Raw genomic sequence first — 115,343 nt, forward strand, 5'->3', positions numbered from 1 at the left:
GCCGGTGGCCGTTCTTGTATCCGGACTCTCACTCCGACGCCGGGGCAAACGCCCGGATCAGGTGGGAACCCGTACACCACTTCTCAGGACGCAACCGTGTCCTCGGCCGCATTGATTCGTGCAGGTCCTGTCTGAACACGCTGTCCTTGCCGCCCCCGTGATGCTCCAGGAACTCATCCAAACGCGCCTGAGAGAACTCATCGGCTCCGGGCACGCGCACGGAACCACAAGGCCTGGTCCGGCGTCCGCCTCACGCCTTCCCGTCGGCGACCCCTCGGTGTGACGGGTCGGGCAGCGGGAGCTCGATGCGGAAGGCGCAGCCCTGGCCGGGTGCGGTGTCGAGGGTGATACGGCCGTCGTGTGCGGTGACGAGGGCGTGCGCGATGGCGAGGCCGAGGCCGGAGCCGCCGGTGGCGCGGGTGCGGGAGTCGTCGGTGCGGTAGAAGCGGTCGAAGACACGTTCGCGTTCGGTGGGCGTGAGGCCGGGACCCTCGTCGGCGACTTCGATGACGGCCTTGCCGCCGATGGTGCCGACGCCGATTCTGATGGGCGTGCCGGGCGGGGTGTGGATGACGGCGTTGCCGATGAGGTTGGTGACGACCTGGCACAGACGCGCCTCGTCGGCGACGGCGGGGGCGGTGGCCGGCTTGCCGCCGCCGGGTCCGGTGAGGCTCACCGGGCGGGCCGCGTCCAGGGCACGAACGTCGTGGAGGGCGTCGGCGGCGAGGGTGCGCAGGTCCATGGGGGCGAGGTCGAGGGCGAAGGCCGGTGCCCGGTCCGGGCCCGCGTCCGCGGTGTCCTCGTCGAGGCGGGCGAGCAGGAACATCTCCTCGACGAGCCGGGTGAGGCGTTCGGACTCCTCGGCGATGCGGGTCATGGTCTGGTCGACGTCGTCGCGGGTGGGCAGGGCGCCCATGCGGTACAGGTCGGTGTAGCCCTTGATGCCGACGAGCGGCGTACGCAGTTCGTGGCTGGCGTCGGCGAAGAAGCGTCTGGTTCTCGCCTCGGCCTGCGCGCGCGCCCGGAAGGACGTGTCGATCTGGGCGAGCATCTGGTTGAGGCAGGCCGTCAGGTGTCCCACCTCGGTGTGCGGTGCGGCCAGTTCGGGGACGCGGTGGGAGTAGTCGCCAGCGGTGATGGCCGTGGTGGTCTCCTCGATCCGGGTCAGGGGGCGCAGTCCGGAGCGGACGGCGAACCAGCCGGCGGCGGTCAGGAGCGCGAGAAGGCCGGCGCCCACGGTCAGGGAGAGGTTCCGGGCCTGGGTGACGGTGCGGTCGACCTCGTCGAGGGAGGTGGCGACGAGGACACTGCCGCGGGTGTCGGTCCGTTCGGGCGGGAAGACCTGGGCGGGCTGGGCGAGGGCGATGACCCGCCACTTGTGGTCGCCGTCCCGGGCGGTCACGGTGAACGGGCGGCCCTCTCTGGCGAGGACGGCCGCGTGGTCGAGGGCGGGGAGTTCGGGACCGCCGCCGGGTGGCGCGGTGCTCGCGTCGAACACGCTGCGGGTGGCACCCTCGTCGTCCAGGTAGGTCACGGTGGTGTCGCCCAGGACGCTCAGGGCCCGCACACTCGGCGGGGTGCCCGTACCGGCGGGCGGTGCGAGGCGGGCCGCGATCTGGCCGGTCAGGACGAGCCGGTCGTCGACGCGGTTCTCCAGGTAGCCGCGCAGGGCCGTGGTGACGATCGCCCCCGTGCCGAGGAGGCCGACGGCGACCAGGGCGACGGAGAGGCACAGCAGGCGGGTGCGGAGGGAAACCCGGCTCGGCCGTCCGCCGGTCGGCCACCGGGCCGGGCGCTTCATGGCCGGGGCTCGCGGATCACGTAGCCCACGCCTCGGACGGTGTGGATGAGTTTGGGCTCACCCGTGTCGACCTTCCGGCGCAGATAGCTGATGTATGTGTCGACGATGCTGGGGTCGCCGCCGAAGTCGTACTCCCACACGCTGTGCAGGATCTGGTTCTTCGTCATGGTGCGGTCCGTGTTGGCCACCAGGAAGTGCAGGAGGCGGAACTCGGTCGGGGACAGTCGCACGGTGCGGCCGGCCCGGGTGACGTGGTGGCTGCCGGGTTCGAGCGCCAGGTCGCCGACCACGAGCCGGACGGGCTGCTCGCCTCGGGTACGGCGCAGGACGGCATGGATGCGGGCGATGAGCTCTTCGAGGTCGAAGGGTTTGGTGACGTAGTCGTCGCCTCCGAGATGCAGGCCGTGCAGCCGGTCCTGGCGTTCGTCCCGTGCGGTGACGAAGAGGACCGGAACGTCCCCGCCCTGGCCGGGAAGGGGTGAGCGGGGCTGGGCCCGCAGACGGCGGATCACCTCGAAGCCGTCCATGTCCGGGAGCATGACGTCGAGCAGGACGAGGTCGGGCGTGTGCCGCGCGGCCAGGTCGAGGGCCTCCTGGCCGGTGGCGGCGGCCTCCACCTCGAAGCCGGCGTAGCGCAGAGCGGTGCGCAGCAACTCCCGGACCGTGGGCTCGTCGTCGACGACGAGCAGGTGGCTGGGGCGACCCGCGGGGTGGTGCGCGGGGGGTGTCGGTGCCGCCATGGTGTGGATCGCCGCCTTCACGAGCAGGACTGGACTTCTGAGGAGATCACACGGCGCTCACGACGCCGAGTCGGACGTCACCCGGGACGGCGTGGACCGTGCGCCGGCCGGCCGTCGGGGTGCCGTGCCCGGCTGGCCCGCCGCCGGGCCCCGGCGGCGGGCCCTTCGGCTCTGCAGGCGGCTGCCACCGTAGCCCCCGAGGGCGGCCAGGACGAACCCGGTGAGAGCGGACAGTCCCGCAGTGGCGTCGAGACCGGCCGTGACGCCGCCCATCTCGTTGCCCATGAGGCTGATGCCGATCCGCAGCGACCCGCGGGCCAGGAGAGGGAACACCAGGGTCACGGCGCCGACGGCGATGCCCATCCGCAGCGCGGTCTCCGCATGGCGGTCGAGTGGGGACTCGGACTCCTCTCTCGGGGTGCGCGCCGGGGTGCGGGAGGCGGCGGCATACCCGGCGGCCACCAGCAGGAGCAGCGTCAGGAGCAGGCCGAGGACCCACAGGGGCACGCCGGCGCCCGACCAGCCGCCGAGGTCGACGGACCTGTCCGTACCCTGCGTACCGTCCTGGGCGCCGCCGCCGAGCATGCCGAGCATCCCGCCGCCGTCCGGCTGGATGCGGTGTACGCCCGCCTCCCAGGAGGTACCGAGGCCGGCGGTGAACAGCACGCCGATCAGGTTGGGGCCGATCAGCAGCAGCAGACCGGCCGCTCGGGCCGCCTGTTCCCGTCCGGTCAGGGCCGCGGCCCCGGCCAGGAGCGCGACGGCGAGGGCCGAGAGGCACAGCACCGCGGCGAGTCCGGTCAGGGTGGAGGTGACGGGGTTCCACTTCAGTCGCGGGCGGCCCAGGGCGAGGGGGCGCGGGAGTGTCGTACGGCGGGCCGCGAGGCAACCGAGAGCGAGGACGGCACCCACCCACAGCACGCCGAGGAAGGCGGTCGCCGCCGCGTCGGTCTCGAACACCACCGAGGACAACGCCTTGGTGACACCTCCGCCCTCGCCCCCTCCGGTGAACCGGCTGAACGCTCCCGACGCCGTTCCCCTGCCGAACCGTTCCGTCGCGGACTCGGGCAGCCGGGCGGTGCCCTGAGCCACGGCGGCCAGGACGGGGAACACCACGGCCGCGGTCACCAGCGCGCCGCCGCACCGGGCCCACAGCAGCGCCGCGGCGGGCCGCTGCCGTCGGCGCAAGGGCCTGAAGAAGCCGACCCCCAGGACGGCCGTGCCGAGGAACGTCAGCGTCAGCGGCGTCACCGCCACCGCACCGCTCAGGCCGAGGCTCGACCCGCCACCGCCGCCGAGACCGCCGAGCAGCCCGCCGAGGCCGCCGCCCTGCCCACCGCCGTCGGCCGACCAGGCAGAGGGGGCCGACTCCAGCGTGACGCCGCCACCGACGGCCGTGCTCACCATCATCGGCACGAGGCGGGAGACCGGGGCGATCGCTCCGGCGCCCAGGGCGGCGAGTGCCGCCCACGCGGCGGCGGCCATCGCCACGACCGCGGTCGCGACGGACAGGGCGCCTTCGAGACCGTGGCGCGACGGTGAACCGGGAGGAGCAGGGCGAGATGGGGCGGAGGACATGGGCAGGCTCCTGTGGACGGAAGAGGGGGAGGAAGCGGCACGGGCCCTGACGTAGGCGGATCAGACGGCGGAGCCCCGGCGGCCGCCGCTGCCCGCTGTCCCGACGGCGGGGTCCGGGCCGGCGCCGGGTACGGCGGCGGGCGCCGTCGCGGCACCGTCCGCCTCTCGTTCGAGCCGCTCGCCTTCGACATCCAGGTGGGGCACGAGCCGGTCCAGCCATCGGGGAAGGCGCCAGGCGCGCCGGCCGAGCAGGGCCAGGACGGCCGGGACCATCGCCATGCGGACGACGAACGCGTCGAAGAGGACGGCGGCGGCGAGCCCGAAGCCGATGGTCTTGAGCATCTGCTCGTCGGATCCCATGAAGGCGGCGAAGACGGAGATCATGATCACGGCGGCGGCGGTCACCACCCGTGCGCTGTGCTCGAAGCCGCTGACCACGGAGTCCTTCGGCGACTGCCCGTGCACGTACGCCTCGCGCATCCGGGTCACGAGGAACACCTCGTAGTCCATGGCGAGGCCGAAGACGACGCCCACCATGAAGATCGGGGTCATCGACATCACCGGTCCCGGGACCGCGACCCCGAAGAGGGAGGACAGCCAGCCCCACTGGAAGACCGCGACCACCGCGCCGAGGCCGGCCAGGACCGACAGCAGGAAGCCCAGGGCCGCCTTGAGCGGGACGAGGAGGGACCGGAAGACGGCGATCAGCAGCAGGAACGCCAGGCCGACCACGAGTGCCAGGTACGGGAGGAGGGCGTCGGACAGCTTCTGCGACACGTCCACGTTCATCGCCGTCGACCCGGCGACCAGAACGCGGGCGCCGTGCTCGCTCGCGACCGCGGGGTCGCGCAGCGCGTGCACCAGGTCGGCCGTCTTTGCGCCGGCCGGCGCGGTGACCGGTACGACGGTGAGGACGGCGGTGTCACCCGCCGTGCTCAGCCGGGGCTGCCCGACCGCGGCGACGTCCTTCCTGCCCCGGATCTCCGCGGCGACGTCGCGGGCGGCCTCCTGGGCGCTGCCGCCGCCGTCGGCCTGGACGACCACCGTCAGGGGGCCGTTGTAGCCGGGACCGAAGCCGTCGGCGACCAGGTCGTACGCGCGGCGCTGCGTGGTCGAGGCGGGTTTGGACTCGTCGCCCGGGAGCCCCATGTCCAAAGAGGCCGCGGGTACGGCGACCACGCCGAGCAGGGCGACGCCGCCCAACAGGACGGCGACCGGGCGCCGGACGACGAACCGGGCCCAGCGCACGCCCATGGCCTGCTTCGGCCGGCCGTCCTTACCGAGGCGCCGCGGGCGGGTGGGACGGATGCGGCGTCCGAGGAGGCCGAGCAGCGCGGGGATCAGGGTGACGGCGATCAGCATCGCGATGACGACCGTGCCGGCGGCGGCGAGGCCCATCTGCGTGAGCAGCGGGATGCCGACCACGCTCAGTCCCGCGAGGGCGATGATCACGGTGAGACCGGCGAAGACGACCGCGGACCCCGCGGTGCCCACCGCGTGAGCGGCCGCCGCTTCCCGGTCCCTGCCCCGGGCGAGTTCGGCGCGGTAGCGGGAGACGACGAACAGCGCGTAGTCGATACCGACGGCCAGGCCGATCATGGTGGCGAGACCACTGGTGGTCGAGCCGAGCCCGAGCGGCTCCGCGAGCACCTTGATCGCCAGGCCGCCGATGCCGACGCCGAGGACGGCGGTGAGCAGCGGGAGGCCGGCCGCGAGTAGCGAGCCGAAGGTGATGACGAGTACCACGGCGGCGACGGCCAGGCCGAGGGCCTCGGAGGAATGTCCGCCGGCCATCGCGTTGACGGCGTTGCCGCCGACCTCGACGGTCAGCTTCTGCGAGCCCGCCCGTTCGACGGTGTCCTGCAGCGCGTCGCGCGAGCTCTCCTCGAGCTGTGAGGCGGGCACCTCGTACGACACCTGTGCGTACGCGCTGGAGCCGTCCTCGCTCACCGAGCGGGTGGCGTACGGGTCGGTGACGCGTACGACCTGGGGGCCGTCCCCGAGTTCTCGGACCGTCTCCCGGACGGCCTTCTTCTCCTCGGGGTCGGTGACCTTGCCGTCCTCCGCCCGGAACACCACCCGGGCCGTCGCGCCGTCGGCCTTCAGCTCCGGGAAGCTCTCCTCCAGCACGTCGTACGCCTGCTGTGCCTGCGTGCCGGGCATCGAGAAGTCGTTGGGCGGCGCGGCGGGAGCCCTCCCGGCCAGCACGCCCGTGCCCACGAGCAGCACCACCCACAGCAGCGCGACCGGCCGGCGCCTCCGGAAGGAGAACCGGCCCAGCCTGGAAAGGAACGTGGCCACAGCGAGGGCTCCTAGTCAGGTCGAGGCTTCGTCGGAACAATCACCGACGCTGTCACCCCGGCCTGAACGCACTCGGAGAGTTCCTGGGAGTCTTCTGAGAGATCCGCCGCCACGGCGCGGCCGGACGGCGGGATCCGCGCCGAGACCACCGCCGGCGCGGCCCGATTCACAGAAAACTCACCGGGTCGCCGCGAGGTGGTCGCCGATCCGCAGGAACGCCTGGACGAGCGGCGCGACCCGCACCTCCGGCGAAATCACCTGGGAACCGAAGTGGACGGCGACGAGGTCGAGGCCGGGCGAGACGAACAGCCGCTGGCCATGGATTCCGCTGGCCATGTACGAGCCATAGGGGTCGTTCGGAATCCACCACAGGTCGTGGTACGAGAGCGTGGCCGGCGAGTCGGGGGGCGCGGCGGGGAAACGCACGCGGCGGGGGTAGCCGTCCGGGACACCGCTGGTGATCGTCGTGGCCACCTCCTCGGGCACGACCTGCCGGTCGCCGACCGCCCCGCCGCGGCGCAGCATCTCGCCGACGCGGGCGACGTCGCGCGCGGTGGCGCTGAAGCCGCCGCAGGCCGCCTCGACCCCATCGCCGTCGAGGATGTAGTAGGCGTCCTCCTCGGCGCCGATCTTCGACCAGATCATCTCGCTGAGCAGCGCCGAGGTGCTCAGGCCCGTGACCCTGCGCAGGACCTCGGCCAGTGCCTCGACGTTGCCGTTCTCGTAGCGGAACCCGGTCCCCGGCCGGCCGGTGGCGCGGGCGGTCAGGAGGTGCTCACGGATGGTGGTCGGACCGTTGTAGCCGTAGGGCCGCAGCTGCGGTGCGAGCACGGCGTAGTACCGCTGGGCCTCGATCGCCTTGTCGAAGGGCCGGCCCGCGTAACCGACCTGGGTGCCCATGTGCAGCAGGTCCTCGACCGGGGCGTCACCGAAGGCGGTTCCGGCGAGTTCGGGGACGTAGGCGGAGGCCTGGGCCGACCGGTCCAGCAGGCCCTGATGCGCCAGTGTCGCCGCCATCAGTCCGATGTAGGACTTGGCCGCCGAGGCGTTGAAGTGCGGGGTGTGCGCCTCGGTGCCGTGCCGGTACGTCTCGTGGACGACGCTGCCCCGGTGCAGCACCAGGAACGCGTCCGTCTGCGCGGCGGCGAACAGGTCCGGCAGCGTCATCTCGGCCCCGCCGATGTCGAGGGCGAGCCCGTCGAGGGCGTCGGGCTCCCCCGGTAGGGCTCGGGCGGGTTCGGGTCCGCGCCACACCCGGCGGCTGGGGGAGAGTTCGCGGCCCGCGGACGTGAAGCGGCGGATCCATGCCGGGTCGGTGTAGCCGCGGGTCCACGGGAGGTCACCGAGGCGGGTCGAGTCGTTCACGGGCAACTCCGTCACTGCAAAGGTCTTGAACATGAGCGCAATTAACGTACAACCTGTTCAACACCGGATGACAGCCCCTCGCCGACGGAAAGCCCTGGGGCAGCAGTCACGCGTCCGTCATGCCCCGCGACCGCCGGCCCGGCCGGCCTCGGTCGCCGGCCGCCGCGCCGTTCCCCGCACGCTTCCCCTCCGAGCCGCAGGAGTGCCCCATGGTCGAACCGTCCTCGCCCGCGCCACCCCGTGCGGGGGCTGACGCCCCCTCCCGTCCGGCATTCGACCGCCGGCGGGCCTGGCTGATCACCGCGTTGATCGTGACGTTCATGCTCATCAACTACGCCGACAAGTCCGTCCTGGGACTCGCGGCCGTCCCGATCATGGACGAGCTGGGCATCAGCAACAGCACCTACGGGCTAATCTCCAGCTCGTTCGCGCTGCTGTTCAGCCTCTCCGGTCTGATCGTCGGCTTTGCCTCGGCGCGCGTCTCCAGCCGGGTCCTGCTGTTCACGATGGCCGCTCTGTGGGCGGTGGCCCAGCTGCCGGTGCTGTTCGTGGCCTCCGTGCCCGCACTCGTGGCGGGGCGGGTGCTGCTGGGGGCGGCGGAGGGACCCGCGGCCTCGATGTCGATGCACGCCCTGTACAAGTGGTTCCCGGCGGACCGCCGGGGCCTGCCCTCGGCGCTCCAGATCAGCGGTGCCGCGCTGGGCACGCTGATCGCGGCGCCGGTGGTGACATGGCTGATCACCGGCTTCGGGTGGCGTTCCGCCTTCGCGGTGCTCGCCGTGACCAGCCTGGTGTGGAGCCTGGTGTGGTGGCGGGTGGGACATGACGGCCCGTACGGGGAGGGGCGCGCGCGGCGCTCACGGCCGGCCGACGGCACCGCGCGGGCAGCGCTTCACACGCAGCGGCTGCCGTACCGGCGCCTGCTGTTGAACGGCACGGTGCTCGGAAGCATCGCCGCGGCCTTCGGCGGATCCTGGGCCCTCGCCCTGAGCCACGCCTGGCTGCCCGTGTACCTGCGGACGCAGCTCGGCATGAGGCCGAGCACCGCGGCCACGCTCATCAGCGCCATCTCCGCTTTCAGCCTCGTCCTGCTGCTCGCGACGCCACCCCTCCTCGACCGGCTGCACCGGCGCGGCCTCTCGCGCCGGTGGTCGAGCGGCGCCCCGCAGGGCATCGCGGTGGCCGTCGCGGCGCTGGCCATGGCCGCACTCCCGCTCGCCACCGGCTGGGCCCACATCGCCCTGCTCGCCGTCGCCTTCGGCGGCCACGCCATCGTGTTCCCCCTGCACTACATGACGGCGTCCGCGGTCGTGCCTCCGCCCCGGCGAGGTGCGGTCTTCGGCATCGTCGCCGCGACCGGCACCCTGCCCGGGCTGATCGCCCCGTACCTGACCGGACGCCTGCTGGACTCCGCCGCCTCACCCGGCACCGGGTACGACCACGCTTTCCTGCTGTCCGCCGCCGTCATGCTGGCCTGCGGTCTGACGGCCCTGGTCGCCATCCGGCCGGAACGCGACGCGCGACGACTGGGCGTGACCGAGGGAACCGGCCCCACGCCCTGAGGGCTCTGGTCGAAGGCTCAGGCCGGCGTCTCGAAGCCGCTGGCCCAGTACCGTCCGTGCAGTGCCAGGTCGAGCAGCATGCGCACGACCTCCTCGGCCGGCAGGGACGGGGTGTCCTGCTCGACCCACCAGCGCAGTACGGCGATCTGCTCGCCCACCCACACCCGGGCGAGCAGATCGGGGTCGATGCGGGGCCGGACCCCGTTGCGCTCCGCGCGGGCACGGAACTCCTCCGCGGTCGCCCTCGCGCAGGCGTCCGTGAACATCTGCAGGGGTCTGCCGTCGCCCTCGCCGCGCAGCACGATCCGGTACAGGTCGCGTTCCTCACGCGCGTGCCGGAGCATCTCCAGGACCGGCTTGCCCGTGAAGCCGATCGCGCTGTCCGCGACGGCGGGGGCGAGCCGCTGGCCGAGCTCGTCCAGGAGGTCGGCCGTCACCCGGGCGAACAGGTCCTCCTTGTCCCGGAAGTGGGCGTAGAAGGTCGCGCGGGCCACGTCCGCCCGCTCGGTGATGTCCTCCACGGTCAGCGCGGTGAAGCCGCGCTCCAGGACCAGCGCGACCAGAGCCGCCCCGAGGGCACGGCGTGACCGTCTCGTCCGTCTGTCCTCGGCCATTCGGCCCCCTCCTCGGTCGTGCGGCGCAGGCCCACTCAGTCTAGAAGGCTCTTGACACCCTCCACGTTACTGAACAAGCTGTATGTAATTGATTGAGTAGTCTACTTGCGCAGCCGGTGGGCTCGTCACCCCGGCCGGTCCGCAAGCCCCTCGTTCCACTCCCTCATCCCCTTCCGTTCGGGAGACAGGTCCCTTCATGAACCTCGGCACCTACCTTGCGCGCAGCGCTCGCTACTGGCCCCAGGCCCCGGCACTCGTGTGCGGGGACCGTTCCTGGAGCTTCGGCGCACTCGACCGCGCGACCAATCGGCTGGCCTCCGCCCTGACCGCCCGGGGCCTCGGCCCCGGCGACGCGGTGGCCTCCCTGGCCTGGAACCGGGGCGAGCTGGTGGAGGTCGAATTCGCCCTGTACAAGGCAGGGCTGACGCGGGCCCCGATCAACGCACGTCTCGGACGCGGCGAGATCGAGCACATCCTGCGCTACGCCCCCGTACGGGCCCTGGTCTTCGACGCGGCCCACCGCGAGGACGCCCTGGCCGCGATCGCCGCCGCGGGCACCGACTGCCTGCCCGTTCCGCTCGACTCCCCCGCCCCGGACGAGTCCGGGCCGGGCGAGGTGTCCTACGACGCGCTGCTCGCCAAGGGCGACGAGGCCCCGTTCCGCGTCGAGGTGGACGAGTCGGAGCCCTGCGTCCTGAACTTCACGTCCGGCTCCACCGGGGCCCTGAAGGCGGCGGTCCAGACGGTCGGCAACCGCCTCGCGAACATGCGCAAGCTCCTGATGACCGAGGACTCCCGGCCCCGCCCGGGCACCCGCTACCTGGCCTGCGGACCCATCACGCACGCCACCGGAATGGGCCTGCTGGCCGGTGTCTTCGGCGGCTCGACCACGTACGTCCTGCCCACCTGGAGTCCGCGGAGCTTCCTGGAGACGGTCGCGAAGGAGCGCATCACCGCCACCTTCCTCGTGCCGGCCATGGTGAACATGGTGCTCGCCCACCCCGGGGCCCGGGAGTACGACCTCTCCTCCCTGACGAGCGTTCGGATCGGCGGTGCGCCCATCTCGCCGCAACGCCTGCGCGACGCGGTCGCGTTCTTCGGGCCCGTCGTCGCCCAGGGCTACGGACTCGGCGAGACCACCAGCGTGGTCGCGGGCCTGAGCAGCGAGGAGATAGCCCGCGCGGTGCGGGAGGACGCGGAACTGCTCCAGTCGTGCGGCCGGGCCTCGTACGACACCGAGATACGCGTCGTCGACGAGGCGGGCCGGGAACTCGGCCCGCGCGAGGTCGGGGAGGTCATCGTGCGCGGCCCCGACTGCGTACGCGCGTACTGGCAGGAGCCGGAGCTGTCCGCGGAGACCTTCCGCGACGGCTGGGTGCACACCGGTGACCTGGCCTGGATGCGGGAGGACGGCTACCTCTTCCTCGTCGACCGCAAGAAGGACATGATCATCTCGGGCGGCTTCAACATCTACTGCACCGAGGTCGAGGCCGCGCTGTACGAGCACCCGGCCGTCCAGGAAGCCTGCGTCGTCGGTGTGCCCGACGAGCAGTGGGGTGAGGCCGTCAAGGCGGTCGTCGTCCCCCACCCCGGCACCACCGTCACGACCCACGATCTGATCGCCTTCTGCGCGGACCGGCTGGACCGCTTCAAGAAGCCCCGCTCCGTCGACTTCGTGGCCGAACTCCCCCACAACCGCAACGGCAAGCTCGACCGCAAGGCCGTCCGCGAACCGTACTGGGCGAACGCCGCCCGCCGCGTCAACTGACCCACCCCCCTACGGAGCTTCCGGTGACCTTCTCCCTCCGCCCCGCCTACCACGACCCGCGCACCGCCGAACTGGTGGAGCGGCTGCGTGACTACCTCGACGGCGAGCTCGCCGACTACGAACGCGAGCGCGGCATCACCCCCGCAAGCCGCCTCACCCGCGCCGACCTCGAACCGGTCTGGCGCCGCAGCCGCGAACTCGGCTTCTACGGCATCCACTTGCCCGAGGAGTACGGCGGGCAGAACCTCTCGTACACCCAACTGGCAGCCCTGAAGGAGGAGATCGGCGCCAGTGGGCGCGTTCTCTCGCACAGCGTGCTCGGGGACATGGGCGGTCCGCTGCGCGCCGGCGACATCCTCAAGCACGCCACCCCGCACCAACTGGACACCTACCTGCTGCCCCTGCTGCGCGGCGAACGCGCCTGCTGCTTCTCCCTCACGGAGACCGACGCGGGCTCCGACGTGCGCTCCATGCGCACCGTCGCGGTCCCTGACGGCGACGGCTACCGCCTCTCCGGGCACAAGGTGTTCTCTTCGGCAGGCCCGTTCGCCGACTTCGCGATCGTCGTCGCCCGCATGGCCGGCACCGGTGAGCAGGACGGTGAGAAGCCGCGGTTCTCCGCGTTCCTCGTGGACCTCGACAGCCCCGGCTGCCGCGTCGAGGACGGCGCGACCCCGATGTCCGGCGAGCACATCGAGAGCGACATCGTCCTCGACGACTGCTACGTCCCCGCCGCCAACCTCCTCGGCGAGGAGGGCAAGGGCATGCGCATCGCGCTCGGCCGGGTGACCACCAACCGCCTCCTGCACTGCCCCACCGTCCTCGGCGCGACCCGCCGCGCCCTCGCCCTGACCCTCGACCGCACCCGCACCCGCAAGGTCGCCGGCGGACAGCCCCTGCTGATGATGCAGGCCATCCAGCACAAGGTCGCCGACATGGCCACCGACTTCTATGCCGCCCGTTCCATGACCTACGCGGCGCTGGCCGCGCTGGACGAGGGCCGGGAGGTCCACGCCGAGGCGTTCATGTGCAAGCTCTTCGTCGCCGAGTCCGCCTTCCGCGTCCTCGACGAGGCCGTCCAGATCCACGGCAAGGAAGGGCTCACCCAGGGCAACGAGATCGAGTACCTCTTCCGCAAGATCCGCATGTTCCGCATCCTCACCGGCACCTCCGAGATCCAGCGCAACGGCATCGCCAAACTCCTGGCCTTCCACCACTGACCGACCCGTCCCTGCGGAAGACGCACTCCTGCTCGCCGGCCTGGGGCGGACGCGGCCGAGGTCGAAACCGGACACCTGCCTACGACTGGTCCGCACCGCTGTCGCGATGGTTTCGCGTCTTCGACGGCACCCTCCACTCGGCGGATCAGCGCTTCGAGATCGGTGACGTCATGGGCGAGAGCCGGTTCGCCAAGGACATCGGAGGCCCGCAGCGATGGCAGGTCCGCGTCTCAGTCGACGACCCCAATTCGTTCGCGCAGCTGCCGAGCAATGTTCAAGACCTGCGGATCGGCCTCGGGAGGTATGCCTCGCGGAATACGGAGGACGTACCTTCCCGAGTGATCGATTGATGGTCACCGTGTGAGGACGCCGGCGCTGGCTCCGGCGCCTGCCTCGGGACTGGCACGGAAGTCGCCCGTCCTTGCACGATCCTCTCGCCGGGCGGCACCCGTCACGACCCCTGTGCTGCAATCGTGGTATGCCACTGGACGAGCTACGTGACCTGCTGAGGCAGCATGGCCGACCCGATCTGACCACGTCCATCGACGGCGTTCGTATATGCAGGGCGGACCGCGTGGTGTCGCCGGGGGCCTCGATGTCCGGTACGGTCGTGGCCGTTGTCGCCCAGGGCAACAAGCGCCTGGCGCTGGGTGACCACCTCTACGAGTACGGGGCCGGACAATATCTCATCGCCTCGGTGGACCTTCCGGTGACGGGACAGTTTGTCGATGCCGCCCCGGGACGGCCCGGACTCGGTTTCGCGATGACGTTGGAGCCCGCGGCCATCGCGGAGCTGCTGTTGCAGACCGGTGCGGGCGACCTGCCACGGCCGCCCGGTCCCGCACGGCTGGGGATCTCGGTCAGTGACGCGTCCGACGAACTGCTCGACGCCATTGTGCGGCTGCTGCGACTGCTCGACCGGCCACGGGATCGGGGCGTACTGGCCCCATTGATCAAACGCGAAATCCTCTGGCGCCTGATCACCGGGGAGCAAGGCGACGTGGTGCGCCAACTCGGTCTTGCCGACAGCAGCTTGAGTCACATCACACGAGCGGTGCGGTGGATTCGACAGAACTACGCCCGGCAATTCCGAGTCGAGGAACTGGCGCGACTGTCAGGAATGAGCGTGTCCGCGTTTCACAAAAATTTCCAGGCAGTGACCGGGATGACGCCGATCCAGTTCCAGAAACACATCCGGTTGCAGACGGCACGGCTACTCCTGGCAAATCGCCCGAGCGACGTCACCGGCGTGGGACATTCCGTCGGCTACGACAGCCCGTCCCAGTTCAGCCGGGAATACAGGCGGCTTTTCGGTGAGCCGCCCAGTCGCGATGCGGTGCGCTTGCGCCATGAGGCCGGTGCGGCAGTGCCCGCACTGCCCTGAACGGCACCTCAAGGGTTGTCCCGTAATCCCTGGCGGGTGTGCGACGCCGACTTCGGCACCCGTGGACGGCCCTGGTAAGACCAGGAGGATCGTGCAACCATGCGCGAGAATCTTGCTGGCCGGACTCACGCGCCGTTGGTTTGATGAAGTTGTCAAAGCGCAAGAAGGCATTCGAGCCCTGCGACCGGAAGATTCGGGTCGCGACGGTCGCCGATCACATTCTGAAAGGTAGCCGTTGGTGCACACAGAAAGAGGACGAGCAGCATTCGGCCTGAACCGGACATATGCCGGTCAGCGACGCCGACTAGCGCGTCTTTCGTTCTGCGCGGGCTTGATGTGACGCGCACTCGTACTGGCACGGCGACTGTTTCCAGAAATTCGCCGACACCGGTTTGAGCGAGGAAAATTCAGGAAGTGGCAACAATGCAGAGCAACATCATCGACAAGGTCTACATCGACGGCGAGTTCGTGACCCCACACGGCACGGAACTCTTCGATCTGTACAACCCTGCCCGAGGTGAAGTGATCGGGCAGGTCCAGCTCGCCGACGAGGTCGACGCGCAGGCGGCCATCGCGGCGGCGAAGCGTGCACTGCCGGCGTGGTCCGCGACGTCCAAGGAAGAGCGGATCGACGCGCTGAAGCGGCTTCAGGCCGCGGTCACCGCTCACCGGGACGAACTACTGGAAGCTGTCATCCTGGAGTACGGCGCGCCGCTGAAGCTGGCCAACATAACGGACGCAACCATCGGCGCTTTCGCCGACATGATCCAAACGCTGGAAGAGTTCGACTTCACCCGGCAGATCGGCCGGGCCACCGTGGAACTGGCCCCGGTCGGTGTCGCAGGCCTGATCACGCCGTGGAACGCGGATGCGTTCATCGTCAGTGACAAACTCGCGACCGCTCTGGCGGCCGGCTGCACCGTCGTCGTCAAGCCCAGCGAGATGAGCGCGACGCAGACGCACGTCCTCACCCGGGCCCTGCACGAGGCCGGACTGCCCAAGGGCGTCCTCAACATCGTGACGGGACGCGGCGACGTCGTCGGCTCCGTGATCAACCGCCACCCCGACGTCGCGAAGATCTCGTTCACAGGCTCCACCGCGACGGGCAAGGTCATCGCGAGCGAGGCGGTCGACACGTTGAAGCGCCTGACGCTGGAACTCGGCGGCAAGTCTCCGTCGATCATCCTCGACGACGCCGACCTCGAGGAAGCGATCCCTGGTGCGCTCCAGGCCGGCTTTTGGAACAGCGGCCAGGCGTGCGTCGCCGGTACCCGCATCCTCGTCCCGGAGAGCCGGCTCGACGAAGCGCTCACCCTCATCGCGAAGAAGGTGGCGGAGGAGTGGCCCGCCGGTGATCCGCGCGATCCGGCGACCGCGATCGGCCCGATGGTGAGCGAGCGGCAGTGGGAGCGCGTCCAGAGCTACATCCGTCGCGGTATCGAGGAAGGCGCCCGAGTCATCGTCGGCGGCCCCGGCCGCCCCGACGGTCTCCAGAACGGGTACTTCGTGCGCCCGACCGTGTTCGCCGACGTCACCAACGACATGACGATCGCCCGGGAGGAGATCTTCGGCCCGGTGCTTTCGGTCATCACCTACCGGGACGACGACCACGCCATCGAGATCGCCAACGACACCACCTACGGCCTGCACGCCTACGTGTTCGGATCGGACGCCCAGCGGGCGCGCCGCATCGCATCGCGGATCGAAGCGGGCCGGGTCTCCGTCAACGGTGGCTTCGAGAATCGGTCCCCCTTCGGCGGGTTCAAGCAGTCCGGCATCGGGCGGGAGTACGGCGTCTACGGTCTCGAGGGCTTCCTCGAGCCGCGGTCCGTGATGGTCTGACCGGGTAGACCGGCCGGACCCGGTTGGTCGGTGCAACCGTGCAACGTGCGCACGGCGATGCCACGGTTCCCGGCGCCCGCCCCCGGGCGCGGGGACGGGCCGGCACGCCCGTGCCGTGCGCCATGAGTGGCCCGGGGTTGTTCGACGAGGCGTTCGACGGGGGTATGGTGGCCGGCCCGGGAAGGCAGCGCATGCATCCCGGGCCGGCCACGCGTCCCGGCCCGACGCCACGGTCACCCGGCATCGCTCTCAAGTGGAGCGGAACGGATCGGCCTCGGGCGGGCGGAACCCGGGGGCACGATGTGGCGTGCAAGCCTCGGCGAGGATCTTGCTGGCGTTCGCGTCCGCCCCTGCTTCGCTGGAGTGAGAGCAACAGCAAACGAGTGAGGCGGTACGGAGGGACCTGACGGCTCACCGAAGTCACCGCAGCCTGAACAACCCCGCTGATCCACAACTTCTGACAATTACTCCACGCTGCCGACGTGGTCCTGCACCCCGAGTAGCCTCCGGCCACCCCCGGATCCCCTGCACTCGCACAACCTGCTTGACTCAGTCATGAGGACTCCGCCGACCTAGGCTCTTCGCCACCGGCGGTGGCCATGCGGAATCGATGCGCGTCGAGTGGTGCATGATCGGGTGCCGAGGGCGTGCCAGGGCGGGGGCGGGGCGTGAGTGTCATGGGTGTGTGGGTCGTCGGGGCGGTGCCTGACGAGCGGACAAGGGACCTGCTGTCCGCCGCGGTTCAGGCCTCGCCGTCGCCACCGGCGTCAACGCACGCTGATGTGACCAGAGGGTTGGCTTGGTGGCGGAGCACGGCACGGACGTCTCTGTTCAGCTCTTCCAAGACCGCTGCCGGCGGTTGGGTGGCTGACGACGACGCCTTCCGGCTGAGCGCATTCTTCGACAGCTGCTATGACGACTCCGATCCGGTGGAGGCGCTGCGCGACGCCGTCATGGACCAGTTCCCGCCCGAGGGAGACGAGGGCCTGTTCACGGCAGTGGCACGCAAGGCCAGTCCGTTCTCGGCCTTGGCGTACGCGCTCGGTCCCGATGCGGTGCTGCGACTACCAGGCTGGTTCGGAGACTTCCTGCTCGACGCCGCACAGGTCCGCGCCCAGCTCCCCGCGGCGGAGGAAGCCCTCGCCTTGACCGGAACCCAGCGGCGGGACGCCGTCGAGCGAATCCATGCCTGGATGACCGGCTTGGGCGACGATCCCGACCATGACGTCGATGAACTCCTTGACGGCCCACTGCGCGTTCTCCGCCATGCCGCCCGTACCGGGCAGGGTGCGGCTGGCCAGGTCTGCTGGTACTGACGGAATGGAACGCTCCTTGGACCATGGGGAAATCCTGTAAGGCACCGCAGGTCAGCGGCTTCTCAGGTCAGCGGCCATCCGCGTGGCGATCTTCCCAACCGGTGCTCCAGGACCCGAGCACGAAGGCGCTTGACTGGTCCATTGAAACTCCTGCCTATAACGGCTTCCCCAACCTACGGGTACTGGTCGGATCAATACCGCCTGTACCGTCAGGCGGCCTTGACGTGCTCGGCATCGACCCGTGCGGTGACACCGGTCCCGACGAGGGTGCGGGTGACGTCGGCGGAGGCGTAGATCGACAGGATGCGCATGGGCTCGGTGGCGGAGGCGTTGCGGAAGCGGTGAGGCACACCGGCGGGGACGTACGTGGCGTCGAAGCGGGTGACGTGGTGTTCGGTGCCGTCGATCTCGACGACGGCGTCGCCTTCCAGGACGGTCACGCTCTCCGGGCGGTTGTGGGCGTGCAGGGCAATGGCCGCGCCGCCCTCACGCCGGTCGAGCGTGAGCACAGCGTCGGTGTCGTAGTCAGCGGCCAGGGCCACGTTCACCGCATCCGCGAGGCCCGGGTCCAGGTCGCGACAGCGGGCACGCACCGACTGGGCGACACCCGGATGGTCCTCCGTGATCTCGGGCAGAACGACACGGCCCCGTCGCACTCGGTGGCGGATGCCGTCGACCGCGCTGAGCGCCGCTCACGGCGGAGCTCGCGCGTGGCGGCGTGGTCGATCTCCGCCCGATGCTCGGGGGGCGGAGTCGAGCGCCGCAAGCAGCCCGGTCGTCTCCGCGACGACGACGATCACGCAGCGGTCCCGGTCCCGCGGCGCACCGCCTCGGCAACGGCGTCACGCACGTCATGCCGGCCAGGAGTGCGTCCCCCTCCCCGGAAGATGCGGGAGACAAGAGGCCCGTCCCCTACACGGTTGGCCATGGCCGCGAGAGGGACGCCCTGGCGGATGATCTCTGCCTCGCTGATGTGTGTGTACCACAATGATGTATGCCCATTGCGTCCGGGCGGCTCCGAGGGTCTGCACCGCTTCCGGCGGGCCCGCGGCCGCTGACGAACACCCCCGAGCGAACGAGAGACAACCGGTATGACGACCGCGCACTGGCTCTTCGGCGATCAGCTCGGCCCGCACTTCCTCGCTCCGGCGGGCGGGGACGGGCCCGGCCACGGGGCGCCCGTGGTGATGGTCGAGGCCCGGTCGGTCTTCCGGCGCCGCCGCTTCCACCGCGCCAAGGCGCACCTGGTGCTCTCCGCGATGCGGCACCGTGCGGCGGAGCTGGGCGAGCGGGTGACGTACGTCAGGGCGGAGACCTACCGGGAGGGACTGCGCCGCGCCGTGGGGGACGCACCGGTCACGGTGTGCCACCCCACCTCTCACGCGGCCCTGCGGCTGGTGCGCTCCCTGCCGCGGGTGAGACTGCTGCCCGCGCGCGGCTTCCTGGTGTCGCACGAGGACTTCGTCCGCTGGGCCGGTGGACGCGGGGGACGGCGGCTGCTCCAGGACGACTTCTACCGCTGGGTGCGCCGCGAGCACGACCTGCTGATGGAGGGCGGTGAGCCGGCCGGCGGGCGGTACAACCACGACCACGACAACCGCGAACCGCCACCGCGCGGCGCCGGAACACTGGACGTGCCGGGGCCGTACCGGCCACGGGAGGACGACATCGACGCCGGGGTGCGCGACGACCTCGACCGGTGGGAGCGCGAGGACGGCGTGCGCTTCGTCGGCCGCGACGGCCCGCGCCGCTTCCCCGCCACCCGGCGCGAGGCGCTGTCGGCGCTGCGCCGCTTCGTGGAGCTGCGCCTGGCGTCGTTCGGGCCGTTCGAGGACGCCATGCTGGCCGGCGACCCGGTGATGAGCCACAGCCTGCTGTCGTCGTCGCTGAACCTCGGGCTGCTGCACCCGGCGGAGTGCGTGGAGCGCGCCGAGCAGGCGTGGCGGGCGGGCGCCGTCCCGGTGAACAGCGCGGAGGGCTTCGTGCGGCAGGTGGCGGGCTGGCGTGAGTACGTCTGGCAGCTGTACTGGCACTTCGGCGAGGACTACCGGCACGGCAACGCGCTCGGCCACACGCGGGACCTGCCGGAGTACTTCGCCGAGCTGGACGCCGACGCGGTCACCGCCCGTTGTCTGGCCACCGCGCTCGCCCAGGTGCGCGACACCGGCTGGACGCACCACATCCCCCGGCTGATGGTGCTGGGCAGCCACGCCCTGCAGCGCGGCTGGGACCCGGCCGCCGTCACCGACTGGTTCCACCGCTGCTTCGTGGACGGCTACGACTGGGTGATGCTGCCGAACGTGGTCGGGATGTCCCAGTACGCGGACGGTGGCCGGATGACCACCAAGCCGTACACCTCGGGCGGCGCCTACATCCACCGCATGAGCGACCTGTGCGACGGCTGTGCCTACCGGCCCGCCGAACGGACCGGCCCGCACGCCTGCCCCTACACCTCCGGGTACTGGGCCTTCCTGCACCGCCACCGGCGGATGCTGTCCGGCAACGCCCGCATGCGCCGGGCGGTGCAGGGCCTGGACCGGCTGCGCGACCTGGAGGAAGTGCTGCGCGAGGAGCGGCGGCGGACCGGTACCACACCGTGAAGCGAGTGCCTGCGGGGCTGCGCCGAGGCACGGCGTATGGCCCGAAGGCCGCACCACGGCACCGGTGCACGGCGGCTGAGGCCGGCTTTCAGCCGTCCCTGCGGCCGGTGCGGGAGGGGACGCCTGCGCCCGCCACCGCGGGCGAGGTCTCTTCCTGTCGCCCGGAACCCGGCCGGGTGGGCCACCAGACGCGGTCCCCAGCGTCCCGCACCAGGGCCGGGACCAGCAGCGAGCGCACCACCAGCGTGTCCAGGAGCACGCCGAAGGCGACGATGAACGCGATCTGCACCAGGAAAGCGAGGGGGATGACCCCGAGCGCGGCGAAGGTGGCGGCGAGGACCGCCCCCGCGGAGGTGATGACCCCGCCGGTGGCGACCAGTCCGCGCCGCACGCCCTCCCGCGTGCCGTGGCGCAGGGTCTCCTCGCGGACCCGGGACATCAGGAAGATGTTGTAGTCGACACCGAGGGCGACAAGGAAGACGAACCCGTACAGCGGCACGGACGGGTCGGTGCCGCTGAAGCCGAACAGGTCGCGGAAGACGAACGCGGCGACGCCGAGGGTGGCGGTGTAGTTGAGGGCGACGGTGAGCACGAGCAGGAGCGGCACGGCCAGGGTGCGCAGCAGCAGCACCAGGATGACCAGGACGACCGCGAGCACCACGGGCACGATGACGGTCCGGTCCCGCTCCGCCGCACGGAGGGTGTCGTACTGCTGGGCGGTGTAGCCGCCGACCAGGGCGCGGGCGTCCGGCAGCGCGTGCAGCGCGGTGCGCAGCCGGGCGACGGTGTCGCGGGCGGCCTGGGTGTCCGGGGCGGCCTTCGCGGTCGCCTCGAAGCGCACCCGCCCGTCCACGACGCGCGGCTTCGCCCCGGGACGGCCCTCGGCCCCCGTGGCAGTCACCACCGCGATGCCGGAGGTGGCGCGCACGGTGCGGGCCACCTCACCGGCCGCGGCGGCGTCGGCGAGGACCACCACGGGGGTGCCGGCACCAGCCGGGAAGTGGCGGGCCAGGGTCTGCTGGGCGGCGACGGACGGCACGTCCCGGACGAACGTCTCATCGAGCGGCACGCCGCGGGAGTCGAGGGCGAGGGCGCCCGCCGAGCAGACGAGCAGGCCCGCCAGGGCGAGCGCCCACACGCGGCGCGGTGCCCGGTCCACCAGGGCGGCGACACGGCGCCACAGTCCCGTGGCGCCCGCGTGGCGCTCCGGGTGGGCCGGCCAGTAGGCGGCCCGGCCGAGCAGGGCGAGGACCGCGGGCAGGAAGGTGAGGGCGCTGAGCACGGCGGCGGCGATGCCCATGGCGCCGACCGGGCCCAGCGCGCGGTTGTTGGTCAGGTCGCTCAGCAACAGGGTGATCAGGCCGAGGGCGACGGTGCCGGCGCTGGCGAGGACGGCGGGCGCCGAGCGGCGCAGGGCGGTCCAGGCGGCGGCACGGCTGTCCCGTCCCGCGGCCAGTTCCTCGCGGCAGCGCGCGGTGACCAGCAGCGCGTAGTCGGTGGCGGCGCCGATGACGAGGATGGACAGGATGCCCTGCACCTGCCCGTCGACGCGCACCAGGCCGTGGTCGGCCAGCGCGTACACCACGGCACAGGCCAGGCCGAGTGCGAAGACGGAGCCGGTGATGACGGCGAGCGGCAGCAGCAGCGAGCGGTAGACGAGCAGCAGAATGACCAGGACCGTCAGCAGGGCGACGGCCAGCAGGACCCCGTCGATGCCGGAGAACGCGTCGGCGAGGTCGGCCTGCGTGGCGGCCGGGCCGGCCAGCTGCACCCGGGTGCCGGGGACCCGCTCGGCCGCGGCGCGCACCTTCTCCAGGGTGGGTGCGAGCTGATCGCCGAGGTCGGGGCGGAGCGGCACGACGGCCTGGAGGGCCTCGCGGTCGTCGGAGGGCAGGGCGGGGGACGGCGTGCCGACCGTGCCTGTCGCGCCGGTGAGCCCGGCCACGGCCGCGGTGGCCGGCTGCTGCCGGCCGGTGACCTCGCCGCCGCCGTCGGCGGTCCACAGCACGATCACGGGCAGGGTCTCGCGCTGCTGGAAGGCGGCCTGTTCCCGCAGGACGCGGGTGGACTCGGCGCTGCGCGGCAGGAAGGCGGCCTGGTCGTTGGTGGCGACCTCGCCGAGGCGCCCGGCGAAGGGGCCGAGCAGTGCGCCCACCACGAGCCAGGCGGCGATCATGGCGAAGGGTACGAACCGGTGGGCTCGCTGGTGCTGGGGCTTCATCGGGCTCCTTCGACGACTCGGCCCGTTTGCTCGACAATCAACAATCTCAATGATTGAAGCATTTGCGGCGCCGGAGATCTCCCCGGGGTATCCCTCATGCTTCCGTCTGCCCCTGGAATCCGGATGCAGGGGCCTGGAGGAATCCGGGCGCGGCTCAGCCGTCGCCCAGTTCCGGCATCTCTCCCAGAGCGTCGTTGAGCGCGGTCAGGAAGCGCAGCGCCACCTCCAGCTCGCGCTCGTCGAACGCGGCCCCGGCACGGCGCAGGGCCTCCGCGAGGGGGCGGAAGTGGGTGCGGGTTGCGGCGCGGGCGTCGGCTGCGTAGCGCAGGTGGACGACGCGGCGGTCGGCGTCCTCCCGGACCCGGCGGACGTGTCCGGCGCGTTCCAGCCGGTCGATGCAGGCGGTGACCGCGCCGGAGGTGAGGCCGAGCACGGCGCGCAGCCGACCGGGGGTCATCGGCTCGGTCGCGTCCAGGATCGCGGCGAGCGCCTGCACGTCGGTGGGGTGCAGGTTCTGCCGCACCGCGTACTGGTGCACGACCCGGCCGACCTCGCCGTGCATACGGCGCAGTTGGACGGCGAAGGCGGCCAAGTCACCGGCGAAGGCGGGGGGCTGGTCACCCGTGGAGGGGCCGCCCGGCGCATGCCGCGGACGCGCTCCGCTGGTGTCGGTGTCCACCGGCGCATCGTACCGGGGTCCTCGTGGCCCACGTCGGCCGAGCATGGTGGCGCCGACGCGTTCAGCGGCCTCCAGTCGTGGAACAGGTGCCGGGAGAAGTCGTAGGCGAAGCCGGGGTCCGGGTGCCGCGTCGAAGCTGCCCGGCGCGGACACAGCATCGTCCGGCATGCCGCCTGTTCCACGTCATGCGTCGTCGGAAACAGATCGGGAGCACCCACACACGCCCGAGCAACTCGGGACAAGAGCAGGTCAGATGCCCTTCGCAGCAGGCTCCAAAATCGCCACGCACTCCACATGATGCGTCATCGGAAACAGATCGAACGCCCGCAGCGTCCGCACCCGGTAGCCGCCCTCCCGGAAGTACCCCAGGTCCCGGGCCAGCGCAGCGGGGTCGCAGGCGACGTACGCGATGCGGCGGGCGCCGAGGGAGGAGAGGTGGGCCACCGTCTCGCGGCCGGCGCCCGCGCGGGGCGGGTCGAGGACGATCAGGTCGACCTCCGTGATGCCCGTGCGCGGCAGGACCGACTCGACCTTGCCCTGCTCGACGCGGACGCGGGGGAAGTCGGCGAGGTTGTGCCGCGCGTCCTCCACCGCCCGCTTGCCGGACTCGATGCCGAGGACCGCGCCCTTCTCGCCGAGGCGGTCGGCGAGCGCGCCGGCGAAGAGGCCGACACCGCAGTAGAGGTCCAGGGCCGTCTCGCCCTTACGGGGCAGCAGTCCCTGCATGACGGCGGTGACGAGCGTGTCCGCCGCCTTCGGGTGGACCTGCCAGAAGCCGCCGTTGCCCACCCGGTGCGTACGGCCGTCCGCGCGTTCGCGGACGAAGGGGCGGCCGTGGACGCGGTGCACTCCGCCGGACTTCTCGTCCACGCGCAGGACCGACACCGGCCGGTCCAGTTCGACCAGCGGGAGGCGGGCACCCGGGCGCGGGGTGAGGATCACCTGGCGGTCCTGGGATCCGGTCGCCGCGATGGCCTCGACCGATTCCATGCCGGTCCAGTCACGCTTCTCGATGCCCAGCTCGCTGACGCCCGCCGCCGCGATCATGCAGTGGTCGATGCGCTCGACCTCGTGCGAGCGGTGCCGGCGCAGACCGGCGTGGCCCTCGGCGTCGACGGCGTACTGGACGCGGGTGCGCCACTGCGGGACCTGTCCGGCGGGCAGCTTGTCGCCCTCGGCCGGGACCACGGTGCCGTCCCAGCCCGCCTCCTCGGGGGTGAGGCCGGCGAGCCGCTGGAGCTGTTCGGCGATCACCTCCGCCTTCAGCCGGCGCTGGGCGCCCGGCTTGGCGTGCTGCCAGTCGCAGCCACCGCAGCGGCCGGGGCCGGCGAAGGGGCAGGGGGCCTCGATGCGGTCCTTGGACGCCTCCAGGACCCGTACGGCGTCCGCGCGCAGGAAGCGGGCGCCTTCCTCCCCCTCGGTCACCCTCGCCACCACCCGCTCGCCGGGCAGCGCGTGCCGGACGAACAGCACCTGTCCCTCGGGCGTACGGGCGATGCAGTGGCCGCCGTGGGCGACGGGGCCGATCTCGACCTCGTACTCCTCGCCCACCAGAGACTTGGTCGGTTCTGCCTGCATGGTGGGGTGACTCCAGACCTGGAAATCGGGGAAAGGGGGCGGCCCGCACCGGCGGGCCCGACAACAGCCCACCAGTCTACGGCCTTCCTGCCCCGCCCCAGACCTCGCCCGTGGGCTCCTTCGACCCCACCTCAGCCTTCACGCCGCGGGCCCCCGCGGCATCTCCGCCCCACCCCAGCCCTCACCCCGCGGGCATCATCCACCCCACACCGGTCCTCTCACTCCTTGCCCGACGGCTCCTTCGGCCGTTCCACCGCCGGACCGCGCCGGACGGCGCCCGGTGCGTTCCATTCCTGCCGCTTGCGGGCGCGGGCCCGGGCGGCCTCGGAGGACTGGAGCTGGTAGGGGACGGAGGTGACCATGACGCCGGGCGTGAACAACAGGCGGCCCTTGAGGCGCAGCGCGCTCTGGTTGTGCAGCAGGTGCTCGTACCAGTGGCCGACCACGTACTCGGGGATGATCACGGAGACCGCGTCGCGCGGGGACTCCTTGCGCAGGCCCTTGACGTACTCGATGATCGGCCGCGTGATCTCGCGGTACGGCGAGTCCAGGACCTTGAGCGGTACGTCGATCCCGCGCCGCTCCCACTCCTCGCGCAGCGCCTTGGTCTCGGCCGGGTCCACGTTGACGGTCAGCGCCTCCAGGGTGTCCGAGCGCATCAGCTTGGCGTAGGCCAGGGCGCGCAGTGTCGGCCGGTGGATCTTGGAGATCAGCACGACCGAGTGGACCCGCGACGGGCGGACCATGTCGTCGGCCGGGCCCTCGGGGGCCGCGATCTCCTCGGCGACCCGGTCGTAGTGCTTCCGGATCGCGGTCATCGTCGCGTAGAAGATGCACATGCCGAGCAGGGCCACCCAGGCGCCGTGCGTGAACTTGGTGACCAGGACGACGACGAGCACCAGGCCGGTGAAGAAGGCGCCGAACGCGTTGATCGCCCGGGAGCGGATCATGTGGCTGCGCTTGGCCGGGTCCTTCTCGACCCCGAGGTGGCGGTTCCAGTGCCGGACCATGCCGGTCTGGCTGAGCGTGAAGGACACGAACACGCCGACGATGTAGAGCTGGATCAGGCGGGTGGAGTCGGCGCCGTAGATGAACACCAGCAGCATCGCGGCGCCCGCGAGCAGCACGATTCCGTTGGAGAAGGCGAGCCGGTCGCCACGCGTGTGCAGCTGGCGCGGCAGGTAGCGGTCCTGGGCGAGGATGGAGCCGAGCAGCGGGAAGCCGTTGTACGCCGTGTTGGCGGCCAGGAACAGCACCAGCGCGGTGGCTGCGGCGAGCAGGACGAACAGGAAGCTGCCCTTGCCGAAGACCGCCTCGGCGACCTGGGAGATGACCGGGTTCTGGACGTAGCCGGAGCCGAGCGGGACGCCGTTGTGCAGCAGGTCGGTGGCCGGCTTCTCGGCCATGCGCACCTTGGTGGTCATGGCGAGCACGATGATGCCGCAGAACATGGTGACGGCCAGCAGGCCCATCATGGCGAGCGTGGTGGCCGCGTTCTTCGACTTGGGCTTGCGGAAGGCCGGGACGCCGTTGGAGATGGCCTCGACGCCGGTGAGGGCCGCACAGCCGGAGGAGAAGGCGCGCAGCAGCAGGAAGACGAGGGCGAAGCCGGCGAGCCCCTGGTGCTCGGCCTTGATGTGGTAGCCGGCCGTCGGTGCCCGCATGGTGTCCCCGAGGACCAGGCCGCGGAAGGCACCCCACGCGATCATGATGAAGACGCCGCCGACGAACACGTACGTCGGGATGGCGAAGAGCTTGCCCGACTCCTTCACGCCCCGCAGGTTCATCAGCGTCAGCAGCACGATCACGGCGGCCGCGCAGAACACCTTGTGCTCGACCACGAAGGGGATCGCTGAGCCGAGGTTCTCGATGCCGGAGGAGATGGAGACGGCGACGGTGAGGACGTAGTCCACCAGCAGGGCGCTGGCCACGGTGAGGCCGGCCTTGGGGCCGAGGTTGGTGGTCGCGACCTCGTAGTCGCCGCCGCCGCTCGGGTAGGCGTGCACGTTCTGCCGGTAGGAGGCGACCACCGTGAACATCAGCACGACGACCGCGAGCGCGATCCAGGGGCTGAAGTGGTACGCCGACACGCCCGCGATGGACAGGACCAGCAGGACCTCCCCCGGCGCGTAGGCGACGGAGGACAGCGGGTCGGAAGCGAAGACGGGGAGTGCGATGCGCTTCGGCAGGAGCGTTTCACCCAGCCGGTCACTGCGCAGTGCGCGCCCGATCAGGATCCGTTTGGGCACGTCGGTCAGTTTGGACACGAGAGAGGATCGTAAGCCTTCGAACAGGCACCCGCCCACCCGGCGTGCTGGATCTGCCTCACGAGTGAAATCGGGGGCGCACGGAACTACGGAATCCGTGCTTCGTGTGCCCGCCGTGCCTAGATGGCAAACCCCGCTTGTCATCGCACTTCGGAGGTTCCATGCCCGCGACCGCGGAGCTGATCGGGGCGCTGCTCGCCCTCGGCGGCCTCGGAATCCTGACCCTGTGCAGCGTGCGCAGCATCACTCGCCGACGGCTCCCGCCGCCACCCGCCGCACAGGGGTGCCCGCCGCGTGGCGCCCGTGTGTAGCTTTGGGCGTCGGTCTGAGACCCTGATGCTGAGCAGTAGCTTTTGGACACCGGAAGGACGGTCGTGCACATCGTCATCATGGGCTGCGGAAGAGTGGGTTCCGCTCTTGCCCAGACCCTGGAGCAACAGGGACACACGGTCGCCGTGATCGACCAGGACCCCACCGCCTTCCGCCGGCTGGGCCCGGGATTCGGGGGCCGCCGGGTCACCGGCGTCGGCTTCGACCAGGACACCCTGCGCGAGGCGGGCATCGAGGAGGCCGGCGCCTTCGCCGCCGTCTCCAGCGGTGACAACTCCAACATCATCTCCGCGCGCGTGGCCCGCGAGATGTTCGGTGTGGAGAACGTGGCCGCCCGCATCTACGACCCCCGCCGTGCCGAGGTCTACCAGCGCCTGGGCATCCCCACCGTGGCGACGGTCCGCTGGACCGCCGACCAGATGCTGCGCCGGCTGCTGCCCTCCGGTGCCGAGCCGCTGTGGCGCGATCCCACCGGCGGGGTGCAGCTCGCCGAGGTGCACGCCTCCCCGAAGTGGGTCGGCCACAAGATCAGCAAGCTCCAGGAGGAGACGGGCGTCCGGGTCGCGTTCCTGACCCGCCTGGGCGAGGCGATCCTGCCCACCTCGCAGACGGTGCTGCAGGAGGGCGACCTCGTGCACGTGATGATGCGGACGGACGACGTGGACAAGGTCGAGGCGGCGTTCGCCGGTGGCCCGGAAGAGGAGGGCGGTCACTGATGAGGGTCGCCATTGCCGGAGCCGGCGCCGTCGGCCGCTCGATCGCGGGCGAGCTGCTGGAGAACGGCCACGAGGTCCTGCTGATCGACAAGGCGCCGACCGCCATCTCGGTCGAGCGCGTGCCGCAGGCGGAGTGGCTGCTCGCCGACGCCTGCGAGATCACGTCCCTGGACGAGGCGGCGTTGCAGCGCTGCAACGTCGTGATCGCCGCGACCGGCGACGACAAGGTGAACCTGGTCGTCTCGCTGCTCGCCAAGACGGAGTACGGCGTTCCGCGCGTCGTGGCCCGGGTGAACAACCCGAAGAACGAGTGGCTGTTCAACGAGGCCTGGGGTGTCGACGTCGCCGTCTCCACGCCGCGCCTGATGTCCGCCCTGGTGGAGGAGGCGGTGAGCGTCGGCGACCTGGTCCGGCTGCTCCGCTTCAGCCACGGCGACGCCAACCTCGTCGAGCTGACCCTGCCGGAGGAGTCGGCGCTGGCCGGCACCCAGGTCGGGGACGTGCAGTGGCCGGAGGACACCTCCCTGGTCACGATCATCCGCGGCACCCGCGTGCTGACCCCCTCCAAGGAGGACTCCCTGGAGCCGGGCGACGAACTCCTCTTCGTGGCCGCGCAGGCCCGGGAGGAGCAGCTCGAGGACCTGCTGTCGGTGCGGCGGGAGGACTGACCGCACGACGACGAAGGGCGCCCTTGGTGACAAGGGCGCCCTTCGTCGTCGTGAGCCCGCCTGGCCGTCGTAGGCCCGCCCGCGTCTTCCGGCGGAGCCCGAGCGACTCTCCTCGCGGAGCCTGCCTAGCTCTCCCTGCGGTGCCGGCCGCCGGCCGCCTCGGCGGCGGCCTTCCTCTCCTCGGCCGCCTTCTCCTCCGCCTCCATCTCCGCGAACACGTCGATGGGCGCGGGCGCCTTCGCCAGGAAGACCCAGGTCAGCCACACCGCCAGCAGGAACGGCGGGATCTTCAGGATGACCAGGACCCAGCCGAGCTGCGTGGTGTCGGCCCACCAGTACAGCGGGAAGAGGATCGCGCACTTGGCGAGCAGGATCAGGCCCCAGGCCCAACTGGCCTTGGTGTACGCCTTCTTGCGGCCGGGGTTACGGGTGCGCCAGGAGAGGTTCTCCTTGAAGATCGGGCCGAGGATGAGACCCATCAGGGGCACACCGGCCAGGGTCGTGACGATGTAGGCCAGCGCCATGCCCAGCGTGTAGAGCATGCCGGGGAGGTAGAAGTTCTTGGCGTTGCCGGTGAACATCGCGAACACGACGCCGAAGGCCACACCGAAGACACCGCTGAAGGCGTGCTTGACGGTGTCCTTCATCGCCAGCCGGACGACGACCAGGATCAGTGACAGGGCCAGCGCGGCGATCGCCGCCATGTGCAGGTTCTTGTTGACCGTGAAGATCGCGACGAAGAGCAGGCCCGGCAGGACCGTCTCGACCATGCCGCGGACCCCGCCGAAGGCCTCGAACAGCGCCGCCTCGGTCACCGCGCGGGCGTCGGGCTGAGTCTGGTCGGTGTCTTGGGTCGGCTTGTCGAGGGACGTCACCGGCTACTCCCGTCCGAGGGGTCGCAGTTCGTATTTCGGGTTGAACAGCACCCGGCGGCCCCGGCTCATCGAGATCCGGCCCGATGCGATCAGCTTGCGCCCCGGTTCTATCCCCACGATGGAGCGCCTGCCGAGCCACACCACGTCCAGCGCGGCGGAGCCGTCGAACAGCTCGGCCTCCAGGGCCGGGACTCCGGCGCGCGGGCGCAGGGTGACCGTGCGCAAGGTACCAGTTACGGTGACGATCTGGCGGTCGTGACAGTCACCGATCTTCGTACATCCGGCCGTCTCCGCGTCCTCGCGCAGCTCCTCCGACTCCAGGTCCTCCTGCGACGAGGAGAGCCGGTCGAGCATGCGCCGGAACCGGCCGGCCGGCTTTTCGGAACGAGGAACAGCAGTCATACCTGAAGCGTACCGGGGTGCGCCGACAGGGCCGTAGCGCAGCTCACTTCCGCAGCACGGCCCGTCCCCGCGGCCTCGGCTCACGTCTCGAACCGGTAGCCCATCCCCGGCTCGGTGATGAAGTGCTTCGGGTGCGACGGGTCCGACTCCAGCTTCCGCCGCAGCTGGGCCATGTACACCCGCAGGTAGTTGGTCTCGGTCCCGTACGACGGCCCCCACACCTCCTGGAGCAGCTGCTTCTGGCTGACCAGCCGGCCGGTGTTGCGGACCAGCACCTCCAGCAGATGCCACTCGGTCGGGGTGAGCCGGACGTCCTTGCCGGCCCGGTTGACCTTCTTGGCGGCGAGGTCGACGGTGAAGCCCTCGGTCTCCACGGTCGTCACGTCGTCCTCGCCCGGCCCGGCCGGCTCCGCCCGGCGGACGGCGGCCCGCAGCCGGGCCAGCAGCTCGTCCATGCCGAACGGTTTGGTCACGTAGTCGTCGGCGCCCGCGTCCAGCGCCTCCACCTTCTCGTCGGAGGAGTGGCGGGCGGACAGCACCAGGATCGGCACCCGGGTCCAGCCGCGCAGCCCCCTGATCACCTCGACGCCGTCCATGTCGGGCAGGCCCAGGTCGAGGACGACCACGTCGGGGTGGCGGGAGGCGGCGAGTTCCAGCGCGGTCCTGCCGTCGGGGGCCGCGTCGACCTCGTACTTGCGCGCCTTGAGGTTGATCACGAGGGCGCGCACGATCTGCGGCTCGTCGTCGACCACGAGCACCCTCGTGGGGGTCTGGGGGGACCCCCCAGCCGGGCTCACCATGTGGCCTGCCTTTCCGGTTCTGTACGGGACTCCCCGGCAGGGAGCGGCTCGGGACGCTGTCCTGCCGCGCGCAGGCTCAGCACCATGGTGAGCCCGCCGCCCGGCGTGTCCTCGGCGGTGAGGGTGCCGCCCATGGCCTCGGCGAAGCCCCGGGCGACCGCGAGGCCGAGCCCGACGCCGGCACCGCGCGGAGCGTCACCGTACCGCTGGAAGGGCTCGAAGATGCGGTCCTTGGCGTCGTCCGGGACACCCGGGCCGCGGTCCACCACGCGCACCTCCACGCGGTCGGCGATGGCGCTCGCGGCCACCAGGACCCGCCGCCCGGGCGGGCTGTACTTGACGGCGTTCTCCACCAGGTTGGCCACCGACCGCTCCAGCAGCCCGGGGTCGACGGCGACCATGGGCAGCGTCTCGGGCACGTCGAGCTCCACGCTGTCCTCTGGTACGCCGCCGAGCGCCATCGGTACGACCTCGTCGACGTCGATCTCGCGGATCAGCGGGGTGACCGTGCCGGTCTGGAGGCGGGACATGTCCAGGAGGTTGCCGACGAGGTGGTCGAGCCGGTCGGCGCCCTCCTCGATGCCCTCCAGCAGCTCCGCCTGGTCCTCCTCGGACCAGGCGACGTCGTCGGAGCGCAGGGAGGACACGGCGGCCTTGATGCCGGCCAGCGGGGTGCGCAGGTCGTGGCTGACGGCGGCCAGCAGGGCGGTGCGGATGCGGTTGCCCTCGGCGAGCGTGCGGGCCCGGTCGGCCTCCTCCTTCAGGCGCCTGCGGTCGAGCACGACGGCGGCCTGGGCGGCGAACGCGGCGAGCACCCGGCGGTCCGCCGCGGGCAGCACCCGGCCGGTGAGGGCGAGCGCCATGTGGTCGCCGACGGGCATGTCGACGTCGGCGTCCTCGGGGCGTTCCAGCGGCGGCCCGAGGCCGGCGCGGCCCGCGCACGTCCAGGGCGTCACGTCGCTCGCGCGTTCCAGCAGGGCGGCCGACTCCATGGCGAAGGTCTCGCGGACCCGCTCCAGCAGTTCCTCCAGGCTCGTCTCGCCGCGCAGCACGTTCCCGGCGAGGAAGGAGAGGATCTCGGACTCGGCGCGCAGCCGGGCGGCCTGGTGGGTGCGCCGGGCGGCGAGATCGACGACCGAGGCGACCGCCATCCCCACCCCGAAGAAAATCGCGATGGCGACGATGTTCCTGGGGTCGGCGACGGTCAGCCGGTGCAGCGGCGGGGTGTAGAAGTAGTTCAGCAGCAGCGAGCCGAAGGCCGCCGAGGCCAGCGCGGGCAGCAGACCGCCGAGCAGGGCCGCCGCGACGGTGACGGACAGGAACAGCAGCATGTCGTTGGCGAGGCCGAGGTCGACGTTGTTCAGCAGCACCGCGAGGATCGCGGGGCCGGCCAGACCGACCGCCCAGCCCCAGATGATCCGCGCCCGCCCGAGCCGGCCGCCTCGTGCCACGGGCAGCCCCCGGCCCTTGGCGACCTCTTCGTGGGTGACGATGTGCACGTCCAGGTCGGGCCCGGAGTCCCGGGCGACCGTGGCGCCGACGCCGGGCCCGAAGACGTACTGCCAGGCCTTGCGCCGGGAGGAGCCGAGCACGATCTGGGTGGCGTTCACCCCGCGCGCGAAGTCGAGCAGGGCGGCCGGGACGTCGTCGCCGACCACGTGGTGGAACGTTCCGCCCAGGTCCTCGACCAGGGTGCGCTGGACGGCCAGCTCCTTCGGGGAGGCCGAGGACAGCCCGTCGCTGCGGGCGATGTAGACGGCCATGACCTCGCCGCCGGCGCCCTTCTCGGCGAGCCGGGCGGCCCGGCGGATCAGCGTGCGCCCCTCGGGACCACCGGTCAGGCCCACCACGATCCGCTCCCGGGAGCCCCATATCGTCGAGACCCGGTGCTCGCTGCGGTAGGCGTTCAAGTAGGCGTCGACCCGGTCGGCCACCCACAGCAGCGCCAGCTCGCGCAGGGCGGTGAGGTTGCCGGGGCGGAAGTAGTTGGACAGGGCCGCGTCGACCTTGTCCGGCTGGTAGATGTTGCCGTGGGCCATGCGGCGGCGCAGTGCCTGCGGGGACATGTCGACCAGCTCGATGTCGTCCGCCCGCCGTACGACCTCGTCCGGGACGGTCTCCCGCTGCCGCACCCCGGTGATCGACTCGACCACGTCGCCGAGTGACTCCAGATGCTGGATGTTGACGGTGGAGACCACGTCGATGCCGGCGGCCAGCAGCTCCTCGACGTCCTGCCAGCGCTTGGCGTTGCGGGAGCCGGGGACGTTGGTGTGGGCCAGCTCGTCGACGAGGGCGACGGCGGGCGCCCGGCGCAGGACGGCGTCCACGTCCATCTCGCCGAAGACGGCGCACCGGTACTCCAGCTCCTTGCGCGGCACCTGCTCCAGACCGTGCAGCATCACCTCGGTGCGCGGCCGGCCATGGCACTCCACGAACGCGACCACGCAGTCGGTGCCCCGCTCGACCCGGCGGTGCGCCTCGGCGAGCATGGCGTAGGTCTTGCCCACACCCGGTGCCGCACCGAGGTAGATCCGAAGCTTGCCGCGTGCCATGGCCCCATTGTCTTCCCGTGCCCGTCGCCTACGCAGCGTCGACCTTACGGCCACGATCACGGCGAACGGGACGGGGAACGGGAGCAGCGGGCAACCTTGACGGAACCCTGATGGGACCGCCGCCGGGCCGCACGGCTCAGTGCTCGGTGATCTCCCCGTCGCGCAGCTCCAGCACCCGGTCGGCCAGGTCCAGCAGGGTCGCGTCGTGCGTGGCGACCAGCGCCGTGACCCTCCCCCAGTGCCCCAAAGGGCCTGGGAGGTGCCCCCAGCTGTGGACGACGGCCCGCAGCAGCTCCATGACGGCGTGCCCGGTCTCGGCGTCGAGCTGACCGGTGGGCTCGTCGGCGACGAGCAGGGCGGGCCGGTTGGCGAGGGCCCGCGCGATGGCGACCCGCTGCTGCTGGCCGCCGGACAGCTCGCCCGGCCGCTGGGCCGCGTGCCCGGCGAGTCCCACGAGGGAGAGCAGCAGCTCGACCCGCTCCTCGCGCTCACGCGGGTCGGCACGGCGCAGCCGCAGCGGTACGCCGACGTTCTCGGCGGCGCTCAGGATCGGGATGAGCCCAAAGGACTGGAACACGAACCCGACCCGGTCCCGTCGCAGCCGTAGCAGCTCGCTCTCGCCGAGCTGGGCGAGGTCCCGTCCCTCGACCTCCACACGGCCCTGGTCGGGGGTGTCCAGCCCTCCGACGATGTTCAGCAGGGTGGTCTTGCCCGACCCGGAACGCCCCTTCAGGGCGACGAGTTCTCCCCGGGGCACCTCGAACGACACCCCGCGCAACGCGTGCACGGCGGCGGCTCCCACGCCGTACGACTTGTGCACGCCCTCGACCCGCACCATGGTCTCGGTGACGACCTGACCGCTCATGCCCCTCCCCCATCGACCGGCCGCCAGTATCACCGGAGGGGACAGCGCCCCGGAAGGGGCGCGGGGAACTGCGCGAGCGACCACGAGTAACCCGCACTCGGCACTGACAGGCCCCCAACGGCTCGACCCCGCAAAAGCGGGCCGCACCCCCGGGGGGCACGGCCCGTGTATCGCTGCTGAAGCCGTCAGCGGACTTCCGTGATCTCGGGGCCCCGCTGCAACTGTCCCATCCCGCCGGAGAACCGCGAGCCCTCCTCCTGCTGGACCCCCTCGGGGACCATCTGCGCGTCGTTCGGCAGCTTGAGGACGATCGGGTCGCGCGGGGCCATCGGGCCCTCGCCGCGGACCACGACGGTGTCCCGGAAGATCTGCTCCAGCAGCCCGGCGGCCTGCGGCTGCACCGCGCCCTGGCCGGAGATCACTCCGCGCAGGAACCAGCGCGGGCCGTCCACGCCGACGAACCGGACGACCTGGAAACCGCCGGTCCCGTCCGGCAACTGCACCGGCACCTGCGCGCGCAGCTCCCACCCGAGCGGGCCCTCGACCTCGTCGACGATGCCACCCTGCTGGGTGATGCCGGACGCGATCTCCTCGCGGACCTCGCCCCAGATGCCCTCGCGCTTGGGCGCGGCGAACGCCTGGAGCTGGATGGCGCTGTCACGCAGCACGACGGTCGCGGCGACGATGGCGTCACCGGCGACCTCGACCCGCAGCTCCATGCCGTCGACGCCCGGTACGAACAGACCGCCGAGGTCCACGCGGCCCTCTGCCGGGTCGCGCACCTCGCTGCTGTCCCACGGCCCGTCGGGCCGGGGCCCGGGCTCCAGCCGGACGCGCTCGCGCTCGGCCTCCTCCTCGTCCGCCTCGGTGTCGACGCTGTCGACGACCTGCTCGGCCTCGCCGGCCGCGTCCTCGGCGGCACCCTTCTTCTTGCGACGTCCGAACACGTCACTGTCCTTCCCGGTCGGATACGACCGAAGCGTATCGATTCCCACCCGTCGGACCGCCCTCGGCGGCCTGACCGCTTGTGCCGCTGTCGTCGCCCACCGCGGCATGGCCACCGGTGGACCCGAAGCCCCCCTCGGCCCGCGCCGAGCCGGGAAGTTCCGCGACCTCCTGGAAGCGGACCCTCTCGACCTGCTGGACGACCAGTTGGGCAATCCGGTCGAAGCGCTCGAACCGCACGCTCTCGCGCGGGTCGAGATTCACCACGATCACCTTGATCTCCCCACGGTACCCGGCATCAACCGTCCCCGGGGCATTCACGAGGGCGACACCGCAGCGGGCGGCGAGGCCGGAACGCGGATGCACGAAGGCCGCGTACCCCTCGGGCAGGGCGATCGACACACCCGTGGGGAGGACGGCCCGTTCTCCGGGCGCCAGCTCGCACGCCTCGGTGGTGCGCAGATCGGCTCCGGCGTCCCCGGGGTGCTCGTACGCCGGGAGCGGCACGTCCGCATCGACGCGCCGGATGAGGACGTCCAGCGGGTCTCGGTTCACGGGTTCACCTCGAAGGCGCGGGTGCGCCGGATCTGGTCCGGGTCGTCCATGGCGGCCCGGATCTCCGCCGGGCGTCCGTGGTCGATGAAGTGGTCCACCTTGACCTCGATGAAGAGGGCGTCGGCGCGGACGGCCACCGGCCCGTCGGGGCCGCCGATGCGCCCGGTGGCCGTGCAGTAGATCTTCCGCCCGGCGACGGCGGTGACCTCGGCCTCCAGGTACAGCGTGGTGCCGACGGGCACGGGCCGCACGAAGTCGGTCTCCAGCCGTCCGGTGACGGCGATGGTGCGCAGCAGCCAGTTCAGCGAGCCGAGGGTCTCGTCCAGGGCCGTGGCGAGCACTCCGCCGTGCGCGAGGCCGGGGGCGCCCTGGTGGGCGGGCTGCACGGTGAACTCCGCGGTCAGCGAGACGCCCTCGCCGGCGCGGGCCTCCAGGTGCAGTCCGTGCGGCTGTCCGGGGCCGCACCCGAAACAGTGTTCGTAGTGGGCACCGAGGAGTTCCCCGGGCGCGGGCGCGTCGGGGTGCCGTACGGGCTTTCCCGCGTCGGCGGGAGGCTGAAGAGCTGCGGAACTACCACTCACAGCCGCAGACCTTACCGCCCGTCCCTCACCCACCACCGCCCCTGCTCGACGGCGCCCCACTCGACGGCGCTTCGCGCCGACTGCCCCGACTCCGGCCGGTTCCGGATCCCGTGCCAAGCTTGGCTTCATGCAGCTCTCCGCCACCCCGTACGAAGAACGCCTCACCGCCCCCCGCTCGTGGTGGCTGATCAGCTTCCTCGTGGGCGTCTCGTTCGCCCTGATCCTGCTGCCCTTCGGCACCCTGCCGCTGCTCGGCGGCCTGGTCGGCGGTACGGCCGCGGCGGCGGTGGTGGCCAGCGCCTACGGCTCCCCGCGCATCCGGGTCGTGGGCGACTTGCTGATCGCGGGCGAGGCGAAGCTCCCGGTGGCGGCCCTGGGTGAGGCGGAGGTCCTGGACGCGGAGGAGGCCCGCGCCTGGCGGACGTACAAGGCCGACACCCGGGCGTTCCTGCTGCTGCGCGCCTACATTCCGACGGCGCTGCGCGTGGAGGTCACGGACCCGCAGGACCCGACGCCGTACCTGTACCTGTCGACGCGGGAACCGGAGAAGCTGGCCGCGGCGATCGAGGCGGCCCGCAAGGCGCACGCCTAGAGTTCGCCGGGCAGTTCGCGCAGTCTCAGCGGCTCCGCCGGCTTCTCCAGCGGCGGCAGCTCGGGCAGCTCGTCCCACGGCACCTGGATCTTGCGCAGGTCGGCCCGGATGCGGGCCGCGAGTCTCTTGGTGTCCCGGCGGTTCATGACCGCCCCGACCGTGGCCCCGACCATGAACGGCATCAGGTTGGGAAGATCGCGGACCATCCGCTTCATGATCTGCTGGCGCAGCTGGCGCTTCATGTGCCCGCCCATGGCCGTGTCGTAGGTCGACGGCTTCATCACGTCGATCCCGCGCTCCCCCGACCAGGAGGACAGATACGCGGAGGAACGGGTCTTGAGGTTCCCCGGCGGGCGTACGCCGTAGACCTCGTGCAGTTCGGCGATGAGCTTGAGCTCTATCGCGGCGACCCCGGTGATCTCGGCGGCCAGCTCGGTCGGCATGGCGGGCGGCACCGGCAGCATGGCCGCCGCTCCGATCCCGGCTCCGACCGTCGAGGTGCCGGCCGCCGCGCCCGCCACCAGCTTGTCGGCCAGTTCCTCGGGTCCGAGACCGGGGAACTGCCTGCGCAGGGTCGCGAGGTCGCGTACGGGGATACGCGGGGCGATCTCGATGATCCGGTCCGCGAGGTACGCCAGCCCCGCGCGGGCCCGGCTGCCGCCCTTACGGGTGCCTTCCCGGGCCAGATCCCGGGCCTTCTCGCGGATCACCGCCGCCCGGCGACGGGCGACGGGTGCGGGGTGCTGCGCCGGCGCGGGCAGGTTCTCCCGGTCGGCCGCCGGTTCGAGCGGGGCTCCCGCTCCCGGGGAGCCCCGCTCGTCGTCACGCGCGCCGTGCGGGCCGTCGGTCGGCCCTGGGTCCGCTTTCCGCAGGGGGAAGCGGCGCTTCCGAGGAGGGGTCGAGCCAGACACGGCCGACCCGTCCTCAGTCGCAGTCGCGGCAGATCGGCTGGCCGTTCTTCTCCCTGGCCAGCTGGCTGCGGTGGTGCACCAGGAAGCAGCTCATGCAGGTGAACTCGTCCTGCTGCTTCGGCAGTACCCGGACGGCCAGCTCCTCGTTCGAGAGGTCGGCGCCGGGCAGTTCGAGGCCCTCGGCGGCCTCGAACTCGTCGACGTCCACCGCCGAGGTGGACTTGTCGTTCCGCCGGGCCTTCAGCTCTTCAAGGCTGTCCGAGTCGACGTCGTCGTCGGTCTTGCGTGGAGTGTCGTAATCGGTTGCCATAGTCGCTCTCCCCCTCTGGGTGTCTGCGGTGTCTCCAGCGCACGTAACGCGTGAGAGGCCGGACTTGTGCCCGACCTGAGGCGGAGATTTTGCCTCACATCAAGGTCTGTTACTCAATCGACACCCAACCCGACCCCTCAAGAGTGATCGGCTTGGATGGCGGTGAGGACCGTACACGGTTCGAATGCCGCACCTCAAAGGCGCCTCACCGTGTACTTCCCGTGATCAAGAGCCCTGAAAACCCGGACTTTCCCGGCTTTCCACCTTCTGTCATGATCACCGTGCGTACATGGCCGGAAATCCGCCCATGTGATCGATCACACAGGAAGAACCACGTACGGCGGTCGAAAAATTCCGCGCGAAGCGAACAACCTCCGCGTGTGTCCGTCCTGATCACAGCGGCAGGGTGACGCGCATCACCAGACCGCCGCCCTCCCTGGGCTGGGCCAGGATGTGGCCGCCGTGCGCGCGGGCCACGGACCGGGCGATGGACAGGCCGAGGCCCACCCCCTTGTCACTGCCCGTCCGCTCGGTACGCAACCGCCGGAAGGGCTCGAAGAGGTTGTCGATCTCGTACGCCGGCACGACCGGCCCGGTGTTCGTGACGGTCAGCACCGCCTGCCCGTGCTGGATGTCGGTGTTCACCTCGACCCAGCCGTCCTCCGGCACGTTGTACCGCACGGCGTTCTGGACGAGGTTCAGCGCGATCCGCTCCAGCAGCACGCCGTTGCCCTGCACCACGGCGGGCTTGCGCTCCCCGCGGACCTTCACGCCCTTGGCATCGGCCTCGCCGTGCACCTGGTCGATGGCCTGCGTGGCGACCTCGGCCAGGTCGACCGGCTTGCGCTCGACGATCTGGTTGTCACTGCGGGCGAGCAGCAGCAGCCCCTCGACGAGCTGTTCGCTGCGCTCGTTGGTGGCGAGCAGGGTCTTGCCGAGCTGCTGGAGTTCCATCGGCGCGTTCGGATCCGACAGGTGCACCTCGAGGAGCGTGCGGTTGATCGCGAGCGGGGTGCGCAGCTCGTGCGAGGCGTTGCCGACGAAGCGCTGCTGGGCGGTGAAGGCCCGCTCCAGCCGCTCCAGCATGTCGTCGAAGGTGTCGGCCAGTTCCTTCAGCTCGTCGTCCGGGCCGTCCAGCTCGATCCGGCGGGACAGGTCCGAGCCGGCGACCTGGCGGGCGGTGCGGGTGATCCGGCCGAGCGGGGACAGCACACGGCCGGCCATCGCGTAGCCGAACGCGAAGGCGATCACGGCGAGGCCCAGCAGCGCCAGCAGGGAGCGGCTGAGCAGGTTGTCCAGGGCCGCCTGGCGCTGCTGGTCCACGCAGTGCGCGATGGCCTCGTTGAAGTCCGACAGCGGCACCGGGCCGGAGTTGATCGCGGTGACCGCGGGACAGTTGTCGCTGGTGACCTTGATCGCCGAACCGCTGACGATCTTGAACAGCGGCTGGTTGCCGGTGCTGATCGCCTGTGCGGCGAGCAGATAGATGATCGACAGCAGCAGGATGCCGGCGATCAGGAACATGCCGCCGTAGAGCAGCGTCAGCCGTATGCGGATGGTCGGGCGCAGCCACGGGAAGGGCGGCTGCGGCCTTCTGGGGTCCCATGTGGGCTTCGGGGGCGCCTGGGGCGGCGCGGGTGTCGTGGCCACGGGGATCAGATCCGGTAGCCGGAGCCGGGGACGGTGACGATGACGGGCGGCTCGCCCAGCTTGCGGCGCAGGGTCATCACCGTCACGCGCACCACGTTGGTGAACGGGTCGGTGTTCTCGTCCCAGGCCTTCTCCAGGAGCTGCTCCGCCGAGACGACCGCGCCCTCGCTGCGCATCAGCACCTCCAGCACGGCGAACTCCTTGGGCGCGAGCTGGACCTCCTTGCCGTCGCGGAAGACCTCGCGGCGGTTGGGGTCGAGCTTGATGCCGGCGCGCTCCAGGACGGGCGGCAGCGGCACGCTGGTCCGGCGGCCGAGGGCGCGGACGCGCGCGATCAGCTCGCTGAACGCGAACGGCTTCGGCAGATAGTCGTCGGCGCCGATCTCCAGGCCCTCGACGCGGTCGCTGACGTCGCCGGAGGCGGTGAGCATGAGCACGCGCGTGGGCATGCCCAGCTCGACGATCTTGCGGCAGACGTCGTCGCCGTGGACGAGCGGGAGGTCGCGGTCGAGGACGACCACGTCGTAGTCGTTGACGCCGATGCGCTCCAGGGCGGCCGCACCGTCGTACACGACGTCGACGGCCATGGCCTCCCGGCGCAGTCCGGTGGCCACCGCATCGGCGAGCAGCTGCTCGTCCTCGACGACGAGTACGCGCACGTCGCTTGTCCTTCCTGTGTCCACCCGCGAAGACGCGCCGGGGGCGCGTGCGGGCAGGGGTGTCCGTGGATGTGACCCCCATCCTGCCCTTTTCGGCCATAAGTCGGCTGTAAGACGGGGTCCGGACCGCAGGGACGGGGGTCCGTGGGCGGGGAATACGAGAATTTCTCCTCCGGTTGAGGTTTCCCCGGAGGGGAGCGGGGGGAGGACGGCTTTACACCCCGCGATCACGCTCTGCATGTGCCGCAGCACCATGCGGTACTTCGGCCTCCGCTTCGCAGAGCGGGCGTGGGTGTCCGGCACCGTCGCCGCCCGGCCGGGCAGCGCTGGGCACCTGCGAGAGCCGTGATCGCCCCTTCCTACGGCACACCCCCGTGCCACCTACCCACGACCCTGGACGAGGGGGCGCAGCATGGACGCTTTCACCGCAGGACTTCTGCAGCGCATAAGGGCGACCGAGTCCGACCTGTCGCGGGCTCGTGACGAGGGCGATGACTTCCTCGTCGAGGTGGAGCAGGCAGAGCTCGACGACCTGCGACGCCTCGCCGCCGAACACGGTGTGGAGGTCGGCGCGTCACGCGTCTGATCGGCCCGAAGCGCAAGGAGGGACCCCGGCGAATCCAGCGCCGGGGTCCCTTCGCGTGCCCGCTCTCCGGGTCAGTCGTGCCAGGCGCCGAGGTCCTCCAGCAGCCGCTGGAGGGGCTCGAAGACGCCCGGCGACCCGGCCACGGTCAGGTCCCGTGACGGCCGCTCTCCGGGCCGCCCGCCGGTCTGCGCGCCGGCCTCCCGGGCGATCAGGTCACCCGCCGCGAAGTCCCACGCGTGCAGCCCCCGCTCGTAGTACCCGTCGAGCCGGCCGCAGGCCACGTCGCACAGGTCCACCGCCGCCGAGCCCCCGCGCCGGATGTCCCGCAGCACGGGGATCAGCCGGGCGGCGATCTCGGCCTGGTGGGTGCGGACCTCGGTGACGTAGTTGAAGCCGGTGGAGACCAGGGCCTGGTCCAGCGGGGGCGCGGGGCGGCAGGCGAGCGCCCGCTCGCCCTGCCACGCGCCCGTGGCCCAGGCGCCGCCGCCGCGCACCGCGTGGTACGTCTCGCCGCGCATCGGAGCCGCGACGACCCCGACGACGGTCTCGCCGTCCTGCTCGGCGGCGATGGACACCGCCCAGGTCGGCAGGCCGTACAGGTAGTTGACCGTGCCGTCCAGCGGGTCGATCACCCAGCGGATGCCGCTCGTGCCCTCGAGGGAGGCGCCCTCCTCGCCGAGGAAGCCGTCGTCGGGGCGCTGTCCGGAGATCAGTTCGGTGATCAGCTTCTCCGCCGCGATGTCCATCTCGGTGACGACGTCGATGGGGCTGGACTTGGTCTTCGCCACGGCCAGGTCGGCGGGGCGGCCGTCGCGCAGCAGCTCGCCGGCGCGGCGGGCGGCCTCCTTGGCCAGTTCGAGCAGGTCCTGGTGCAGGGCGTCGGTCACGGGTCTCCTCACGCGTAGGGGCTGTCGGCGCCCGCGGCGGCGGGGCGCGGGGCGCGGGCCGGGCAGCAGCCGACCGGGCAGACCTGGTGGCTGGGGCCGAGCGCGCCCAGGGCACAGGGGGTGACCTCCTGGCCGCGCTCCACGGCGGCCCGCTCCAGGATCAGCTCGCGGACGGCCGCGGCGAACCGCGGGTCGGCGCCAACGGTTGCCGAGCGGCGCACTGGCAGGCCCAGTTCCTCGGCCTTGGCCTTCGCCTCGGTGTCGAGGTCGTAGAGGACCTCCATGTGGTCGGAGACGAAGCCGATGGGGGCCATGACGACGGCCGGGACACCGGCGGCGTGCCGCTCCTCCAGGTGGTCGCAGATGTCCGGTTCCAGCCAGGGGATGTGCGGGGCGCCGGAGCGGGACTGGTAGACGAGCCGCCAGGGATGGTCGACGCCCGTGCGCTCGCGGACGGCGTCGGCGATCAGCTGGGCCACGTCCAGGTGCTGCTCGACGTAGGCACCGCCCTCGCCGTGGGACTCGACGGGGCCGGAGGTGTCGGCGGCGGAGGTCGGGATGGAGTGGGTGGTGAAGGCGATGTGGGCGCCCGCGCGGACGTCCTCGGGAAGGTCGGCGAGGGAGCGCAGCACACCGTCGATCATGGGTTCGACGAAGCCGGGGTGGTTGAAGTAGTGCCGCAGCTTGTCGATCCTCGGCAGCTCCAGGCCCTCGGCCTCCAGGGCGGCCAGCGCGTCGGCGAGGTTCTCCCGGTACTGGCGGCAGCCCGAGTAGGAGGCGTAGGCACTGGTGGCGAGGACCAGGATGCGGCGGCGGCCGTCGCCGACCATCTCGCGCAGCGTGTCCGTCAGGTACGGCGCCCAGTTGCGGTTGCCCCAGTAGACCGGCAGCTCCAGGCCGTGGTCGGCGAAGTCCTTGCGCAGGGCGTCCAGCAGGGCGCGGTTCTGGGCGTTGATGGGGCTGACCCCGCCGAACAGGAAGTAGTGCTGCCCGACCTCCTTGAGGCGTTCCTTGGGGATGCCGCGCCCGCGCGTGACGTTCTCCAGGAACGGGACCACGTCGTCCGGGCCTTCGGGGCCGCCGAAGGAGAGCAGGAGCAGGGCGTCGTACGGGGTGGGATCGAGCGCGTCTGGCATGAGTCGATCCTGCCACCCGGCACTGACAGCGGGGAAACGCCGGGGTGAAGAGTCAGGTTCAAATCGGTTTGATGCGGTTTCTCCGGATGTCATAACGGGTGCAATTAGGATGCCCTCACTCGTAAGCTGTATCAGCCGCATTCGCGCCTTACCGAGCCGCTCCGGAGACCACGTGCCCAGCCCCTACAGAGCCCTGTTCGCCGAGCCCGGCACCAAGGCCTTCTCCGCCGCGGGATTCATCGGGCGGATGCCGCTGTCGATGATGGGCATCGGCGTCGTCACGATGGTCTCCCAGCTCACCGGGCGGTACGGCCTCGCGGGCGCCCTGTCGGCCACCATCGCCCTGTCCGCCGCCGCGATCGGCCCGCGGATCTCCCGGCTGGTGGACCGGCACGGCCAGCGCCGGGTGCTGCGCCCCGCGACCCTGGTGGCCCTGGTGGCGGCGGCCGGGCTGCTGCTCGCCGCCCACTTCCGGTGGCCGGACTGGGTGCTGTTCGTCTGCGCGGCCGGGATCGGCTCGGTGCCGAGTCTGGGCGCGATGATCCGGGCCCGCTGGGCCGCGCTGTACCGGGGCACCCCGAAGCTGCACACCGCCTACTCGTTCGAGTCGGTCGTGGACGAGGTGTGCTTCATCTTCGGGCCGATCATCTCCATCGGCCTGTCCACGGCCTGGTTCCCGGAGGCGGGCCCCCTGCTCGCCGCCTGCTTCCTGGCGGCCGGCGTCTTCTGGCTGACCACCCAGCGCGCCACCGAGCCGGCCCCGCATCCGCGCGAGCCGCAGGGCGGCGGCAGCGCCCTGCGCGCGGCGGGGCTGAAGGTGCTGGTGGCGACCTTCGTGGCGACGGGCGCGATCTTCGGAGCCGTGGACGTGGTCACCGTCGCCTTCGCCGACGAGCGCGGTCACAAGGGCGCCGCGAGCGTGGTCCTGGCGGTGTACGCGGCCGGTTCCTGTGTCGCGGGAGTGGTCTTCGGACTGCTGCGTTTCAGCGGTGCGCCGGAACGTCGCTGGTTGCTGGGCGTGGCGGCGATGGCCGTGAGTATGATCCCCCTCCTACTGGTCGGAAACTTGCCGCTTCTGGCCGTGGCGCTGTTCGTGGCGGGACTGTCCATCGCACCGACGATGATCACGACGATGTCCCTCATCGAAGAGCACGTACCGCGCGCGCAGCTCACCGAGGGCATGACCTGGGTGAGCACCGGCCTCGCCGTCGGCATCGCGGTCGGTTCCTCCGTGGCCGGCTGGGTGATCGACGCGGCCGGGGCACGGGCCGGGTACGGGGTTCCGGCCGTGTCCGGGGCCGTCGCGGTCGCGGTCGGTTTCCTCGGGTACCGCCGGCTGCGCAGGCCGGCCTCGGGTCGGGGAGGCACCGTTGAGCAGCACAGCGAACGGGAAGAACGGCACCTGGCGTAACTGGGGCGGCAATGTCTCCGCCCGGCCCGCCCGGCAGGTCACGCCGGCCTCGGTGGAAGAGCTGGCCGGTGCGGTGAGCCGGGCCCGGGAGGACGGCCTGAAGGTGAAGGCGGTCGGCACCGGGCACTCCTTCACCTCGATCGCCGCCACCGACGGTGTGTTGATACGCCCTCAACTGTTGACCGGTATACGCACCATCGACCGGGCGTCCATGACGGTCACGGTGGAGGCGGGCACCCCGCTCAAGAGACTCAACGCCGCTCTCGCGCGCGAGGGCCTCTCGCTCACCAACATGGGCGACATCATGGAGCAGACCGTGTCCGGGGCCACCAGCACGGGCACGCACGGCACCGGCCGCGCGTCGGGCTCCATCGCCGCCCAGATCAAGACACTGGAACTGGTCACGGCCGACGGCTCGGTGCTCACCTGTTCCGAGAAGGAGAACCCGGAGGTCTTCGCGGCGGCCCGCATCGGCCTCGGCGCCCTGGGCATCGTCACCGCGATCACCTTCGCCGTGGAGCCGGTCTTCCTGCTCACCGCGCGGGAGGAACCCATGCCCTTCGAGCGGGTCCTCGCCGAGTTCGACGAGCTCTGGGCCGAGAACGAACACTTCGAGTTCTACTGGTTCCCGCACACCGGCAACACCAACACCAAGCGGAACAACCGCAGCGCCGGCCCCGAGCAGCCGGTGGCACCGCTGGCGGGCTGGATCGAGGACGAGTTCCTCTCCAACGGCGTCTTCCAGGTGGCCCAGTGGGTCGGCCGCGCGGCCCCCGCGACCGTTCCGGCGATCGCGCGGATCGCCAGCAGGGCCCTGTCCGCGCGGACGTACACGGACATCCCTTACAAGGTCTTCACCTCACCGCGCCGGGTGCGCTTCGTGGAGATGGAGTACGCCGTCCCGCGCGCGGCCCTGGTGGAGACGCTGCGCGAGCTGAAGGCCATGGTCGACCGCTCCGGGCTGCGCGTCAGCTTCCCGGTCGAGGTGCGCACCGCCCCGGCCGACGACATCACCCTGTCCACCGCCTCCGGCCGGGACAGCGCCTACATCGCCGTGCACATGTTCCGGGGCACGCCGTACCAGGCGTACTTCACCGCCGCCGAGCGGATCTTCACCGCGCACGAGGGGCGTCCGCACTGGGGCAAGGTGCACACGCGGGACGCGGAGTACTTCGACCGGGTGTACCCGCGCTTCGGCGAGTTCACCGCGCTGCGGGATCGTCTGGACCCGGACCGGCTGTTCCAGAACGACTATCTGCGGAGGGTTCTGGGGGCGTAGACGTCGCGGCCGACGGGCTGGGCGCACTGGGCGTGGGGACCGGGGTGGTGGGGACGCCGCTCGGTTCTCCGCTCCGCCCGGAGTCCGGCTGCCCGGTCGGCTGCCCGCCGGGCGAGTCGCCGGGCGCCGGGGGCGCACTGTGGCTCGTGCCACCGCCGGTGGAGGGCGCGCGCTCCGGGGACGGGGTACCCGAAGGGGCGGGAGTCTCCTCGGACTTGGCGCCGGCGGAGCCCCGGCCGGTGACGGCGTCGCTGACCGTCGTACCCGTACCGCCGCTGAAGTTGTTCCCGGAGACCAGCTCGTAGGCCGTGATGCCGGCCAGCGTGACCCCGAAGACCAGGGCGGCGGCGACCAGCGGGCGGCGCCGGCTCCTGGCCCGCGCGCGGTAGACGGTGCCCTCGGTGAACTCACCCGGCGGCGGGGACCCTTGCCGCCCCGGTGCCCACGCCTCCCGCTCCACCGGCGGCCGGGCCGCCACCGCGGTCTTCTCCCGGAGCTGCTCCCCGGTCCGCTTGAAGAAGTGCTGGAAGACCGAGCCGCCGCAGGTGGCGACGACGCTGACGACACCCGCGCCGAGGATCGTGCCGTACACCCCGAAGTACGAAGCCAGTTTGGCCGCCACCACCGCCGCCAGGGCGCTGCCCGCGACCTGGGGGACGTTCAGGTCGATCCGCTTCCGACCCGTATCGGGCGTCTCACGCATACCCGGAACTTGCCTGCCTTTCCCATGCCTCACTGAACACTTGCCGCAGTCGACGACATTGACCGACCGACTGCACGAGAAAGGGACGTACGGACGAAACCATTAGTTCCGTTTCTGGTGATTGCGTGAAGTTCGCCACGTTCATGATCCACAAAACCGGTTGCGGACGGCCAAGTCGCACGCCTTGCCAGAAGTTGGGCGGCGCGCCAATCCACGCACGTGGTCCAAATGGAGTACTGTTGCGAGCCCTGGGTCCGGTCTCCCACCAGGGTGCCCGCGGCCTTGCAGGATCGCCGGGAGGGGGCTAGTTGCACAGGGTGACGGAGTTGGTCACTTAGCGTTGCGAACAGGTAACCGTGCCATAACGGCGGTCCCGGGCCCGTGCCCGACACGCCGGGCAACTCGGCAAGGTTGTGGCAGGCTGCACCCGGGCAGGCCACACTCGACTAGCGGAAGCAGCGACGCACGTGACGTCGGCAGGCACCACCCGGGAGGTCCCCATGCCCGAACTGCGTGTCGTGGCCGTCTCGAATGACGGCACACGGCTGGTGCTGAAGGCTGCCGACTCTACGGAGTACACGCTTCCGATCGACGAACGGCTCCGCGCCGCCGTCCGCGGCGACCGGCCCCGCCTCGGCCAGATCGAGATCGAGGTCGAGAGCCATCTGCGCCCGCGGGACATCCAGGCGCGGATACGAGCCGGTGCCACGGCGGAAGAGGTCGCGCAGCTCGCCGGCATCCCCGTCGACCGGGTACGGCGCTTCGAGGGTCCGGTACTGGCCGAACGCGCCTTCATGGCCGAGCGGGCCCGCAAGACCCCGGTCCGCCGCCCCGGCGAGAACTCCGGCCCGCTGCTCGGCGAGGCCGTGCAGGAGCGGCTGCTGCTGCGCGGCGCCGAGAAGGACACCGTGCAGTGGGACTCCTGGCGCCGCGACGACGGCACCTGGGAGGTCCTCCTCGTCTACCGGGTCGCGGGCGAACCGCACTCGGCGAGCTGGACGTACGACCCGCCCCGGCGGCTCGTCCAGGCCGTCGACGACGAGGCGCGCTCGCTGATCGGCGAGTCCGACGACCTCGCCGTTCCGGAGCCGAGCTTCCCGTTCGTCCCGCGGATCGCCCGGCTGCCGCGCGAGCGCTCCATGGACCGCGCCCTCGACCGGAGCGACCGGGAACGGCCCAGCCTGCCCGCGCCGTCGTCGGAACCGGCCGAGGAGAGCACGGGCGAACGCGACTCGCTGACCAGCCTGCTGGAGGCCGTGCCGAGCTTCCGGGGCGACCTGGTGGTCCCGGAACGCCCGTCGGAGCCCGTGGAGGAGACCGAGGAGGAGCCCGCCGCCGAGGAGCCGCCGGCGCCCGCCGCGTCCGCCGGCTCCGCCTACGCGGACGTCCTCATGCCGCGCTCCGTCGGCAGCCACCGTGACCGGCTCATCGGCGCGACCGACCGGCAGGCCGAGGCCGACGGCGTACGCCCCGGCCGCCGCGCCGCCGTGCCCAGTTGGGACGAGATCGTGTTCGGCACGCGCCGCAAGAAGCAGGAGTAGGACTGTCGTAACGACGGACGAGGGGGCACGCCGCGCGTGCCCCCTCGTCCGGCTGCCCGGTTACTGCGGATCGGCCCCCACCGCCACCGGCCGGGACGGGTCCCCGGACCACTCGGACCAGGAACCGACGTACAGGGCCGCCGGAATGCCCGCCACGGCCAGCGCGAGGACCTCGTGGGCGGCGGAGACGCCCGAACCGCAGTACACGCCCACCTCGGCGTCCTCGGAGACCCCCAGGGCCTTGAAGCGGTCCCTCAGCTCCGCCGCGGGCAGGAAGCGGCCGTCGGGGCCCACGTTCTCCGTCGTCGGTGCCGACACCGCGCCCGGGATGTGCCCGCCCACCCGGTCGATCGGCTCCACCTCACCGCGGTACCGCTCCCCCGCGCGGGCGTCCAGCAGCACACCCGTGCGAGCGAGGGCCGCGGCCCCGTCCGCGTCCAGCAACCCCGCCGCGCCCGGCGTCGGCTCGAAGTCGCCCTCGGCCGGGACCGGCGTCCCGGTGGACAACTCGCCCTCCCAGGACGGCAACCCGCCGTCGAGGACCCGCACGTCCGGGTGACCCGTCCAGTGCAGCAGCCACCACGCGCGCGCGGCGGCCCAGCCCTGCCCGCCGTCGTACACGACGACCGGCCGGGCCGCCGACACGCCCGCGCGGCGCATCGCGGCACCGAACTCCGCCAGGTCGGGCAGCGGATGCCGGCCGTGCGCGCCGGGCGCGGCGGCCAGCTCCCGGTCCAGGTCGACGAAGACCGCGCCGGGGAGGTGGCCGGCCGCGTACTCGGCGCGCCCGTCGAAGGCCGGCGCGCCCGCGGCCTTCGCCGTGCTCAGCTGCCAGCGCACGTCCAGCAGCACCGGCGGGTTGCCGCCGGTCAGCTCGTGTGCGAGTTCGGATGCGGTGATGATGGCTCTCATGGCGTCCATCCTTACGCCAGGGGTGGCCGCGGCGTCCAGGTCCCGCTACTCTGCTCGGCCGGACACGCTCGATCACCGGGTGTACGTGATCGAGCACATGCTGTACAGCCGACGGACACCCGTCGGCCATCGTCAGGAAGCGGCGAGAGACGGCAGACCGGGCATCCTCCCGGAGGTACGGCCGAGCGGCGCGGTACGGCCCCGCGGCACCGCGGAGGATGCGGGCACCGGCACGGGCGTACGCGCCGGCGGCGTGGACACCCTTCCGGGGAGCGGAAGCGACACGGCCACCACGAGGGGCCGAGGAGAGAGTGATCGATGACCGAACGGGAGTCGGCCGGTCCGCACGCGCGGCGCGTGCCCGGCACGCCCTGCTGGGTGAGCCTGATGGTGCACGCGCTGGACACCACCGAGGAGTTCTACGGTGAGCTGTTCGGCTGGGAGTTCCTGCCGGGCCCGCAGCAGCTCGGGCCCTATGTGCGGGCGCTGCTGGACGGGCGGGAGGTCGCCGGCATGGGCCAGCTGTCGCCGGACCGCCGGCTGCCGGTCGCCTGGACGCCGTACTTCGCCTCGGACGACGTGGACCAGACCGCGGACACCGTACGGCTGTGCGGCGGCACGCTGGCCGTCGGGCCGCTGGACGCGGCCGAGGCCGGGCGGATGGCGATCGCCTCCGACCCCTCCGGGGCGGTGTTCGGGATCTGGCAGGGCTCCGCGCATCTCAGCACGTCGATCACCGGCGTACCCGGCACGCCCGTCTGGAACGAACTGGTCACCTTCGAGACGGAGAGCGTCGCCAAGTTCTACAAGAGCGTGTTCGGCTACGAGGAGGAGCCGGTGGTCTCCGCCGACTTCGACTATCTGACCCTGCGCCTCGACGGCCGTCCGGTGGCCGGGCTGCACGGCGTCGGCCACGGCCTGCCCCGGGACCGGGGCCCGTACTGGCGGACGTACTTCGAGGTCGCCGACCTCGCCGAAACGCTGCGGCAGGTCACCGGCCTGGGCGGCCGGATCCTCAAGCCGGCCCACGACAGCCCGCACGGGCGGCTGGCGACGGTGGCGGACCCGGAGGGCGCCGAGTTCACGGTGGTCCAGGATCCGAGCTGAGCGCTCAGGGGGTCCCGTAGGACGGGACGGGCAGCACGTCCGGGGACAGGGCCGCCGCGCGGGCCGTCGCCGCGGTCATCCGGCGCCGGTGGTGGCGCCGGCACAGCACCTCGTACCCGACGTGGCCCGCGGACTGGTTGACGTCGCCGACGACCACCTGGGCGCCCTCGACCACCATCTCGCCGTCCACCGTGCGGGCGTTGTGCGTGGCGCGTGCGCCGCACCAGCACAGCGCCTCCACCTGAAGCACCTCGATCCGGTCGGCCAGCTCCACCAGCCGCTGGGAGCCGGGGAACAGCTTGGAGCGGAAGTCGGTGGTGATGCCGAAGGCGAACACGTCCAGGCCGAGGTCGTCCACCACGCGCGCGAGCTGGTCTATCTGCTCGGGGGCGAGGAACTGCGCCTCGTCCGCGATCACATAGTCGGCCCGGCCGCCCCGCGAGAGGTGGTCCACGAGATAGGCGTACAGGTCCTGGCCGTCCTCGACCTCCACCGCGTCGGTGACCAGGCCCAGCCGGGAGGACAGCTTGCCTTCGCCGGCCCGGTCGTCCCGGGTGAAGATCATGCCGGCCAGGCCGCGCGCGGAGCGGTTGTGCTCGATCTGCAGAGCCAGCGTCGACTTCCCGCAGTCCATCGTTCCGGAGAAGAACACCAGCTCGGGCATGAGGAGTTGAGCACCTTTCGGCGAGTCGCTGAGGAGGGCGGACGGTTCAGGAGCGTACTTCGAGCAGCGGGACGAGCTGCTCGGCAGGGGTCATCGAGCCGTGGTTGCCGACCAGCGCCGACTCCTTGGGCTCCCGCTCGGAGGCGATGATCAGGACGTCGTCGTGCGCGGCGGCGACCACGTCCCCGATCCGCGGGTACACGCGCTCGTCGCATTCGCCGGGCCGCCCGAACCAGCCGGCCGCGATCGCCTCGTCCCGCGACGCCACCCAGAACTGCTCCCCGAGCACCTCCCGCCAGCAGGTCAGGACGTCGTTCTCGGCGCCCGGCACCGCGTACACGTGCCGGGCCCGGCCCTCGCCGCCCAGCAGGGCGACCCCGGCGCGCAGTTCCCAGTCCTCGTCGAAGTCGATGCGGTGCTGCTCGTCGAACGGGATGTCGACCATGCCGTGGTCGGCGGTGACGTAGAGGGCGCTGCGCGGCGGCAGCTGCTCCGCCAGGCGCTGGACGAGCCGGTCGACGTACATGAGCTGGCCGCGCCAGGTGTCGGAGGCGATGCCGTAGCGGTGTCCGGCGCCGTCCAGCTCGGCGTAGTACGTGTACACCAGCGCGCGGTCCGCGGCGGCCAGTTGCCCGGCCGCGAGGTCCATGCGCTCCTCGCCGGTGAGCCGTCCGTGGAAGCTGCCGCCGCTGAGCGCCACCTTGGTGAGCGGGGTGTGCTCGAAGGCGGGCGAGGAGACCTGGGCGGCGTGCACCCCGGCCTGGTGGGCGAGCTGGAAGACGGTGGGGTGGGGCTGCCAGGAGCGCGGTTCGGTGTACGGCTGCCAGCGGAGCTGGTTCATCAGCGCGCCGGTGTCCGGGTTGCGCACGGTGTAGCCGGGCAGGCCGTGGGCGCCGGGCGGCAGGCCGGTGCCGACGGAGGCGAGGGAGGTCGCGGTGGTCGCCGGGTAGCCGGCGGTGAGCGGGCGGCCGGTGCCGCCGCGCGAGCTGCCGAGCAGGGAGGCCAGGAACGGGGCCTCGTCCGGGTGGGCCTTGAGCTGCTCCCAGCCGAGGCCGTCGATCAGGAAGACGCAGACCCGGTCGGCGGGGGTCAGTTCCTCGATCGTGGCGGTCAGGCCGGGCACGCCCATGCCGGCGGCCAGGGTGGGCAGCAGGTCGGCGAGGGAGCCGGTGCCGTACTCGGGCAGCGGCGCGGTGTCGAGGGCGAGGGGTTCCGGGTGGTCCCAGGCGGAGAGCTGGGACATCAGCGTGTGACGTCCGCGGTCGCCTCCGAGATGGCCTGCGCGAAGGCGAGTGCCTGGCGCACCGTCTCCGGGCCGTCCCCGGCCTCGCTGACGCGCAGGCTGAGGTCGTCCGCCGTGGAGCTGCCCGTGTAGCCGTGGTCGGCGTCGCAGTTGGGGTCGCCGCAGGCGGCGGGCTCCAGGTCGATGCGGCTGACCGCGCCCCAGCCGATGGTCAGCACGACCTCGCGGGGCGGCGTGCCCGGCGTGTACTGCTCGGGGTTCGCGACCACCCGGCTGACCACGACCGAGGAGATCCGGTCGAGCTTCACGGACTCGGTGGAGGTGGTGGCGTACGGCGTCGGGGACGTGCTGTCGGCGGCCTGCTCGTCGGTGTGGCTGACGATGAAGCGGTTGCCGGTCAGGACCAGCACCGTGACGTGCCGGCGCACCTCGTTCTGGTCGAAGGTGGTCTCCTGGTGGACCAGGTACGACCGGATGGGCTCGCCGCCCACAGCGGCCTCCACCGCCTCGGCCACGAGGGCCGGGTAGTAGCCGCTGCGCTCGATCGCCGCGCGCAGCCCCTGGGTCGTCGTACTGGTCTTGGCCATGGCGTCCATCCTAATCCGTGGGCAAGGGCGGTCCGGGCCAGTCGCGCGTACCGGGGGCGGTCCGCTCGCCCGCGCGCGGGCGCCCCGGCACGAACCCCGGCCGGACCCCCGGCCCTTCGGCGGCGGCCCGGCAGGGGACGGCCGCCGGGCCCCCGGCGTCCGCTTCGGACGCGACGACGAGGGGTGCCTCGTCCCCCGGGCCGCACGTGAGAGGTGCCGTCTCCTCGGGCGCGGGCGGACGGAAGAAGGGGTCCTGGAAGCCCGGCGGGCCCGGGACGGAGGGCGGGCCGGTGAGGATCACTTCCAGGCCGTGGTGACGGGCGAGGCCGTACCCGGCGGCCGGGCCCGGCCGTCCCGCGTCGCAGGCGATGACCTCCCCGTCCCGCCGGCTGCCCCCGGGCGGCTTCCCTCCGGCGATCTCCATGTGGTCCCCCCGTGCCGCTCAGTAGGCCGGCAGGGTGCGCGGGCCCAGGTCGTCACGGGCGGGCGGCGGCGCGAGCCGTACGGTGGCGCCGAGGACGCTGGCTCCGTGGGGGGCGACGACGACCGGCTCCAGGGTGACCGCGACCACCTCCGGGTGGTCGTCGACCAGCCGGGACACCCGCAGCAGCAGCTCCTCCAAAGCCGGGGTGTCCACGGGGGTGGAGCCGCGCCAGCCGAACAGCAGCGGTGCCGTCCGGATCGACCGCACCAGCGAGGTCGCCTCCCGGTCGGTGACGGGGATCAGCCGGTGGGCCATGTCACCGAGCAGCTGTGAGGCGGCCCCGGCCAGGCCGAAGGACAGCACGGCTCCGGCCGCCGGATCGATCACCGCGCGTACGACCGTGTCCACCCCGCGCGGTGCCATCCCCTGCACCACCGGCCGCAGCTCCTCCGGCTGCCCGAACATCTCGGTCAACTCGGTGTACGCCCGCAGCAGTTGCTCCTCGTCCGCGAGGTCCAGGCGTACGCCGCCCAGGTCGGCGCGGTGCCTGAGGTGCGGGGCGGTGGCCTTGAGGGCGACCGGGTAGCCGAGCGCGCGGGCGGCCTCGACGGCGGCGTCCGGGGTGAGGGCGGGTAGGGCGCGGCGCACGGGTATGCCGTACTTGGCGAGCAGTTCACAGGTCTCCGCGTCGGAGATGGTGAGCCCTTGCCCGCGCGCGAGCAGCTCGCCGATCAGCCGGGCGGCCCCCTTCTCGTCGATGTCGTCGTACTCCGGCACCTTCCCCGGATCGGCCGCCTCCCGCCGCCACCGCGCGTACTTCACGGCTTCGGCGAGGGCGCGGACGGCGCGTTCGGCGGCGGGGTAGGCGGGGATGGGGTGGGTGCCTTCGGGCGGGGTGGTCAGTGGGGCGGGGGCCCCCGCTCCCCCGGTGCCGGGTGCCTTCTCGACGGCCCCCGGTGCGGTGCTCGCCGCGGCCGACAACGCCGCCGCCAGTCCCCCGAGCTCCACGTGCACCACGAGCACCGGTTTGCCCGGCACCGTCGCCGCGGCCGACCGCAGCGCCTCCGCCAGCTCCGCGTCCCCCGGCGAGCCCTCCCCGATGGCGGGGATCGCCGTGACGACGACGGCGTCGTTGGTGCCGTCGGCCAGTGCGGCGGCGAGTGCCCGGTGGAAGTCCTCCGCCGTCGCCCCGGTCGTCAGGTCCACCGGCCGGGCCGGCCGCAGTCCCTCGGCGAGACACCGGTCGTACGTCAGCACGCCCAGCGACTCCGAGTTGCCGAGGATGGCCACGCGCGGCCCGGCGGGCAGCGGCTGCCGCGCGAGCAGCAGGCCCGCGTCGACCAGCTCGGTGATCGTGTCGACCCGGATCACGCCGGCCTGCCGGAGCAGCGCCGAGACGGTCTCGTACGGCAGTCGGGTGGCCCGTACCGCGTGCCCCTGCGGTGCCGTGCCGGTCCCCTGCACCACGACCAGCGGCTTCGACGCCGCCGTCCGCCGGGCGAGGCGGGTGAACTTGCGGGGGTTGCCGATCGACTCCAGGTACATGAGGACGACGTCGGTCTCGGGGTCGTCGTACCAGTACTGGAGGACGTCGTTGCCGGAGACGTCGGCGCGGTTGCCGGCGGACACGAAGGTGGACACGCCGGTGACCCCGGTGACCCCTCCGCCGCGCCGGTGCAGCCGGGACAGCAGGGCGATGCCGATGGCGCCGGACTGGGCGAACATCCCGATGCGGCCCGGCCGGGGCATCTCCGGAGCGAGGGAGGCGTTCAGCCGGACGTCCGGGGCGGTGTTGATGATCCCGAAGGCGTTGGGACCGATGATCCGCATGCCGTACGCGCGCGCGGCCCGGACGAGGGCCCGCTGCCGCTCGCGCCCCTCGGGCCCGCTCTCGGCGTATCCGGCGGAGAGCACCACCAGCCCCTGGACGCCGTGCTCCCCGCACTCGGCGACCACGGCGGGCACGTGCGCGGCCGGTACGGCGACGACGGCCAGGTCGACATGCCCGTCGATGTCCCGCACCGAGCGGTGCGCGGGCACCCCGTCGACCTCCTTGAGGTCCTCCGGGAAGGCCTTGTTCACGGCGTAGAGGCGGCCGGGGTAGCCGGCGTCGCGGAGGTTGCCGAGGACACCGCGGCCCACCCCGCCGGGGGCGCGGCCGACACCGACGACCGCGACGGAGCCGGGCGCGAGGAGCCGCCGTACGGAACGGGCCTCGGCGCGCTGTTCCCGCGCGCGCTGCACGGCGAGGGAGCGGTCGGTGGGTTCGAGGTCGAACTCCAGGCGGACGACGCCGTCCTCGAAGCTGCGCTTCTGGGTGTAGCCGGCGTCCGTGAACACCTTGATCATCTTGTTGTTGGCGGGCAGCACCTCGGCGGCGAAGCGGCGGATGCCCCGCTCGCGCGCGACGGCCGCGATGTGCTCCAGCAGGGCGGAGGCGACCCCGCGGCCCTGGTGGGCGTCCTGCACCAGGAAGGCGACCTCGGCCTCGTCGGCGGGCGCGGACGCGGGCATGCCGTCGGTGCCGATGCGGTCATAGCGTACGGTGGCGATGAACTCGCCGCCGACGGTGGCCGCGAGTCCCACCCGGTCCACAAAGTCGTGGTGCGTGAAGCGGTGGACGTCCTTGGCGGAGAGCCGTGGGTACGGCGCGAAGAAGCGGTAGTACTTCGACTCGTCCGAGACCTGCTCGTAGAAACTGACCAGGCGGTCGGCGTCATCAACGGTGATGGGCCTGATGCGCGCGGTGCCACCGTCGCGCAGCACCACGTCCGCCTCCCAGTGGGCGGGGTAGTGGTGCCGGTCCTGCCGGTCCGCCGGGGTCTGCATGGGCCCCAGCGTACGGCTCGCGTCCGACAAGGGCGCGAGGCAGTCTGTGGAGGACGGGAAGCCGGACCGAGGCCGCGGTCCGGTGCCACGCCGGAGGGGACGAAGGTCCGCTCCGGACACGCTTCACGATATGGGAAACTGGTCTAGACAACCTGAACACCGAAGGGCAGCAACACATGGCTGAGCGCCGCGTCAACGTCGGCTGGGCCGAGGGCCTCCACGCCCGCCCCGCCTCCATCTTCGTCCGAGCCGCCACGGCCGCAGGCGTCCCGGTGACGATCGCCAAGGCCGGGGGCAACCCCGTCAACGCGGCCTCCATGCTGGCCGTCCTGGGCCTGGGCGCCCAGGGTGGCGAGGAGATCGTCCTCGCCTCCGACGCCGAGGGCGCCGACGCCGCCCTGGACCGTCTGGCCAAGCTGGTCTCCGAGGGTCTGGAAGAGCTGCCCGAGACCGTCTGAGCGACCACCGCACAGAGCGCCGGAGCCGCGTTCGCCTTTCGGGGCGGCGCGGCTTCGCTGTGTGCGGTGGGAATTCGGCACAGTGAATTCGGGCAGCAGGAAATACCCCGCCCGGAAATAACTCCTCTTTGTATACGGTGCGCTTGTTAATGCCGCGGGCCCGGCATGTTTACGGCGTGTTGCGAAGTCCTCACGCGCTCCGCGGCAGGGGAAAAGCGCAACCGGTGCGCGCCCGTCGCATGCTCGGCGTGCAGCGCCGTGAGCGCCCGCGCGCGCTCGGCGTCGCCGCGCGCGACGGCGTCCACGATGGCACCGTGCTCCGTCCAGGAATCCACCGGACTGGCCGGTGCCTCCACCGTGTACATCCAGGCGATCTTGTGCCGAAGCTGGGTGAGCATCGCGGTCAGCGAGGTGCTGCCGGAGGCCTGGGCGAGCGTCTCGTGGAACCAGCCGCCCAGCGAGCGCAGATCCTCGTTGCTGCCCCTGCGGGCCCGCTCCTGGCCCAGCCGGACCAGACCGCGCAACACCTTCAGATGGGCCTCGGTGCGCCGTTGGGCGGCCCGGGCGGCGCCCAGCGGCTCCAGCAGCGTCCGCATCTCCAGCAGGTCGGCGGCCTCCTGCTCGGTCGGCTCGGCCACGCACGCGCCCGCGTGCCGGCGCGTCACCACGAACCCCTCGGCCTCAAGGGTGCGCAGGGCCTCGCGCACGGGGACGCGCGAGACGCCGTAGCGGCGGGCCAGGACTTCCTCGGTGAGGCGGCTGCCGCGCTCGTAGACACCCGCGACGATGTCGTCCCGGATGGCCGTGCACACCGAGTGCGCCGGAATACGCATGACCGACCTCCGTCTTAATCCCCGTGAAACGCCGACGATGGACGCGTGTTCCGTGACTCTATTCCAATGAGCCGGAATTTCCGACGGCGGCCCCTAATTCATGGTCGTTTTTTGGGCAGCGGATCCGGCGGACACCGTGAAAAACGGCGAAAGCCCCGGCTCGGTGAGCCGGGGCCTGGGACCGTCGTGCGGTCGGTGTCAGATGTTCACGCCGTGCCTGCGGAGGTAGGCGACGGGGTCGACGTCCGAGCCGTACTCGGGAGTCGTGCGCGCCTCGAAGTGCAGGTGCGCCCCGGTGACGTTGCCGGTGGCGCCGGACAGGCCGATCTGCTGGCCCGCGACGACCTTCTGGCCCACCGCGACCGCGATGGACGACAGGTGTCCGTACTGGGTGTACATGCCGTCGGCCATGCGGATCACGACCTGGTTGCCGTACGCGCCGCCCCAGCCCGCGGAGACGACCGTGCCGGAACCCACCGCGTGGACGACCGTGCCGCTGGCCGCGTGGAAGTCGATGCCGGTGTGCGAACCGGAGGACCACAGGGAGCTGCTCGCCTGGTAAGCGGTGGAGACGTACGAGTGCGCGATGGGGGCGACGAAGGCGTTCAGCCGCTTGCGCTCGGCCTCGCGGGCGGCCCGGGCCTTGGCCGCGCGGATCTCCTGGGCCCGCTCGGCCGCCGCCTTGACCGCGGCCTCCTCGGCCGCCTTCTGCTCGGCGGCCTGCTGCTGCGCGGCGGCCTGCGCGCCGATCTCGTCGGCGACGTCCTCGGACACGGCGACGACCGGGGTGAGGCCGGTCTGCTCCGTGGAGTTCTCGGCGGCGAGCGCCGGGGAGGCGGCGAGGGTGCCGATCACGCCGGTGGTGGTGAGGGCCGCGACGCCGGCCGCCTGAGCGGTGGTCCGCTTGACCCGGCCGGGCTTGCGGTGCTTGCCGGTGGCGCACATGAACGCCATGAAGTGGCTGGTCCTTTCCTTCCCTCTCGCCTACCGGGTTAGCTGACGGGTTCGGAGCAGGAAGGTCTCCTACGGGCCCCCTCGCTGCCGCGCGGGCGCCCGATTCACCCCAGGGACGGTGGGTCCCCGGCTCCCCTGGCTCGCGCCGTACGGGGACTCGGCGATGGCTGTCCGGTGCCGCGGGTGCGGCGCACTGCCTGACGGACAGCCCGGACGAAGCTACGCAGGCACGCTGTCAATCCTCAAACGCAACCCGGTTTTTGTAGCGCATCCCACAGGGCAGACAGGCAACCTCCGCCCCAAATCGGGCATCTGGGGAACGGAGTGGAACAGCGTGGGGCCCTGACGACCCGTAGGTCGTCAGGGCCCCACGCGCGCGTGCCGTCACCCGGCCGCCACGACGGTCACGTCTACTCGGCCGCCACCACGGTCACTTCACCGATGCCCAGCGCCTCCACCGGCGCCTTGATCTGCGACGCGTCACCGACGAGGACGGTCACCAGGCGGTCCACCGGGAAGGCGTTCACGACGGCCGCGGTGGCCTCCACCGTGCCCGTGGCCGCCAACTGCCGGTACAGCGTCGCCTGGAAGTCGTCGGGCAGGTGCTGCTCGACCTGGTCGGCCAGCGTGCTCGCGACGGCCGCCGCGGTCTCGTACTTCAGCGGCGCCACACCGACCAGGTTCTGCACGGCGACGTCCCGCTCGGCGTCGGTCAGGCCCTCCGCCGCGACGGTCCGCAGCACCTTCCACAGGTCGTCCAACGCCGGGCCGGTGTTCGGCGTGTCCACGGAGCCGCTGATGGCGAGCATCGCCGCGCCCGTGCCGTCCGGCGCGGACCTGAGGACCTGCCCGAAGGAGCGCACGCCGTAGGTGTAGCCCTTCTCCTCGCGCAGCACGCGGTCCAGGCGGGAGGTGAGGGTGCCGCCGAGGCAGTACGTGCCGAGCACCTGGGCGGGCCACACCCGGTCGTGGCGGTCGGGGCCGATCCGGCCGATGAGCAGCTGCGTCTGGACCGCGCCGGGCCGGTCCACGATGACCACGCGCCCGGTGTCGTCGGCGGTGACCGGCGGCACCGGCCGGGGCTCGCCCGGGGTACCGGTCCACGCGCCCAGGGTGTCGCCCAGCAGCGCGTCCAGGTCCGTACCGGTCAGGTCGCCGACGACCACCGCGGTGGCCGTGGCGGGCCGCACATGGCGGTCGTAGAAGGCGCGGACGGCCGCCTCGTCGATCTTCTCGACCGTTTCCTCGGTGCCCTGGCGCGGACGGGACATGCGCGAGGTCGCAGGGAACAGCTCCTTGGAGAGTTCCTTGGCGGCCCGGCGGGAGGGGTTGGCCAGCTCGTGCGGGATCTCGTCCAGCCGGTTGCGGACCAGCCGCTCGACCTCGCTCGCGGCGAAGGCGGGCGCGCGCAGGGCGTCGGCGAGCAGGCCGAGGCCCTTGGCCAGGCGGGAGGCCGGGACCTCCAGGCTGAGCCGCACGCCGGGGTGGTCGGCGTGCGCGTCCAGGGTGGCGCCCGCGCGCTCCAGCTCGGCGGCGAACTCCTCGGCGGAGTGCTTGTCGGTGCCCTCGGAGAAGGCCCGCGCCATGATCGTGGCGACGCCGTCCAGGCCGGCCGGCTCGGCGTCCAGCGGCGCGTCCAGCAGCACCTCGACGGCGACGACCTGCTGCCCCGGGCGGTGGCAGCGCAGCACGGTCAGACCGTTGTCGAGCGCGGTGCGCTCGGGCGCCGGGAACGCCCACGGCTTGGCCTCGCCGGGCTGCGGCTGGGGGTGGAAGTCCATGGTGGCGAGCTCGGTCACTTGGCCGTCTCCTCGTTCTCGGTCTCGTCGCGGCCCGCCTCTACGGTCGCTTCCTGCTCGGGGTCCTCGGGGACCTTGGCGTCCTCGACGGCCTCCGGCGACTTCGGCTCGTAGACGAGGACGGCACGGTTGTCGGGCCGCAGGCGGGCCTTGGCGACCTCCTGGACCTCCTCCGGGCTGACCTCCAGGACGCGCTTGACGGCGGTCAGGGCGAGCTGCGGGTCACCGAACAGGACCGCGTACCGGCACAGTTCGTCGGCGCGGCCGGCGACCGTGCCGAGCCGGTCCAGCCACTCGCGCTCCAGCTGGGCCTGGGCGCGCTCCATCTCCTCCGGCGTGGGGCCCTCCGCGGCGAACCGGGCCAGCTCCTCGTCGATGGCGGCCTCGATGACCGGCACCTCGACGTCACCGGAGGTCTTCACGTCCAGCCAGCCCATGGACGGCGCGCCGGCCAGGCGCAGCAGGCCGAAGCCGGCCGCGACGGCCGTCCGGTCCCGGCGCACCAGCCGGTTGTACAGACGGGAGGACTCGCCGCCGCCCAGGATGGTCAGGGCGACGTCGGCCGCGTCGCACGCGCGCGTGCCGTCGTGCGGGAGCCGGTAGGCGGCCATCAGGGCGCGCGCCGGGACCTCCTCCACGACGACCTCGCGCAGCTGCTCGCCGATGGTGTCCGGCAGGGAGCCGTCACGGGGGGCGGGCTTGCCGTCGTGGGAGGAGATGGAACCGAAGTACTTCTCGATCCAGGCGAGGGTCTGCTGGGGGTCGATGTCGCCGACCACGGAGAGCACCGCGTTGTTCGGCGCGTAGTAGGTGCGGAAGAACTGGCGGGCGTCCTCCAGGGTGGCCGCGTCCAGGTCGGCCATGGAGCCGATCGGCGTGTGGTGGTAGGGGTGGCCCTCCGGGTAGGAGAGCGCGGTCAGCTTCTCGAAGGCGGTGCCGTACGGCACGTTGTCGTAGCGCTGGCGGCGCTCGTTCTTGACGACGTCCCGCTGGTTCTCCATGGACTCGTCGTCCAGGGCGGCCAGCAGCGAGCCCATGCGGTCGGCCTCCAGCCAGAGCGCCAGCTCCAGCTGGTGGGCGGGCATGGTCTCGAAGTAGTTGGTCCGCTCGAAGCTGGTGGTGCCGTTCAGCGAGCCGCCGGCGCCCTGCACCAGCTCGAAGTGGCCGTTGCCCTTGACCTGCGCGGAGCCCTGGAACATCAGGTGCTCGAAAAGGTGAGCCAGACCGGTACGGCCCTTGACTTCGTGGCGGGAGCCGACGTCGTACCAGAGGCAGACCGCCGCCACCGGGGTCAGGTGGTCCTCGGAGAGCACCACGCGCAGACCGTTGGCCAGGCGGTGCTCGGTCGCTGTCAGGCCCCCGGAGCCTGCCTCGGCTGTGGTCGTGTGACCCATGGGCATGTACGTCCCTTCGCGAGCGGAGGCGGTTGATGGAAACCGCGGTTTTCCTGCCGTTCCTGCCACTGTATGCAAAGCGTGCGGGGCCTCGGCGAAGTTCCCGCGGGACGTACGCCCACAGCGGATTCCGCGACCCGCCCGGGCCCCGGCCCGGCTCCCGGCAGGTCGTGGGGAACCGGGTCGTGGCACGGGTTGTCAGTGCCTCGGTCCACAATGGTCGGCGTCAGTTCCGTCCATCCTTTCAGCAAGGAGCCGGCAGCGATGGCCCGCCGCAGCACGAAGACCCCGCCGCCCGACGATTCGTTCGAGGAGAGGATCCTCGACATCGACGTCGTGGACGAGATGCGTGGCTCCTACCTGGAGTACGCGTACTCGGTCATCTACTCGCGCGCCCTGCCGGACGCCCGTGACGGCCTGAAGCCGGTGCACCGCCGCATCGTTTACCAGATGAACGAGATGGGCCTGCGCCCCGAGCGCGGCTATGTGAAGTGCGCCCGTGTCGTCGGCGAGGTCATGGGCAAGCTGCACCCGCACGGCGACGCGTCGATCTACGACGCCCTGGTGCGCATGGCGCAGCCCTTCTCCATGCGCGTGCCGCTGGTCGACGGCCACGGCAACTTCGGCTCGCTGGGCAACGACGACCCGCCGGCCGCCATGCGGTACACCGAGTGCCGGATGGCCGAGGCGACGAGCCTGATGACCGAGTCGATCGACGAGGACACGGTCGACTTCGCGCCGAACTACGACGGCCAGGAGCAGGAGCCGGTGGCGCTGCCCGCCGCCTTCCCGAACCTGCTGGTCAACGGCTCCTCGGGCATCGCGGTCGGCATGGCGACGAACATGCCGCCGCACAACCTGCGCGAGGTCATCGCCGCCGCCCGCCACCTGATCCGGAACCCGAACGCGGACCTGGACGCGCTGATGAAGCACGTCCCGGGCCCGGACCTGCCCACCGGCGGCCGGATCGTAGGCCTGGACGGCATCCGGGACGCGTACGCGACCGGCCGCGGCACCTTCAAGATGCGCGCGACGGTCTCGGTCGAGCCGGTCACCGCCCGCCGCAAGGGCCTGGTGGTCACCGAGCTGCCGTTCACGGTCGGCCCCGAGAAGGTCATCGCGAAGATCAAGGACCTGGTCAACGCGAAGAAGGTCCAGGGCATCGCCGACGTCAAGGACCTCACCGACCGCGAGCACGGCCTGCGCCTGGTCATCGAGATCAAGAACGGCTTCGTGCCGGAGGCGATCCTGGAGCAGCTCTACAAGCTGACCCCGATGGAGGAGTCCTTCGGCATCAACAACGTCGCCCTGGTCGACGGCCAGCCGCTCACCCTGGGTCTGAAGGAGCTGCTGGAGGTCTACCTGGACCACCGCTTCGACGTGGTCCGGCGCCGCAGCGAGTTCCGCCGCGGCAAGAAGCGCGACCGGCTGCACCTGGTCGAGGGCCTGCTCACCGCGCTGATCGACATCGACGAGGTCATCCGGATCATCCGGTCCAGCGAGAACTCCGCGCAGGCCAAGGAGCGCCTGATCGAGCGCTTCTCGCTGAGCGAGGTGCAGACGCAGTACATCCTCGACACGCCGCTGCGCCGGCTCACCAAGTACGACCGGATCGAGCTGGAGGCGGAGAAGGACAAGCTCACCGCGGAGATCGAGGAGCTGACCCGGATCCTGGAGTCGGACACGGAGCTGCGCAAGCTGGTCTCGGCCGAACTGGCCGCCGTGGCGAAGAAGTTCGGCACCGACCGGCGCACGGTCCTGCTGGAGTCCGCGGGCGCCCCGGCGGCCACCGTCCCGCTGCAGGTGGCCGACGACCCGTGCCGGGTGCTGCTGTCCTCGACGGGGCTGCTGGCCCGTACGGCGACCGACGAGCCGTTCCCGGAGGCGGCGGGCGCCAAGCGCGTCAAGCACGACGTGATCGTGTCGGCGGTGCCGGCGACGGCGCGCGGAGTGATCGGCGCGGTGACCTCGGCCGGCCGGCTGCTGCGGATCAACGTGGTCGACCTGCCGCAGCTGCCCGAGTCGACGACCGCGCCGAACCTCTCCGGAGGGGCCCCGCTGGCGGAGTTCGTCTCCCTGGAGGACGACGAGACGGTGGTCTGCCTGACCACGCTGGACGAGTCGTCCCCGGGTCTCGCGCTCGGCACCGAGCAGGGCGTCGTCAAGCGCGTGGTGCCCGACTACCCGTCCAACAAGGACGAGTTGGAGGTCATCACGCTCAAGGAGGGCGACCGGATCGTCGGCGCGGTGGAGCTGCGCACCGGCGAGGAGGACCTGGTGTTCATCACGGACGACGCGCAGTTGCTGCGCTTCCAGGCCTCCATCGTCCGCCCGCAGGGCCGCCCGGCGGGCGGCATGGCGGGCATCAAGCTCACCGAGGGCGCGAAGGTCATCTCCTTCACGGCGGTCGACCCGGCCGCCGACGCGGTGGTGTTCACCGTGGCGGGCTCGCGCGGCACGCTGGACGACTCGGTGCAGACGACGGCCAAGCTCACCCCGTTCGACCAGTACCCGCGCAAGGGCCGGGCCACGGGCGGCGTGCGCTGCCAGCGGTTCCTGAAGGGCGAGGACTGCCTGTCGCTGGCCTGGGCAGGGCCGGTGCCCGCGCTCGCGGCGCAGAAGAACGGCACCCCGGCGGACCTGCCGGAGCCGGACCCGCGCCGGGACGGCTCGGGCACGTCGCTGCCGAAGACGGTGGCGGTGGTGGCGGGGCCGGTGCTGTAGGGGGCTCCGGGCGGGCCCCAAGGGGCCGGCCGGAGGCTGTAGCGGTCTCCGGCCGGGCTCCATGGGGCGGCCCGGGTCTCTAGGCGGGCGGTTCCTCCACGTCGGCTTCCGCTTCGTCCGGGCCCTGTACGTAGCGCAGGACGCCCCACATGCCGTGTTCGTCGGCGTGTGGGGCGTCGTCGCCGCACGCCTCCAGTTCCTTGCCGAGAGTGTCCGCGTCGATGCCGGCACCGATCAGCACGAGCTGGGTGAGGCGGTCCTCGCCGGGCGCCCAGGGCTCCGGGTAGAAGCGCAGGAACCGGCCGACGGCGTGCACGGCGTAGCGGTTGAGCGGGTCGTACGGCCCGAAGTCGACGTACCCCTTGATCCGGTACAGCCCCTCGGGCCTGCTGTCCAGGAACCGCATGAGGCGACGGGGCTCCAGGGGCACGCCGGAGGTGAAGGACAGGCTGTCGTAGCCGGTGTGCAGATGCCCGGCGTGGCCGTCGGTGCCGTGGCCGTCGCCGTCGTGGTCGTCGCCGTGGTGGTCGTCCAGGTCGTCGAAGGAGAGCTGCCCGAGGCGCTCCTCGCTCGGTCGGCAGTCGAAGAGGAACTCCGGGTCGATCCGCCCGTAGGTGGCGGGGACGACAGCGGCGCGGTCGGTGAGCGAACGGACGACCCCCAGGATCCGCTCGGCGTCGTCCGCGCGGTCCAGCTTGTTGACGACGACCAGGTCGGCGAGGGCCAGGTGCCGGTCGATCTCGGGGTGCTTCGCCCGGGTGCCGTCGAACTCGGCGGCGTCGACGACCTCGACCAGGCCGCCGTAGACGATGCCCGGGTGCTCGCTGGCGAGCACCATGCGCACGAGTTCCTGGGGCTCGGCCAGCCCACTGGCCTCGATGACGATCACGTCGATCCCGGCGCCGGGCGCGGCGAGCCGGTCCAGGTAGAGGTCGAGTTCGCTCGCGTCGACGGCACAGCACAGGCAGCCGTTGCCGAGCGAGACGGTCGAGTCGCCCAGGGCGCCGGCGACGGCCATCGCGTCGATCTCGATGGCCCCGAAGTCGTTGACGATGGCCCCGATCCGGCTGCCTCCGCTGCGGTGCAGCAGGTGATTGAGGAGCGTGGTCTTTCCGGAGCCCAGGAAACCGGCGAGCACGACGACCGGGATCTGCTGCGGACTGCCGCTGCGTGCCAGGCTGTTCCCCAACGGGCGACCTCTCTGACGTACCGGAGCGCACCGGTTCGCGGCCGGTGCGCGGACGGGTATGGACTGCCCGTCAAGGATACGAGCGGGGCCGGGCCCGAAGGTGTGCGGCCGTCGGTGCGGGGACATGGCGGTCGGTGCCGGGACACGGCGGTCGGCACGGGGGCACGGCGGCCGACGCGAGGGCACGGTGGTCCGCCGTGTCACTCGGCGGCGGGCACCGCCGCCTGGGGCTCCGGTCCCACGTACCGCGCCACCGGGCGGATGATCTTCGGGTCGGCGGCCTGTTCCAGGATGTTGGCGCTCCAGCCCACGACCCGCCCCGCCGCGAAGGTGGGGGTGAACATCTCCCGTGGCAGGCCGCACAGTTCCATGACCACGCCGGCGTAGAACTCCACGTTCGTGTGGAGTTCGCGGCCGGGCTTCAGCTCGGCGAGGATGGCCTCCACGCGGCGCTCGACCTCCACCGCGAAGTCCACCCGCGGACCGCCGAAGCCGAGGGCGATCTCGCGCAGCATCCGGGACCGCGGGTCCTCCGTGCGGTAGACGGCGTGCCCGAAGCCCATGATCCGATCGCCGGCGAGCACCCGCTCGCGGATCCAGGCGTCGATCCGGTCGGGCGTGCCGATCGCGTCCAGGGTGTCCAGGGCCCGACTGGGCGCGCCTCCGTGCAGGGGCCCGGACAGGGCGCCGACGGCACCGGTCAGGCAGGCCGCCACGTCGGCGCCCGTGGAGGCGATGACGCGTGCGGTGAAGGTTGACGCATTGAATCCGTGATCAATGGTTGAGATCAGGTATTGCTCGACCGCACGCGCCCGGCGCGGTTCCGGTTCCGAACCGGTCAACATGTACAGGTAGTTGGCCGCGTACGAGAGGTCCTCACGCGGCTCGACCGGGTCGAGGCCGCGACCGAGCCGGTACAGCGCGGTGAGCAGGGTGGGTACGGCCGCGCAGGCGGCCACGGTGTCGGCGCGGCGCCGGTCGGCGTCGATGTCGTACACCGGCCGGAAGCCCCGCGCCGCGCCGAGCAGGGACAGCGCCGTGCGCAGTCCGGCCAGTGGTCCGGAGCTCCGCCCGGCCGCGGCGATGGCGGGCAGGGCCGCGCGGACGTCATCGGGCAGGCCCCGCAGCGCGGCGGTCTCGGCGGCGAAGGCGGCACCGCGCCGGGCGTCCGGGAGGGTGCCGTGGACCAGGAGGTGCCAGACGTCCTCGAAGCTCCGGGTGCGCGCAAGGTCGACGGCCGGGTACTGGCGGTAGTGGTAGAAGCCCTCCCGGCCCCGGACGTCACCGATCTCGGTTTCGGTGACGACGACGCCGGCGAGTCCGCGCGGGGCGTCGATGAGCGGGGTGGCGGTCGTGTGGACGGCCATGATTTCCCTCCCGGTTCTGTCTCTGAACTTGATCCGACTGTCCATGCTTGACTGGTTCCGTGTCAACGTTGATTGAATCAATGTCTAGTCATCAAGGTGTGCAGAGGCGACTACGGTGACCCCCATGCGCGATCACGACACCGCTCCCCACCGTCCCGGGCACCGGCTGAGCACCAAGGAGACCGCCGAACTGCTCGGCGTGAAGCCCGAGACGGTCTACGCGTACGTGAGCCGCGGCCTGCTCAGCAGCAGACGCGAACCCGGCGGCCGGTCCAGCACGTTCGAGGCCAAGGAGGTGGAGGCCCTCGCCCGCCGCAACCGGCGCGAGGCGGCCGGGAGCCCGGGATCCGGCGGGGACCTGTCCGTCCGCACCCGGATCACGCTCATCGAGCAGGACCGGTACTTCTACCGGGGCGTGGACGCCGTCGACCTGGCCACCAGCCGCTCCTACGAGGAGGTCGCCGAGTGGCTGTGGACCGGCCGGCCGGCCCCCGGGGTGACGTTCTCCGCGCCCGCGGCCACCGTCGAGGTCGCCCGCCGCGCGGTGGACGCCCTGTCCGAACACGCCTCCCCGGTCGACCGGCTGCGGGTCGCCGCGATCGCCGCTGCGGCCGAGGACCCGCTGCGCTTCGACCTGTCCGAGGACTCCGTGCTGAACACGGCGCGCGTCCTCATCCCGACCCTCGTCGCCGCGCTCCCACCCGTCCGTGCCGACCACAAGGACGGCGGGCCGCTGGCGCAGCGCCTGTGGGGGCGGCTGACCGGCCACCCGGCCGACGAGGCCTCCCTGCGCGTCCTGGACACCGCGCTCGCGCTGCTCGCCGACCACGACCTGGCCGCGTCCACGCTGGCGGTCCGGGTCGCCGCCTCGGCCCGGGCGCACGCGTACGCGGCCGTCTCCGCCGGGCTCGGCGTGCTGGAGGGCCCGCTGCACGGCGCCGCCAGCGGCCTGGCCCACCGGATGCTCCTGGACGTCCTCGACCAGGGCACGGCGGTCCCCGTGATCGCCGACGAACTGCGCGCGGGCCGCCGCGTCCCCGGTCTCGGCCACCGGCTGTACGCGGGCGAGGACCCCCGCGCGCGGGTCCTGTTCGGCCTCCTGGAGCAGGTCCCGCGCGCGGAGTCCGCGCTGCTCGCGGCCCGTGACATCGTCGCGACGACCGCCCGGCACACCCCGCTGCACGCCAATGTGGACCTGGCCCTCGCGGTGTTCACGGCGTCCAGCGGCATGCCGGCCACCGCCGGTGAGACGATCTTCGCCGTCGCACGGACCGCGGGCTGGATCGCCCACGCTCTGGAGGAGTACGGCGAGCGCCCGCTGCGCATGCGCCCCAGCGGCCACTACGTCGGTCCGCGCCCGCCGCAGCCCCTGCCGGACTAGGACACGGGCGGGCCGGAAGTCGCCCCGGGGAAAGTCAGGTTAGGCTCACCTCTGTGAGTAGGTGTGCGACCGTCTCCCGGAGCCTCGACGAGCCGGTGTCCGGTACGGCAGCGACGGCGACGACGTGGCTGCTGCTGGAGCAGCCCGGCCCCTGGGGCGCCAAGGCGCTCACGTCCAGCCACCTGGACCCCGCACTGGGCCGGGCGCTGGAGGCGGCGGCCGACGGAACCGGCGTGCGGATCGCGCTCATCCGGCGCCCCGGGCGCCACGCCGACCCCGGCACGCCCCCGGTCCGGCAGGTGTACGCCGCGCACACCGTGCCCGGTCGCGTGTGGCTGCGCGACGCCACCACGCGCGATCCGCGGCCGCTGCTCGACCTGGACTTCGCCGGCCTCGGGGCGGGCGACCACCGTTCCTTCGACACGGTGCTCGGCGGACGGCCGCACCGGGGTGATCCGCTGGCGCTCGTGTGCACCAACGGCAAGCGCGACCGCTGCTGTGCCCTCCTGGGCCGCCCGCTCGCCACGGAGCTGGTCGCCTCGGGGGTGCGCGGCGTCTGGGAGGTCACCCATCTGGGTGGACATCGGTTCGCGCCCACGGTGCTCGTCCTGCCGTACGGCTACGCCTACGGCCGCGCGGAGGCGCACACCGTCAAGGAGGCCCTGCACGGCGTCCAGGAGGGGCGCGTGGTCGTGGAGGGGTGCCGGGGGTGTTCGGCGTGGGAACGACCCGGCCAGGCGGCGGAGCTGGCCGTCCGGTCGGCGGCGGGCGAGTACCGGGCGGGTGTGCTCAGTGTCGTGCGGACCGACGACACGGCTCCGGGCTGGGAGGTCACCGTCCGGCACGCCGACGGCCGCCGGTGGCGGGTCACCGTGGCGCGGGGGACGTCGCTGCCGCCCCGCCCGGAGAGCTGTGGCGCGGAGGTGCTCGGCGCGCCCGCGCGGATGGACGTGGTCGAGGTGCGCGAGCTGAGGCCGACGGCGCTGGCGAGCTAGCCGGTGCGGGTGCCGTCGCCGGCGTGGGTGCCGTCCTGGGCATGGGCGGCGTCCACCCTTGATCAACGTATGGATCAAGAGATCCACACCACACCCGCTGGGGTGCGTCCGGCCGCCCCACGTACGGTCATGGGTATGAGCCCCACTCCCCCCGCCCGCCGGCTGCGCCTCGGTCTGCCACGACGGATGTTCTCCCAGGTGCTGCTGATGCAGGTGGCGATCGCCGCGGGAGTCGCGGTGCTCGCGACCGGGCTCTTCCTCGCCCCGCTGAGCAAGCAGCTCGACCAGGAGGCGATGCGCCGCGCGCTGGCCATCGCCGAGACCACCGCCCAGGACCCGCAGATCGCCGAGGGCGTCCTGACCACCCCGCCGACCCGGAACGGCCCGGTGCAGGAGGAGGCCGAGCGGATCCGGCGGGCCACGCACGCCGAGTACATCGTGGTGCTGGACCGGGACTGGGTGCGCTGGTCGCATCCCACGGCCTCGGAGATCGGCCGGCGCGTCTCCACCGACCCCACCGACGCCCTGGCCGGCCGGGAGGTCATGGAGATCGACAGGGGCACCCTCGGACGCTCGGCGCGCGGCAAGGTGCCGCTGTACGACGCCGGTCACCACATCGTCGGCGCGGTCTCCGTCGGCATCGCCTACGACAGCGTGCGGGCGCGGCTGATCAACGCGATCCCGGGCCTGTTCGCCTACGCCGGTGGAGCCCTCGCGGTGGGCGCGCTGGCCGCCTGGCTGATCTCGCGCCGGGTCCAGCGGCAGACCCGGGACCTGGCCTTCTCCGACATCTCGGCGCTGCTGGCGGAGCGCGAGGCGATGCTGCACGGCATCCGGGAGGGCGTGGTCGCCCTCGACCGGGGCGGCCGTGTCCGCCTGCTGAACGACGAGGCACGGCGGCTGCTGGGCATCGGCGACGAGGCCGTCGGACGGACCCCGGACGAGGCGCTCGGCGCGGGCCGTACGACGGACGTGCTGGCCGGCCGGGTGACCGGCACCGACCTGCTCACCGTGCGCGGCCATCGTGTCCTGGTCGCCAACCGCATGCCCACCGACGACGGCGGCGCGGTGGCGACCCTGCGCGACCGCACCGAACTGGAACAGCTGGGACGCGAACTCGACTCCACGCGCGGGCTGATCGACGCCCTGCGCGCCCAGGACCACGAACACGCCAACCGCATGCACACCCTGCTGGGGCTGCTGGAGCTGGAGATGTACGACGACGCCGTGGAGTTCGTCGGCGAGGTGGTCGGGGACCACCGGGCCACCGCCGAGCAGGTCACGGAGAAGATCCAGGACCCGCTGCTGGCCGCGCTTCTGGTGGGCAAGGCGACCGTGGCGGCCGAGCGCGGGGTCGCCCTGTGGGTGTCGGAGCGCACCCGGCTCCCTGACCGGTTGATCGATCCCCGCGGCCTGGTCACGGTCATGGGCAACCTCGTGGACAACGCTCTCGACGCGGTCGCGGGCACACCGCACGCGCGCGTGGAGGTCGAGTTGCGCGCGGAGGGCCGTACGGTCGTCCTGCGGGTGCGCGACACGGGCCCCGGGATCCCCGAGGACCAGCGGGAGCTGATCTTCACGGACGGGTGGTCCACCAAGAAGCCGCCCGCGCACGGCAAGCGGGGCATCGGGCTCTCCCTGGTGCGCCGGCTCGCCGAGCGGCAGGGCGGGAGCGCGACCGTGGGCGCGGCGGCCGGCGGGGGCGCGGAGTTCACCGTGGTCCTTCCCGAGGCGCTGACCGAGCCGGAGCTGGAACCGGCGGTGTCCGAGGGGTCCGTGCAGATTGCTGCCGTCGCCGAGGAGGAAGCGCGATGATCGAGGTCCTGGTCGTGGACGACGACACCCGTGTCGCCCGGGTCAACGCCGCATACGTGGAGAAGGTACCCGGCTTCCATGTCGCCGGTGAGGCGCACAACGCGGCGGAGGCGCTGCGCCAGGTCGAGGCGCTGCCCCGGCTGGACCTCGTCCTGATGGACCACTACCTGCCCGACGACACGGGTCTCGCGGTGGTCCAGGAGATGCGCCGGCGCGGCCACCAGACCGACGTGATCATGGTGACGGCCGCGCGGGACGTGTCGACGGTGCAGGCGGCCATGCGCCAGGGCGCGCTGCAGTACCTGGTGAAGCCGTTCGCCTTCGCCGGTCTGCGGGCGAAGCTGGAGGCGTACGCCGAGCTGCGGCGCACCCTGGACGGCGGCGGGGAGGCCGAGCAGGCGGAGGTGGACCGCATCTTCGGTGCCCTGTCGGCCCCGTCGGAGCCCGGGCTGCCCAAGGGCCACTCCCCCACGACGGCCGAGTTGGTGCGCCAGGCACTGCTGAACGCCGAACGCCCCCTGTCCGCACAGGAGATCGCCGAGCGTACGGGGGTGAGCCGGCAGACCGCCCAGCGGTACCTGAAGCTCCTGGAGCGCACGGGCCGGGCCCGGCTGACCCTCAAGTACGGCGACGCGGGCCGCCCGGAACACCGTTACGTGTGGGCGACCCGCGCCTGAGCGCGCTTCACATCGATGCGGCGGTCACTTGACGGCCTTGACGAACTCCGTCGTGTACGTCTTGCTCAAGTCGACCTTCGCGTTCTTGATGTTGGGGTTGAACGCCTTGAGGACCTTCTCGACGGTCTCGGGGCCGCCCTGGGGCATCACGCCGTCGTCGGTGAACATCGGGAGGGTGCTCTTGATGGCCTGCGCGTACAGCGCCTTGTTGCCCTGGGAGTAGTCGGCGGGCATCTTGGCGGCGATCTCGTCGGCGCTGTGCGTGGACATCCACTTGAGCGTCTTGACGAATGCGTTGACCAACTTCTGGACGGTGTCCTTGTGTCCGTTCACCCAGTCCGTCTGCATGTACAGACTTGACGAGGGGTACGGCCCGCCCAGCGCCTCCTGCGAGCCCTCGGGGGTGCGCATGTCGATGAGGATCTTCCCGGCCTTCTTGTCCAGGATCGTCGCGACGGTCGGGTCAGTGGTCATGCCGCCGTCGATCGCGCCCTTCTGGAGCGCCGCGATGAACGTGGGCCCGGCCCCGACCGCGACCGGCGTGAAGTCGCTGATCTTCACTCCGTTCTTGACCGCGAGGTACTTGGTGAGGAAGTCGGTCGAGGAACCGAGCCCGGTCACGCCCAGCTTGCGGCCCTTGAAGTCCTTGGGCGAGGTGAGGTCGCCGGCGGCCTTGTTCGAGACGACCTCGACCTCGCCGGGCGCGTGCGAGAACTGCACGACCGACTCCACCGACTTGCCCTTCACCTGGAGGTCCAGGGTGTGGTCGTAGAACCCGACCGCTCCCTGCACCTGGCCGGAGACGAGCGCGGTCTCGGCCTGGACCCCGGCGGGCTCGCTGAGGAGCTGCACGTCGAGCCCCTCCGCCTGGAAGTAGCCGAGGCGCTGGGTGAGCATCGCGGGCAGGTAGATGACCTTGTCCAGGCCGCCGACCATGATCTTGACCGACTCGCCCTTTCCGCCGCCCCCACCGCTGCCGGTGTCGGCCGTGGAGCTTGCCGCGTCGTTGGCGCAGGCGGTGAGCGAGGAGAGGGCGAGCAGTCCGGCGGCGGCCAGGGAGGCGTATCTGGCGGTCTTGCGCATGCGGGTCACGTCCTTGTGAGAGGGCTGTGCGGGAAGGAGCGGGGGGTGGCGAGGGGACCGGTCAGCTGTCGGAACCGGTGGGCCTCCAGCGGAAGATGCGGCGCTCGGCGAAGGTCAGCAGCCCCTCGGCGACGAGGGCGACCACCGCGAGGATGACCATGGCGGCGTACACGCCGGCGGCGTTGAAGGTGTTCTGCGACTGCGAGACGAGCAGGCCGATGCCCTTGGTCGCGCCGATGTACTCGCCGACGATGGCGCCGATGAGCGCGAAGCCGAAGCTGACGTGCAGGCTGGTGAAGATCCAGGAGGTGGCCGACGGGATGACCACCTGGAGGGTCACCCTGCGGTCGCTCGCGCCCAGGATGCGGGCGTTGGCCACGAGGTTGCGGTCCACTTCGCGGGCGCCCTGGAAGGCGTTGAAGAACACCGGGAAGAAGACGAGCACCACGGCGGAGGCAACCTTGGAGGACGGCCCGAGTCCGAACCAGATCAGGAAGATGGGCGCCAGCACGATCCTGGGAATCGAGTTGAGCACCTTGATGTATGGACCAAGAACCTCGGCGAGCAATCTGATCCGCCCGAGCGCAATGCCGAGCAGCACACCGGCGACCACACCGATGACCCAGCCGAGCAGGGCCTCGTACAGCGTGTACCAGATCTGCTCGCCCAGGGAGCCGAGCGCTGTCCCGTGGGTCACCCAGGTCCAAATCTGGTCCCAGATCTTCGAGGGCATCGAGAAGTTGAACGGGTCGATGACCTTGGCGCGGGACAGCGCCTCCCACAGTCCGAGGACGGCCACCAGGAGCACCACGCGCACGACGTTGACGAGGATCTTGCGCCGGCGAGCGGCCTGGGCGCGGGTCCGCGCGCGATCGGGTGTCTTGACGGTGTCCACGACCGGGGTGCTGAGAACCTCAGGCGACATGGGCGGCACCCCTCTCACGGGTGATGCGGACCTCTTCGCCGAGGGACTCCCAGATCTCGCGGTAGATCTCGATGAACCGCGGCTCCAGCCGCACCGACTCGACCTTGCGCGGGCGAGGCAGGTCGATGTCGAAGACCTGCTTCACGGTCGCGGGTCCGGCGGTCATCACGACGACCTTGTCGGCCAGCGCGATGGACTCCTCCAGGTCGTGGGTGACGAAGACGACCGAGGCGCCGGTGCCCTCCCACAGCTCCAGCAGCTCGTCCGACATCAGCGCCCGGGTCTGCACGTCGAGCGCCGAGAACGGCTCGTCCATCAGCAGGATCTCGGGGTCGTTGACGAAGGTGGCCGCCAGGGCGACCCGCTTGCGCTGGCCGCCGGAGAGCTGGTGCGGATAGCGGTCCTCGAAGGCGGCGAGTCCCACCCGCGCCAGCCAGTCACGGGCCCTCTGCTTGGCCTCCGCCTTGGGCACGCCCCGGAAGCGCGGGCCCGCCATGACGTTCGACAGCACGGTCCGCCAGGGGAAGGTGGCGTCCTGCTGGAAGACGAAGCCGACCTTGTCACCGACCCCGTCGACCGGTTCCCCGGCCACCAGCACCTCGCCCTCGGTGGGCTCCTCCAGGCCGCTGACCAGGGTCAGCGTGGTGGACTTGCCGCATCCGGTCGGTCCTACGACGGCCACGAACTCGCCGCGCTCCACGGTGAGGTCCAGGCCGCGCACCGCCGTGTGCAGTCCCCCGGACGGGGTTCTGAAGATCTTGCTAGCGCCCCGCAGCTCGATGGCGGGGCTGGTGTGTGCGCTCATGGGCCGGGACGGTAGGTGTGGCCCCGGCCACGGCAGGAGTCTTGTGAGCACAAGCCGTTCTTTTGCTCGCAAGAACCTGTTGTGCTCGTTTTGCTCGCGCTACAACTGCGGAGCCGAAACACGGGCTGAACGCTCGCCGGCCTTGTGAGGAGAGGCCTGATGATTGACGTCCTGGTGGTCGACGACGACTTCCGTGTCGCTGAGATAAACGCCAAGTACGTGGGAAAGGTTCCCGGCTTCCGGGTGGCCGCCCGCGCGCACAGCGCCGCCCAGGCCCTGGCCGCCGTGGAACGCGGCTCCATCGACCTGGTCCTGCTCGACCACTACCTGCCGGACCAGACCGGCCTCGAACTCGTGCACCGCATGCGCGAGCAGGGCCACGGCACCGACGTCATCATGATCACGGCGGCCAGCGATGTGACGACCGTCCAGCAGGCGATGCGCCTGGGCGCCCTGCACTACCTCGTCAAGCCCTTCACCTTCGCCGCGCTGCGGACCCGCCTGGACTCCTACGCCGCCCTGCGCCGCACGGTCGACCGGGTGGGCGGCCGGGGCCTGACGGGTCAGGAACAGGTCGACCGGATCTTCGGCGCCCTGCGCACCGCCCCCGCCCCTTCCGCGCCCGGCCTGCCGACCGGCCACTCCGAGCCCACGACCGACCTCATCTGCGGTGTCCTGCACCGCGCCGACCATCCGCTCTCGGCCCACGAGGTGGCCGCCCGCACCGGCCTGAGCCGCTCCACCGCCCAGCGCTATCTCCGCCACCTCGAACAGGCGGGCCGTCTCCGCCTCTCCCTGAAGTACGGCGACACCGGCCGTCCGGAACACCGGTACGCCTGGGTGGCGCCGTAGCGGGTCCGCCGCCCGGCTACACGGCTCCGGCCCCGGTCAGCGAACGCACCTCCGTCTCTGCGTACTTGGCCTCGTCCGGAACCTCGTCCGAGGTCACCGTGCCCAGCCAGCCGGCGAGGAAGCCGAGCGGGATGGAGACGATGCCCGGGTTCTCCAGCGGGAAGTACTGGAAGTCGACGCCGGGGAACAGGGATTCCGGACTGCCGGACACCACCGGGGAGAGCAACACGAGCCCGATCGCCGGGAGCAGCCCGCCGTACACCGCCCACACCGCGCCCCGTGTGGTGAAGCCGCGCCAGAACAGCGAGTAGAGCAGGACCGGCAGGTTCGCCGAGGCGGCGACCGCGAAGGCGAGGCCGACGAGGAAGGCCACATTGAGATCGCGGGCCAGCAGGCCGAGCCCGATCGCCACGACGCCGATGCCGACCGCCGCGCACCGGGCCACGGCCACCTCGCTGCGGGGCTTGCCGCGTCGGCGGCGCAGTGACGCGTACAGATCGTGGGCCACCGAGGCCGAGGAGGCGAGGGTGATGCCCGCGACCACCGCGAGGATCGTGGCGAAGGCCACGGCGGCGACGACCGCGAACAGCACGGTGCCCCCGGTCGAGCCCGATCCGCCGCCCAGGTCGAGGGCGAGCAGAGGCACCGCCGTGTTCCCGGCCGCGTTGGATCCGCGTACGGTCTGCGGCCCCACCACCGCCGCCGCCCCGAAGCCGAGGACGATCGTCATCAGGTAGAAGCTGCCGATCAGACCGATGGACCACACCACGGAGCGGCGGGCCGCCCGCGCGGTCGGCACGGTGTAGAAGCGGGACAGGATGTGCGGCAGCCCGGCCGTGCCCAGCACCAGCGCGAGCCCCAGGCTGATGAAGTCCAACCGGGCGTTCCAGTCCCCGCCGTACTTCAGCCCCGGCGCCAGGAACGCCCTGCCATGACCGCTGCGCTCCGCCGCCGTGAGCAGCAGCCGGTCGACATCGCCGTGGAAGCGCAGCAGGACCAGGACGGTCAGTACGACCGTCCCGCTCAGCAGCAGGACCGCCTTCACGATCTGGATCCAGGTGGTGGCCCGCATCCCTCCCAACGACACGTAGATCACCATCAGCGCGCCGACACCGATGACCGTCCAGGCCTGTGCCGCGCCGCCCGTCCGCCCCAGCAGCAACGCCACCAGGCTGCCCGCGCCGACCATCTGCGCCACCAGGTACAGCACGGAAACCGTGACCGAGGACGCTCCCGCGGCGATCCGCACCGGCCGCTCGTTCATCCGCGCGGCCACCACGTCGGCCAGCGTGAATTTCCCGCAGTTGCGCACCAGTTCGGCCACCAGGAACAGCACGACCAGCCACGCGACGAGGAATCCCACCCCGTACAGCAGCCCGTCGTACCCGTACAGCGCGATGAGCCCGCTGATCCCCAGGAAGGAGGCCGCCGACATGTAGTCGCCCGCGATGGCAAAACCATTTTCCATCGGGGAGAACAGCCGCCCGCCCGCGTAGAACTCCTCCGCCGAACCGTGCCGCCTGCGGCTCGCCCACGTCGTGATGCCGAGGGTGACCGCCACGAATCCGCTGAACAGCAGCAGCGCCAGAGTCTGATGGTCACCGGTCACGGGGCCCCTCCCTGCGCTCCGCGGGCCAGTTCCTGGGTGTCCCAGCGCAGTTCCAGCGCGGCCCGGTCCCGGCGCAGCCGCGCGTGCCGGGCGTAGGCCCAGGTGAACAGGAACGTGGTGAGGAACTGTCCTAGCCCCGCGAGCATCGCCACGTTCACCGCGCCTACCACGGGCCGGGCCATGAGCCCCGGCGCGGTGGTCGCGGCGACCACGTACGCCACATACCACGCCAGGAAGGCCGTGACCCCAGGCACCACGAACCGCCGGTATCTGCCGCGCACTTCCTGGAACGCCTCACTCCGCTGAACCTCGACGTACACATCGCGGGCGCGCGCCGCCGCCGCGCCGGGCTCAGCGCGTGCGGGCGGCACGGCCGGCGCCGGCATGCCCGCACTGTCCACCTCGCCCCAGCCCGAGGCCAACGTGTCGTCCCAGGGGTCCTCGTACGTCATGTCACGGGAGGGCGCGCCGTCGCCTTCCTGGTTCCCGGCCGATCTCTCGGGACCGTCCCCGACTCCACGAGGACGACCGTTGCTTGACTGCATGCCCAAGGATGGACAGAACGGGGTGATCCCTGACTCTTCTTCTTCCGGCTCTTCACCCCATCAGGTGATTCACCCGGTCGGTGGCCGCACCAGCCCCTTGCTGTAGGCGTACCGCACGGCCTGTGCCCGGTCCTTCAGCCCCGTCTTGGCGAAGAGGTTGTTGATGTGGGTCTTCACGGTCGCGGTCGACACATGCAGCCGGCGAGCGATCTCCTGATTGTTGAGACCTTCGCCGATCAGCACCAGGACCTCGGTCTCGCGCGTGGTCAGCCCGTCGGGCGCCTCGCCGGCCGCTGGCGCCGGCACGGGCTCGGCCTGAGACAGCCGTTCCAGCAACCGTCGCTGCACACTCGGCGACAGCCCCGCGTCCCCCGAGAGCACACTGTGCACGGCACGGACGATCTCGTCACCGCCCGCGTCCTTGGTCAGGTAGCCCCGGGCCCCGGCCCGCAACGCGGGGAACAGCGAATCGTCGTCCGCGTAGGTGGTGAGCACCACGACCTGCGTGCCCGGGTACTGCGACCGGATCCGCCGGGTGGCCTCCACGCCGTCGCAGCGGGGCATCCTGAGGTCCATCAGCACGACGTCCGGGGCGAGTTCCCCGACCAGCCGCACCGCCTCCTCCCCGTCACCCGCGGCCCCGACCACCTCCACGCCCGGCAACAGCCCGAGGAGCATCACGATGCCTTCACGGACCACGGTCTGATCGTCGGCCACCACCACCCGTGCGGGCTTCCGCTCCCCCTCCGTCTCCGTCATACGGGCACCTTCAGTGTCACCGCGAACCCCTCCTCGTCCGGTCCCGCGTCCAGCGAACCGCCCAGCAGCTCGGCGCGCTCACGCATGCCCAGCAGACCGTACCCGCCTCCGGATCCGTTCAGTTCGCCCGCTTCGCCGCCCGAGTCCCGGACGTTCAGCGTCACTTCGTGCTCGCTGTAGTCGAGCCGTACGGCCACTCTGGCGCCCTGCGCGTGCTTGCGGATGTTCGTCAGTGCCTCCTGGGCGACCCGCCGCACGGCCTGGGACACCTCGGCCGGCAGGGGTCTGCGTTCACCTGTGACGGTGACCCCGGCGCCGTCGGCCGCGCTGACGAGTTCGGTCAGGAACTCCTCCAGCGGGGTCAGCTCGCCCCGCAGCGCCGACAGCGCCTGCCGAGTCTCGGCGAGGCCGTCACGGGCCATGCCCCGGGCGGCCACCACCCGCTCCAGGATCCGCTCGCGATCCGCGCCGTTCTCGATCAGCAGGCGGGCCGCCTCCAGGTGCACCAGCTGCGCCGAAAGGCTGTGTGCCAGCACGTCGTGGATCTCCCGTGCGATGCGGGCCCGCTCGGCCAGTGCCGCGGACTCGGCCTCGGCCGCGCGGGCGGCCCGCTCCTGGGCGAGAAGCCGTTGCGCGTTGCCCCGGGCTTCCGCGTCCAGCCGCAGGACGTACCCGGCGAGGGCCATGCCGGCCACGGTGGCGGCCGTGGTGAGCCAGACGTCGTTGGTGAACGCGGAGTACGAGGCCAGGGCAACCGACGCGACGGGAACCGCCGCCCCTAGTGGCAGCCGCTCCAGCGCGCCGACCCCGCAACCGCACCAGATCACGAGCGCCGGCCCCCTGAATCCCGTGGCCTCGGCGGCGACCGCGATGCCCAGGAGCACACCGATGAGTGCGAGGGAGGGCACCAGCCGGTGCTCATAGGTGGTCCGGAAGAAGGCCCAGGAGACGAGAGCGGCGAGCAGGATCGCCGCCGCTGCCGCGAGTGCTTCCCAGAGACCGACGTGCCTCTGGCTGAAGGCACCCCACAGGAGCACGGCCAGCACGAGCAGTCGGACGGCCCAGACGAGCGTGCGCCGGGGAAAGGTGGTTCCCGAGCGGCCGAGCGCTTCGCGTGACGGCCAGCGTGTCCAGGCGTTCTCTGTCACACGCGCTCCTTCCACGCCGACCGCTCGTCGTCACCGTACGCCGGAGCGGGACGGCTCGGGACGGGGCGGCTCGGGGCGCCGACGGACTGGATCGGGGCGCCGCTGGACTGGCTGGGGGCGGCGATGGACTGGGCCCGCCAGGCCAGGATCCCGCCGCGGACCAACAGGGTGCCGGCGAGGCCGAGCATCAGCGCGGAGCTGTCCTGGTGCACGCCGAGAGCGGAGCCGAGGGCGAAGACGCCGACTCGCAGGGCTATGCCCACGATCCATACGGCGCCGCTCGCCTTGCTGCTCTTGGCCCATACGACGCCGTCCGGCGCGGTCCAGATGCGGGTGGTCCAGCCCCAGCCGATGCCGGTGACCAGGCCGATGAACAGCTCGACCACGAGCAGGCCGACGGATTCGGCGCGGTGGTGGGCGTCGAGGATGCCGGGCTCGCGCAGTGAGACGACGGCCAGGATCACCGGCAGCAGCCACCAGCGCCGGTCCGTGTCGATCGCCCGGGCGCGGAACTGCCGCGCGATCACTATGGCGACCACGGCAACGATCACCAGCGCGTTGACGAGCCCGGGCATCTGGACCTCCGTGAGCGAGAGGGCTGTGCCGGAAGCGAGTGCTGCCGACGCCTTCGAAGCTACGGAAGTCCGCAGGCCAGGGGATCGGAGCAGGGGTGGATCACGGGTGGAACCTGGAATCGGCCCGCCTCCACCCAGGGGTGGAGAGATCCTCGGGGGCGGATGGTGGGTGGTCGTAAGGGGCGGGGTGGCGGTGGTGGTGACGGTGTTACCGGGCGGTGGGTCCGGACAGGCGGATCAGGCCAGTGGGGTTCGTGCTGAACAGGCGGGACACGGCCGGAGGGGCCGCCGTGCAGCAACTGGGCTGGGGGCAGCGTGGGCTCTCGTGGGGTAATCGGGCGGTGGCCGCTCGGGGTCGCCCCTGGGCCGCCGGCCGACGGACGACCCGCGGCCAGCGGTATTGGCGAGCTGGCGAGCTGGCAACAGCGGACACCCTGCCTCCCACCGGTCCACTCACGCCGTCCGGCCCGGGGCTCATCCCGGAATGCCCCGGCAGGCGTCCACTCGGACGCCACCGGGCAAACCCTGACCCAGCCCCGGCCCGCCTGCCCGGCGGGACCCGCTTCCAAGCGAGCCCCGCCTACGCCACTGCCCCGCCCGGCAACGGACACCCACACGGAACGCCTGCCCTGACCTAGACCGCATCCCGGACGACCACCCCCATCGGCGGAAGCCCCGTCGGCCAAGGTCCAGCGCAGCGGCTACGCGTCGATGCGTGACCGGTCCAGCGTCGCCGCCGAGCTGGAGATGAACTCCTTGCGGGGTGCCACGTCGTTGCCCATCAGCAGGTCGAAGACCTGTTCGGCGGCCTCCAGGTCGGAGAGGTTGATGCGGCGCAGGGTGCGGTGACGCGGGTCCATCGTGGTCTCGGCCAGCTGGTCGGCGTCCATCTCGCCCAGACCCTTGTAGCGCTGGATGGAGTCCTTGTACCGGATGCCCTTGCTCTGGAACTCCATGAGCTTGTCGCGCAGCTCACGGTCGGAGTACGTGTAGACGTACTTCTCCTGCCCCTTCTTCGGCTGGATCAGCTCGATGCGGTGCAGCGGCGGCACGGCGGCGAAGACCCGGCCGGCCTCGACCATGGGCCGCATGTAGCGCTGGAACAGCGTGAGCAGCAGACAGCGGATGTGGGAGCCGTCCACATCGGCGTCGGTCATCATGATGATCTTGCCGTAGCGGGCCTGGTCAATGTCGAAGGTGCGGCCCGAGCCCGCTCCTATGACCTGGATGATCGCGCCGCACTCGGCGTTCTTGAGCATGTCGGTGACCGACGACCGCTGCACGTTGAGGATCTTGCCGCGGATCGGCAGCAGGGCCTGGAACTCGGAGTTCCGCGCCAGCTTGGCCGTACCCAGCGCGGAGTCGCCCTCGACGATGAACAGCTCGCTGCGGTCGACGTCATCGCTGCGGCAGTCGGCGAGCTTGGCCGGCAGGGAGGAGGACTCCAGGGCCGTCTTCCGGCGCTGAGCGTCCTTGTGCTGCCGGGCCGCGACCCGGGTGCGGGCAGCCGCGACCACCTTCTCCATGACCACCCGGGCCTGCGCGGCGGCATCCCGCTTGGTGGCCGTGAGGAACGCCTTCAGTTCCTTGCTGATCACGCTGTTCACGATCCGGCGGGCCGCCGAGGTACCGAGGACCTCCTTGGTCTGTCCCTCGAACTGCGGCTCGGCCAGCCGGACCGTGACGACGGCGGTGAGGCCCTCCAGGGCGTCGTCCTTGACGATGTTGTCCTCGGCCACGCGCAGCAGCTTCTTGGCGCGCAGCACATCGTTCAGCGTCTGGGTGAGGGCCTGCTCGAAACCGGTGACGTGGGTGCCGCCCTTGGGGGTGGCGATGATGTTGACGAAAGACCTGACGGTCGTGTCGTAGCCCGTGCCCCACCGCATCGCGACGTCGACGCCCAGCTCGCGGGTGACCTCGGTGGGGGTCATCTGACCGTGTTCGTCCAGGACCGGGACAGTCTCCTTGAAGGTGCCCTTGCCCGAGAAGCGGAGGACGTCGCAGATCGCCTTGTCGTTCGCCAGGTACTCGCAGAACTCGCTGATACCGCCGTCGAAGCGGAACGACTCCTCGCCCTTGCTGCCGCCCTCGCCCAGGCCGAACTCGTCACGGACGACGATGGTCAGGCCGGGCACCAGGAACGCGGTCTGCCGGGCGCGCTGGTGCAGGTTCTCCAGGGACAGCTTGGCGTCCCTGAGGAAGATCTGCCGGTCGGCCCAGTAGCGCACGCGGGTGCCGGTGCGCGTCTTGGGGATCTTCTTGGCCTTGCGCAGACCGCTCTTGGCCTCGAACTTCGCGTCGGCCCCCTCGGCGGCGAAGGCTCCGGGCACGCCGCGCCGGAAGCTGATGGCGTGCGTGTGGCCGCCCCGGTCCACCTCGACGTCGAGGCGGGCGGAGAGGGCGTTGACCACGGAGGCACCGACGCCGTGCAGACCGCCGGAGGCCGCGTAGGAGCCGCCTCCGAACTTGCCGCCGGCGTGCAGCTTGGTCATGACGACCTCGACGCCGGACAGGCCGGTCTTCGGTTCCACGTCCACGGGGATCCCGCGGCCGTTGTCGCGCACCTCGACGGAGCCGTCGTCGTGGAGGATCACCTCGATGTGGTCGCAGTAGCCGCCGAGGGCCTCGTCCACCGAGTTGTCGATGATCTCCCACAGGCAGTGCATCAGACCGCGGCTGTCGGTCGAACCGATGTACATACCGGGGCGCTTGCGCACGGCCTCAAGTCCCTCGAGGACGAGCAGGTGCCGCGCGGTGTAGTTGGAACCGTCCCGGTCTGCTCCTGCCAGCAGCGCTGTGGACGGCACGGACGTATCGGCGGTCACGCGGTTCGCTCCTCGCTGAATTTCAGGTGGCCCCCTTTTGGGTAAGGGGGCGGCTTCGGTCGCCGCACAGAGGGTACCGAGCCCTGGTAGAGCCGGTGTAACGCCACCCTCGTCGGCAAGTCAGACTAGTCCAGGCTCGTATGCACGTTCGATCCCTCGATGGAGTGAAGCACACATCACGTTCCCTTCGAGGCATGAACCATTTAGGCTCCGGGCACGTCCTCATGAACAACCGGCAACCCGGCCGGGAGGACCGAGACAGCAAGACAGCGCGAACCCGTACGCATACAAGAGACGCAATACGGCACATTCGCCGCCAACCGGCAGCAGACAGCCGCCCCGGAAAGATTTTTTCGAGGAAAAGCCACGAGCGGGAACGTTTTCGGGCTGGTTGGATGTTGACCCTGGTACGACAGCTCGTCGAGCTAGAGAAGAGGCGACGTGACTACTGTTCTGACCCCCGCGAGCCCGTTGACGGCCGCCGATCGCTGCGACCGCTGCGGCGCCCAGGCATACCTGCGCGTCGTCCTGCTCAGCGGCGGAGAACTGCTCTTCTGCGCCCACCACGGTCGCAAGTTCGAGCCGGAACTCAAGAAGATCGCCGCTGAGATACAGGACGAGACGGAGCGGCTGACGTCCGTTCCGAACACCGTTTCCGACGAAGAGCGCTGAATCTCGCACCACGACGAGCCAGCCCCGGCACAGGCCGGTGCACGGGCGGCCGCTCCTCACCAGGAGCGGCCGCCCGTGCTCATACCCGCATACGCGCGCTTACGAGCTCGCGGAGGGCTGTGTCCCTGCGTCCGGCCGCAGCGCTCGTACGATCTCCGAGACGCGCGTGTAGACGCCGGGGAGCCCGGGCTGCCCGCAGCCGCTCCCCCACGACACGAGACCGATCAGCCGTCCCCCGGCCACCAAAGGCCCGCCGCTGTCCCCCTGGCAGGCGTCGGGGCCGCCGCCGGCCTCACCGGCGCACAGCATGGTGGTGGCCCGGTAGGCGCCGTCGGGGCCACCGGGAAAGGCGCGGGCGCACATCTCGTCGGGCAGTACGCGTACGCGCGCGGCATGGAGCCGGTGCGCGTAGGCGCCTCCGCCGGTCGTGTCCCCCCACCCGGACACCATGGCCTGCGTGCCCGGTGCGTACGCCGGATCGCCGGCGCCCGCCATGGCCACGACCGCACTCTGCGGCAGCGGTCCGGCGAGCCCGAGGACCGCGAAGTCCCCTGAGTTGGTCGTGACGTCGTACGCGGGATTCAGCCGGATCTCCCGCACGGCGATCTCCTCGCCCTGCTCCGACAGCAGGTCGGTGCGACCCGCGATGACCTTGAGGTCGCGCACACGGTTCGGCGGTGCCCCGAGGACCTCCTCGGACAGACAGTGGGCCGCGGTGACGACGGTCGTGCGCCCGACGGCCACAGCGCCGCAGAACTGGCCCGCCCTCATACCTCCGAACCGGTCACGGCTGGCCAGCGCCACCGTCCACGGAGCCTGGGAGACGTCGATCGGGAACCCTCCGACGACGACGCTGTCGGCGACGGCGGGAACCGCGCTCACCATGGGTATCGCGGTCACGGTGGCCGCCAGGGCCAGCGGCCGGATCAGTGCCCGGACAACGGAACGGCGCATGCATGCTCCTCACTCTGGGTCCTCCAGGGACACCCAGAGTCATCCACGTCACGAAAGCGCGCAGCACGAAGGCCCGGCCCCCACGAGGGGGACCGGGCCTTTCGCCGTCGGACGACCGCGACCTAGTCGAGGTAGTCGCGCAGCACCTGCGAACGCGACGGGTGGCGCAGCTTCGACATGGTCTTGGACTCGATCTGGCGGATGCGCTCACGCGTCACGCCGTACACCTTGCCGATCTCGTCGAGGGTCTTCGGCTGACCGTCGGTGAGACCGAAGCGCATGGAGACGACGCCCGCCTCGCGCTCGGACAGGGTGTCCAGGACGGAGTGCAACTGCTCCTGCAGGAGCGTGAAGCTGACCGCGTCGGCCGGGACGACGGCCTCGGAGTCCTCGATGAGGTCACCGAACTCGCTGTCGCCGTCCTCGCCCAGCGGGGTGTGCAGCGAGATGGGCTCGCGGCCGTACTTCTGGACCTCGATGACCTTCTCCGGGGTCATGTCGAGTTCCTTGGCCAGCTCCTCCGGGGTGGGCTCGCGGCCCAGGTCCTGGAGCATCTGGCGCTGCACGCGCGCGAGCTTGTTGATGACCTCGACCATGTGCACCGGGATACGGATGGTGCGGGCCTGGTCGGCCATGGCGCGGGTGATCGCCTGACGGATCCACCAGGTGGCGTACGTGGAGAACTTGTAGCCCTTGGTGTAGTCGAACTTCTCGACCGCGCGGATCAGACCGAGGTTGCCCTCCTGGATGAGGTCCAGGAAGAGCATGCCGCGACCCGTGTAGCGCTTGGCCAGGGAGACCACCAGACGGAGGTTGGCCTCCAGGAGGTGGTTCTTGGCGCGACGGCCGTCCTCGGCGATGATCTCCAGCTCGCGCTTGAGCTTCGGGGCGAGCTTGTCGGAGTTCGCCAGCTTGTCCTCGGCGAACAGACCCGCCTCGATGCGCTTGGCCAGCTCGACTTCCTGCTCGGCGTTGAGCAGGGGGACCTTGCCGATCTGCTTCAGGTAGTCCTTGACCGGGTCGGCGGTGGCACCGGCCGCGGCGACCTGCTGCGCGGGCGCGTCGTCCTCGTCCTCGTCGGACAGGACGAAGCCGGCGCTCTCGGCGCCCTCGGGCTCGTCGGCGACCTTGGTGTCCTCGAGAACCTCTTCCTCGAGAATCTCGACGTCGTCCTTCTTGGCCGTGGTCTTCTTGGCGGCCGTCTTCTTCGCAACGGCTGCCTTCTTCGCGACCGTCTTCTTGGCGGTCGCCTTCTTGGCGACGGCCTTCTTGGGTGCGGCTTCTTCGGCGGAATCGGCTGCGTCCGGAGCGGCGGGCTCCGCGGGGGCGGCCGTGGTGGCGGTGGCCTTCCTGGTGGTCACCGTCTTCGCCGCGACCGTCTTGGTGGCGGTGCGCTTGGCGGGGCTCTTTGCTGCGACGCTCTTGCGGGTGCGCTTGGGCTCTGCGGCACTGACCATCAGCGTCACACCCTCTTCCTCAAGGATCTGGTTGAGGCTGCGCAGTACGTTCTTCCACTGAGTGGCCGGAATCTGGTCAGCTTCGAAGGCCCGACGCACATCGTCGCCGGCGATCTGCCCCTCAGCCTTTCCCCGCTCAATGAGCGCCATGACAGAGACGGACTCGGCGATCTCCGGCGGGAGCGTACGGGATGTGCTGGCCGACACGAACAACCTCTCGGAACGTTGGAAAACGGCTTCCGGCACCGTCCACTGCGGACAGGAGCCGACCACCGGCCTGGGGATGGGCCGACGGCGCGGGCGGGGGCCGGGAAGATTCACAGCGCCTGGATCGGCGTCCGTATTCCTTCCGCGGCTGTCACCTCTTAGGTCATCGCGCTGTCTCCACGAGCGTTACGCCCAATCTGCGTGGCCCGAGTCACACCCCGTATACGGTCAAAGGCGATCAGACATGTGCAAATGAGATCGTCCTTGGCCTTCGGACCGGCCTCACCCACGACCAGGGCTTCCCGTCACCGCCGGACCCGGCCGGACTCCAGATGGTCCGGCGGGGTCCGGCGGCGGCCGGTACCCGGGCCTGGTGCCGCCACGAGTACCACGAGAACGCCGCACACCGGCGACCGCACCGCGTTCCTCGCGAGGTCAGTGCTCGCGCGGGGCGGGGACCACGCGCTCCACCTCGGGGTGGACGGTGAGGAGCTGGCGCATGGCGGTCTCCGCCGCCGTGCCGTCCCCGGTACCAAGCGCGTCGACGATCCGCGCGTGCTGCGCGAGGGACGCCTCGTTCGGCCGGTCACAGCCGGTGACCGGGCCGCCGGAGACCTGGAGCGCCGCCGAGACGATGCCGGACAGGTGCTCCAGCATGCGGTTGCCCGCGATCTGGATGAGCAGCGCGTGGAACTCGGTGTCGGCCCGCGAATAGGTGAGCGCGTCACCCTGGGCCAGCGCATGGCTCATGATCTCTACCATGTCGCAGAGGCGCTGCTGCACCTCCTCGCGCCCGTGTCCGGCGGCGAGACGGGCGGCGAGCGGCTCGATCGTCCAGCGCAGCTCGCTCAGTTCCCGGCGCTGGTCGTCGCGCTGCGGCCCGAAGGCCCGCCACTCGATGATGTCCGGGTCGAGAAGGTTCCAGTCGCTGACGGGACGCACGCGCGTGCCGACGTTCGGACGGGCGCTGACCAGGCCCTTGGCCTCCAGGACGCGGAGGGACTCGCGGACGACGGTGCGGGAGACCTCGAAACGCTGGCCGATCTCCTCCGGCACCAGCGGGCGGTCGGCGCCCAGGTCACCGGAGACGATCATCTGTCCCAGCTGCTGTACGAGTTGGCCGTGCAGTCCGCGTCCGCGGCTGCCCGAGGCCCGCCTGCCGACACGGCCCAGTTCGGGATCCCCGCCGTCCCAGGCGGGCGCGCCGACGCGGTCGGCCACCGGGGCCTCGGCGTAGGGGTAGCGGTCGAGTTCGCCCGGGCCGGCCAGACCAGAGTCTGCGGAGCGGGCGGCGGTCATCATGGTGTGCGCAAGGGTACTCACGGATCCTTTGTCGGCGCCCCCTCCAACTCCCTTGAGGTCTTTGGTGAAAAGCACACGAAAGGGTGATCGCTCACGGCGTCGCAATTGACGCCTTATCGAAAAGAAATGGGCTTTCTTCGAGGAGTTGTGCACACAGGGAGAACGGAAGCGTACGGACGGTTGTCATCGGAACCGGGTGCGCAGCGCTGTGAGCAGGTACGCGCAGAGCAGCGCCGCCAGCGACAACGCCAGTGCGCCCCCGACGGGTTGAGCGAGCACCCGCGCGGCCGCGACCAGGTACCGCTCCCCTCCGAAGGGCCACTGCAGCAGGAAGACCTCCCGCATCCGCACCGGGAAGTCGGCCGCCATCCTTACGGCCGGGCCCTGCAGCGCCTTGTGCACGAGGGGCACGACGAGGACGGGCACGGCGAGGACGGCGGCCAGCCCGGCCGTCGTGGACCGGAACACACCGGCCGCCAGCACACCGGCCCAGGCGCAACCGACGACCAACCCGAACCAACTCGCGGTCAGCGAAAGCCAGTCCGTGGGAACTTGCGTCAGCTCCCGTCCGTAGACGATGTAGAGCACTTCGGCGTCGCAGCCCACGGTGAGGAAGGCGAGCAGCACCGCGGTGGCTCCGGAGACGAGCAGTTTCGCGGTGAGCAGCCCCAGCCGGCGGGGGACGGTGCCGCGGTCCGCCGCCAGGGCGGGGTGGCGGAACTCGTCCCCGAAGGCCAGCGCACCGAGCAGCCCGGCCGCGAGCGCCGCGGGCGGCAGCGGCAGCTCCCGTGGCCACGCAGCGAACAGCCGCGCCTGTGGGGTGTGACCGAGGCGCGCCAGGAGTACGGCGGTGAGCGCTGACACCACCAGTACGGCACCGCAGGTGAGGAAACCGGTGCCGATTCCGGCGGCGCGCCGGATCTCGTACCGCAGGGGGCGGAGAGGACTGCGGGCGGGGCGGACTCCGTCGGGCCGGGCGGCGCGGCCGGTCTGCTGCCGGGCGCCCGCATTTCTGGCCCCGGGGAGGAGGGTACGGGGGCCGGCGACGGTCGTCGTGGATGTGCGGGTACTTCCGGTCTGCGGTCCGCAGGCCGTGGCGACTCCGCCGAGGCCGGTGTCCAGGGTGGACGCCGCGTCGGTGGACCGGCCGCCGGTGGCCCTGGCCGGCGCATCTCCGGCGTCGGCACCGGCCGTCCTCTTCTCGCCGGATGCGGCGCCTCCGTCCTGGTCGCGGGTGCCGTCGTCGGCTGAACCGGCCGACGGCGCGTCGTGCGCCGTAGCACCGGAGATGATCAGCGGACGTTCCGCCGCGCTGCCTTGGTCAAGGCCGTGGCCGGGCGCGGTCCGCTCGCCGTCGGCGGTCCGCGCGCGTTCCCGCGCCGCAAGCCCAGGGGCCAATTGGCCTGCACGGAGCGGGGAGAAGCCGACCACGGCCCGCTCGGACTCCGGTGCCGAGGAGTCGAGGGGGTGTTCCCGGCGCCCCGACGGCCGCCCGGCGATGGTCGTGTCGACCGACGAGTGCCCGGGCGACGCGGTGTCCGGCTCGGTCTCGGATCGGGTGGGGGTCGTCGCGCGGGATGCGGCCGTTGCCGCATCGGTCGCCGGAGCGCGTGACCCCGTCGGCGGCTCCATTGCGCGCGAGTCCGCCGCGTGGGGGTGAAGCGTCGCGGTCTCCTCGAACACCGTCGGCCTCGCGTGTTCGGGCGCCGTCGGTGATTCGTCCACGGCTTCGCCCGGGTTCTCCGGTGGGTCGCCGGGCGTGGCCGAGCCGGATCCCAGTGGGGAGCCCGAGGCGGGCTCCGGCGCTGAGAAGTCCGGCACGGTGCGTCGGCGGCGCGCCCACGAAGGGCCTGTCGAGGCCTGTCCCGGCTCCTCGCGCGGGGCGTGGGGCGCCTCCGGTTCCGGTCCGGCCGGGCTGTGGTCCTGCCGGGGATCCTGGTCTGCCGACGGTGAGTCCACGACGACCGGGAGGGGCTCGGTGGAGCACATCCCCGCATCGACCTCAGGACCGGCTCCCGGCCCCATGTCGCCGACTTCGTCAGCCAGTTGGTGGACGAGGATGCCGTGACGGAACGCGATCTCGCCGACGTCGGCGGTCGTGCTGCCGTACACCGAAAGGCGGTTGCCACCCTCGCGTACGACCTCGACGGAGCGGCGAGCCGTGCGCGCGTCTTTGGTGAGCAGAGCCGCGAGGCGTGCGGCGTGGGGGCTGCGGACGACCACGCGGGGGCGTAGCCGGGTACGGGCGAACGCCCGTGCTTCCTGGTCCGCGACGACTCTGCCGGCGTCGAGCGTGACGACCCGGTCGGCGGCGCGCGCGGCCTCCTTCGTGTCGGCCGTGGTGTACAGCACCGTGCCGCCCTGGGCGGCATGGGCCCGCAACATGCTGTGCAGCCACTGGGCCTCGCGCGTGGAGAGGCCGTCGGCGGGTTCGTCCAGGACGAGCGTGTGCGGGTCGGGCAGCAGGGCGCAGGCCAGGCCGAGTCTGCGGTCCATGCCGCGCGACAGCGTGCCGAGGCGCTCCTCACGGAGGCTGACGAGGCCGACCACTTCGAGGACCTCGTCGGCTCGCCGCGCGGGAACTCCCGACGCCGCGCACAGCATGCGCAGATGGCCACGGACCGAGCGGGACGGGTGGCCCGGTACGTCGCCGAGGAGCACGCCGACTTCCCGCGACGGATGCGCGATCCGGTGCAGGGGGCGCCCTCTGAAGTAGGTGATGCCGCGCCCGGATTGGAGCTCAAGCATCAGTTTGAGCGCCGTCGTCTTGCCCGCACCGGCGGCCCCGAGGAGCGCGGTGACATGCCCGGCGCGCGCTTCGAAGGAGACGTCGTCGACAGCGGGCGGATGCGCCTTGCGGGGGTTGCTGGTCAGTCCGAAGGCCTGGATCACCTGCAGCAAGATAGCGCGAGATGTCCGCTTTTCCCGGTATAAGACGACTTGCGCAAACATGCCGCGTGGTCTAGCCCCGATCTTGTCCGCCGTTCGATGGAGTCGAGGCTGACTACGGGCAGCCGGCGCGCCGGTCGCCCTGAGGGGCGGTCCGCCCCTGGTCTCACACCTCGGGGCGCAGCATCGGCGGGTTGAGCAAGGTGGCACCGCCCGCTCGGAAAAGCTGGGCCGGCCTGCCGCCCTGTCGTGTGGTCGTACCCCCTGTGGGGACGAGAAATCCGGGGGTTCCGGTGACCTTGCGGTGGAAGTTGCGCGGGTCGAGGGCCACGCCCCACACCGCCTCGTACACCCGGCGCAACTCTCCGACGGTGAACTCGGGCGGGCAGAAGGCGGTGGCCAGAGACGAGTACTCGATCTTGGAGCGGGCGCGTTCCACACCGTCGGCGAGGATCTGCGCGTGGTCGAAGGCGAGTGGTGCCACGGGTTCGCCGTCACGGCCATAGCCACCCTGCTGGAGCAGTTCCTCGACCGGGGCCCAGCGCGCGTTGCTGGCGTCGCCGCCGGCGCGCGGCGCCGGCAGGTCGGGCGCGAGCGCGAGATGCGCGACGCTGACCACACGCATGCGCGGGTCCCGCTTGGGATCGCCGTAGGTGGCGAGCTGCTCCAGGTGAGCCCCGTTGTCCTGGGCCGGGGTCGCGGGGTCATGAGCGCACAGCCCGGTCTCCTCGGCCAGCTCGCGCGCCGCCGCCTGGGACAGATCCTCGTCGGCCCGTACGAAGCCGCCGGGCAGCGCCCAGCGCCCCTGGAAGGGCGGCTCCCCCCTGCGGACCGCCAGCGCGCACAGGGAATGGCGGCGCACGGTCAGCACGACCAGGTCCACGGTGACGGCGAAGGGCGGAAAGGCTGACGGGTCGTAGGGCATGCCGCGATCATAGTCGTCTTCCTGACGATAAACACTCCCTTCGCCGGTCGCGGCGATGGTGATTCCCCTTCGTTCCGGTACGGGGCGCGGGACCGGCTCGCCGTCCGTCGATCCAGTGGTGTCGTACGAGGTCACCGCCTGTTCCGCGAGTGTCAGGCTCCCAGTTGCAGACCGTCCGCCGCCTCCTCCACCATGGCCAGTCCCAGTCGGCTGATCCGCACGGCGAAAGGGGCGCCCGCGACGCGCAGGCCGCTGAGTCCGAGTTCGCCGAGCGGGGCGCTGCGGACGGGGCGCAGGGTGACCGTGCGGGCGGGGGCGTCGGGACGGATGCCTGCGAGAGCGGTGAGCAGCAGGACCACGGAGGCAGCGGCGGTGGCCGCCGGACGGCAGGCGGCGGGGTGCGGGAGGGGCGCCGTGCCGGCGGAGCGTTGTTCGCCGGCGAACATCTCAGGCAGGCGGTGACCGAAGTGTTCCGCCGCTTCCAGCAGCCCGTTCAGCAGTCCGGCCGCTTCCTTCTCGTATCCGGCGGACGCCAGCCCGGCGACCGCGAGCGCGGTCTCCTGGACGCGCACGGCTCCGGTCCGGTGGCCGAACGGATTGTGTGCCGTCTCCTTGGTGCCGAGGCCGCGCAGTCCCCAGCCCGCGTCCATGGCGGGGGTGCCGAGCAGACGGGCGAGGTGTGCGGTGTGCACCTTGTCGAGCAGGCCCGGTGCGAACATGCCGGCGCCGAGGAGACCGGTGTCGAGGAGGTGGACGGCCGTGGCGGCCAGGTGGGGAACGGGTCGGCCGTCCGGTGTCAGGGCCATGGCCGGGCGCCCACCTCCGCGGTCCTCCACCCAGAAGTCGGCCCGGAAAGCCGACCTCAGGGTCTGGGCCCACTGGCGCAGTTCCGTGGCGCCCGGTCTTTCGTAGGCGTCGAGAAGGTCGGCACCGAGCAGGGCGGCGCGATGCGCGTGGGCCTGGGTCTCGCAGCGGACCGGTCCTGCGGGGTGCGGGTCGGAGAGGTAGGTGCTGTCGCGGACGGTGGTCCGGAGCCAGGTCAGACAGCGCTCGGCCGCGGGGAGCAGTTCCTGTGTCTCCTGGTCGGGCAGCCCCCAGCGGCGGGCCTCGGCGAGCAGGACGGGGAAGAGCAGTGTGGCCTCCGTTCCCGTGCAGCTCGGCGGGAGGTGCGGGCCGGCGTCGCGTCGCGGGCCGGGGATCATGCCGGCCCGGAGGCCCGGACCCGGGAGCTGGGTACGGGCCAGAGCGCGCAGGGTGCCCGCGGCCAAGCGGGTGCCCAAGGGCAGCGCCATGCGGGCGGCGGCGAGCGCTTCTGCCGGGGCCATCCCGCAGCGCCAGGGGGCACCCGCCGCGAGGTAGGTGTCGGAGGGGTGTGCGGTGTCACGCAGGAGCAGTGCCTGGAGGTCGGCGACGGCCGAGTGCAGCAGCGGGCCCACCCGGGGGTCGTCGCCCGTAGCCCGGGCCGGGGCGAGAGGGCTGGTGGCGGTGTGTCCCGCGGCCCGCAGGGGGCCCGTGCCATCGGGCCGTACCCGCAGTTCCACGGCTGCCGTCCCGCCCGGTGGCAGTTCCAGCTCCCAGCGCAGCAGTCCGGCGGACGCCAGGGCGTCGGCGGGCGGCGGGTCCGCGGTGACGCAGGCGGCGGCGTCGGCCTTGGCCCACCGCAGACCCGAGTCGTGGACGCTGGCCGGGAGTTCGGGGCCTGCCGCCCCGGCGGCGATGGTGCCGAGCTCCGCCAGGTCGCTGCCGAGGGCGACCTCGACGGGCAGGCGCAGCGGACGCGGAGCCGCGTTGCGGAATGTGATCCTTTCGGTTCCGTCGGCGTGGCGTGTCCGTTCGACGACGACATCGGGATCGGGGCCGGCGGCCGGTGAAGTGCGCAGCGTCCCCACGAAGCGGGCGCTGTCGGCTCCGGTCATCCTGGCCTGCACCGGCAGCGGTTCGCGGCCTGCCACGCGGACCTGGCACCGGGAGAGCAGCCGCCTGCCGCCTCGGTAGAACCCGTCCAGTCCCCGGCCGGCCAACTGCCCCGGCTCGCCCGAGATGGCGAGGCCTGGCAGGGCCACGCAGATCAGCGCGCTGTGCGTGGGCGGCAGCTCCGGCACCGGGCGGCTGACCGGAGGTGTGCGGGGCGGCGCGGCCGCGGCGGGGCGGCGGGGACGGGCGGTGACGGGGGACGGGGGGCTGCCCTGGATGGCCGCGGCGAGGGGACGGATGTCCGCGGAGGGGGCCGGTCGCAAGTCGGCTGTCTTCGGTGTGCGGGGACCCGCGCCGTCCGTCAGGAACGGCTCGGGCCTGCTCCGGGGCGGACGTTCGCCGGCGGCGGAGGGCGGAGTCGGCTGCTGGTGCATGGGCTGGCTTCTTCTGCGCTCGGTGTGCCTCGGACGTGCTGGGCGGCCGGACGGTCGCCCCGGAGGACAGGGGAGGTGCGGCGGCAGAGCCCGTCCAGGCTTTCCGCCACTCAGGTGAACGGAAGGGGACTCGTCCGGGTCACGGCTCGCCCCGATGAAGCCGACCGAATGGTGACGCGACCGGTCGGCAGGGGTGGCCGTCAGGGCGCCCGAAGCCGATCGGCTCCGGTTCCTCGCCGGGAGTGCACGCCTACGGTGTCCGGAGCCTCCGTTCAGGCCCGGTGGATCGGCGGCCGTACCCGTGCGGGCCGGTGCCTGCCCGGTCTCACACCGGTCGGCGCTCACCCGTTCTCCTCGGGCTGCGGACGCCCGGTGTCCGAACGGGCACCACCGTTCGTGGCCTCACCTGACCCCGCCGCACGCGTGCGCGTGGTGATCCGGCTGTGGGTCCCGGGCCCGGAGGCCTCGGTGGCGGACGGCCGGGGGCGGGTGTCGGTCGGCCTCCGTCGGCCTCCCTTCGCGCGGGCCGCCTGACGGCCGTCGTCGCCGCCCGCGTTGCGCACCCGGCGCCGTCGTTGCCTGCCCGTCCGGGAGCCGGGCTCGGCGCTCGGTTCGTCCGCCTGGATGCCGGCTGCGGGTGCCGGGGTCGGAGCCTGCGGGGGTTCGGTGAGGGCGGTCCGCGGGGGGTCGGTGAGAGCGGTCCGCGGTGCCGGATCCGTTCGCTCCGTGGCCCCCGTCGTCGTGTGCCGTGCGCTCTCCGTGCGCAGGCAGCGGCGGACCGCCTCGGGGTCGAGCCCCTCGTTGCAGGCCTGGTGCAGCAGGCGGGCGAAGAGGTACTCGGGATCGGCAGCCAGGGCCATGGCCAGCGCCTCCCTCGCCTCCAGTTCGTCCCCCATGGACCAGGCGACCCAGCCCGCGAGGGTCAGTGGTGCGGCGGCGTGCTCACCGTAGGGACCGACGCAGCGGCGGGCCAGGGCGCGCCAGAGCCGGAGCGCCGGACCGGCCTCGTCCCCTTCCATCCAGGCGGCGGCCTTGTCGCGGGTCGTACGGTCCTGGAGCCCGAGGATCAGGGTGGCCGCCTCGTCGTGCGCGAGGAGGTTGTCGTCGCGCACGTCCGCCGGATGCGCGCCGGAGACCGGAGCCGCTGTGCCGTAGCGACGAATGATCCGCTCGGCCAGGTCCAGGGTCTCCTCCGCCACCTCCTGGCGGGCCGTCTCGTCCAGGAGGCGGGGCACCAGGCTCATGCCGGCCGCGTCCAGGGCGATCTCCTGCTCCAGCGCCGCGGTGCTCTCCCACGGCTGCAACCTGGCGCGCAGCTCCCGGAGTGTGCCGCGCACCTGGATGCCGGCGTAGGTGGCTGCCGCGGCGAGCACGGACGTGCCGGGAAGGCCCATCGGCGAGCCGTCTTCGGGGCAGCAGCCCTTGACCGGGCAGCAGTACGACCAGTAACGGCCGTCGGAGATGCACAGGGCTTCGATGACCGGCACGTCGAGGTTGCCGCACTCGACGCGCATCAGGTGGGCCAGCCTCTCCAGCCGCCGTTTGACGTCCCGGCCGGACTCTCCCGGGCCCGGTTCCTGGCACACGTAGGCCACCATCCGCTCGGGCCGGGCACCGCGCCGTTCGCTGCCCGTGACCAGGCCACGGGCCAGCTGCCGGGCGGCGGCTTCCCAGTCCTCCTCATGCGCGGGGATGCCGAGCCGGGCCCGGCCTCCGAACCTGCCGCGGCCCGCGTGGTCGTGCAGGGCGACGAGCACCATGCTGTCCTCCGGGCGGTAGCCGAGGAGGTAGGGCAGGGCGTCGGCCAGCTCGGCCGGGGTGCGCAGCGTGACCTGCGTGGCGTGGTCGGACGGTCCGATCGACGGCTCCTGCCCCGAGATGTCGTTGCTTTCGAAGGGTCCTGTGGTTTCGCTGTGATTCGTCATGCGCCGACGATCTCGCGGATCTTGAGATTCCGGTTGAGCCTGTGGATAAGTCGAATCAGGGACACGACAAAGCCGCCCCTCGTTGTCCACAGCCTCGGCCCGGGCCCGCCCGTTTGTCGGTCCCGTCCTGTTGTATGGGTCGCATGGAGCACACGAGCAACGCGGATCTCCGGGCACAGGCGGACGCCGTCCTCGCCCGGCTCGTCGGGGATGCCACGGGCGCGGCCCGGCTGCGCGAGGACCAGTGGCGGGCGATCGAGGCACTGGTCGCGGACCGGCGCCGCGCCCTGGTCGTGCAGCGCACGGGATGGGGCAAGTCCGCGGTGTACTTCGTGGCGACCTCGCTGCTGCGGGCCAGAGGAAGCGGGCCGACGGTGATCGTCTCGCCGCTGCTCGCGCTCATGCGCAACCAGGTGGACGCCGCCGGCCGGGCCGGTATCCACGCCCGGACCATCAACTCGGCCAACACCGAGGAGTGGGAGGCCGTCCAGGCCGAGATCGCGGCGGGCGACGTCGACGTGTTGCTCGTCTCGCCGGAGCGGCTGAACAATCCCGACTTCCGTGACCAGGTCCTGCCCAAGCTGTCCGCGGCCACCGGCCTGCTCGTCGTGGACGAGGCCCACTGCATCTCCGACTGGGGCCACGACTTCCGACCCGACTACCGCCGGCTGCGCACCATGCTCGGCGACCTCCCGCCCGGGGTCCCCGTATTGGCCACCACCGCCACGGCCAACGCGCGAGTGACCGCGGACGTCGCCGAGCAGCTCGGCACGGGCGGCACGTCCGACGCGCTGGTCCTGCGCGGCCCGCTGGACCGGGAGAGTCTGAGCCTCGGCGTGCTGCGGCTCCCGGACGCCGCGCACCGGATGGCCTGGCTCGCCGACCACCTGGACGACCTGCCGGGCTCCGGCATCATCTACACGCTCACCGTGGCCGCCGCCGAGGAGGTCACCGCCTTCCTGCGGCAGCGCGGGCACGCCGTCGCCTCGTACACGGGCAAGACGGAGAACGCCGAACGGCAGCAGGCCGAGGACGACCTGCTCGCCAACCGCGTCAAGGCCCTGGTCGCCACCTCGGCGCTCGGCATGGGCTTCGACAAGCCGGATCTCGGTTTCGTGGTCCATCTCGGCTCGCCCTCCTCCCCCATCGCCTACTACCAACAGGTCGGCAGGGCCGGCCGTGGTGTCGACCACGCGGAGGTACTGCTGCTGCCGGGCAAGGAGGACGAGGCGATCTGGCAGTACTTCGCCTCGCTGGCCTTCCCCTCCGAGGATCTGGTCCGGCGCACCCTGGATGTCCTCGCCCGGGCGGACGGGCCCCTGTCCCTGCCCGCTCTGGAACCGCTGGTCGAGCTGCGGCGCTCACGCCTGGAGACCATGCTGAAGGTCCTCGACGTGGACGGAGCGGTGCGTCGCGTCAAGGGCGGCTGGATCGCGACCGGGCAGCCGTGGTCCTACGACGCCGAGCGCTACGCGTGGGTGGCCCGGCAGCGAGCGGCCGAACAGCAGGCGATGCGCGAGTACGCGACCACCACCGAGTGCCGGATGGAGTTCCTGCAACGCCAACTGGACGACGAGGGCGCCAAACCCTGTGGCCGCTGTGACAACTGTGCCGGTCCGCGCTTCACCTCCGGTCTGTCCCCTGCGGCCCTCGACGCGGCGCGGAGCGACCTGGGCCGCGCCGGAGTGGAAGTGGAGCCCCGCCGCATGTGGCCGACCGGCCTCCCGGCCATCGGCATCGACCTCAAGGGACGCATTCCGGCCGGGGAACAGGCCTCGCCCGGGCGGGCGCTGGGGCGTCTGTCGGACATCGGCTGGGGCAACCGCCTGCGTCCGCTGCTCGCGCCCCAGACGCCGGACGCCACGGTGCCGGACGACGTGGCGCGAGCTGTGGTGGATGTCCTGGCCGACTGGGCCCGAGGACCGGGCGGCTGGGCCTCCGGTGCGTCAGACGCCCCGCCCCGGCCGGTCGGCGTCGTCACCGTGGCCTCGCGCAGCCGGCCCCGGCTGATCCACTCCCTGGGTGCCCGGATCGCCGAGGTCGGCAGGCTCCCCCTGCTCGGCTCCGTGGAGTACGCCGGGGACGTTCCTCGGTCCTCACGCAGTAACAGCGCGCAGCGGCTCAAGGCCCTCGACGGCGCATTGACGGTGCCGCCCGAACTGGCGTCGGCACTCACGGAGGCGAACGGTCCGGTGCTGCTGATCGACGACTTCACGGAGACGGGCTGGACACTCGCGGTCGCGGCACGCCTGCTCCGGAAGTCCGGGGCGCGCGGGGTGTTGCCGCTGGTCCTCGCGGTTCAGGGGTGACAGACGTGTCGGCACCGGTTCTCGTCGTCCCGGGGTACAGACGTGCCGCGGCCCCTTCTCGTCGTCCGGGGGTAAAGACGCGTCACGACCACCTGTCACCGTCCGGGGGCATACAGACGCATCACGACCACTTGTCGCCATCCGGGGGCACCGACGCGTCACAACCACTTCTCGCCATCCGGGGACACAGAGGCCCCACAACCCCTGTCGCCATCCGGGGGTACAGACACCCCACGACCACTTCTCGCCCTCCGGGGACCCCGACGTACCGGTGTTACGTCTCGCCGGCCAGGGATGAGCGTGGTGTCGCCACCGATTTTCGCCATCCGGGGATGACCGACGTGCCACCGCCCGCTCTCGCCTCCCCGGGCTGATCGGCGTGTTGCCACCGGACTCCACAGCTCAGGAACGTCCGCGCAGCTCTCACGGCGGCCCGGCAGGCGGCGGCCGGACACCTCGGGCGTCATCAGCCGAACCTTTGGGTAGGGATATAAGCCACGCACCACCAGATAACAGTCGGCGGTGCCAATTGCTCGTTGCCGCAGCCAAGTTCGACAGGAAGAATTGAGGTCCGCTCCCCGCACGGCTCGTCCGTGGTCCGGTTGGGCTCCGCTGCGGTGCGCGCTCCCCCGAATCCGACCTCGCCCGCAGTGTGGGCGCGTAGCCGAAGGGAGGAACGTGACCTTCGGATTCGCCTCGTCCTCGGCGGCCTCGTTGTCGACGTCCACGTCCACCACTTCCGCCAGTCGCCTGCTCGAGCCGGCCGAGTGGGCCGCTGCCGGTATCCCTCTGCTGCGCAACCCCCGTGAGGTCGTCAGCGGGCTGCACGCCCGCCATCATCCGAAGCCGCTCACGGCGATCGTGGCGGTTCTGGACCCGGACGAGCGGCTGCGGGCCAGCGCCTCGTTCATACGCCGTCCGGCTGCTGCCGACGGCTGGATGTTCCGCAACGCGCTGCTGGCGCAGTTGCGCCGGGTGATTCCGCACGACCTCCGCCGCCGCACCCCCGTGCGCACGGCCGTCCTGCTCTACTGCCGTGAAGGCGACGCGCGTTGGACCGAGGAGGACGGCGCCTGGATGTGGGGGCTGCGCGATGCCTGCACACTGCACGGGCTGCGCTGCGGGGCGTACATCACGCTGACGCATGACGGCTGGCAGGTGCTCGGCGAGGGGCGCGGCGGACGCCGGCCCAACGCGCACTCGGCACCCGAGCCCTTCGCCACGTCGGAGGCCCCGCCGCTCATACCGCGCAGCGGTGGCCCGGTCTCCGAGGTGCTGCGCCGAGCTGCGGCTCGCTGAGTTCGACTGCGCCGTGCGCCGGCGGCGGTTTGACGGTTCCTGCCGCCGACCGGAACGGCACGAACGTACGACAGCCGGGGCGCCCGATCGCCGTGACCGACCGGGCTTCACGAACGCCACATCCAGCCGGGCCGCACCAACGCAACGGCCGGCCGGGCCGCACGAAGCATGTGACCTATCGGCAGTCGGTGCGCAGAGTGCCCAGGATGCCCGAGGTGCGATGCCCGAGCCGAGCCGTCGGCCGTCGCATGCGGTGCCGAGAACACACGCGGGCCACGCGTTGAGCCGGGGCACACGAGGCCCACTCCAGCCGGATCAACTGCAGGAGCAGCCCGGCGCGGTCGCCTTGGCCACGGCTACAGCCTCGGCCACGGCTACGGCCACACAGGCCGGAACGCGCCGTCCGACCTACATGCGTCCGCCGCTGTGACGACCTGGACCAGGCATGCCGGACCCTCCGCGCCCCTCTCTGGCGTGCCCCGCCCTCAAGCGGTCACCCGGAGAGCCGCGCCGTCAGTAGCGCCGCCGCGGCCCGCCCGCGGGCACGCCAAATGCCGCACCGTGCGGATCCCGCCGGAGCGGCCCCTCGGCACCCTGGTGCCCTGAGGTGCCGGACGCGGCTCAGACGCCGGTGCCCAGCACCGAGTTGATCTGCTGCGGGTCGCCGCAGACGACCAGCAGGGCACCGGCCCGGGAGTGGGCCAGCGGAAGGGCGGTCGCAGCGGCGGAGGCGGGTCCTCCGTTGACGGCCACGACGACCACCGGGCGGGACGCGGCGCGGGAGGCCACGGTGGCATCCGCGTAGAAGACGTCGTCACCGGCGTCATGCTGCGCCCAGTAGGACGTCTCGCCGAACGACAGCTCGTGCTCGGCCCACGGATGCTGGGCACCAGTGGTGATCACGAGCACGTCGCCGGGGGCACGGCCCGAGTCCAGGAGCAGGTCCACGGCCTCCTCCGCGGCGTCGAGCGCGCCCTCGGCCGAGGCCGGGATCAGCTGGATCTGGGGGCTCGCCGCGGTGGCGGCGGGAGCGGCCGGGCCGGAGGGGCCAGGCTTGGCCGGAGCCACGTCACGCGGCGTGCGCTGCACCGGCGGCGTGGGCCGCAGAGGGCCGGGACGACCGGGGCGGGACGGAGCCGCGGGGCGGGGGCCGGGTACGGGGCGGGGGGTCGGCGCGGTACGGCCGCTGGCCGGAGTGGCGCGGGGACCCTGGGCACTCTCGTGAATCTGAGGCTCCTCGGGAATGAGAGGCATGAGCTGATATTTATCAAACGTTGGTGCGGTGCGGATGACCGGGTGGCACATCAGTGCGAGCGGAACCGTCAGAATTCGAGAGCGAGCTGGCCCTCGATTTCCGGAACGCTTCCGTCCGCCCAGCTGCGGACCTTCTTGAGGTGCCGCCACTGAGGCAACGCATCAAGATACGCCCACGACAATCGGTGGTGCGGGGTGGGCCCCCACTCCTCCAGTGCGGCCTTGTGCACGGGCGACGGATACCCGGCGTTGTCCGCGAATCCGAAGTCTGCATGGTCGATACCCAGTTCGGCCATCATTTTGTCGCGCTGGACCTTGGCGATCACCGACGCCGCCGCGACGGCCACACACGACCGATCACCCTTGATCACCGTGCGTACCTGCCAGGGGTCGCCGAGGTAGTCGTGCTTCCCGTCGAGGATCACGGCGTCGGGTCGGACAGGCAGGGCGTCCAGGGCGCGGATCGCGGCGAGCCGCAGCGCGGCCGTCATCCCCAGGTCGTCGATCTCCTCCGGGGAAGCATGCCCCAGCGCGTAGGCCGTCACCCATGACTGCAGGATCAGGGCGAGTTCCGTACGCCGCTTGATGGTCAGCAGCTTGGAGTCCGTCAGCCCCTCGGGCGGTCGGCGGAGTCCGGTGATCGCCGCGCAGACGGTGACGGGCCCGGCCCAGGCGCCGCGCCCCACCTCGTCGACACCGGCAATGACCTTCGCTCCGGTCGTGGCGCGCAGGGAGCGCTCGACGGTGTGAGTAGGTGGTTCGTACGGCATGGCGCCCTTAGCGTACGCCGCCGGGATCGCCTCGCGACACCCCGGCCCTCCGGCCGACACCGGGAGTACCGACGCGGCGGCTCAGGCCTTGTAGGGCCGCAGCAGCGGGAGCATCAACTGGTCGATCATCTCTTCCAGATCTCCATCACTCCATTCGCTGGCGCACATCTTCGACCGGTACATCATCATGGCCGGGATGGCATCGAAGACGTACCCGTTGGCCGCGTCCGATCGAACCTCCCCTCGCTCTATTCCACGAGTGATGACCTCGCGGAGCAGCTTGACGGTCGGCTCCACCACGGTCCCGACGATCACTCCTTCGAAGCGCCCCACCTGCACGTGATCGCACTCGTGAATTACCGAGCGCAGCGCGAGGCCGGGCCGCGAGTACATGATCTGCCGCACCAATCGGCACAGGGTGAGCAGGTCCTCGCGCACGCTCCCGAGGTCCGGGGCCTTCTCCACCCGGGGCAGTCCGGACACCAGGGCGTCGGCGACCAGATCCTCCTTGGAGGGCCAGCGGCGATAGACCGCGGCCTTGCCGGTCTGGGCGCCGGCCGCGACGCCCTCCATGGTCAGCCCCTTCCAGCCGACCGTGCTGAGCTGCTCCAGAGCGGCGTCCAGGATCGCGCGCTCCAGCACCGCACCGCGCCGACGAGGGGAAGCCGTCCGGTCAGGGGCGGCCGTCCAGCGCGAGGTAACCATCTGAGTTTCTCCAACATGCAAGGGAAGCGGGGGGTTCCGGGGGGAGTGACGCCACACCGCAGCAACAGGGGGACGCGGAACGTGGCTCACGATTAAGTGAACGCTTGCGTTCACTGTTGGGGACTCACTACCGTGGACGCGGAAGTGAACGCATGCGTTCACTAAAGCCTTTATGGGGGATCCACAGTGACGACCTCTCAGCTGCTCAAAGACGATCAGAAACCGGGCGTGGCCCGCCGGGAGGGGCATCCCGGCATCGCACTCACGGTCATCGCGGCTTGCCAACTCATGGTGGTACTCGACGCGACGATTGTGAATATCGCGCTCCCACACATTCAAGAAGCGCTCAAGTTCAGTACGACGGACCTGACTTGGGTGGTCAGCGCCTACACGCTCACGTTCGGTGGTCTGCTGCTGCTCGGTGCGCGGGCCGGTGACATCCTCGGCCGCCGCCGGGTGTTCATGGCCGGCATCCTGCTGTTCACCTTCGCGTCGCTGCTGGGCGGACTGGCCCAGGAGCCCTGGCAGCTGCTGGCCGCACGGGCCCTGCAGGGCGTGGGTGGGGCGATCGCATCGCCCACATCGCTGGCCCTGATCACCACGACCTTCCCCGAAGGACCCGAACGGAACCGGGCTTTCGGAGTCTTCGCCGCCGTCTCCGCGGGCGGTGGCGCCATCGGCCTGCTCGCGGGCGGCATGCTCACCGACTGGCTCGACTGGCGGTGGGTGCTGTTCGTCAACGTGCCCATCGGTGTGCTGATCGCCTCGCTCGCACCGCTGTACATCAACGAGTCCGAGCGGCATCCCGGACGCTTCGACCTCACCGGCGCGCTGACCTCCACGCTCGGCATGGCGTCGCTGGTGTACGGGTTCATACGCGCCGCGGAGGACGGCTGGCGGGACGGCCTCACCCTGGGCTCCTTCGGCGCGGCCGTGGTCCTCCTGTTCGCCTTCGTCTTCACCGAGATGCGGGCGAAGGAGCCGATCACCCCGCTCAGGATGTTCGCCGACCGCAACCGCTGGGGCACGTACGTGATCATGCTGAGCCTGGCCGCGGCGATGTTCGGCATGTTCTTCTACATCGTGCTGTTCGTGCAGAACGTGCTCGGCTACAGCGCCATCAAGGCCGGTCTCGCCTTTCTTCCCGTGACCGTCGCGATCGCGGTGGGGGCGGGCCTGTCCCAGCGCCTCCTGCCGGTGCTCGGCCCCAAGCCGTTCATGATGGGCGGTTCCGCGCTGGTGGTCGTCGGGCTGGTCTGGCAGACCTTCATCCGGCCCGAGAGCACCTACGTGGGCGGGGTGCTGGGTCCCATGCTGGTGTTCGGCTTCGGCATGGGCCTGAACTTCGTGACGGCCACCGTCACCGCCGTGTCGGGTGTCGCCCCGCACGAGGCGGGAGCGGCTTCCGGGCTGCTCAACGCGATGCAGCAGGTCGGCGGTTCGCTCGGGCTGTCCATCCTGACGACCGTCTTCGGATCGGCCAGCACGGACGAGGCGAAGAAGCAACTGCCGAAGTTCCTCACCGACGCCTCGCCCGAGCAGAAGGCTGAGTTCGCCAAGACCCACCAGCTGCCCGCGCCCTGGGGTCACGACGTGCTCGCCCACGGCATCTCCACGGCCTTCATACCGGCCGCGGCGATGGCCGCACTCGCCTTCCTCACCGCTTGGCTGGTACTCAGGGTGCGCAAGGAAGACCTCGACTCGCTCGCGGGCACGGCGGGGCCGCACCTCGGCTGATGCAGGCCGCGCCGCGCGATGCCGCGGCCGACCGGACCGTCGCCAGGAGACCGATGGCGCACACGGCGATCCGGTCGGCCGCAGCCCGGCCATCAGCATCCCGGGCAGGCCGAGAAACAGGACGAACAGAGCCAGAGCCGGAACCAACTCCGGCACGGACATGGGCACCGGCACCAACGAAGCGAACGCCATCTCCCACCCCTCCGCCCCTCCTCGTCACGGTCACGCCTCCGCCCGCCCACCCGGCCACAGACAAGGTGGACGACGGATAACGGAAGAACGGACGACGGTCACGCAGAGTTCCCGGCGAGCACGGAGAGTCTCCGCAGGCCAGCAAAAGCCAGCGGAAGCCGCTGGACGGAAGGCACCTGACGGGAGCTGTCAGCCGCCCGTCGGCACCCAGTCCGGCAGTGCCTCGGTGTGTCGCACCCACTCCGCGGGCGGCGCCCCGGCCTTGCCGGCGGCCAGCACGCCCCCCACGATCGCGCAGGTCGTGTCGACGTCCCCGCCGACCTGGGCGGTGGTCCAGAACGCCGATGCGTAGTCACCGAGGGAACGCGCGGCGGACCAGAGGGCGAAGGGAACGGTGTCATGGGCCGTCGTACGGCGCCCGCAGCCCAGGACGGCGGCGACGGTGGCGGCGTCACCGTAGTCGAGCATGTCGCGGGCGCGGCGCAGACCCTGGCCGACCGCGCTCTTCGGGACGAGCGCGATGACGCCGTCGAGGAGTGCCTCCGGGGCGGGCGGACCGTCGGGCGAGCCCACCATGGCTGCCGCCGCGGCCACGGCCATGGCCCCGACCACGGCCTCCCGGTGCTGGTGCGTGGTGTAGGCCGAGATCTCCGCCTGGTGGGTCGCCTGCTCGGGGTCGTCCGCGTACCAGGCGCCCAGAGGCGCGATCCGCATCGCCGCGCCGTTGCCCCAGGAACCCTGGCCGTTGAAGAGACCGGCGGCCAGCCGGCGCCAGTCCTCGCCCTCCCGGACGAGGCGCAGCAGCCGGTTGACCGCGGGGCCGTACCCCCGGTCGAAGTCGTGGTGCTCGGCGAAGGAGCGGGCGAGCGCGTCTTGGTCGATGCGGTGATGGGCGGCGAGAACGGCGACCACGGAGCAGGCCATCTCGGTGTCGTCCGTCCACTGCCAGGGGCCCGCGGGCAGCTCGCGGCGCTTCAGCAGGGGGTAGTTCACGGGAACGAAGAACTGGGAGCCCAGCGCGTCCCCCACGGCCAGTCCGCGCAGGCTCGCCAGGGCGCGTTCCAGACGTACGAGGAAAGAGGAGTCAGCGGTCATCGCTCTGCCACTCTATCCGTTCGCCCAGTACGGCAATGGTTTCCGCCAGCGCTCGAAGGGCCGGTCGAGTGTGTACTTGTCGTCCTCCCCCAGAACGAGCATCCGCATCTCGGCGTTCCCGGGGTTGGCCAGCGACTCGAATTCCGCGACCGTCCAGTGGAACCAGCGCATGCAGAACAGCCGCATCGCCAGCCCATGGGTCACCAGAAGGACGTTCGGCGGGTGGTCGGGGGCCTCGAAGCTGCGGAACAGGCTCTCCAGGAAGCCGCCGACCCGGTCGTACACGTCGGCGCCGGACTCGCCCTGCGGGAACCGGAAGAAGAAGTGGCCGTACGCGTCGCGGTAGGCCTTCTGCAGGCGTACGTCGTCGCGGTCCTGCCAGTTGCCCCAGTCCTGCTCCCGCAGTCTGGGTTCCTCGCGGACGCGTATGAGATCGGGGTCGAGGTGGAAGGCGCGGAGCGTCTCGTGGGTGCGGCGGTAGGGGGAGACGTACACGCTCACGCGTTCCCGGCCGAAGAGCTCGCGGAGCCGCTTGCCGGTCTCCTCGGCCTGCTGCCAGCCGCGCTCGGTCAGCGCGAGGGCGTGGTCGGGCTCGCGCTCGTACACGGAGTCGTCGACGTTGCCCGTGGACTCGCCGTGCCGGACAAGGACGATGCGCCGTGGTCGTGCCATGCCAAAACCCTAGTTCGAACTGTGGAGAGTCGAGCACTCATGGGGTCCTGTACGGCGTAGGTCACACGCCTGCCGTGTCCATGGCCGCTTTCCGGACCCGCCGCACCGGGGCGGCTTCAAGCTGTGCGCTGGCTGTCGGAGTACCACGTCAGACCGTCCAGGACGGCTCCAGGTCCACGATGTCACCGGAGAGCGCCGCGACGTCCGCCTCGGTCTGGGCACGCAGGGCGAGGCGCTCCACACGCTCCGTGCGGTACTTTCCGTGCTCGGCCGCCTGCCGCCACATCGACAGAATCAGGAACTCCTGCTCCGGAGCCTCCGCGAACATGCCGCGGATCATCCCGGGCGAACCGGCCATCGCGGGATTCCAGACCTTCTCCTGCATGAGCGTGAAGTGCTCCACGCGCTCCTCGTGGACCCGGCACAGGGCCACGCGGATCAGATCGGCGTCGGTGAACCGCGGCTCGAAGCCCGTCTTCACGTCGAAGCGGTACTCGAACAACTTGACCTGGGTGTCCTTGAACGTGCCGGACTGGGTGGCGGCCAGGCGGTCGTGGGAACGCGCCATGAAGGAGTCGTAGAAGGCACGGCTCTCCCAGAAGGTGAAGGTGTGCGCCACCCCCGCCCGCTGCCGGCTCCAGCCCCCGCCCTGTCCCCGAAAACCCGGCTCCCCCAGAAGCCCCGCCCATTTTCGCTGTCCCCGCTCGAACCCCCGGCGGTCCACCACGGTGCAGCGAATCCACTTGACCAGCACCGCGCCATCGTAAGGCCACCGGGCGTGGCGCCGGTCTCGCTCCGGCGGAGATCGCCCGCGCACGCGCCCCCGCGCGCGTGGGACGATGGACGGCAAGGAACCCCGGCCCATGGGGAGTTGGGGTCGAGCGAGCCACAGGGGGAAGGGAAGGCCTGGTGACCGGCTTCAGCAAGGGAATCCGCAAGGTCGAGGTCGCGCTCAAGTGGGACCCCAGTCCGGCGGGTCGGCCGCCGACGGATCTGGACATCGTCGCCGCGACGTTCGTGACGGGCGCCCCGTACGGGGATCCGGCCTATCTGGTGCACTTCGACAGTCGCTCGCCGGACGGGACGATCCTCCTCAACCGGGACAGCACGGACGGCAAGGGCTTCGGCTGGGACGAGGTCATGACGCTCGAACTGGACCGCCTCAGCGACCGCTACGCGCGCGTGGTGGTGGGTGTCGTCATCCAACAGCGCCCCGGACACAAGACGTTCGCCCACGTGCTGAATCCCGCCGTACGCATCCGCGAGGGGTACACCGTGCTCGCCGAGGACGGCTTCGCCTCGGTCCTCGGGTCGACGGCCGCCACGATCGCCGAGTTCGTCCGGGACGACTCGCAGGAGTGGACGTTCCGTCCCGGCGTGCGCGGCTTCGAAGAGGACCCGGCCACCTTCACCCGGGTGATGGGCCGGGCACACCAGTCCTGAGGGCCCTGGGGACCGCACGGGTAAGGGGCGCCGGCCATGGGCCGGCGCCCCTTACTTCAGGAACGGCGTGTCATCAGCTGCAGCCGCTGGTCGAGCCGCAGCCCTCGCAGATGTAGCAGGAACCGGCCCGCTGCATCTTCGTACCGCAGGAGAAGCACAGCGGGGCGTCGGCCTGGATGCCCAGCTGCATCTCCACCAGCTCGGCGCTGGTGTGCGCCTGCCGCGGCGCGGGCTTGGCCGCCTCGACCTCGGCCTTCGGCGTGGCGACCGCCTTCAGCTCCTGGGCGCGCGGGGCCGACTGGGCCAGGCCCTCGACGTCGACCTCGTCCTCGGACGGCTCGTAGGAGCCGGTCTCCAGGTGCCGCTGGCGCTCCTCGGCGGAGTGGATGCCGAGCGCGGAGCGGGTCTCGAAGGGCAGGAAGTCCAGCGCCAGGCGGCGGAAGATGTAGTCGACGATCGACTGCGCCATCCGCACGTCCGGGTCGTCCGTCATGCCGGCCGGCTCGAAGCGCATGTTGGTGAACTTGGAGACGTACGTCTCCAGCGGCACGCCGTACTGCAGACCGACGGAGACGGCGATGGAGAAGGCGTCCATCATGCCCGCGAGGGTGGAACCCTGCTTGGACATCTTCAGGAAGACCTCACCGAGACCGTCGTCCGGGTAGGAGTTGGCGGTCATGTAACCCTCGGCGCCGCCGACGGTGAAGGACGTGGTGATGCCGGGACGTCCCTTCGGGAGGCGCTTGCGGACCGGGCGGTACTCGACGACCTTCTCGACCTTGGGCTCGACGGCCGCGGTCTCCTCGGGCTTCTTCTCCGTCTCCTTCTTCTTGGCGGAGAGCGGCTGGCCGACCTTGCAGTTGTCGCGGTAGATCGCGAGCGCCTTGACGCCCAGCTTCCAGGCCTCGAAGTAGATCTCCTCGACCTCCTCGACGGTCGCCGTCTCCGGCATGTTGACCGTCTTGGAGATGGCGCCGGAGATCCACGGCTGGATCGCGGCCATCATGCGGACGTGGCCCATCGGGGAGATGGCGCGCTCGCCCATGGCGCAGTCGAACACCTCGTAGTGCTCGGGCTTGAGGCCGGGGGCGTCGATCACATTGCCGTGCTCGGCGATGTGGGCGACGATCGCCTCGATCTGCTCCTCCTGGTAGCCCAGGCGGCGCAGGGCCTGCGGGACGGTGCCGTTGACGATCTGCATCGAGCCGCCGCCGACCAGCTTCTTGAACTTCACCAGCGCCAGGTCGGGCTCGACACCAGTGGTGTCGCAGGACATCGCGAGGCCGATGGTGCCGGTCGGCGCGAGGACGGACGCCTGGGAGTTACGGAAACCGTTCTTCTCGCCGAGACGCAGGACGTCCTGCCAGGCCTCCGTGGCGGCGGCCCACACCGGGGTGTCCAGGTCGTCCATGCGGACGGCCGTGCCGTTGGCGTCGGCGTGCTGCTTCATGACGCGGTTGTGGGCGTCGGCGTTGCGGGCGTAGCCGTCGTAGGTGCCGACGACCGCGGCCAGCTCGGCGGAGCGGCGGTAGGCCGTACCCGTCATCAGGGAGGTGATGGCACCGGCCAGGGCGCGGCCGCCGTCGGAGTCGTAGGCGTGGCCGGTGGCCATCAGCAGGGCGCCGAGGTTGGCGTAGCCGATGCCGAGCTGGCGGAACGCGCGCGTGTTCTCACCGATCTTCTGGGTCGGGAAGTCCGCGAAGCAGATCGAGATGTCCATCGCGGTGATGACCAGCTCGACGACCTTCTGGAAGCGCTCGGTCTCGAAGGACTGGTTGCCCTTGCCGTCGTCCTTCAGGAACTTCATCAGGTTCAGCGAGGCCAGGTTGCAGGACGTGTTGTCCAGGTGCATGTACTCGCTGCACGGGTTCGACGCGGTGATCCGGCCGGACTCGGGGCAGGTGTGCCAGTTGTTGATGGTGTCGTCGTACTGGATGCCCGGGTCGGCGCAGGCCCAGGCGGCCTCGGCGATCTTGCGGAACAGGGCCTTGGCCTCGACCTCTTCGATGACCTCGCCGGTCATACGGGCGCGCAGGCCGAACTTGCCGCCGTTCTCGACCGCCGTCATGAACTCGTCGTTCACACGGACCGAGTTGTTGGCGTTCTGGTACTGGACGGACGTGATGTCGTCGCCGCCCAGGTCCATGTCGAAGCCCGCGTCGCGCAGGACGCGGATCTTCTCCTCTTCCTTGACCTTGGTCTCGATGAAGTCCTCGATGTCGGGGTGGTCGACGTCGAGCACGACCATCTTGGCGGCGCGGCGGGTGGCACCACCGGACTTGATGGTGCCGGCGGAGGCGTCGGCGCCGCGCATGAAGGAGACCGGACCCGAGGCGTTGCCGCCGGAGGAGAGCAGCTCCTTGGAGGAGCGGATGCGGGAGAGGTTCAGACCTGCGCCCGAACCGCCCTTGAAGATCATGCCCTCTTCCTTGTACCAGTCGAGGATCGACTCCATGGAGTCGTCGACGGACAGGATGAAGCAGGCGGAGACCTGCTGGGGCTGCGGGGTGCCGACGTTGAACCACACGGGGCTGTTGAAGCTGAAGATCTGGTGCAGGAGGGCGTACGCCAGCTCGTGCTCGAAGATCTCGGCGTCGGCGGGCGAGGCGAAGTACTTGTAGTCCTCACCGGCCTTCCGGTACGTCTTCACGATGCGGTCGATCAGCTGCTTGAGGCTGGTCTCGCGCTGCGGGGTGCCCACGGCGCCCCGGAAGTACTTGCTGGTGACGATGTTGACCGCGTTCACCGACCAGAAGTCGGGGAACTCGACGCCACGCTGCTCGAAGTTGACCGAGCCGTCGCGCCAGTTGGTCATGACGACGTCACGGCGCTCCCACGACACCTCGTCGTACGGGTGCACTCCGGGGGTGGTGTGGATGCGCTCGATACGCAGTCCCCTGGTGGCCTTGGCGCCCTTCGCTCGGGAACCTCGTGCCGGACCGCTCGCCGTCTCTGTCATGCCGCCTCCCTGTACGGGCAAAAACGCCCTGAAGTGCCCATTTATTCCCATGGGCACGTGTTTCTGTCATACGTTGCGGGCACCCTCAGCTACGCCCGCAACAGGTCTTCGTTCGCCGCCTCCCGGCCGGAACCCGGGTCTCCTCCCGGTTTCCGGCCCTCCGGTCAGTCGGCGGCGCGGGCGGGCACGGGGACCTGAGTGGTCCCGCCGGGCCCGCGATCGTCTTCCTGGCTCCCGGTTCCCGCGTCTTCCTCGTGCACGCCGGGGCCTCCCGTCGCCTCCCTCAGCTCCGCGATGGCGGCCTCGAAGTCGTCGAGCGAGTCGAACGCCCGGTAGACGGAGGCGAACCGCAGATAGGCGACGAGGTCGAGCTCCTGCAACGGGCCGAGTATGGCCAGACCCACGTCATGGGTGGTCAGCTCGGCGCTTCCGGTGGCACGCACCGCCTCCTCGACCCGCTGGCCGAGCTGGGCGAGCGCGTCCTCGGTGACAGGCCGTCCCTGGCACGCCTTGCGCACACCGTTGATGATCTTCGTACGACTGAAAGGCTCGGTGACCCCGGACCGCTTGACCACCATCAGCGAGCACGTCTCCACGGTCGTGAAACGACGGGAGCAGTCGGGGCACTGGCGGCGCCTGCGGATGGACGTGCCGTCGTCGGTCGTCCGACTGTCGACCACACGGCTGTCGGGATGCCTGCAGAAGGGGCAGTGCATGTTCTCCAACCCTCCTCACAGCAGACTCGTCGGCCTCACTGGACCCACAGGCCCCGCGAAGCAGCCCTAAGCATAGGGGATCGCCGAGGCGTCTTGGACCCGGGGGACCACAACTTCTGGGCTGCGGTAGCCATCCAACCACTAGATGTGGGGATTGGCTCATACAGCGAGGCAGATACGCGTGTCGCGCCGGAAGGCCGGCCCCGAGCGCCGCGGGCGACCGGCGGGGACACGCGGGCGCCGGGCAGTGTCGCCGCGGCGCTTGCGGGGATACCGTGGGCGCCACAGGGAGGAGACGTGGCACTCCCGCGCAGAAAGGGCCCCGGATCCCGGACCGCGGGATTCCGGATGGCAGACTGGGGCGCGGCCCACGAGGCCGACGCACTCCGGCGGTGAAGAGTACAACAATGGGCGCTTTTGTCCGCCAAGTGTCGCGTTAGCAATACACCCAGACACATGATCGCGTCAGGCGAAACGCACTTTTTCACTCGAACGTGTGTTTGGCGCAACCTTTCGAAAGCAACTACCGTTGTCCAGCAGGGAGACCATCGAGAGGGGCCGACGTGACCACCACCGCAGACAGTGCCACCATCACCGCCCAGGACCGCTCCATGGGCCGAGTCGAGCCGGTACACGCGATGAACGAAGCCACGAATCCCGAGGGACACAAGCGCTCCCTGCCGGGACGACCTCCAGGCATCCGGGCGGACAGTTCCGGACTCACCGACCGGCAGCGCCGGGTGATCGAGGTCATCAGGGACTCCGTACAGCGGCGCGGTTACCCGCCGTCGATGCGGGAGATCGGCCAGGCCGTCGGCCTCTCCAGCACGTCCTCGGTCGCCCATCAGCTGATGGCGCTGGAGCGCAAGGGCTTCCTGCGCCGCGACCCGCACCGCCCGCGCGCGTACGAGGTGCGCGGATCCGACCAGGCCGTCACCGTGCAACCCACGGACACCGCCGGCAAGCCCGCCGCGTCGTACGTCCCGCTGGTCGGCCGCATCGCCGCCGGTGGCCCGATCCTCGCGGAGGAGTCCGTCGAGGACGTCTTCCCCCTCCCCCGCCAGCTCGTCGGTGACGGCGAACTGTTCGTCCTCAAGGTCGTCGGCGACTCGATGATCGAGGCCGCGATCTGCGACGGCGACTGGGTCACCGTCCGCCGCCAGCCGGTCGCCGAGAACGGCGACATCGTCGCCGCCATGCTCGACGGCGAGGCCACCGTCAAGCGCTTCAAGCGCGAGGACGGCCACGTATGGCTCCTGCCGCACAACGCGGCCTACGAGCCGATCCCCGGCGACGACGCGACCATCCTCGGCAAGGTCGTCGCCGTGCTGCGCCGCGTGTGACAGCCGCGGCGGGCGGGCCGGCCGGCTCGCTCCCTGACCGGGCCCCGGAACCCCTGCGCCGGTTCCGGGGCCCTGCTTATGTCCGGGGCCCTGTGCGTGTACGGCCCGAGGCCCTGCGCGTGTCCGGCAGCCCCGGGTAGGTCCGGCAACCCTGCGTGTGGTCCTGGGCACCGGGGATGGCCATGGGGCCGGATCGCATCGCGGGGTGGTCCGACCGGCGCCGGCCGGACCACCCCGCGATCACTTGGCCGCAGCCGGCTGCGCCTCCGCCTGCTTCGCCACCGCGTCGATCGCCGCGAGCGACTTGCGGACCTGGTTACGGTCCGTGGTGTACCAGAAGTCCGGCAGTGACGCCTTCAGATAGCCGCCGTAGCGCGCGGTTGCCAGCCGCTGGTCCAGTACGGCGACCACGCCCCGGTCGCCGGACGCCCGGACTAGACGGCCGGCGCCCTGGGCCATGAGCAGGGCCGCGTGGGTCGCGGCCACGGCCATGAAGCCGTTGCCTCCCGCCTCCTCCACCGCCTTCTGGCGCGCGCTCATCAGCGGATCGTCGGGGCGCGGGAACGGGATCTTGTCCATGACGACCAGCTGGCAGCTGGGGCCCGGGACGTCGACGCCCTGCCACAGCGAAAGCGTGCCGAAGAGACACGTCTTCGGGTCGGCCGCGAAGTTCTTGATCAGTTCGCCGAGCGTCTCCTCGCCCTGCAGCAGGATGGGGAACTCGGGGATCCGGGAACGCAACTCCTCCGCGGCGAGCTGAGCGGCCCGCATGGACGAGAACAGGCCGAGGGTCCGCCCGCCGGCCGCCTGGATCAGCTCGGTCAGCTCGTCCAGCATGTCGGAGCGCTCGCCGTCACGCGCGGGCCGCGCCAGATGCTTGGCGACGTACAGGATGCCCTGCTTGCGGTAGTCGAAGGGCGAACCGACGTCGACGCCCTTCCACTTCGGCAGGTCCTCGCCCTCCACGCCCTCCGGGCCGAGCCCCAGGGATGCGCCGACACCGTTGAAGTCGCCGCCCAGCTTGAGCGTCGCCGAGGTGAGGACCACGGCCCGGTCGGCGAACAGCTTCTCCCTGAGCAGACCGGAGACCGACATCGGGGCGACACGAAGGGACGCGCCGAAACGGTCGTGCCGTTCGTACCAGACGACGTCCCACTCCGAGCCGTTCACGACCCGCTCCGCCACGTCGTGCACCGTCTCCACCGAAGCCAGCGCCTGCTTGCGGACCGCGTCCTCGTCCTGGACGGACTTGTCGCGCGTCGCGCCGATCGCGGAGATCACCGTGCGGGCGGCGTCCCGCAGCGCCATCAGGGCATAGCCGAGGTCTTCCGGGATCTCCTCCAGGCGGCCCGGCAGCGCGAGCTCCATGAGCCGCTCGAAGCCCTCGGCGGCGGTCTGGAGCTGATCGGCGGCCTTCTCGTTGACCAGCTTGGCGGCACGGCGCACCGCGCGGTTGACCTGGCCGGGCGTGAGTTCGCCGGTCGCGACGCCGGTGACCCGGGAGACGAGTTCATGTGCCTCGTCCACGATCAGCACCTCGTGCTGGGGCAGCACCGGGGCGCCCTCGATGGCGTCGATGGCCAGCAGTGCGTGGTTCGTGACCACCACCTCGGCGAGCTTGGCCCGCTCACGGGCCATCTCCGCGAAGCACTCGGCGCCGTACGCGCACTTCGACGCGCCCAGGCACTCGCGCGACGACACGGAGATCTGAGCCCAGGCACGGTCCGAGACACCGGGAGTGAGATCGTCCCGGTCACCGCTCTCCGTCTCGTCGGCCCAGTCGCGCAGTCTCAGCAGGTCCTGGCCCAGCTTGCTGGTGGGCGCCGCCGCCTCGAACTGGTCGAAGAGCCCCTCCTCCTCGTCCTGCGGCATGCCCTCGTGCAAGCGGTGCAGGCACAGGTAGTTCGACCTGCCCTTGAGCATTGCGAACTCCGGGCGGCGACGCAGCAGCGGGTGCAAGGCGTCGACCGTGCGCGGCAGATCCCGCTCGACGAGCTGGCGCTGCAGGGCGAGCGTGGCCGTCGCGACGACCACCCGTTCTCCGTGCGCGAGCGCGGGCACGAGATAGCCGAGCGACTTTCCGGTGCCGGTGCCGGCCTGGACCAGCAGGTGGGATCCGTCGTCGATCGCCTCGGCGACCGCTTCGGCCATGGTGACCTGGCCGGGGCGCTCCGTGCCGCCGACCGCGGCTACGGCGGCATGCAGGAGTTCGGGGAGGGAGGGCTTCGTCATAGCCTGACCACCCTACGACCCTGCACTGACAAACGGGGGGTCGTCGCCGGGACAGGGGGAGGGCTCACGAGCGGGGCTCCTGGGTCGGGTGGGGTGGGGTGGGGCCGAGTTCAGGGATCTGCGTCGGGCTGGGCCGGGGGTGGGCACCGGGCGCGAGTGGGAGCGGGTGGTCGGCACCGGGTCGCAACGGTCCCGGCGTCGGGGTGGCGCGGTCGCCCACGAACTTTTTTCTTCGACGCGGGAACACCACGGATCCGCCACTCGTATCTATCTGTGAGCGTCCGATCACGTGGCGCTACAGAACATCGCGCAGGACTCGGTCCCGGATCATGAGGGCGGCCCGCTTGCCGGGCAGGTCGACCTCCGCCGCGTACCGGAAGCCCGCGCTCAGGAACGCGGCGACGGAGGGGGTGTTGCGAAGATCGGGTTCCGCCACGACACGTGCACACGTGGGACGCCGGTCGAGGATCAGGTCGGCCACGGCTCGGAGCAGGACGGATCCCAGCCCTCGCCCTCGGTCGGTGGCGTCACCGACGAGGAGGTGGATTCCGGTGTCGTGCGGACGGACCGGGTGGTGACGGGCCAGTGGATCCAGGTCCGCACGGTAGATCTCCCAGTAGCTCATCGGGTTGCCGTCGAGTACGCCGAGGCACGGCACGCTGCGCCCGTCACCGTGGAGTTGCGTCCGTAGGTGCTCCTCCGTCCGGTCCCGGGGCCCGGCCAGCTCCCAGAACTCGGCGACGGCGGGGTCGTTCATCCAGCGGTGCACGAGCGGAAGGTCCTGATCAAGGCGTACGGGCACCAGCTGGAAGGAGCCGGCGGGGGTCGCGACCGGGCCCCACGTGGCGAGTCGGCCGAGGAGGCCGGTCGTCGCCCCGGCCGCGCAGAGGGCGACGAACTCCGCGGGCAGGCACAGCTCAAGCGTGTCCTCGCTGTCCGGGTCCTCGTCCTCGACGCTGAACCGCCCGAAGGAAGAGTTCCGGGGCCCCGCGATGGCCGCGTGGGGGGCGGCGCTGCCCGGCTGGGCGGGGACGGGGCCGGTTCCGGCGCTCGCGTCGGTGGGAGGCACGGTGCGCTCCTCTCAGGAGACGTGGTGGGTCATGTTCCTCGGATGTGCGGAGGTGGTGTGCGGCTCGCTGAGGGCGGTCCGCTCAGGTGGTGCGCAGAGGTACTTCGCTCAGGAGTGGAGGGGGTTGGCGATGGTGACGTAGACGGACTGGGTCTCGACCGGGCCGACGAGTTCGTCGAGACCTTGCAGCCGGGTCAGCAGGTTGGCCTTGCAGCGCAGTACGGGTGAGTCGAGGAGGCGGCCGGGCAGGGAGGTGCGCAGCGGGGCGGGCCCCGAGGCGAGGTCGGTGAGGAAGCGGCGGAAGCCCGCGAGCAGCAGCCGCTCGTCGGCGAGGCGCTGGGAGCCGAAGGCACCGATCAGGCCGAGCACGTTGTTGACGGCGAGGTAGTAGGTGAAGCGTTCGTCGGTGACCTCGTCCGGGACGAAGGTGTCGCTGTGCTCGCCGATGCCGGGCAGTCGCGCGGTCAGTTCGGCTCGCCGGGACTCGCGGAAGTAGTACCCCTGGTTGTCGCGGTAACGGCCGCCGACGGGCCAGCCGTCACCGTCGAGCAGGACCAGCGTGTTCTGCTGGTGCGCTTCGAGGGCGATGCCCGCCTCGCTG

At 71.5% G+C, this 115,343-nt stretch carries 94 protein-coding genes and 1 riboswitch (1 of these 95 running past the window's edge); of the genes, 29 read left to right on the forward strand and 65 right to left on the reverse strand.

Annotated elements, in window-relative coordinates; genetic code table 11:
* Positions 1-250: 250 nt before the first annotated feature.
* The 5 genes from OO52_RS26980 to OO52_RS27000 all read right to left on the reverse strand — a co-directional run bounded on the left by OO52_RS26980 (position 251) and on the right by OO52_RS27000 (position 7,785).
* Positions 251-1,801, reverse strand: a complete 1,551-nt coding sequence (locus tag OO52_RS26980) for a sensor histidine kinase (RefSeq protein ID WP_030647390.1) — start codon at positions 1,799-1,801, stop codon at positions 251-253.
* A complete protein-coding gene (locus OO52_RS26985) occupies positions 1,798-2,541 on the reverse strand; it encodes a response regulator transcription factor (RefSeq protein WP_030647392.1) in 744 nt (247 codons plus the stop codon). Before OO52_RS26985 ends, OO52_RS26980 begins: the two co-directional genes overlap by 4 nt.
* Before the next feature lie 57 nt (positions 2,542-2,598).
* Positions 2,599-4,119, reverse strand: a complete 1,521-nt coding sequence (locus OO52_RS26990) for a streptophobe family protein (protein ID WP_158712572.1) — start codon at positions 4,117-4,119, stop codon at positions 2,599-2,601.
* A 60-nt stretch (positions 4,120-4,179) separates the two neighbouring features.
* Positions 4,180-6,420: an MMPL family transporter gene (locus OO52_RS26995; protein WP_078877009.1), complete on the reverse strand. Its 2,241-nt coding sequence runs from the start codon at positions 6,418-6,420 to the stop codon at positions 4,180-4,182.
* 177 nt (positions 6,421-6,597) lie between these two features.
* Complete coding sequence (locus OO52_RS27000) at positions 6,598-7,785, reverse strand: serine hydrolase domain-containing protein (protein WP_234339789.1); 1,188 nt, start codon at positions 7,783-7,785, stop codon at positions 6,598-6,600.
* 209 nt (positions 7,786-7,994) lie between these two features.
* On the opposite strand from OO52_RS27000, the gene OO52_RS27005 reads away from it, so the two are divergent.
* The gene (locus OO52_RS27005; protein WP_030647403.1) at positions 7,995-9,347 is read left to right on the forward strand and encodes an MFS transporter; all 1,353 of its coding nucleotides are present in this window, start codon (positions 7,995-7,997) and stop codon (positions 9,345-9,347) included.
* A 17-nt stretch (positions 9,348-9,364) separates the two neighbouring features.
* Here the strand turns inward: OO52_RS27005 and OO52_RS27010 are convergent, their stop codons facing one another.
* Positions 9,365-9,961: a TetR/AcrR family transcriptional regulator gene (locus OO52_RS27010; RefSeq protein ID WP_030647406.1), complete on the reverse strand. Its 597-nt coding sequence runs from the start codon at positions 9,959-9,961 to the stop codon at positions 9,365-9,367.
* Between the two features lie 196 nt (positions 9,962-10,157).
* Here OO52_RS27010 and OO52_RS27015 point away from each other — a divergent pair, with 196 nt between their 5' ends.
* The 5 genes from OO52_RS27015 (at position 10,158) to OO52_RS27035 (ending at position 17,491) form a co-directional block, all read left to right on the forward strand.
* On the forward strand, positions 10,158-11,729 hold the full coding sequence (locus tag OO52_RS27015) for a class I adenylate-forming enzyme family protein (protein WP_030647408.1): 1,572 nt from the start codon (positions 10,158-10,160) through the stop codon (positions 11,727-11,729).
* A 23-nt stretch (positions 11,730-11,752) separates the two neighbouring features.
* A complete protein-coding gene (locus OO52_RS27020; protein WP_030647410.1) occupies positions 11,753-12,949 on the forward strand; it encodes an acyl-CoA dehydrogenase family protein in 1,197 nt (398 codons plus the stop codon).
* Positions 12,950-13,427: 478 nt separating this feature from the next.
* Positions 13,428-14,333, forward strand: coding sequence for an AraC family transcriptional regulator (locus OO52_RS27025; RefSeq protein WP_030647412.1), 906 nt, complete (start codon positions 13,428-13,430; stop codon positions 14,331-14,333).
* A 423-nt stretch (positions 14,334-14,756) separates the two neighbouring features.
* Positions 14,757-16,175: an aldehyde dehydrogenase family protein gene (locus OO52_RS27030; protein WP_030647414.1), complete on the forward strand. Its 1,419-nt coding sequence runs from the start codon at positions 14,757-14,759 to the stop codon at positions 16,173-16,175.
* An 863-nt stretch (positions 16,176-17,038) separates the two neighbouring features.
* Positions 17,039-17,491 carry a hypothetical protein gene (locus OO52_RS27035; RefSeq protein WP_158712573.1) on the forward strand — a complete coding sequence of 151 codons (453 nt, stop codon included), beginning with the start codon at positions 17,039-17,041 and terminating at the stop codon, positions 17,489-17,491.
* Positions 17,492-17,700: 209 nt separating this feature from the next.
* Here OO52_RS27035 and OO52_RS49965 read toward each other — a convergent pair whose 3' ends face one another.
* The gene (locus tag OO52_RS49965) at positions 17,701-18,147 is read right to left on the reverse strand and encodes a cupin domain-containing protein (RefSeq protein WP_234339790.1); all 447 of its coding nucleotides are present in this window, start codon (positions 18,145-18,147) and stop codon (positions 17,701-17,703) included.
* Positions 18,148-18,582: 435 nt separating this feature from the next.
* On the opposite strand from OO52_RS49965, the gene OO52_RS27045 reads away from it, so the two are divergent.
* Positions 18,583-20,091, forward strand: a complete 1,509-nt coding sequence (locus tag OO52_RS27045; RefSeq protein WP_030647420.1) for a cryptochrome/photolyase family protein — start codon at positions 18,583-18,585, stop codon at positions 20,089-20,091.
* A gap of 88 nt (positions 20,092-20,179) precedes the next feature.
* Here OO52_RS27045 and OO52_RS27050 read toward each other — a convergent pair whose 3' ends face one another.
* The 4 genes from OO52_RS27050 to OO52_RS27065 all read right to left on the reverse strand — a co-directional run bounded on the left by OO52_RS27050 (position 20,180) and on the right by OO52_RS27065 (position 26,836).
* The gene (locus OO52_RS27050) at positions 20,180-22,312 is read right to left on the reverse strand and encodes an MMPL family transporter (RefSeq protein WP_030647434.1); all 2,133 of its coding nucleotides are present in this window, start codon (positions 22,310-22,312) and stop codon (positions 20,180-20,182) included.
* A 154-nt stretch (positions 22,313-22,466) separates the two neighbouring features.
* The gene (locus OO52_RS27055) at positions 22,467-23,036 is read right to left on the reverse strand and encodes a MarR family winged helix-turn-helix transcriptional regulator (RefSeq protein ID WP_051818631.1); all 570 of its coding nucleotides are present in this window, start codon (positions 23,034-23,036) and stop codon (positions 22,467-22,469) included.
* Between the two features lie 204 nt (positions 23,037-23,240).
* A complete protein-coding gene (locus OO52_RS27060) occupies positions 23,241-24,569 on the reverse strand; it encodes a class I SAM-dependent RNA methyltransferase (RefSeq protein ID WP_030647438.1) in 1,329 nt (442 codons plus the stop codon).
* Between the two features lie 218 nt (positions 24,570-24,787).
* Entirely contained in the window at positions 24,788-26,836 is a 2,049-nt protein-coding gene (locus tag OO52_RS27065; RefSeq protein WP_030647439.1) for an APC family permease, read from the reverse strand.
* 161 nt (positions 26,837-26,997) lie between these two features.
* Here OO52_RS27065 and OO52_RS51685 point away from each other — a divergent pair, with 161 nt between their 5' ends.
* From OO52_RS51685 to OO52_RS27075, 3 genes are all read left to right on the forward strand, one after another.
* Positions 26,998-27,147 carry a hypothetical protein gene (locus OO52_RS51685; protein WP_167347930.1) on the forward strand — a complete coding sequence of 50 codons (150 nt, stop codon included), beginning with the start codon at positions 26,998-27,000 and terminating at the stop codon, positions 27,145-27,147.
* 63 nt (positions 27,148-27,210) lie between these two features.
* Complete coding sequence (locus tag OO52_RS27070; protein ID WP_014675526.1) at positions 27,211-27,882, forward strand: potassium channel family protein; 672 nt, start codon at positions 27,211-27,213, stop codon at positions 27,880-27,882.
* Positions 27,882-28,550, forward strand: coding sequence for a potassium channel family protein (locus OO52_RS27075; protein ID WP_014675525.1), 669 nt, complete (start codon positions 27,882-27,884; stop codon positions 28,548-28,550). The genes OO52_RS27070 and OO52_RS27075 overlap by 1 nt, the downstream gene beginning before the upstream one ends.
* A gap of 125 nt (positions 28,551-28,675) precedes the next feature.
* Here OO52_RS27075 and OO52_RS27080 read toward each other — a convergent pair whose 3' ends face one another.
* The 8 genes from OO52_RS27080 to OO52_RS27115 form a co-directional block, all read right to left on the reverse strand.
* The gene (locus tag OO52_RS27080) at positions 28,676-29,425 is read right to left on the reverse strand and encodes a DUF3159 domain-containing protein (protein ID WP_030647440.1); all 750 of its coding nucleotides are present in this window, start codon (positions 29,423-29,425) and stop codon (positions 28,676-28,678) included.
* 3 nt (positions 29,426-29,428) lie between these two features.
* The gene (locus tag OO52_RS27085) at positions 29,429-29,827 is read right to left on the reverse strand and encodes an OB-fold nucleic acid binding domain-containing protein (protein WP_078629620.1); all 399 of its coding nucleotides are present in this window, start codon (positions 29,825-29,827) and stop codon (positions 29,429-29,431) included.
* Between the two features lie 80 nt (positions 29,828-29,907).
* On the reverse strand, positions 29,908-30,627 hold the full coding sequence (locus tag OO52_RS27090; protein WP_051818633.1) for a response regulator: 720 nt from the start codon (positions 30,625-30,627) through the stop codon (positions 29,908-29,910).
* The gene (locus OO52_RS27095) at positions 30,621-33,179 is read right to left on the reverse strand and encodes a sensor histidine kinase (protein WP_030647444.1); all 2,559 of its coding nucleotides are present in this window, start codon (positions 33,177-33,179) and stop codon (positions 30,621-30,623) included. Before OO52_RS27095 ends, OO52_RS27090 begins: the two co-directional genes overlap by 7 nt.
* A gap of 136 nt (positions 33,180-33,315) precedes the next feature.
* Positions 33,316-34,044 (reverse strand): ABC transporter ATP-binding protein, encoded by a 729-nt coding sequence (locus tag OO52_RS27100; RefSeq protein WP_030647446.1) that lies wholly within the window; start codon positions 34,042-34,044, stop codon positions 33,316-33,318.
* A gap of 185 nt (positions 34,045-34,229) precedes the next feature.
* Positions 34,230-34,991, reverse strand: a complete 762-nt coding sequence (locus OO52_RS27105; protein ID WP_014675519.1) for a DUF3710 domain-containing protein — start codon at positions 34,989-34,991, stop codon at positions 34,230-34,232.
* A 1-nt stretch (position 34,992) separates the two neighbouring features.
* On the reverse strand, positions 34,993-35,544 hold the full coding sequence (dut, locus tag OO52_RS27110; RefSeq protein ID WP_030647449.1) for a dUTP diphosphatase: 552 nt from the start codon (positions 35,542-35,544) through the stop codon (positions 34,993-34,995).
* Positions 35,541-36,125, reverse strand: coding sequence for a PaaI family thioesterase (locus tag OO52_RS27115; protein ID WP_030647453.1), 585 nt, complete (start codon positions 36,123-36,125; stop codon positions 35,541-35,543). The genes dut and OO52_RS27115 overlap by 4 nt, the downstream gene beginning before the upstream one ends.
* Before the next feature lie 127 nt (positions 36,126-36,252).
* Between OO52_RS27115 and OO52_RS27120 the strand changes: the two genes are divergently transcribed.
* Positions 36,253-36,717, forward strand: a complete 465-nt coding sequence (locus tag OO52_RS27120) for a DUF3093 domain-containing protein (RefSeq protein WP_030647457.1) — start codon at positions 36,253-36,255, stop codon at positions 36,715-36,717.
* Here the strand turns inward: OO52_RS27120 and OO52_RS27125 are convergent.
* From OO52_RS27125 to OO52_RS27140, 4 genes are all read right to left on the reverse strand, one after another.
* Complete coding sequence (locus OO52_RS27125) at positions 36,714-37,628, reverse strand: hypothetical protein (protein ID WP_030647460.1); 915 nt, start codon at positions 37,626-37,628, stop codon at positions 36,714-36,716. The two genes, OO52_RS27120 and OO52_RS27125, sit on opposite strands and share 4 nt — an antisense overlap.
* A gap of 13 nt (positions 37,629-37,641) precedes the next feature.
* Positions 37,642-37,938 (reverse strand): DUF4193 domain-containing protein, encoded by a 297-nt coding sequence (locus tag OO52_RS27130; protein ID WP_005481602.1) that lies wholly within the window; start codon positions 37,936-37,938, stop codon positions 37,642-37,644.
* A gap of 393 nt (positions 37,939-38,331) precedes the next feature.
* Positions 38,332-39,588, reverse strand: coding sequence for a sensor histidine kinase (locus tag OO52_RS27135; protein WP_030647463.1), 1,257 nt, complete (start codon positions 39,586-39,588; stop codon positions 38,332-38,334).
* Positions 39,589-39,593: 5 nt separating this feature from the next.
* Positions 39,594-40,247, reverse strand: coding sequence for a response regulator transcription factor (locus OO52_RS27140; protein WP_003993508.1), 654 nt, complete (start codon positions 40,245-40,247; stop codon positions 39,594-39,596).
* Between the two features lie 412 nt (positions 40,248-40,659).
* Here OO52_RS27140 and OO52_RS51690 point away from each other — a divergent pair, with 412 nt between their 5' ends.
* A complete protein-coding gene (locus tag OO52_RS51690) occupies positions 40,660-40,833 on the forward strand; it encodes a hypothetical protein (RefSeq protein ID WP_023546087.1) in 174 nt (57 codons plus the stop codon).
* A 71-nt stretch (positions 40,834-40,904) separates the two neighbouring features.
* Here OO52_RS51690 and OO52_RS27145 read toward each other — a convergent pair whose 3' ends face one another.
* Both OO52_RS27145 and OO52_RS27150 read right to left on the reverse strand, forming a co-directional pair.
* Entirely contained in the window at positions 40,905-41,720 is an 816-nt protein-coding gene (locus OO52_RS27145; protein ID WP_030647467.1) for an inositol monophosphatase family protein, read from the reverse strand.
* 8 nt (positions 41,721-41,728) lie between these two features.
* Complete coding sequence (locus OO52_RS27150) at positions 41,729-42,856, reverse strand: ferrochelatase (protein ID WP_030647470.1); 1,128 nt, start codon at positions 42,854-42,856, stop codon at positions 41,729-41,731.
* 172 nt (positions 42,857-43,028) lie between these two features.
* Between OO52_RS27150 and OO52_RS27155 the strand changes: the two genes are divergently transcribed.
* Complete coding sequence (locus tag OO52_RS27155; RefSeq protein WP_030647472.1) at positions 43,029-44,267, forward strand: MFS transporter; 1,239 nt, start codon at positions 43,029-43,031, stop codon at positions 44,265-44,267.
* Entirely contained in the window at positions 44,227-45,546 is a 1,320-nt protein-coding gene (locus tag OO52_RS27160; RefSeq protein WP_030647474.1) for a D-arabinono-1,4-lactone oxidase, read from the forward strand. The genes OO52_RS27155 and OO52_RS27160 overlap by 41 nt, the downstream gene beginning before the upstream one ends.
* Here the strand turns inward: OO52_RS27160 and OO52_RS27165 are convergent.
* The gene (locus tag OO52_RS27165; RefSeq protein WP_030647476.1) at positions 45,470-46,249 is read right to left on the reverse strand and encodes a hypothetical protein; all 780 of its coding nucleotides are present in this window, start codon (positions 46,247-46,249) and stop codon (positions 45,470-45,472) included. The two genes, OO52_RS27160 and OO52_RS27165, sit on opposite strands and share 77 nt — an antisense overlap.
* A gap of 500 nt (positions 46,250-46,749) precedes the next feature.
* Between OO52_RS27165 and sepH the strand changes: the two genes are divergently transcribed.
* Positions 46,750-47,790: a septation protein SepH gene (gene sepH / locus OO52_RS27170; protein ID WP_030647480.1), complete on the forward strand. Its 1,041-nt coding sequence runs from the start codon at positions 46,750-46,752 to the stop codon at positions 47,788-47,790.
* 60 nt (positions 47,791-47,850) lie between these two features.
* Here sepH and OO52_RS27175 read toward each other — a convergent pair whose 3' ends face one another.
* Positions 47,851-48,702, reverse strand: a complete 852-nt coding sequence (locus OO52_RS27175; RefSeq protein ID WP_030647482.1) for a sulfurtransferase — start codon at positions 48,700-48,702, stop codon at positions 47,851-47,853.
* A 318-nt stretch (positions 48,703-49,020) separates the two neighbouring features.
* On the opposite strand from OO52_RS27175, the gene OO52_RS27180 reads away from it, so the two are divergent.
* Complete coding sequence (locus tag OO52_RS27180; protein ID WP_030647484.1) at positions 49,021-49,809, forward strand: VOC family protein; 789 nt, start codon at positions 49,021-49,023, stop codon at positions 49,807-49,809.
* A gap of 4 nt (positions 49,810-49,813) precedes the next feature.
* Here the strand turns inward: OO52_RS27180 and OO52_RS27185 are convergent, their stop codons facing one another.
* Genes OO52_RS27185 through OO52_RS27205 form a run of 5 tightly spaced genes read right to left on the reverse strand, consistent with a single transcriptional unit; the run spans position 49,814 to position 55,556 of the window.
* Positions 49,814-50,473 (reverse strand): thymidine kinase, encoded by a 660-nt coding sequence (locus tag OO52_RS27185; protein WP_030647487.1) that lies wholly within the window; start codon positions 50,471-50,473, stop codon positions 49,814-49,816.
* Positions 50,474-50,519: 46 nt separating this feature from the next.
* Positions 50,520-51,716 (reverse strand): alkaline phosphatase family protein, encoded by a 1,197-nt coding sequence (locus OO52_RS27190; protein ID WP_030647490.1) that lies wholly within the window; start codon positions 51,714-51,716, stop codon positions 50,520-50,522.
* On the reverse strand, positions 51,716-52,312 hold the full coding sequence (locus tag OO52_RS27195) for a DUF5998 family protein (protein WP_030647492.1): 597 nt from the start codon (positions 52,310-52,312) through the stop codon (positions 51,716-51,718). The genes OO52_RS27190 and OO52_RS27195 overlap by 1 nt, the downstream gene beginning before the upstream one ends.
* A 1-nt stretch (position 52,313) precedes the next feature.
* A complete protein-coding gene (locus OO52_RS27200) occupies positions 52,314-52,727 on the reverse strand; it encodes a hypothetical protein (RefSeq protein ID WP_030647496.1) in 414 nt (137 codons plus the stop codon).
* An 18-nt stretch (positions 52,728-52,745) separates the two neighbouring features.
* Positions 52,746-55,556, reverse strand: a complete 2,811-nt coding sequence (locus OO52_RS27205; protein WP_030647499.1) for a bifunctional GNAT family N-acetyltransferase/acetate--CoA ligase family protein — start codon at positions 55,554-55,556, stop codon at positions 52,746-52,748.
* A gap of 176 nt (positions 55,557-55,732) precedes the next feature.
* Between OO52_RS27205 and OO52_RS27210 the strand changes: the two genes are divergently transcribed.
* Positions 55,733-56,014 carry an HPr family phosphocarrier protein gene (locus OO52_RS27210; protein WP_014675499.1) on the forward strand — a complete coding sequence of 94 codons (282 nt, stop codon included), beginning with the start codon at positions 55,733-55,735 and terminating at the stop codon, positions 56,012-56,014.
* A 146-nt stretch (positions 56,015-56,160) separates the two neighbouring features.
* Here the strand turns inward: OO52_RS27210 and OO52_RS27215 are convergent, their stop codons facing one another.
* From OO52_RS27215 to OO52_RS27230, 4 genes are all read right to left on the reverse strand, one after another.
* Positions 56,161-56,847 carry a GntR family transcriptional regulator gene (locus OO52_RS27215; protein WP_030647503.1) on the reverse strand — a complete coding sequence of 229 codons (687 nt, stop codon included), beginning with the start codon at positions 56,845-56,847 and terminating at the stop codon, positions 56,161-56,163.
* 198 nt (positions 56,848-57,045) lie between these two features.
* Positions 57,046-57,801 (reverse strand): M23 family metallopeptidase, encoded by a 756-nt coding sequence (locus OO52_RS27220; protein WP_030647507.1) that lies wholly within the window; start codon positions 57,799-57,801, stop codon positions 57,046-57,048.
* A gap of 12 nt (positions 57,802-57,813) precedes the next feature.
* A riboswitch (cyclic di-AMP (ydaO/yuaA leader) is annotated at positions 57,814-57,974 on the reverse strand.
* A 237-nt stretch (positions 57,975-58,211) separates the two neighbouring features.
* Positions 58,212-59,600 (reverse strand): M16 family metallopeptidase, encoded by a 1,389-nt coding sequence (locus OO52_RS27225; protein ID WP_030647510.1) that lies wholly within the window; start codon positions 59,598-59,600, stop codon positions 58,212-58,214.
* Positions 59,597-61,000, reverse strand: coding sequence for a M16 family metallopeptidase (locus tag OO52_RS27230; protein WP_030647513.1), 1,404 nt, complete (start codon positions 60,998-61,000; stop codon positions 59,597-59,599). Before OO52_RS27230 ends, OO52_RS27225 begins: the two co-directional genes overlap by 4 nt.
* A gap of 258 nt (positions 61,001-61,258) precedes the next feature.
* Here OO52_RS27230 and OO52_RS27235 point away from each other — a divergent pair, with 258 nt between their 5' ends.
* Positions 61,259-63,718 carry a DNA gyrase/topoisomerase IV subunit A gene (locus OO52_RS27235; RefSeq protein ID WP_030647516.1) on the forward strand — a complete coding sequence of 820 codons (2,460 nt, stop codon included), beginning with the start codon at positions 61,259-61,261 and terminating at the stop codon, positions 63,716-63,718.
* A 79-nt stretch (positions 63,719-63,797) separates the two neighbouring features.
* Here OO52_RS27235 and OO52_RS27240 read toward each other — a convergent pair whose 3' ends face one another.
* Positions 63,798-64,907, reverse strand: a complete 1,110-nt coding sequence (locus OO52_RS27240; RefSeq protein WP_030647519.1) for a CobW family GTP-binding protein — start codon at positions 64,905-64,907, stop codon at positions 63,798-63,800.
* Between the two features lie 200 nt (positions 64,908-65,107).
* Complete coding sequence (locus OO52_RS27245; protein WP_030647522.1) at positions 65,108-66,274, reverse strand: citrate synthase/methylcitrate synthase; 1,167 nt, start codon at positions 66,272-66,274, stop codon at positions 65,108-65,110.
* 124 nt (positions 66,275-66,398) lie between these two features.
* On the opposite strand from OO52_RS27245, the gene OO52_RS27250 reads away from it, so the two are divergent.
* From OO52_RS27250 to OO52_RS27265, 4 genes are all read left to right on the forward strand, one after another.
* Entirely contained in the window at positions 66,399-67,655 is a 1,257-nt protein-coding gene (locus OO52_RS27250; RefSeq protein WP_030647525.1) for a citrate synthase, read from the forward strand.
* Positions 67,656-67,708: 53 nt separating this feature from the next.
* A complete protein-coding gene (locus OO52_RS27255) occupies positions 67,709-68,650 on the forward strand; it encodes a sucrase ferredoxin (protein WP_030647528.1) in 942 nt (313 codons plus the stop codon).
* A 135-nt stretch (positions 68,651-68,785) separates the two neighbouring features.
* A complete protein-coding gene (locus tag OO52_RS27260) occupies positions 68,786-70,465 on the forward strand; it encodes an ATP-binding protein (protein ID WP_199819971.1) in 1,680 nt (559 codons plus the stop codon).
* The gene (locus OO52_RS27265; RefSeq protein ID WP_030647534.1) at positions 70,462-71,142 is read left to right on the forward strand and encodes a DUF7342 family protein; all 681 of its coding nucleotides are present in this window, start codon (positions 70,462-70,464) and stop codon (positions 71,140-71,142) included. Before OO52_RS27260 ends, OO52_RS27265 begins: the two co-directional genes overlap by 4 nt.
* A 24-nt stretch (positions 71,143-71,166) precedes the next feature.
* Here the strand turns inward: OO52_RS27265 and OO52_RS27270 are convergent, their stop codons facing one another.
* From OO52_RS27270 to OO52_RS27280, 3 genes are all read right to left on the reverse strand, one after another.
* On the reverse strand, positions 71,167-72,225 hold the full coding sequence (locus OO52_RS27270) for an ABC transporter substrate-binding protein (protein ID WP_030647537.1): 1,059 nt from the start codon (positions 72,223-72,225) through the stop codon (positions 71,167-71,169).
* Positions 72,226-72,286: 61 nt separating this feature from the next.
* Entirely contained in the window at positions 72,287-73,150 is an 864-nt protein-coding gene (locus OO52_RS27275; protein WP_030647541.1) for an ABC transporter permease, read from the reverse strand.
* Positions 73,140-73,955 (reverse strand): ABC transporter ATP-binding protein, encoded by an 816-nt coding sequence (locus OO52_RS27280; protein WP_030647544.1) that lies wholly within the window; start codon positions 73,953-73,955, stop codon positions 73,140-73,142. The genes OO52_RS27275 and OO52_RS27280 overlap by 11 nt, the downstream gene beginning before the upstream one ends.
* Positions 73,956-74,114: 159 nt before the next feature.
* Between OO52_RS27280 and OO52_RS27285 the strand changes: the two genes are divergently transcribed.
* Positions 74,115-74,807: a response regulator gene (locus OO52_RS27285; protein ID WP_030647547.1), complete on the forward strand. Its 693-nt coding sequence runs from the start codon at positions 74,115-74,117 to the stop codon at positions 74,805-74,807.
* A gap of 16 nt (positions 74,808-74,823) precedes the next feature.
* Here OO52_RS27285 and OO52_RS27290 read toward each other — a convergent pair whose 3' ends face one another.
* From OO52_RS27290 to OO52_RS27315, 6 genes are all read right to left on the reverse strand, one after another.
* On the reverse strand, positions 74,824-76,416 hold the full coding sequence (locus OO52_RS27290; protein ID WP_030647550.1) for a solute symporter family protein: 1,593 nt from the start codon (positions 76,414-76,416) through the stop codon (positions 74,824-74,826).
* Positions 76,413-76,868 carry a DUF485 domain-containing protein gene (locus OO52_RS27295; RefSeq protein ID WP_030647553.1) on the reverse strand — a complete coding sequence of 152 codons (456 nt, stop codon included), beginning with the start codon at positions 76,866-76,868 and terminating at the stop codon, positions 76,413-76,415. Before OO52_RS27295 ends, OO52_RS27290 begins: the two co-directional genes overlap by 4 nt.
* A 162-nt stretch (positions 76,869-77,030) precedes the next feature.
* Positions 77,031-77,720 (reverse strand): response regulator transcription factor, encoded by a 690-nt coding sequence (locus OO52_RS27300; protein WP_030647556.1) that lies wholly within the window; start codon positions 77,718-77,720, stop codon positions 77,031-77,033.
* Complete coding sequence (locus OO52_RS27305) at positions 77,717-78,868, reverse strand: sensor histidine kinase (RefSeq protein WP_030647559.1); 1,152 nt, start codon at positions 78,866-78,868, stop codon at positions 77,717-77,719. The genes OO52_RS27300 and OO52_RS27305 overlap by 4 nt, the downstream gene beginning before the upstream one ends.
* Positions 78,865-79,443 (reverse strand): DUF1453 family protein, encoded by a 579-nt coding sequence (locus OO52_RS27310; RefSeq protein WP_030647562.1) that lies wholly within the window; start codon positions 79,441-79,443, stop codon positions 78,865-78,867. Before OO52_RS27310 ends, OO52_RS27305 begins: the two co-directional genes overlap by 4 nt.
* 701 nt (positions 79,444-80,144) lie before the next feature.
* Positions 80,145-82,268 (reverse strand): DNA gyrase/topoisomerase IV subunit B, encoded by a 2,124-nt coding sequence (locus OO52_RS27315; RefSeq protein WP_030647565.1) that lies wholly within the window; start codon positions 82,266-82,268, stop codon positions 80,145-80,147.
* A gap of 441 nt (positions 82,269-82,709) precedes the next feature.
* On the opposite strand from OO52_RS27315, the gene OO52_RS27320 reads away from it, so the two are divergent.
* Positions 82,710-82,940, forward strand: a complete 231-nt coding sequence (locus OO52_RS27320) for a DUF7455 domain-containing protein (RefSeq protein WP_030647568.1) — start codon at positions 82,710-82,712, stop codon at positions 82,938-82,940.
* Between the two features lie 99 nt (positions 82,941-83,039).
* Here the strand turns inward: OO52_RS27320 and OO52_RS27325 are convergent, their stop codons facing one another.
* The 7 genes from OO52_RS27325 to OO52_RS27355 all read right to left on the reverse strand — a co-directional run bounded on the left by OO52_RS27325 (position 83,040) and on the right by OO52_RS27355 (position 94,947).
* Positions 83,040-83,894: a serine protease gene (locus tag OO52_RS27325; protein ID WP_030647570.1), complete on the reverse strand. Its 855-nt coding sequence runs from the start codon at positions 83,892-83,894 to the stop codon at positions 83,040-83,042.
* Between the two features lie 122 nt (positions 83,895-84,016).
* Positions 84,017-85,558 carry an RNA polymerase sigma factor gene (locus OO52_RS27330; RefSeq protein WP_030647573.1) on the reverse strand — a complete coding sequence of 514 codons (1,542 nt, stop codon included), beginning with the start codon at positions 85,556-85,558 and terminating at the stop codon, positions 84,017-84,019.
* Positions 85,559-85,993: 435 nt separating this feature from the next.
* A complete protein-coding gene (locus OO52_RS27335) occupies positions 85,994-86,881 on the reverse strand; it encodes a FadR/GntR family transcriptional regulator (protein WP_048910235.1) in 888 nt (295 codons plus the stop codon).
* Positions 86,882-87,043: 162 nt separating this feature from the next.
* On the reverse strand, positions 87,044-89,752 hold the full coding sequence (locus OO52_RS27340; protein WP_030647577.1) for an ATP-binding cassette domain-containing protein: 2,709 nt from the start codon (positions 89,750-89,752) through the stop codon (positions 87,044-87,046).
* Between the two features lie 163 nt (positions 89,753-89,915).
* Positions 89,916-90,674 (reverse strand): NUDIX hydrolase, encoded by a 759-nt coding sequence (locus tag OO52_RS27345; protein ID WP_030647580.1) that lies wholly within the window; start codon positions 90,672-90,674, stop codon positions 89,916-89,918.
* A 152-nt stretch (positions 90,675-90,826) separates the two neighbouring features.
* On the reverse strand, positions 90,827-92,776 hold the full coding sequence (locus OO52_RS27350; RefSeq protein WP_030647582.1) for a glycogen debranching N-terminal domain-containing protein: 1,950 nt from the start codon (positions 92,774-92,776) through the stop codon (positions 90,827-90,829).
* Between the two features lie 587 nt (positions 92,777-93,363).
* Positions 93,364-94,947 (reverse strand): DUF4192 domain-containing protein, encoded by a 1,584-nt coding sequence (locus OO52_RS27355; protein WP_030647585.1) that lies wholly within the window; start codon positions 94,945-94,947, stop codon positions 93,364-93,366.
* A 143-nt stretch (positions 94,948-95,090) separates the two neighbouring features.
* Between OO52_RS27355 and OO52_RS27360 the strand changes: the two genes are divergently transcribed.
* Both OO52_RS27360 and OO52_RS27365 read left to right on the forward strand, forming a co-directional pair.
* Positions 95,091-97,256 carry a RecQ family ATP-dependent DNA helicase gene (locus OO52_RS27360; protein WP_030647589.1) on the forward strand — a complete coding sequence of 722 codons (2,166 nt, stop codon included), beginning with the start codon at positions 95,091-95,093 and terminating at the stop codon, positions 97,254-97,256.
* Between the two features lie 678 nt (positions 97,257-97,934).
* Positions 97,935-98,555 carry a hypothetical protein gene (locus tag OO52_RS27365; RefSeq protein ID WP_030647592.1) on the forward strand — a complete coding sequence of 207 codons (621 nt, stop codon included), beginning with the start codon at positions 97,935-97,937 and terminating at the stop codon, positions 98,553-98,555.
* Positions 98,556-99,176: 621 nt separating this feature from the next.
* Here the strand turns inward: OO52_RS27365 and OO52_RS27370 are convergent.
* The 3 genes from OO52_RS27370 to OO52_RS27385 all read right to left on the reverse strand — a co-directional run bounded on the left by OO52_RS27370 (position 99,177) and on the right by OO52_RS27385 (position 101,284).
* On the reverse strand, positions 99,177-99,809 hold the full coding sequence (locus tag OO52_RS27370) for a hypothetical protein (protein WP_106972067.1): 633 nt from the start codon (positions 99,807-99,809) through the stop codon (positions 99,177-99,179).
* 68 nt (positions 99,810-99,877) lie between these two features.
* On the reverse strand, positions 99,878-100,579 hold the full coding sequence (locus OO52_RS27380) for a ribonuclease HII (protein WP_030647598.1): 702 nt from the start codon (positions 100,577-100,579) through the stop codon (positions 99,878-99,880).
* 81 nt (positions 100,580-100,660) lie between these two features.
* Entirely contained in the window at positions 100,661-101,284 is a 624-nt protein-coding gene (locus tag OO52_RS27385; RefSeq protein ID WP_030647600.1) for a TetR/AcrR family transcriptional regulator, read from the reverse strand.
* A gap of 186 nt (positions 101,285-101,470) precedes the next feature.
* On the opposite strand from OO52_RS27385, the gene OO52_RS27390 reads away from it, so the two are divergent.
* Positions 101,471-103,021, forward strand: a complete 1,551-nt coding sequence (locus OO52_RS27390) for an MFS transporter (RefSeq protein ID WP_030647602.1) — start codon at positions 101,471-101,473, stop codon at positions 103,019-103,021.
* A 381-nt stretch (positions 103,022-103,402) separates the two neighbouring features.
* On the opposite strand, the gene OO52_RS27395 is transcribed toward OO52_RS27390, so the two are convergent.
* The 3 genes from OO52_RS27395 to OO52_RS27405 form a co-directional block, all read right to left on the reverse strand.
* Positions 103,403-104,308, reverse strand: a complete 906-nt coding sequence (locus OO52_RS27395) for an ADP-ribosylglycohydrolase family protein (RefSeq protein WP_030647604.1) — start codon at positions 104,306-104,308, stop codon at positions 103,403-103,405.
* A 12-nt stretch (positions 104,309-104,320) separates the two neighbouring features.
* A complete protein-coding gene (locus OO52_RS27400; RefSeq protein WP_030647607.1) occupies positions 104,321-104,980 on the reverse strand; it encodes a histidine phosphatase family protein in 660 nt (219 codons plus the stop codon).
* A 148-nt stretch (positions 104,981-105,128) separates the two neighbouring features.
* Positions 105,129-105,734, reverse strand: a complete 606-nt coding sequence (locus OO52_RS27405; RefSeq protein WP_078629623.1) for a YdbC family protein — start codon at positions 105,732-105,734, stop codon at positions 105,129-105,131.
* A 155-nt stretch (positions 105,735-105,889) separates the two neighbouring features.
* Here OO52_RS27405 and OO52_RS27410 point away from each other — a divergent pair, with 155 nt between their 5' ends.
* The gene (locus OO52_RS27410) at positions 105,890-106,423 is read left to right on the forward strand and encodes a TerD family protein (RefSeq protein ID WP_030647611.1); all 534 of its coding nucleotides are present in this window, start codon (positions 105,890-105,892) and stop codon (positions 106,421-106,423) included.
* A 73-nt stretch (positions 106,424-106,496) separates the two neighbouring features.
* Here the strand turns inward: OO52_RS27410 and OO52_RS27415 are convergent, their stop codons facing one another.
* Positions 106,497-109,382: a vitamin B12-dependent ribonucleotide reductase gene (locus OO52_RS27415; protein ID WP_030647614.1), complete on the reverse strand. Its 2,886-nt coding sequence runs from the start codon at positions 109,380-109,382 to the stop codon at positions 106,497-106,499.
* Positions 109,383-109,546: 164 nt separating this feature from the next.
* Positions 109,547-110,098 (reverse strand): transcriptional regulator NrdR, encoded by a 552-nt coding sequence (gene nrdR / locus OO52_RS27420; protein ID WP_030647617.1) that lies wholly within the window; start codon positions 110,096-110,098, stop codon positions 109,547-109,549.
* Between the two features lie 563 nt (positions 110,099-110,661).
* Here nrdR and lexA point away from each other — a divergent pair.
* Positions 110,662-111,441 (forward strand): transcriptional repressor LexA, encoded by a 780-nt coding sequence (gene lexA, locus OO52_RS27425; RefSeq protein ID WP_014675455.1) that lies wholly within the window; start codon positions 110,662-110,664, stop codon positions 111,439-111,441.
* 240 nt (positions 111,442-111,681) lie between these two features.
* Here lexA and OO52_RS27430 read toward each other — a convergent pair whose 3' ends face one another.
* From OO52_RS27430 to OO52_RS27440, 3 genes are all read right to left on the reverse strand, one after another.
* On the reverse strand, positions 111,682-113,673 hold the full coding sequence (locus OO52_RS27430) for an ATP-dependent DNA helicase (protein WP_030647620.1): 1,992 nt from the start codon (positions 113,671-113,673) through the stop codon (positions 111,682-111,684).
* Positions 113,674-113,968: 295 nt separating this feature from the next.
* Entirely contained in the window at positions 113,969-114,742 is a 774-nt protein-coding gene (locus OO52_RS27435; RefSeq protein WP_030647623.1) for a GNAT family N-acetyltransferase, read from the reverse strand.
* A 108-nt stretch (positions 114,743-114,850) separates the two neighbouring features.
* Positions 114,851-115,343 carry the 3' end of an IucA/IucC family protein gene (locus tag OO52_RS27440; RefSeq protein ID WP_030647626.1) on the reverse strand. The gene runs 1,592 nt beyond the window's last position, so 493 of the gene's 2,085 nt are visible here — the last part of the coding sequence; its start codon lies beyond the right edge, outside the window; the stop codon is at positions 114,851-114,853.

The organism is Streptomyces flaveolus (assembly GCF_000716535.1).
GTDB classification, from domain to species: Bacteria; Actinomycetota; Actinomycetes; order Streptomycetales; family Streptomycetaceae; genus Streptomyces; species Streptomyces flaveolus_A.

Bases quoted from the DNA above. Each gene is read 5' to 3' on its own strand.
- OO52_RS27300 (WP_030647556.1), bottom strand. From the start codon at position 77,720: ATGACGGAGACGGAGGGGGAGCGGAAGCCCGCACGGGTGGTGGTGGCC.
- OO52_RS27030 (WP_030647414.1), top strand. From the start codon at position 14,757: ATGCAGAGCAACATCATCGACAAGGTCTACATCGACGGCGAGTTCGTG.
- OO52_RS27260 (WP_199819971.1), top strand. From the start codon at position 68,786: ATGAGCCCCACTCCCCCCGCCCGCCGGCTGCGCCTCGGTCTGCCACGA.
- OO52_RS27010 (WP_030647406.1), bottom strand. From the start codon at position 9,961: ATGGCCGAGGACAGACGGACGAGACGGTCACGCCGTGCCCTCGGGGCG.
- OO52_RS27310 (WP_030647562.1), bottom strand. From the start codon at position 79,443: ATGCCCGGGCTCGTCAACGCGCTGGTGATCGTTGCCGTGGTCGCCATA.
- OO52_RS27245 (WP_030647522.1), bottom strand. From the start codon at position 66,274: ATGGCCGTCCACACGACCGCCACCCCGCTCATCGACGCCCCGCGCGGA.
- OO52_RS27120 (WP_030647457.1), top strand. From the start codon at position 36,253: ATGCAGCTCTCCGCCACCCCGTACGAAGAACGCCTCACCGCCCCCCGC.
- OO52_RS27250 (WP_030647525.1), top strand. From the start codon at position 66,399: ATGCGCGATCACGACACCGCTCCCCACCGTCCCGGGCACCGGCTGAGC.
- OO52_RS27220 (WP_030647507.1), bottom strand. From the start codon at position 57,801: ATGGCGTTCATGTGCGCCACCGGCAAGCACCGCAAGCCCGGCCGGGTC.
- OO52_RS27385 (WP_030647600.1), bottom strand. From the start codon at position 101,284: ATGGTTACCTCGCGCTGGACGGCCGCCCCTGACCGGACGGCTTCCCCT.
- OO52_RS27370 (WP_106972067.1), bottom strand. From the start codon at position 99,809: ATGCCTCTCATTCCCGAGGAGCCTCAGATTCACGAGAGTGCCCAGGGT.
- OO52_RS27215 (WP_030647503.1), bottom strand. From the start codon at position 56,847: ATGCGTATTCCGGCGCACTCGGTGTGCACGGCCATCCGGGACGACATC.
- OO52_RS27165 (WP_030647476.1), bottom strand. From the start codon at position 46,249: ATGCGTGAGACGCCCGATACGGGTCGGAAGCGGATCGACCTGAACGTC.
- OO52_RS27100 (WP_030647446.1), bottom strand. From the start codon at position 34,044: ATGAGCGGTCAGGTCGTCACCGAGACCATGGTGCGGGTCGAGGGCGTG.
- OO52_RS27230 (WP_030647513.1), bottom strand. From the start codon at position 61,000: ATGCCCATGGGTCACACGACCACAGCCGAGGCAGGCTCCGGGGGCCTG.
- OO52_RS27200 (WP_030647496.1), bottom strand. From the start codon at position 52,727: ATGGAGATCGCCGGAGGGAAGCCGCCCGGGGGCAGCCGGCGGGACGGG.
- OO52_RS27205 (WP_030647499.1), bottom strand. From the start codon at position 55,556: ATGCAGACCCCGGCGGACCGGCAGGACCGGCACCACTACCCCGCCCAC.
- OO52_RS27175 (WP_030647482.1), bottom strand. From the start codon at position 48,702: ATGAGAGCCATCATCACCGCATCCGAACTCGCACACGAGCTGACCGGC.
- nrdR (WP_030647617.1), bottom strand. From the start codon at position 110,098: ATGCACTGCCCCTTCTGCAGGCATCCCGACAGCCGTGTGGTCGACAGT.
- OO52_RS27150 (WP_030647470.1), bottom strand. From the start codon at position 42,856: ATGCCAGACGCGCTCGATCCCACCCCGTACGACGCCCTGCTCCTGCTC.
- OO52_RS27095 (WP_030647444.1), bottom strand. From the start codon at position 33,179: ATGGCACGCGGCAAGCTTCGGATCTACCTCGGTGCGGCACCGGGTGTG.
- OO52_RS27180 (WP_030647484.1), top strand. From the start codon at position 49,021: ATGACCGAACGGGAGTCGGCCGGTCCGCACGCGCGGCGCGTGCCCGGC.
- OO52_RS27270 (WP_030647537.1), bottom strand. From the start codon at position 72,225: ATGCGCAAGACCGCCAGATACGCCTCCCTGGCCGCCGCCGGACTGCTC.
- OO52_RS27430 (WP_030647620.1), bottom strand. From the start codon at position 113,673: ATGACGAAGCCCTCCCTCCCCGAACTCCTGCATGCCGCCGTAGCCGCG.
- OO52_RS27360 (WP_030647589.1), top strand. From the start codon at position 95,091: ATGGAGCACACGAGCAACGCGGATCTCCGGGCACAGGCGGACGCCGTC.
- OO52_RS27185 (WP_030647487.1), bottom strand. From the start codon at position 50,473: ATGCCCGAGCTGGTGTTCTTCTCCGGAACGATGGACTGCGGGAAGTCG.
- OO52_RS27415 (WP_030647614.1), bottom strand. From the start codon at position 109,382: ATGACAGAGACGGCGAGCGGTCCGGCACGAGGTTCCCGAGCGAAGGGC.
- OO52_RS27355 (WP_030647585.1), bottom strand. From the start codon at position 94,947: ATGACGAATCACAGCGAAACCACAGGACCCTTCGAAAGCAACGACATC.
- OO52_RS51685 (WP_167347930.1), top strand. From the start codon at position 26,998: ATGCCCGCGACCGCGGAGCTGATCGGGGCGCTGCTCGCCCTCGGCGGC.
- OO52_RS27295 (WP_030647553.1), bottom strand. From the start codon at position 76,868: ATGACGTACGAGGACCCCTGGGACGACACGTTGGCCTCGGGCTGGGGC.
- OO52_RS27380 (WP_030647598.1), bottom strand. From the start codon at position 100,579: ATGCCGTACGAACCACCTACTCACACCGTCGAGCGCTCCCTGCGCGCC.
- OO52_RS27025 (WP_030647412.1), top strand. From the start codon at position 13,428: ATGCCACTGGACGAGCTACGTGACCTGCTGAGGCAGCATGGCCGACCC.
- OO52_RS27195 (WP_030647492.1), bottom strand. From the start codon at position 52,312: ATGGACGCCATGGCCAAGACCAGTACGACGACCCAGGGGCTGCGCGCG.
- sepH (WP_030647480.1), top strand. From the start codon at position 46,750: ATGCCCGAACTGCGTGTCGTGGCCGTCTCGAATGACGGCACACGGCTG.
- OO52_RS27395 (WP_030647604.1), bottom strand. From the start codon at position 104,308: ATGACCGCTGACTCCTCTTTCCTCGTACGTCTGGAACGCGCCCTGGCG.
- OO52_RS27060 (WP_030647438.1), bottom strand. From the start codon at position 24,569: ATGCAGGCAGAACCGACCAAGTCTCTGGTGGGCGAGGAGTACGAGGTC.
- OO52_RS27090 (WP_051818633.1), bottom strand. From the start codon at position 30,627: ATGGTGAGCCCGGCTGGGGGGTCCCCCCAGACCCCCACGAGGGTGCTC.
- OO52_RS27210 (WP_014675499.1), top strand. From the start codon at position 55,733: ATGGCTGAGCGCCGCGTCAACGTCGGCTGGGCCGAGGGCCTCCACGCC.
- OO52_RS26985 (WP_030647392.1), bottom strand. From the start codon at position 2,541: ATGGCGGCACCGACACCCCCCGCGCACCACCCCGCGGGTCGCCCCAGC.
- OO52_RS27130 (WP_005481602.1), bottom strand. From the start codon at position 37,938: ATGGCAACCGATTACGACACTCCACGCAAGACCGACGACGACGTCGAC.
- OO52_RS26980 (WP_030647390.1), bottom strand. From the start codon at position 1,801: ATGAAGCGCCCGGCCCGGTGGCCGACCGGCGGACGGCCGAGCCGGGTT.
- OO52_RS27045 (WP_030647420.1), top strand. From the start codon at position 18,583: ATGACGACCGCGCACTGGCTCTTCGGCGATCAGCTCGGCCCGCACTTC.
- OO52_RS27050 (WP_030647434.1), bottom strand. From the start codon at position 22,312: ATGAAGCCCCAGCACCAGCGAGCCCACCGGTTCGTACCCTTCGCCATG.
- OO52_RS27325 (WP_030647570.1), bottom strand. From the start codon at position 83,894: ATGCGCCGTTCCGTTGTCCGGGCACTGATCCGGCCGCTGGCCCTGGCG.
- OO52_RS27055 (WP_051818631.1), bottom strand. From the start codon at position 23,036: ATGCTCGGCCGACGTGGGCCACGAGGACCCCGGTACGATGCGCCGGTG.
- OO52_RS27345 (WP_030647580.1), bottom strand. From the start codon at position 90,674: ATGCCCTACGACCCGTCAGCCTTTCCGCCCTTCGCCGTCACCGTGGAC.
- OO52_RS27085 (WP_078629620.1), bottom strand. From the start codon at position 29,827: ATGACTGCTGTTCCTCGTTCCGAAAAGCCGGCCGGCCGGTTCCGGCGC.
- OO52_RS27015 (WP_030647408.1), top strand. From the start codon at position 10,158: ATGAACCTCGGCACCTACCTTGCGCGCAGCGCTCGCTACTGGCCCCAG.
- OO52_RS51690 (WP_023546087.1), top strand. From the start codon at position 40,660: ATGGACGCTTTCACCGCAGGACTTCTGCAGCGCATAAGGGCGACCGAG.
- OO52_RS27280 (WP_030647544.1), bottom strand. From the start codon at position 73,955: ATGAGCGCACACACCAGCCCCGCCATCGAGCTGCGGGGCGCTAGCAAG.
- OO52_RS27190 (WP_030647490.1), bottom strand. From the start codon at position 51,716: ATGTCCCAGCTCTCCGCCTGGGACCACCCGGAACCCCTCGCCCTCGAC.
- OO52_RS27275 (WP_030647541.1), bottom strand. From the start codon at position 73,150: ATGTCGCCTGAGGTTCTCAGCACCCCGGTCGTGGACACCGTCAAGACA.
- OO52_RS27265 (WP_030647534.1), top strand. From the start codon at position 70,462: ATGATCGAGGTCCTGGTCGTGGACGACGACACCCGTGTCGCCCGGGTC.
- OO52_RS27235 (WP_030647516.1), top strand. From the start codon at position 61,259: ATGGCCCGCCGCAGCACGAAGACCCCGCCGCCCGACGATTCGTTCGAG.
- OO52_RS27285 (WP_030647547.1), top strand. From the start codon at position 74,115: ATGATTGACGTCCTGGTGGTCGACGACGACTTCCGTGTCGCTGAGATA.
- OO52_RS26990 (WP_158712572.1), bottom strand. From the start codon at position 4,119: ATGTCCTCCGCCCCATCTCGCCCTGCTCCTCCCGGTTCACCGTCGCGC.
- OO52_RS27005 (WP_030647403.1), top strand. From the start codon at position 7,995: ATGGTCGAACCGTCCTCGCCCGCGCCACCCCGTGCGGGGGCTGACGCC.
- OO52_RS27075 (WP_014675525.1), top strand. From the start codon at position 27,882: ATGAGGGTCGCCATTGCCGGAGCCGGCGCCGTCGGCCGCTCGATCGCG.
- OO52_RS27400 (WP_030647607.1), bottom strand. From the start codon at position 104,980: ATGGCACGACCACGGCGCATCGTCCTTGTCCGGCACGGCGAGTCCACG.